This window comes from Bifidobacterium sp. 2450 (assembly GCF_041900695.1).
Classification (GTDB): Bacteria; Actinomycetota; Actinomycetes; order Actinomycetales; family Bifidobacteriaceae; genus Bifidobacterium; species Bifidobacterium longum.
Genome location: NZ_JBHEEA010000005.1, coordinates 115343 through 209672 on the forward strand (window position 1 = coordinate 115343; position 94330 = coordinate 209672).

The window sequence follows — 94330 nt, forward strand, 5'->3', positions numbered from 1 at the left end:
CGCGATAATGTCGACGGAACACGACCGGAGTCATGCCGAATCTGGCGGCAAAGGCACGGGCCAGCGAGCGCGGATGGGAGAATCCGTTGCGCTCAGCGACCTGTGCGATGGTGAAGTCGCCATTCAATAGATCGTCCACCGATGATTGCAGACGAATCTCAGTCAGATATTGATCAGGCGTCACACCTGAGCAACGTTTGAACATGCGCGAAAAATATTCGCGCGAGTACCCGAATTGTTGCGCGATTTCGGCGATGGTGATGTCGCTGGCGAAATGCGCACTCATGTAATCGGTGATGCGCTGGATATCACCAGTAGAGGAGGTCGCAGATTCCTTACTGTCATCGATGGTCCATGCATCATCAATATGGCATAGCATTTCGAACAGCAGCATGTTCATGCGAATTAGCCGCATACCGGAAGCATCGAACACGCAATCGATCATACGTTCACACAAATCGACCAGCTTGTCGGCAGTATGTTTACAACCACGCCCCAGCGGCACACCTTGGAATAAGTGACGGTTGGATAGACCAGTGTTCAACCGGGATAGGTACTCACCGTCGAAAGTAACGGATAGCGAACATTGCCCATCCTGGTATGGGCGGGAATGAATGGAATGCAGGCTTTTGGGGCTTATAAGGCACACCTGGCCGTCATCGACGGTCACTTGTTCACCGTCTATGAACGCGTCCACCCGCCCATGCCGGGAATAAATAAGCTCACTGCCCAGATGCCAGTGCAATGGCACATCCTGAGCGGGCATTTCCGTATGCACGCGGACAATGGCGGGGCAAATCGGAGAACATCCCCATGATTCGTGACGGTCACCATCGATAACCGATTCATAATCAAGGTTCCGATCAATGTGGAACATTCGCTGCGAGGCCTCAAGAGTGAACATAATGTCACGTGCCTTGTTCGGACTGGCCGCTTTGCTCACCAAGCAGCGCAGGCTCGATATAGAACACGGCGGTTTCGCCGTAGTTGCGGCGCTCGGTGATTGCCCAGCCTTCGGGGGCGGTGGGATCATCCGAGCGTACCGAGCGTTCGAGCATGATCACCGTGTTCTCGTTGGTGGCGCTGCCCGCCGCCAGATCGGACAGTAGCTGATTGCATTCAGCGGTCTCATAGGCATAGGGCGGATCGATGAATATCACGTCGAATGGTTCGCCGAAGCCGCCAGCCACTTGCTCGGCTTTTTTGACCAGCACACGGGCCTTGAGCGAAGCATCCCATGAACGATTCTTCTGTAGCTGCGCCAAGGTCTTGGTAATCAGCGCCGCCGCAGGCCGGGAACTTTCCACGGCCACGAGTTCTCGCGCGCCACGGCTCAGCGCTTCGATGCCCAACGCACCAGTACCGGCGAACAGGTCCAGTACACGGGCATCATCCAGCACTCCCCATGAGTCAAGGTGCGAGAAAATCGCCTCTTTGGTGCGATCCGTGGTAGGCCGGGTACCCGTTTTCGGCGTAGCAAGCGCCACACCCTTGAATCGTCCAGAAATTACACGCATAGCTTTCACTGTACAGGTTCATCTGCGCATACCAATCATGAACAACAATGGGGTGCTCGAAGCGCACCAATGATACATGCACTTCGAGCACCTTATGCACGAATGGTCTTGCCTCCACTGAAGCACATTCGAGGGCTTCCCGACCGTGATTTCCTCACGATCGGCATACGGAAAATCTATATCGTGCGATTACGGGGGCGCAGCCCTAGCCTCAGCTGGAGGCGCCTCAGTTTGAGGTCAGGAAGGTTTCGTTGCCTCGGGTGAAGTCGAGGACGGCACCGGCGAGTTGGACCTCACCTGCCAGTTCGGGGTCGGCGGCCAGAAGCTGCTCGGCACGGGTGCGGGCGTCGGCGATCATGTCGGCGTCCTTGACCACGCGCAGGAGCTTCAGGCTGGACTTGCCGCCGGATTGGGCGTCGCCGAGCACATCGCCGGCACCGCGGAATTCCAAGTCGGCTTGGGCGATTTCGGCACCGTCGAGCGAGTGGTGAATCACTTCGAGCCGTTGCTCGGCCGGGGAGCCGGGTTCCGCACGGGAAATAAGGAACGCCCACGAGTTGGTGCCGCCACGCCCCACGCGGCCGCGCAGCTGATGCAGCTGAGAGAGGCCGTATCGGTCGGCATCAAAGATGACGATGCAGCTGGCCTGCTTGACGTCCACGCCGACTTCGATCACCGTGGTGGACACCAGGATCAGAGTCTCGCCGCCGGCAAAATCGGCCATGACCTGGGTTTTGACGTCATCCTTGTCGCGGCCGGTCAGAGTCGCAAACCGAATGCCTTGGAACTGTGGAAGTTTCTGCAACCGGTCGGCGATTTCGGCCACCGCATGCAGTGGCGGGCGAGCCACGGTTTCGCCATTTTCGTCGAAGGTTTCGTAGGGGTCGTCGATGCCGATGGCGTCGGCCGCCGCGCGCGTTGCACGGCCGCCCGCAGCTGTGCGGGCACTGGAACCAGATGCTGCGGCGCGTCCGCGGGCAGAACCGGCTGCTGCCGAAACGCCGGAACCGCCTTCGTTCTCCTCATCATCCGCATCAATGCGCGGGCACACGATATAGGCCCGCTCCCCCGCGTCGACTCGCGCGCGAATGTGCGCGAACATACGCCCCATGGTGGCGGCGTCGGCCTCATTGACCACCACGGTGCGAATCGGTTTGCGGCCGCCGGGCAATTCGGTGAGCCAGGAAATATCGAGATCGCCGAACCAAGTCATGGCGGCGGTGCGCGGGATGGGCGTGGCGGTCATCACCAGTAGATGCGGCGTGGTGCCGTCATCGGTTTTGGCGTTGAGACTTTCGCGCTGTTCCACACCGAACCGGTGTTGCTCGTCGATTACCACCAAGGCCAAGTGCGGGGCTTGGAAGGTCTTGGAAAACGCCGCGTGCGTGGCCACGATAATGCCCGGCTCACCACTGGCGGCCGCAGCGAGCGCCTTACGCCGGGCGGCAAGCTTCATACCACCGGTCAGCAGGGTGACGGGAATTTCCGCAGGCACCTTGGAAGAAGAGACCGTCGAAGCACCGGACGCGCCCATCGCGCCCTCAACGTCGGCCGCGGCATCGGTCTCCTTGGCACCCGGCTGTGCAAGGGTCAACCCCGACACCATCTTGCTGATGGTCTCGTAATGCTGTTCGGCAAGCACCTGAGTGGGAGCCACCAGCACCGCCTGATAGCCGGCACCGACCGCCTGCAGCATGGCCGCGAGCGCCACCACGGTTTTGCCGGAGCCGACTTCGCCCTGCAACAGACGCTGCATGGGCCAGTCACGTTCAAGATCGGCCGCGATGTCGTCCACCACCTGACTCTGCCCGGCTGTCAGTGTGAACGGCAACGATGCGATGAAACGGTCACGCAGATTGGGCAGATCAGGCAGATCGGTCGCAGCACCGCGCTCCGATGCTTCTGGTTGCGTACTTGGCTCCGCGGCCGCTTCGCCCACCGATGCTCGAGCTGTTTCCAGCACCTCGTTCAGCGGGCAAGGATGCGCCGATGACTTGTGCGCGTGCTGTCGAGCCTTCAGCAGCGAGGTCTGCGAAACGAAAGCCTCCTCATAGCGCAGGGTTTCGATGGCCTCCTTGAACCGGGCCGTGGAGGCCGGATCATGAATGGCCAGGAACGCCTCAGCCCGATGCATGAGGTTCTTGGCCTTGCGCACCGATTCGGGCAGCACATCTGGGATGGATTGGGAGAGCGCCTCAGCACCGGATTCGGCGATCGTGCCGGACTTCTCTTCCCCGTTTTGGACGACGATGGTGTCAGTCGTGGGAGCCACAATGCCGGCTGACCCAGCACCAGCGAGTTGCCCGTCAGGCGTGGATGACGTGCGAGCCCCCATCATCCACAGCAATCCCAGAATCGTCTCATGAATATGTTCGGATGAAATACGCGAACTGGCGTGATATACCGGGCGGGGCCGGCAGACGCGGGTAAGCGCCTCTTGCACGGTATCGGCACCGTATTTCAGCGCGGCCCCGGAAGGGTCAGTCGCGGCCGGCGGATACGCGGACTGCGCACTGGCATACGGATCGGCACTTCCCGCAAACGCGCCATTGCCGGATGCCGCGCCCCGAGCGTAACCCTCAAGCCCCGCTCCTGCTCCGGCCGACCCGGGCGCGACAGTGAGGATTCCGGGGTGCGTGAATTGCAGCTGACCCATGTATTCGCTGGGCATACCGGAGACCACCACAGACGTGCCGGCGCGCAGCCGCATGCTGACCCAATCCACATACGATTTACGATACGAGAAGAACGTGAGCCGGGCCGTGCTGCCGGGTACGCGACGCGAACGGGCAAAGTCGGCGTCATCGACCGTCGCCTCGAGTCGGTAGCCGCGGCGAGCGTTCATCGGCACCACGCGCATGTCTCGTATCACGGCGGCAAATGCCATCTGCTGGCCGGGTGCGGCCTCGCGGATGGCGCGAAGCGGCACCGGTTCGGTGACGCGGAAGGGATAGTAGGTCAGGGCGTCGCCGACAGTGACGATTCCCAGCGATTTGAGCGCGGACACGCGACGCTTGTTGGTGACCAGCGAAGCGAGAGTGGTGCCCATAGTGATGCTCATATTGGCCTATTCTATTCGCACGGCCTCTTTAGGCCGCAGAAACAACAAAACCCGCCAAGCCGAAGCTCAAACGGGTTTTGCTCCACGTTAGTACGCGATTCACGCGGCCACGCGCTGAACCTTGCCAGCCTTGAGGCACTTGACGCACACGCGCAGGCGAGTGTTCTCGCCATCAATCGTGGTGCGCACAGACTGCAGGTTCGGGCGGAAGCTACGCTTGGTACGACGGTGCGAATGGGAAACGGTGAAACCGGTCTGCGGTCCCTTGCCGCACACTGCGCAACGAGCTGCCATGATGGACTCCCTTAACCTTGATGTGTCAAGTCTTTCACGCATTCGACCGCCGGTTTCACCCGACATGCCGAACACACAATTTCACAAATATATAGCCCAATACCGACAACCGCAACTCTTGCGTGTATCATGGGCGAACTTCGGCGGTTTGTAAGCGGTTCGAGCGCATCTTGCGAGTGGGTCATCAGCGGTTCGCGAGCGGCTCGGCATTGGTCCGCCAGCGGTCCGCAAGTAGTTCGTCAGCAGTTCGCCAGCGGCGAATTACGCTGCAAATCATAGCGTTTACCCGATAAAACACGCCGGCCTTCCTATTCCGCATCCAGCAAGCTCTCATATAATTTCGGTATAAGAGACGGCAGGGGACGAAGGGGGCCTCGTGCAACTTACGACGAAGGAGGCTGTCATGTTGAATCTCAGGCGAGGTATCGGCACTCACGAGCCCAGCGTGATTTCACTGGGGCAAGTCTGGGTGGACATTATGCTCAATGTGGACGAGGTGCCGGCACAGGGCGGATTCGCCGTGGCCGATCATCCGAAGCCCTCCATTGGCGGCAGCTATCGCGTGCTGCAGGCGGCCAGCCGCATGGGCGTGCCGACCGAGCACGCCGGCATTCTGGGCAACGGCCTGTGGGCGCATTTCATCCGCCAGTCATTCCAAGACAACGGCATTACGCATATCGGCCAGGATCGTCTTGATGAGGATTCCGGCTTCCGCGTGGTGCTGAGCTCCGGCGCGCCGAAGAAGACATTCATCGCTTCCTATGGCGCCGAGGCTCATGGCGACGCGGACACGTTCAACACGCTGGAACCGCAGCCCAAAGACGTGGTGCACATCAGCGGCAACACACTGATGGACCACACGGCCACCGGCGTGGACGGATTCCTGCTCAAGGCCGGTACCGACCCGGCTGCACGCGACTACACGCTGGTGATCAACCCCACCAATACGTTGCGTTTGGTCAACGACCATATGCTTGAGGACCTGGTGCTCGCACGCCCGGTCTGGTCCTGCAACCGTCAGGAGGCCATGACGCTAGCCGAGCGACTTGGTGTGCCAATCGACGACAGAAAAGTCACCATTGGCGGCGGACTTGACGACTTCATGCACCAGTTGTGCGACGGCTTGGGCGCTACACTACGCGCGCCGCTGGTGGTGCGTGTCGGCGCCCGCGGCGCTTGGATTCGTGAGCCAGGTGGCGAGACGATTCATATCGAGGGATACCCGACCAAGGCCGTACACACCCGTTCGGCGGGCGGTTGCCACACCGGCGTGATGTGCGCGATGCTGGCAAAGGGCCATAGTCTGGCCGAATCGGTAAAGATCGCCAACGCGGCGGCATCCATCGCCATCCAGCACAGCCTCAACGGCGTGCCGCAATGCCCCGATTACGACGAGGCCATCGCGCTGATCGGCGAATAGTCGACTATAGGTAGCTCCCCTCAGTCCGCTTCGCGGCCAGCTCCCCTCAGCGAGGGGAGCTATTTTTTGCTCTGGCTCCCCTTAGAAAGGGGCCCGGCATTATTCATCTGCCGTTTAACCGGAACGGTTCCCCTACCCTAGTCCGCGCTTCTACGATAGATTGAGTTGAATACTGTCGAGGAGTGTATATGACTGATCCCACGAATGTCCGCGAACCGGTGCCGCAAAGCGCCAAACTGACCGCCCGCGAGAAGAAGTGGATCATCTACGACGTCGGCAACTCGGCATTCGTGCTGCTGTCCACCGCCGTCATCCCCATTTACGCCAAATCGCTGATGCCGGCGGACGGCAACATCGTGTCCGCCTGGGGCTACGCGCAAACCATTGCTTCCTTGGTCATCGCGCTGCTCATGCCGTTGCTCGGCTCCATCGCCGACGTGCAAGGCATGAAAATCAAGTTCTTCCTTGGCTTCTTCGGCACTGGCGTGGTCACCTGCTGCGCAATGGCCCTGCCCCTGACCTGGCTACCGTTCCTAGTCGTCTACATTCTGGCGACCATCGGCCTCAACGGCTCGCTAACGTTCTACGATTCGATGCTCATCGACGCCACCTCGAACGAGCGCATGGACAAGGTCTCCTCGCACGGCTACGGCTGGGGCTACATCGGCTCCACCGTGCCGTTCATCTTCTGCATCGCGCTGATCTTCGGCGGCCCGTCGCTCTTCGACTGGTCCACGGTGGCTTGCACGCGCGCCTCGTTCATCATCACCGCCATCTGGTGGGTGGCATTCACCATCCCGCTGCTTACCAGCTACCGCCAAGTGCACTATCGCGCCACCCGTGACCAGCTGGGCTCGGCCGTGCGCGGCACGTTCAGCGAACTGGCGGGCACGTTCGGCAAAATCGTGAAGAACAAGCCGTTGTGGATGTTCATGATCGCGTTCTTCTTCTACATCGACGCCGTGAACACGGTGATTTCGATGAGTACCTCCTACGGTGCCGAGCTTGGCATCGACTCCACCCAGCTGGTGGTGGCACTGCTCGTCACGCAGTTCGTGGCCTTCCCCTGCGCGATTCTCTACGGTCGTTTGGCCGGCCGGTTCGGCTGCAAAGTGATGATCACGGCGGCGGTCGTGGCATACATGTGCATCGTGTTCTTCGCCGCGTTCTTCCTGAAGTCGGCCGTGGAGTTCTGGATTCTGGCGATTCTGGTCGGCATGTTCCAGGGCGGCATCCAGGCGCTCTCCCGCTCGTACTACGGCAAGATCATCCCCAAGGATCACGCCAACGAGTACTACGGCTTCTACGATATCTTCGGCAAGACCGCCTCGATCATCGGCACCTTCCTGGTGGCCACCACCACGTCCCTGACCGGCAACGCCTCGCTCGGCGTGCTCTCCATCGCCGTCCTGCTCGTCGTGGCGCTCGTCTTCCTGCTCCTGCAAAAGGACCCGACGCGGGAGTGATTTGCCGGCCCTCGGCGACTCTGCGCCGAGGGCGACATCTCACAGCCCCTGCAACGGGCCCTAATAGCAATGGACCATCGCCACTTGATCACTTGCGCTCGCGATAATCCTTGATCAGCTGAATGGCGACGGCCGCAACGCCGCACAGCACAACACCAATCGGCCACGGCAACCAGAACATCGCCCCGTCCGCGGCGCTCGACCCGACGTCCGACCAATCGCCGCGCAATGCCGCAGTAGATGAAGTCGAAAACGGCGGGTGCGCACAGCAGCAGCATGATTGCGGCCGGCCAGCCATCGGAGACGCCCAGCACATCATCGGCATAGACCGTCACCGCGATGCCAATCAGGATAGCCGCGATTCCGCCGACGATACCGATGACCAGCAGCCGCAGTTCCCGGCTGCGATCCTCCTCAGTATAGAAATCCTCGACATAAGGGTGCCGCCGTTTGAAGTCGGTATGTGACGTGTCGCCCGGAATCAGCATCGCCAGCCCGATAATCACGCCCACGCAGATGCACAGGAATGTCAGAAAATCGTTGAGTGGCGTCACGCCAAGAATGGAATTATCGGAATCGAACAGGTTGCCGACACCGACTCCCGCGATAATCGCCGCGACACCACCGGCAATCAGCAGTGCGAATCGGCAGCGGTGTTCATCGTAGCCGGTCAGATCCTGCGGTAAGGCAACCACATTAGCCAGTGCACCGGGACGTGATGAACTGGTTCCGCACAACGTTTCGCCGGGCAATACATTTGCGGAGCTCGGTCCATCGATGCCGTCACCGCCGGACCGCGCTGATTCACCGCTGTTCCCATCAGCATCCTTCATATACGCGGGTTCCCCGGCTCCCTCCCCGGTTACGGTTCCGGCAGCCGAGCCATGGTCGTCCTCCGCTGCACCGCGCGCGGCCACGCCCACGTTCACGCTCGCACTCACATCGCCAGGTACCAGGTCATCAAGCGTGCAACCGAACAGGTCGCAGATCATAAGCAGCTTGTCCATCTCGGGATAGGCCTTCTCGGATTCCCATTTGGAGATGGCCTGACGCGAGACGCCGAGCAACATGGCCAGCTGTTCCTGGGTCATGTTGCGTTGTGCGCGCAGGTATTGCAGGTTGGTGCGGAAGCTCATCGGAGTGTCCCTTCATAGGTAATGCTCATCATGACATATTCGGCCGATGCCCTCACTATGCCACGGCAAACCAGTTCCGCGCCACCATCTTCAGGTTGCATATTCGCGCGCAACCACAGGTTGCATCGGCGGAATCCCGCCATTCTGCCGGCTCCGCGGCATTCTAGCCTGCACTCCGATTGGACCCGGCATATGTTGAAAAGTTCGTTGGCAATCGTGCAAATATTGCCATCAGTCATGATGCCGTCGATATTGCGCTTCTCAGGCAATGCACCGCACACAATCATGCGCTTGTTCAAAGCATCACAGATGCAGAACGTCACGATGCATAGAAAGGAATCAGTCTCGGGAATAATCGGAATACGTCGATTATGGAAAAAACGCTCGCGGCCACATGGCCAACGAGCGTGAATCTCGGGTGGGCGATGTAGGAATCGAACCTACGACCCCTTCGGTGTGAACGAAGTGCGCTAGCCGCTGCGCCAATCGCCCGAACCTGTGATGGAAAAAACCGGCAACAATCTGCCGGCGATTCATCGAGTGGGCGATACAAGATTCGAACTTGTGACCCCTTCCGTGTCAGGGAAGTGCGCTACCACTGCGCCAACCGCCCGGGTCATCATCCGGTCGAATCAATCAACATGAATCAACCATCCGAGAGCGGACAACGGGACTCGAACCCGCGGTCTCAACCTTGGCAAGGTTGCGCTTTACCAACTAAGCTATGTCCGCATGTGTTACCTTCATGGGCAACAGGTGACAAAGATACGCCAATCTCAGGAAAAAGCCAAGCCCCCGCGTGTCCCACCGGTTTTCCAACGATTATCGGGTGCCGCCGTGCACATAACTCGTGGCGGCCATATACAGCAGCCAGGCGATGGGCATGGCCAGCGTAAACAGCGGGTAGAACCATGCGATGGGCACATCTAGCACGGCCATGGCCGTGGAAATCAGGAACGCATGACGATAACCGAGCAGCTGGCCGAAGAGGCCAAGGCCTTGATCGGCGACCGTGCCGAAGTGAAGTTCCCGAACTACGCCGACGTGCCGTTCTTCAACCAGGACGAGGAATTCCCGAACCCGACAGCCGCCGTGGCCGCCGCCTTCCTGGCGCTCGTCAACGCGTAAAAGAGCTCTAGCGCCTGTCGTTGGCGCAATCGAATCACTACACCGAACATGAAAAGTCTTCCGATTCACGCGGGTCGGAAGACTTTCTGCGTTCAAAGAGGTATCTGTCCAAGTAGACGCGGCACAAAGACGGCGGAATAACGTTGGCGCAAAGCCGTTTATACTCGCGCTTTCACGTTTGAGATACCCCTGCTGAAAGCAGATGTCATTCCGCAAGAGGCCAAATATACCTCTTTGAACGGAGATGGCACTCTAGACGCGCGATAATGGCGGTATGACGCAACGACAACTGATGCGGGCCACAGTCGGAACGCCCATCGGCAGGATGATGATGGCCTCCGACGGCGAGGGACTTACCGAACTCTGTCTTGAAGACTGGTGGTGGGCCACCGATCACCAAGCCGTTCTCGATTCGAATCGCGAATCCGATAGTGAACCCGACGTATTCCGTATAACCCGCGAATGGCTGACCGCCTATTTCGCCGGCGAACGCCCCGGCTCGGATCAGGTGCCGCCGTTGCATCCCGCCGGCACGCCATTCCAACATGAAGTGTGGAATCTGGTGGCCGAAATTCCCTATGGCATGACGGTAAGTTACGGCGAACTCGCCGCCGAATTGGCCGAACGACGCGGCGGCGGCCGCATGGCCGCGCAGGCGGTCGGAGGCGCAGTGAAGCGCAATCCAGTTACCATCATCGTGCCCTGTCACCGCGTAGTCGGCTCGGGCCGCGCGTTTGGCGGCTACGGCGGCCGACTCGACATCAAGGCCGAGTTGCTTGAACTCGAGGGCGTGGATCTGGCGCGCTTCGATCTGCCGAACCTTTGACGGGCCCAGCGGTCCGCCTCGTCAAAAGGATTGAGTGGTTACCCCTCCCGCCGGCGGGAGATGGCGCGCAGCGCCGGAGGGTGGTCGGCTGGCTGGCATCGCAACCCTGCTACCCGACAATTTTCGACAAGCTGACGGGAATCCTTCCACGAATTGTTCGCCGTCGGTGCAGTCTTGCTCGATCACGCCGGCCAAAACCGTACAATCCCTACAATGGAATGCGTATGGTTAATTGCTGCGCGCAGCCGCACGGCCGCACGCGATCGCAAGACCACATGACCTAAGGGGATGTGCAATATCAACGGAAGCAGGAGGTGCGTATGACCGGCATTATCGATTACGCGCACACCGAAACGCGCTCCTTCGCCGACTTGCCGTTCAACGAAATCGACGCCTTGATCATCTCCACGCTCATCTATGAGGATGTGGCCAGTATCTGTCCGACGTTGATGCTGGATGAGACGCGGTCAGGCTCGTTCGCCGCACGCATTCGCGCTTTCGAACCCAAGCATCCACTGATCTGGCTGAAGGGTATCTGGCATCCCGAGCTTGAATCGGTAAGCCTTGACGAGGCCAACCGCGAGCTGCATCGTTCGCCGGAAACACATGCCGACGACAAGCCGCACGAAGCCCAAATGGTTTCAGTGGTCAATCCGGACCTCGTCCACGACCTGTTCCAGGCCGCGGGCGAGAACCCCCGCTACGCCAACGTTCGTCTGGGCGCGGTGGTCGAGCACATCAATCAGGGTGAGCAAACCCAATTCGCCGCCGCCACCTTCCAGCTGCCCGACGGCCACAAGCGCCGAAAGCCGACCTACAAAGGCACGTTGGTTATTTCCTTCCGCGGCACCGATGATTCGCTCATCGGATGGAAGGAAGATTTCAATATGGCTTTCCAGTATCCGGTGCCGGCGCAACGTTCAGCCAGCGCCTATCTGGATACGGTGGCGCGACTGTGGGAGGGTCCGATTATTCTGGTCGGCCATTCCAAGGGAGGCAATCTGGCGATTTACGCGGCCATGAACGCCGATCCCAAGGTGCGCAAGCGCATTCAGCATGTCTATTCACTGGATGGCCCCGGTTTCCCGCCGGAGATTGTGACCAGCCCCGCCTACCGCACCATCCAGCCGAAGGTGACGAAAATCGTGCCAAGTTCGTCGATTGTGGGCATGATTTTCGAGACCCCGGAGCCTTGCCGCGTGGTCTCTTCCGATTCGGATGGCATCATGCAGCATTCCGCCTTCACCTGGCTATTGGATGGCGACCAGTCCATCACCGAGCCGGATTTGAGTTCCAGCTCGCAGTTGTTTAACGAGGAGCTGAACCATTGGATCGCCACGCTTACGCCCGAACAGCGCGAGCGTGCGGTGGATGCGCTGTTCACCGTGCTGCACGCCAACGGCGCCACCAGCTTCAGCGAGGTGATAAGCAACTTCCCCGCTTCGATTCCGGCGATGCTTGGCGCGTATGTAGGGCTGACTCCCGCAGACCGGCGTCATTTGGTTGAGGCCCTGGCGATACTGTTCAAGGCGTCCACTGCCAAACGCAGGCCGACGCCCGCCCCGGCTTCCGCGCCGAGTTCTGCGACCGCCAAAGGAACAGCCGAAACCCCAGCAGGAACTGCGACAGGAACAGATAGCGCGGCCCCGGCCAGCGCCGATACCGACACCGACACTGACACCGCAGCTTCGCCCTCAGCGGAGGACGCAACTGAAATCGCCGATTAGCTCATAGACATGTCCACAAATAATAGTTATACTGCCCAATAAGTTATCAGACAGCGTGACCATATCACGCTGGTGCATCAGGAGGAAGAGATGCCACGTCCACGCCATGATTCCGAGGTGCTGCCCGCCAAAGAACGCCTCGAGAACGCTTTCTGGGAATTGCTCGCCGACCGCGACTATCGCAAGATCACCGTTACCGATGTGGTGCGTGAGGCTGGCGTGAACCGTAATTCGTTCTACTATCACTTCTCCAGCCTGCCCGAATTGGCCGATTCAGCCATCCTGCATCAGGTCGAATCGATTCCGATCAACCGCACCCCCGATCCGAACGGCAATCCCGAGGAACAATGGCGAGACCGCGTCACCGCCACGCTCTCCGACCCGGAGCAGCGGCAGCGCCTCGACCGCCTGGCCCTGTTGGCAGGCCCGCACAGCACGCCTGAACTGACCGAATCGCTGCGTGACTTCTGCCGTCTGCAAATGCTCAGCACATTGCAACGCGACCCCAAGAACCTTGACCTGAAAACCGATCTCATGGTCGAGTTCACCGTGGGCGGCATGCTCGCCGTGCTGCAACGTTGGCCCGAATTGAGCGACACCATCGAAATCAAAGACCTGCTTAAAGAAGATGTGGCCGTGCTGGCCATGGGCATATACCTGGCCATGAGCCAAAAGGACATGCTTAATTACTGGAATCGCATCTTCGTGCACAATGCGCAGGATTCGACCGCCCCCGGCATGCCGGCCGCCGCCACGCATGCCGCTCCATCCACCATCTCATCGTCGAACGGCCCCGCAGGATTCCCCGGGTACACCGCTTGACCGAAAACCAGCGAGTCTGGATCGTTTTCCGCCGAACGAACCCCGCGCGAGGTTTCTCACAAGGCGCAATCAGCCTCTCATACTGGCGTTTCCAGCCCACGCACAGGAAGATGGAAGCATGAGCGAAACATCGAACAAGACCCGCCTGGAACATGACTGCATCGGCCAGATGGAGGTGCCGGCGAACGTCTACTGGGGTATTCACACCCAGCGCGCTATCGGCAACTTCCCGGTCTCCGGCATCACCGATAGCCAACATCCCGAGCTGATTCGCGCCTATGCCACGGTCAAGCGCGCCTGCGCCATCGCCAATGAGGAATTAGGCCTGATCGACCCGGCCAAGGCCGAGGCCATTCGCGCCGCCTGCCTGGAAATCGAGGCCGGCAAGCTGGCCGATCAGTTCCCGGTCGATGTGATGCAGGGCGGTGCCGGCACCTCGTCGAACATGAACATGAACGAGGTGATCGCCAACCGTGCGCTGGAAATCGCCGGCCACCAGCGCGGCGATTACACATACATCCATCCGAACGACGACGTCAACGAGTCGCAGTCCACGAACGACACCTACCCGGCCGCCTGCAAACTCGCGCTTATCGACGCGATCGGGCCGCTCGCCGAGTCCACCAAGAAACTCGCCAAGGCCTTCCACGATCTGGCCGACAAACATATCAATGACGTGACGATTGGCCGCACGCAGCTACAGGACGCCGTACCAATGACCTATGGTCAGGAATTTCATGCGTTTGCCACGCTGTTGAAGTCTGATTTGGCTGTATTCGATCGCGTGGTGCCGCTGCTGGCCCAGCTCAACCTCGGTGCCACCGCCATCGGTACCGGTATTTGCGCGGATCTGCGATTCCGCAAGTCCGCTATCAAGCATCTGGCGCAAATCACCGGGCTGCCGGTCACCGCCGCGCCCGATCCGGTGGCCGCCATGACGGATATGGGCGCGTACGTGGCCACGTCGGCTGCCATCAAGAGCCTCGCCGTGCACCTGAAGAAGGCCGCCGACGATTTGCGACTGCTCAATTCCGGGCCGCGCTGCGGTTTCAACGATCTCAACGTGCCGGCTCGCCAGGCCGGATCGTCGATTATGCCGGCCAAAGTGAACCCTGTGATCCCCGAATGCGTCAACCAGTGCTGCTTCACGATTTTCGGCATGGACGTGACTGTGAACTGGGCTGTGGCCGAGGGCCAGTTGCAGCTGAACGCCTTCGACCCGGTGATGGTGCATGAGCTGCTGACCGGCATGGCGTTGCTGACGCACGCCATGGAGACGTTCCGCGTCAACTGCGTGGAAGGCATCGAAATCAATGCTGACCTAGGGCGTTCATATGCCCAGTCCTCACCGTCGATTTCCGCCGCGCTCAACCATTACATCGGCTACGAGCACGCGGCCGACATCGCCGCCGAAGCCGTGCACACCGGCCGTACCGTGCGTGAGGTGGCCGGCGAACGCACCGACCTGCCCGCCGAGCAGTTGGATGAGATTCTCGATCCGATTCGTCTGGCCCGCGGCCTCGGCCAAACCTGCCGCGAACACCAGGAGTAGCGGAATCGGCCGTAGGCCGATTCCGCTTTCTGCCACCCCGTCTCCACGACTTCACCAGAAACGACCGATACAGTAGGCGTATGACTGAATATGCAGAAGACATCGCACGCTGGTTTCAGGTGAACGCCGGCAAACTCATCTGGCTGGCCATTGTATTGGCCATCGTATTTGTGGCCGACCGCGTCATCAGCCGCGTGTTGCGCAAGATTCTGGACAATTCTCAGATTCCCAGCGCCTCGATTTTCGTGAACATCACGCGCGTGACCATCTGGGCCACTGGTGCAGCGATGGTACTGCAGCCCGTATTCGGCATCAATCCGACCACACTTATCACCGCCCTTGGTGTTGGAGGTGTGGCGATCTCGCTGGGTCTGAAGGATACAATCGCCAACATCATCGGCGGCTTCGGCCTGATGCTGAGCCGCGTAATCCAACCCGGCGATCTGGTGACCATTCAAGGCGTCACAGGTACCGTGCACGACATCACCTGGCGTCAGACCGTGGTGCGCACCCGTTCCGGAGACATGATGGTCATCCCCAATTCGGTACTCAATACCGCCGCCCTGACCAAGCTCACGCCGGTCAGCGAAGGCATGGCCACGCTTGAATTCACGGCCAAGGCCTCCGGTGACCCGTCTGCGATCAGTCAGGATATTCTCGACCGCGTGACCAAGGCCACCGCCGACGTGGCGCTGGAGGGTCAGCCGCCATTGGTCAAGTTCACCGGTTTTTCTCCTTACGGCATGACCGGTCAAGTACTTGTGTTCGCACGCGAAGGTGTGCTGCCTTCCACCATCAAAGATATGGCGGCGCGAGCCATCGCCGGTTCGGGCACCGAATACCTTGTTGAAGATGGCGGCTCGTCAGACAATCTGTGATATCTCCCGGCTCGCCTCTCTGGGTCCGGCTATGACAGCCATGCGAACAGCATCCAACCGGTAAGCATCACAGTCAGCAGTAGGTACGCGATAACGCCGGGATTGGCATAGGCGGTGCGTATTTTAAGCCCCGCAGTCAACTCCTCTGGCGCAAGATAGAACTCCCAGCTCTTGCGCTTGGTGATAAGCAGCACGATACCGGCAATGCAGAGGCCCAACATCACTGTGCCGTACAACATCATGATGCCCATGCCGCTCATGTTGCCGGTTTCAGCCATACGCATGATTTCGGCCTCGCTGATCGTGCCGTCGAGGATGCGGGGATCGATCTGCTGTATCACCAATGGGGCGAGTACTGACCCGTTCAGGTTGATCAGCATGTGCATAGCCACCGAATACCGCAGTCGGGAGGTGCGTGTGTATACATATCCGAACATCAGTCCTAGGCCAAAGGCGTAGAAGAACTGGAACACGTTCATATGGAATAGCGCGAATGTCAATGCGGAGAACATGATTGCGGTCTTTTCTCCGTACCGGCGCAGGCGGGAGATAATCTCCTTGCGGAAGATCCATTCTTCGCAAACCGGTGCCAACAGGCCTATGAACAATGCGTTCACCCGCCAGTCGCTGCCAAGAATCACGTCGTTGATGCGATTGGTGGCCTGACCATCAGTGGCTCCGGCAGACAATATATTGCCAATCATATTGCCCAAGAACATTACCGGAATGCACATGACGAAAATCTGAATGAACTCCCCCGCCTTCATGGGGTACTGCCGGGTGCGAATAACCGGTACGCGAGTGAAGGCCAACATACTCAGCGGCATGGCCACCACATACAGCGGTCCGGAGGAGGCGAGCAGCACAGCCCAAGCGGGCACATCGGCGCCAAGCAGCGTTCGTAGTGCTTCAGTGGCCAGAATATTCAGTCCGATCCAGAACACCATCATAATGGCGAGCGCCGAGCCGATTGTCGAAAACCGGCGATGGGCCGTGAACCACCAATCGCGTGGGGTTTGTTGCGGCTGCTGTGGTTGCTGAGGTTGCTGCGCCGGCGGCATTGGTTCGCTCATACTTATCCCCCATAGTTACTGGCCGCAAACGGACCGATCACACGTGCAATACTCTTCAAGAATACGGCACGGCGTTTCGATTGCATTGGGAATGGGGGAGGAAATCATCAATGGGCAAGGAATGATCAACGTCAATCATTCCCAATGCCGAGAAAGTCCCCTACTCTGCAAGATTGCTGTGGGACGGCACGCGATTTTGCCCGATTTTTTCGCGGCGGCCCACACCACTCCACATATGACTGATGACGCCGCACGAAGAAATGGCGTCATTGCAACGATTTCTCAATACAATCTGTGGGACGGCACGAATGTACATCGTTTGACGTTCATGCCATCCCACACCGGCGTGGGACGGCACGCGATAATCGCCCAAAAATCGCCGCCGTCCCACACACATCATTGCCGATAAGCTATTCGACGATCGTACAGTCACAAAACAGAACAGAACCGCACGATCATCGCAACGCCATTCAGCAGGCGAGCGCGGAAAGAGGCTCGTCGAGCAGGAGCACGCGCGGCTTGACGGCCAGCGCGCGGGCCAGGGCCACGCGCTGTTGCTGGCCGCCGGACATCTGCTGCGTGTACTTCTTGGCCTGATCGGCAAGCCCCACGAGCTCCAGCTGTTCCATGGCGATCTTGCGGCGTTCGGCCTTGCCCATGCCGCGCACTTCGAGGCCGAATTCCACGTTCTCCAGGGCGGTCATGTGCGGGAAAAGCGAGTAGGCCTGGAACACCATGGCCATCTCGCGCTTGTTGACCGGCACGCCGGTGACGTCCTGGCCGCCGACCATGATGCGGCCGTCCTGGATGTCTTCGAGGCCGGCGAGCGAGCGCAGCGCGGTGGACTTGCCGCAGCCGGAGCCGCCGAGCAGCACGACCATTTCGCCGGGCTTGATGTCCAGGTTGAAGTCGTCGAGCGCGTGAACGGTGGATCCGGGGTAGATCTTGACGACGTCGCGCATCTGGATGGAGCCGCCGCCGCGCTTGGCGCTGTCTTTGAGCAGGGCCTTGGCGGCCTTAGTCACGTCCTTGCCGCGCACGCCTTCGAGGGTGGCGGTGGGATCGTTCTTGAAGGCGTCCTCGGCGGCAGCGGACGTGGTGGCGGGTGCCGAAACAGAAGCCGCGGCATCGGCACCGGCATGGCGACGGGTGAAAATCGAATTGCTGTTCATCAGGTTACTTACCTTCCCTTGACTTGCGCATTGCGTCGGAGATCAGGTCGAGCGCAACGAGGAGCACCACACCGAAGAGCAGAGCCAGCAGCGACATGGCGGTGGAGATTTGAGAATTGGACTGGCCGAGCTGGTAGAGCGCGACCTGCAGGTTCATACGGCCGAGCAGCGAGGCGACGGTGTATTCGCCCAGCACCACGGCGATGGAGATAAAGGATGCCGAGAGAATCGACTGCCATAGGTTCGGGATGATCACCTTGAAGAACACCTTGGGCCAGGAGGCACCGAGCGAGCGGGATGCCTCGACCAGCGTCTTGACGTCGATGGAGTTAAGCCCCACGGCGATCGCGCGGAAAGCGAACGGCATCACGAGAATCACGTAGGCAAAGCACAGCCAGATTGGGTTGGTGCTCAGCACGTCGGCCGAAAGCCAGCGGTAGATCGGGCCCAAACCCACCACCAGCACGATGGCCGGGATGGTCAGCGGCAGCGTGGCCACCCATTCGATCGCGCGTTCCAAAGCCTTGGAGCGAATATGCACGATGACCACAGTGGGCACCAGCAGCAGCACCAGCATGATCACCACGGTGACCGCGCTTAGGGCCAGCGAGGTGCCGATGCCCTGCCACAGCACGGTCAGGTCGGCACCCAGCGACTCGCCGTTGCCGGTGAAAATCGCGATCCACGGCGCGGCCGACCAGCGGCCGGACAGCGGGTGACGCAGGGTGAAGATGAGCATGGCCAGCAGCGGCACGAACAGGAACGCCAGGGTGACGAACAGGATCACGAATTTGATGATGCTCTGTTTACGCGCACGAGCGGCGCGCAGCTGCGGCGGCTTGGTTGCGGAAGTTTCGGTCATTGCCAACGTCCGGCCCTCTTTTCCACGGCGTGGCTCAACAGCATGACGATGGCCACGACGATGATCATTGCGAATGCCAGCACCTGGGCAAAGCCCTGCTGGTTGGGGTCCAGTTCGTTGCGCATGGCACCTTGGATCATAAGCGGTACCAGAATCGAACGCTGGGAGAACAGGGCCGCGGCGGTCGCGTATGCGGAGAACGCGGAGGCGAACAGCAGCAGGAATGCGGAGATGAAGCGGGGTGCCAGAATCGGGCAGGCCACGCGCGTCCAGTACTGGAACGTGTTGCCACCGAGGGATTCGCATGCCTCGCGCCACTGTGGACGGATCGAATCGACCGCGGGCAGGAAGATGATGATCATCAGCGGAATCTGGAAGTAGCAGTAGATGGTCACCAAGCCCGGCAACGAGCTGGGCCAGTTCGGGTTCACGGTGTAGCCGGTCAGTGTCTTGATAAGCATGGTGCCGATACCGTTGATGCCGATGGTGGCGATGAACGCGAACGCGAGCATCACGCCGCCGAACTGAGCAAGCACGGAGGAGATGGCGGAGACCATACGACGCAGCAGGCCGTTCGGCTTGGCGCCAATGACCAGTGCGTAGGAAGCGAGCGCACCCACCACTGCGCCGATCAGAGAGGATGCTAAAGACACCAGAATCGAGGTGCCGAATGCGGCGATGGTGTTGGCCTCGAACATCTTATTGAAGTTCGCGAGCGTGAAGTTGCCACTGCGATCCTGGAATGCACCGACAATCACGATGACGGTGGGTGCGAGCAGGAAGCAGGCGGTGTAGGCGAAGAACGGGAGCGTGGTGGCGAGCGTGCCCAGCTCCTGGCGGTGCTTGGCCATCGCCGAGGAGAGAGGAGAAGCGGGAGTAGCGGACGGACCCGCAGCCTTGGCGGCAGCAGGTCCGTTCGATGCAATGGGTGCGATTGCGGCGGTCATCGGTCTGTGCCTCAGTTGCCGATCGTCTTGTCCCAGTTGTTCTGGAGCCACTCGGTGATGCGGGTGGAGTCGTCGTTGGTGTAGGAGACCGGCTCGCCTTCGATGGTGATGGCGTCCTTCAGAGTGGCCTGGTCGATGGTGCCGCCTTCCTTCATGGAATCGAGCAGCACCGGGTTGGCGCCGCCCTTGAACCACAGGTTCTGGGCGTCGGCGGTGTACAGGTACTCCTCCCACAGGCGGGCGGCGGCCGGGTGCGGCGCGTCCTTGTTGATGGCCTGGTTGTAGTAGCTGACGACCTGGGCCTTCGGGAAGGTCTTGTACCTCCAGTTCACGCCCTTGTCCTTGAGCTCCTTCTTGTAGGAGGCCTGGTTGTAGGTCCAGTCGAAGACCACGCCGGTCTGGCCGGAGTCGATGGTGCCGTTGGTCACGTCGACGGTGGTCAGGTTGCCGGCCTCCTTGAGCTTCTTGAAGAAGTCAAGGCCGGGCTGCAGGTTGTTGATGTCGCCACCGGCGAGCTGGTTGGCCATCAGGTAGCCGTTGAAGGCGGCGCCAGCCTCGGCGGGCTTGCCGTTGAGGGCCACGGTGCCAGCGAACTTCGGGTTGAGCTCGGTGACCTTGATCTCCGGGTACTTCTTCTTGAAGCCCTCGATGACCTCGCCGTAGTTGGACCAGTCGTGCGGAAGGGCGATGACGTTCAGCGCGCCCTCTTCCTTGGCGGCCTTCTCGAGGTCTTCCATGGTGCCGAAGTCGGCGAGGGAGGTGGCTTTGGCGGACTTTTCGTTCACGGTGACGGCCTTGCCGGTGCTTTCGCCGGTGCCATCGGAGGAGGCGTTGCTCGAGCCGCAGGCGGCCATCGAGAACGCGAGCACGGCGGCGAGGGAGCCGGCCGCGATCTTACGCAGGTTGTTCATAATGTTCCTTTTCTCAACATCATCCAGACGACAGTCTGGGGAGTCGGGCTTGGTATGCGCGGCATTCGCGCGGCCCGTGAATCCGAGAAAAGAAACTATGCGCCTAATCTGTCCTGACACTGGCGCGCAAGTGAATTGCGTTCGCCATTTGCCGTACGCCTGTTGAACTTAGGAAAACTTGGCATGAATTACTGACAGGTATGGGTGATGTGTCAATAGCGGAACCGGCCTGCGGCCGATTCCGCACTACACTTACCTCAGCACGCCCTCAATCAATCGCGTGATGAGTTCGGTGTAGCTCACTCCGGTGGCATCCCAAGCCTTGGGGTACATGGAAATCGGCGTGAAGCCGGGCATGGTGTTGATTTCGTTGACCATCACCGCGCCATCAGGCGTCACGAAGGTGTCCACACGGCTCAAGCCGGCACCATCCACGGCCTTGAACGCGCGACGGGCCACGTCACGCACGTCCCCGAGCACGCTGACCGGCAGATTGGCCGGCACTTCCACGTGGCTGGCGGAGGCATCCATGTACTTGGAGTCGAAATCGTAGAACTGGTCGTCGTTCTGATGATCGAGCACGATTTCGCCGGGCCAGCTGGCCTCGGGCTCGTCACCGGCCTTCGGGCACAGCACGGCACATTCGATTTCGCGACCATCAATCCCCTGTTCGACGAGCACCTTCCAGTCGTGCTCGCCGGCGGTGGCGATGGCGGCGGCCAGACGATCCTGCTGGGTCTCGCGGTCATCGGCTTTCTCGACTTTGGTCACACCGAAGCTGGAACCTGCGCGCGAAGGCTTGACAAACAGCGGATAGGCAAGACCGGCATCCTCGATCTTGGCAAGCACATCGGCGGCGGTGAAGTTGCGCGCATCGACCGTCACACCGGGCGCGGTGGGAATGCCGGCGGCACCCAGCACCACCTTGGTGTAATGCTTATCCATGCAGGCGGCGGAAGCAAACACTCCGCACCCCACGTACGGCACACCCATCATTTCCAGCAGGCCTTGAACCGTGCCGTCCTCGCCATAGGGGCCGTGCAGCACCGGCAGTACCGCGTCCACATGGCCAAGGGAGGTCAGCACATGGTGCATTTCCGGGTCGGACATGCTGACGAAGCTGGTGCCGAAGCCGGAATCGGCGGAATTGATGTGGCTGGGCTCGCCGACGAAGAAACCGTCCTGTCCGCGAGAGGGGTCAAGCATCACCGGGCGCGATTCCGGGGTGATCTGTACGGTCGGCAGCTCGCCGCCGTCCAAGTTCCAGCCACGAGGATCTTCGCCGTTGATGATCCACTTGCCGTCCTTGGTGATGCCGACCGGAATCGGCTCGAACCGTTCAGTGTCCATGGCCCCCAGCACACCGGCAGTGGAGACGCAGGAAATCGAATGCTCGTCTGCACGCCCACCATAGAGCACCACAACACGCTTCTTGGCCATAACCATCCTTTTGTTGAAACTACAACCGTTTTCAAGCCTATGCTTTGCACCGCCAACCGGACCGAACCGCGCTCGAACCGCCGCGCACAAGAGACGCACACCAGTCTACTCGCGCACGCCAACGACGTATACGCCACGCGACTTTGCACGTACAACGTATACGCCACGTATACGTCGCTTCTCTCGTTATTCGCCGGTAACCTCGTGCCCGAACAGTCCGGCAAGCATCTCCGAGCAGGAAATGCCTTCGTTCAGCACGCGGCTCATCTGATACGCCAACGGGGTCGGCACACCAAGCTGATCGCCAAGAGCCACCACCGCATCCGTGGTGGGCACGCCTTCGGCCACACCGTTGCTGACCTTGGTGGCCTCTTCGACCGTCAATCCCTTGCCGAGATTCGCGCCGAACGTATAGTTACGAGACAGCGAAGAGCCACAGGTGGCGATGAGATCGCCCACACCGGCCAAGCCGAAGAAGGTCTTGGGATCGGCGCCAGCGGCTACGCCCAGCGCGGTCAGTTCGGCCAGTCCACGAGTTTCGATCATGGCTGCGGTGTTCTCACCGTAGCCGGCACCACGGGCCATGCCCACGGCCAGCGCGGTCACGTTCTTCAGACTGCCGCACATTTCCAGGCCGATGACGTCGGTGGTCACGAACGGCTTGAAATAGGAGGTGGTACATGCCTCGGCCACCTTCGTGGCATTATCGAGGTTCGTGCAAGCCACCACGGTGGCGGCAGGATGACGATCGGCGATTTCCTTGGACAGGTTCGGTCCGGAAATGGCGGCGAACCGGTCGGCCGGCAAGTCAAGGGATTCGCGGACGACTTCGTCCATACGCTTGTTGGTGCCACGCTCGATGCCCTTCATCAGGCTGACGACGATGGCGTGATCGGGAATCAGTCCCTTGAATTCGACGAGGGCCACGCGTGCGAACTGCGCGGCGATGGCCACGACTACGATGTCCGCGTTCTTGACGGCTTCGGCGCGATCCCCAGTGGCGGTCATGCTGTCCGGCAACTTTTCGACGGACGGCAGGCGCACGGCGTTGTGGTGGTGATCGCGAATGCCCTCGACGATCTGCTGCTCCTTGGCCCACATGGTCACCGTGTTGTCGGCGTCCGCCAGCACTTGGCCGAAAGCAGTACCCCATGCTCCTGCACCGAGAACCGTTATATTTTTACCCATATCAAATTCCTACCTTCGCTTGTCGCGCAACTTCATCGGCACAATCTTGTGCCATGCTACTCGCCTAGGCTCCCCGTACGGGAACCGGTGCGGCTACTTCTCAGCCGGGAACGGGCCGCCGGCTTCCGGCCAAGGCTCACGACTCATGCTGCGGTAGTCCCAGTAGCCTTCAGCGGGGAACTGCTCGCCACGAATTTCCTCCAGTACTGTGTTCATGCGTTTGAGCACGCGCCACATCAGCTCGTTCACGGCCTCGGCAGGCGGCTCTTCACCCCATGAGTCCATGTCGGCAAGCAGATCGGAGTAATCGAGCGCATGGTCATAGCACATCACCACGTTTTTGCGCGGCCATGGCCACCAGTGGTTGATGGAGGCGGCACCCCACGTCACCGCCGGGTACAGCGGCACCTGATGCCCCAGTCTGCGCGAGGATTCAAGGGCGATATATCCCACGCCCTCCTTAATGCTCATCACCCACTTTTTCGGGTCGCGGGTCACGGTGCCTTCCGGCCAGACCGTCAGCGGGCGGCCGGACGTCAGAATATCAATCGAGGTCTCTTCGATCTGCTTGGCCTTGCCCGAATGACGCTGCACCGGCTGCATGCCGACCAACTGGAACCACTTGCCGATCAATGGCCACTTCGCCATCTCGGCCTTGGCCATGTAACGGGGGCGGCGGCCCATGTGGAACAGGCTCATCATCGGCACGAACACATCAAACATGGTGATATGACTGGCGGCGGTGATGAACGGTCCGGTTTCCGGCACCTGTTCCAAGCCCCAGGCCTTGGTCTTGCAGCTGGCGCGGAACACAATGGACACCCCTCCCAGCAGTCGTTTGGTGGCCTTGGGATTCTGGGCGTTGATTTCCGGCTGATTGGGCGTGCGAGGGCCGGTCGGGTAATACTGTGTCGAGTCCACAAGCGTGTGGCGGGTGGCCAGACGCTTGACCTGCTCATCACTCAGCGGGCTCACGGCCGAACGCGGCGACGGTTTTCCTTTGGATGCCATGGTCTCTATTGTGGCACGGACCACCGCCCAACGATTCCAGCGCGACATTCCCGGGAATGCGTCGCACAATACGCGGCGGCCCGTCTGCACACACCATGCGCGCAGACGGGCCGCCGGGGAAACGTTCGAATCACTCCACCGCGATGGCGTCAATCTCCACGAGCGCGCCCTTGGGAATCATGTTGTTGCCAAAGGCCACGCGGGCGGGCTTGACGGAGCCGATGAACGCCTCAGCGTAACGTGCGTCCACTTCCTTGAAGTCCTCGACGTTCTTCAGGTAGATGGTGGCACGGCACACATACTCAATGCCGGTACCGGCAGTGTCGAGAATGTGCTTAATATTCTTCAGCGCCTGTGCAGCCTGCTCTCCAGCGGTCTCGCCCGCCAGTTCGCCGGTGGCCGGATCAATGCCCAGCTGGCCGGATACGAACACGAAACCATTGGCCTTCACCGCCTGGCTGTATGCGCCCAGCGCGGCCGGCGCCTCGGAAGTGGTTACGGCTTCCATCTTTTCGCTCATATTGTGCTCCTTCTCATCTTGGGGGCGCCCACCTGCTGCGGCCGGCGCCGGTACACATTACCACCGGCTACGACCAATCGCACGATCAGCAACGATTGGCAATGCCGATTACGTAGCAGTCTACTGAGCGAAGTCGCGTTTAGCGCGCATGATGCCCGGCATACGGCCATCAACAGACTATTCCTTGCTATTCCAGACGATTCCAGACGATTCGGCTATCTTTCTCGCCAAACCGGGCGGTTTTTCCACGACCCAAGCGAGCCAGCATCACCAGCCTTGCACGCGCCGAATATGCAAAAGGCTTCCGGCGGTTAGCCGAAAGCCATGCTGGTGGGCTTGATGGGGATCGAACCCACGACCTTCTGTTCCGGAGACAGACGCTCTATCCACTGAGCTACAAACCCGAGCAACTTCTTTACTGTACACCACATCACGTTGCATGCGGCACATACGTCGCCAAAATAACGAGAAAATCGCCATTATCGGCTCTACAATGGGGTTATGTCGGAACCTACAGATGACTTCGAATACGAACGCCGCTTCTTCTGCCGCGAGCTGCCGGCGGAATACGACGACGGCGACGCCCCGACCCTCATCATTCAGAGCTACTACGTGCATGCCGACAATTACGCCTTGCGCGTGCGGCTGGTCTCGCACAAGGTTCACGTCGACATGACGCCCGACATAAATCCGGTGGCCGTGCTGGACGAATACCGCGACCGGTTCTCGGAAGCATATGTCACCGTCAAAGGTCCGTCCGTGGGCGGCACGCGCTACGAAGTCGAGCGCGAAATCGATACGCGTATCGCGGCCGAACTCATCAAGCGCGGCGGCTCGGTAATCATCAAGAACCGGTATTCCGTGTGGATTGCGGAAGACGGCTGGAGCGTGGATGTGTTCGGCGGGCCGAATGCGCCGCTCATCGTAGCCGAGGCCGAACGATCCGGGCCGGTTACCAATCTGACGATTCCGAAATTCTGCATCACCGAAATCACCGATCAGGCGCGATTCAATAACGATGGTCTCGCCAACCGTCCGTTCTGTAAGTGGGCGGATGATTTCGAGGAGGAGCTGGCGCTGGAGGGGCCAAGGTTCCAGCAGTATTTCGGGAAGAATCGGATGGTTTAGGGAAAAAGCAATCGAGTACGCTCGTGAGTTCCCCTCAGTCATCTACGATGACAGCTCCTCTCAAAGAGGGGAGCCAAAACCACTTAGTACATGAGGGTGGCTAGGCGACGGCGGGCGCGGGTCAGACGCGGGTCGGTGGGTTCGGGGATGGCGAAGTATTCGAGCAGACGCTTGCGAACCTGCTCGATATCGGCCTTGTGCCCGGCGGCCAAAAAGTCCAGCAAACGGTCGAAAGCGTCTTGAATCTGGCCACCAATCATGTCGATATCAGCCACGGCCAACTGCGCTTCCACATCGTCCGGTGCTGCGGCGGCAGCGGCACGTACGTCACGTACATCAGCGGCCCCGGAGCGGGCCAGCAACAGCGCCTTCGCACGTTCACGGGCGGCCAGTGCATCGGACGGGTCGGATTCGAGCACGCGCTCGTATTCGGCGGCGGCACCGGCGTAATCGCCCTCCTCGGCCAAACGATGGGCTTCGGCATGCTCCGGCGGCACCTGCTCAGCACCCGCGACGGCACCGGTGGCACCAGCGCTCTTGGCGGCATCGGAATCAGGATCACCCGAGTACGGCGCGGTACCGTTCACACCAGACTGCGCGGCGGCCTGAATGATCTTCGGAACCACCTCGTCGGTAAGTTGCTTGAGCTCGTCGTCACCCGGAAGGCCCTGCAACAGCGGCATCGGACGGCCGGCAATCAACGCGAACAGTGCGGGCACGCCCTGCACCTGCAGCGCTTGGGCGATCGAGGGATTGGACGAGATATCGATACGGGAGAGCTGAATCTGGCCGTTCAGGGCATTCACCGCGTCGCCCAGTGCACGGGCCATCGGGAACAGGCGGTCATCGGTCGGCACCCACAAGAGCAGCAGGATCGGGAAGGTCGCAGAAGTCTGCACCATTGCCTGGAAGGTGTTTTCGGTGGTGTCGATCACGTACCCACCAGCGGCAGGCGCGCCGCCCGCTTGTCCGGGCTCGGCCTTGACCTGATGCTTCAGCGCCTCCAAATCGACGGCGCCCGCCAATGAGACCCCCGGATTGAACTGCTGCTCTGCCATAATGCCTCCCGATTCCACGCGATTCGCGTACAACAACAATCACATTTGCTGACATTGATTGTAATGCCGATTCCCACCACGTAGGGATTTTTCCACTACGCGGTGAAATTCCCACCACGTAGGGATTCTTCCACTACGCGGTGAAATTCCCACCACGTAGCAAAACGCCCACCACGATGTGACCCCAAACGGCACCATTATGCGAAAGGTAAAATTTTATCGACATCGTGGTGGACGAATCACATCGTGGTGGGGCGTTAACCGCGCGGTGGGTGGCGGCAACAATTACAGCGCTTCGACCTTTACCGGCTGACGGTCGGCGCCCACTGCGGTGATTTGCTCACCGGAACTTGCCAACGGAATGTACAAGGCCACCACGTTCACATACGTGACCTTCATGGTGCTGGTGTACTTGTCGCTATTGAACAGCGCCTTCTCGTCGTCGGAAGCCGGCTGCGATTCGCGGCCATCCCCTGCCTTGCGAGTCCATTCGCCGTTAATACGGCCAACCACCAGATCACCGGCACCGTCTGCAGCACGCATCACCCACATCTGTTCAGGCACAGCGGTGAATTTTTGCTCTTGCGTACCGTTGTTGCGTTGCATACCTTCCTGCACCTTGACCGTGGTATTGGCCAGTTCCTGGCGCAGCAAATCGTCTGCGAACTTGGAAGCGTATTGGCTCTTGGAGCCGTTCTGCAGCACATCGGCGTATTGGGTCAAGGCATCGGCTGGAGTGGCCACCAGCTTCTCATCCTTTGCGGTGCCCATCTGCGAGCCAATAGTCGGAATCTCGAACTTTGGCAGCTTGGCGCCCTCAAACAGTCGAGCCATAGCCATCAGCTTGTAATTCTGCTGGGCGGATTCCTGATCGAAGACCAGCAAACGCTTGGACTGCTGATCTTCGGTGGTGGTCGTGATGGTGAACACCGAGCGAGGCCATCCGTCGTCCGTAGGAATCACCGTCTGGGCGATGTCCTTGGGAATGGTCGCATATTCGGACATACCGCCGCCACGCTGATTGATCGTGGTCTGGCTGATGCGAATGTCCAGCTGGGGCCCGCCCATAACGGTCGCATACCCATCGGGATTCTTGGCCTGATCGGCTTTATCGATCGTCTTGAGAATCTTCAGACGAATCTTCTTCTCCTGCGCCTCGGTCAAATCCGGCGCAACCTTGGTGGAGGTATCAGCAGCCGGCGTCGGCAGTTGGCCTTCACAGGCGGTCAACGGCACGACCAACGCCACGCAGGCGAGGGCGGACACACACAGTTTGTTCCATCGCTTGTTCATCAGCTTTCCTCCTGTCCGTCATCGGCCGAGTCGTCTCCGGTATTGACCTCTTGGGCCAAGCGGGAGAAGTAGGCCTGCAGTTCGTCAGGGGTGATTACCGAAGTCGATTCGTTATCGCCGGCGCTGAAGCCGGTCTCAGCGCCGCTTTCGGCACCGGTCTGCTGGTCGGCGACCAGGTTACGCGAACTTGGGTCGATGATAACCGGTGTTTCGGTGGCTTCAGATTGCGAGAACGCACGGCCCGAACGCCGATGTGTGGCGTGGCGGCGACGATTACGTCGACTTGCACCATCCGGCTTCCCGGACACTGCGATGCTGGCGGGTGCCTCTTCCTCAATTACGGCGCTTGCCGTGCCTTCCACCATGCGCTTGCGGCGCTTATGCGGCGGCATGGCGAACACGGAGGCGCACAGTACGGCCAGCACGGCCAGCAATCCGCCGGACAGATAGAACGGCATCGCAAAGTCCGGCACTTCGGAGCGCACCCAGTGCAGCTGCACCTTGGCGTTGGTGGCGTTTTCGCCCAAATCCATAATGGCTACCGTCGAGGCGCCGGCCTTCTTGCTCTTCAGCGAAACGGACCCAGTGCCGCATTTCACGGCAGTCCACATATCGGAATCCTTGAACGACACCGCGTCATCGGCACTGGTAGGCGCTCCCTGACTCGTGCTGCTTCCCTTCTGGGTGCTCAGCTCGCTCCATGATGCCAATCCGGTGATGCGGGTATAGGACTTCTCGGACGCGACCCATCCGGCAACATCCTTGGACGAACCCAACGCCACGCACGCCTCGTCCTGAGAGGATCCCGAGTCCACGGTTATCGTGGCATTCTGATCCAACAAGGTCAGCACATTCGGATCAGTGACGGCATACCGGGAGCCGCTCATGGTTGCGGAAGCGGTGATTTCAGTGGAGGGCTTCCACATCGTGGCATTCATGTACCCCAACACCACAGCCGCCACGGCCAATAGGCCGAAGATAGGCGTCACCACTCCACGCATGATTTTGGCATGACGGGATGGACGCTTGGCGTCCTTATCCGGTCTTGTAGTCTGTTCTTCAGCACTCATAACTTAACCATTCTACAATCTTCACCTGTTTATTACCTAGGAGCGCAGAAAATCAAGGTTTACCAGTAGGGTGGTGTGTCATGCGTAAGTCTATTAAGTCTATGTTATCTCCCTTCGGCAAGGCCGTTGCTCTTGCCTGCTCGCTGGCGATGTGTGTGTCGCTGGCCGCCTGCTCCAGTTCGAGCTCGGACTCGAAATCCTCTTCTTCCGATTCCTCTTCATCTTCCGACTCTTCTGACAAGAAGGGCCAAATTGCCGGCGTGACCGCCAAGGGCAAGCTCGGCGAGAAGCCGACCATCTCCTTTAATACGCCGATGACCGTGTTCGACGGCTCTTATGTGGTGCTGCAGAAGGGCGATGGCGACGTGATCGAGGAGGGCGACCGCGTCTGCGCCCAAGGCATCGCGCTCAACGTTAAAGACGGAACCGAGCTCATGGACACCTGGACCAAGAACATGCCGGATTGCTCGCTGAAGGTGGATTCCAAGACCCTCTCCTCGACCTACTACAACCAGATCAAGGGTGCCAAGATCAACACCACGATTGGCTTTGGCGTCAACGCTCAGGATTCGTCCGGGTACTCTTACATCCTGGCGATGACGTTTGTGTCCAAATCCAAGGACTTGGAGAAGGCCACTGGCGAGGAAGTCAAGGATGTGCCGGCCAATCTGCCGAAGGTGACGCGCGCCAAGAATGGCAAGCCGTCCATCGACATGAACGGTCAGGGTTCGGTTGATTCGCTGATCTCGCAGACGCTGATCAAGGGTAACGGCGCCAAGCTGACCGACAAGAACACCGTGGTGGTCAAGTACACCGGTTGGCTTACGAATGGCAAGCAGTTCGATTCGTCCTGGGATCGCGATTCCACAATCGACGCCGATCTGTTCAGCGATTCCAGCGGCCAGCATCAGGTTATCGAGGGCTGGCAGAAGGGTCTGGTCGGCCAGACCGTCGGCTCTCAGGTTCTGCTGGTGATTCCGCCGGATCAGGCCTATGGAGATAAGGAGCAAGGTTCGATTCCCGCCAACTCCACGTTGGTCTTCGTAATCGATATTCTCGCCGCGTACTAAACAATCTCTCTGGCTCTCCCTAAGAGGGGAGCTGGCAGCGAAACTGACTGAGGGGAGGCCTCACGGGATATACCGTGATGGTCTCCCCTCAGTCTCTCTATATGCGTTCGAAAACTCCCCTTCAAGAGGGAAGCCAAGAACAATCAGAACAGCCTGAGACTGTCGTCCTCGGTGCCTTTCATATCGTCGTAATCGAGGATGAGGCAGGTGAAGCCGCGGTCTTTGGCCAAGACCTGGGCTTGCGGCGTGATGGTTTGTGCGGCGAAGATGCCGTGCACCGGGGCCAGCAGCGGATCTCGATTGAGCAGTTCGCAGTAGCGAGTCAGCTGCTCGACGCCATCAATGCCGCCGTGACGTTTGATTTCCACAGCCACATGCTCGCCCTCGGCATTCACGGCCATAATATCTACCGGACCAATAGCGGTAGGGTATTCGCGACGCACCAGCTTGGCTCCCTTGCCGATTCGCTCGATTTGCTCGGCCAGATAGCGCTGCAGATGGTCTTCCACGCCATCCTTGATGAGACCCGGATCTTCGCCCAGATCATAGGTTTGGTCGGAGTAGATGTGCTGCAGCGTCACTTCAAGAATGTCCGAACCCTTGTCGGCGCTGACACGTAGCACCTTTTCCGGCTCACCAGCGGCGACACTTTCCCGGGAATGTTGCGCGGATTTGGCGGCTGGGTCGATCTCACGAATCGTGCAGGGCGCGGTCATCCAGTTCAGCGGCTTGTAGGAGCCCAATTCGGAGAAAATCAACAGGCTGGAATCGGCCTTGATCAGCAATACGCGCTTGGCCAGGGGCAGTGAGGCGTTGAGGCGGCCCGAATACTCGGCCGAACAGTCGGCAACAATAACTCGCATAGGCCACCACTGTAGCGCAACACATGGCATACATAGCAAAAGGGGCTCTCTGGAAAACCAGAGAGCCCCTTAAGGAGTTGGTTCAGATCACTCGGCGATGCCGGAGTACTGGACGTCGTGGCCGCGCTCGACCGCCACGGTGAGTTTGTTCGAGTCGAAGGAAATGAATCCGTCGGTCACCTCGAACATGTGGCGATCGCCATCGGGCTCAACCACGGTGAGCGTACCCTGCTTGATCACCGTGAGCACAGGCTCATGGTCGGGCAGGATGCCCATGCCGCCCTCAGAGGCGGGAATGGTCACGCTCGTCGCCTCGCCGTGCCACACAGGGTGGTCAGCGGCGACGATGTTGACCTTCATCGTGGTTTTTTCCGCAGCCATCACGCACCCAGTTCCTTCTGCATGTTGTGCCACTTCTCTTCGAGGTCGTCGATGCCGCCGATGCCGGAGAACGCCTGCTCCGGGACGTCGTCGTACACGCCGTCGCAGATGCGGGTGAAGGCTTCGATGGTCTCGTCGGCCGGCACGTAGGAGCCGGGACGACCGGTGAACTTCTCAGCCACGTAGAAGTTCTGGCCGAGGAACTGCTCGATCTTACGAGCACGGTTCACAGTGGTCTTGTCCTCTTCGCCGAGCTCGTCGATACCGATCAGGGCGATGATGTCCTGCAGCTCCTTGTTACGCTGCAGAATCGCCTTGACGCGGTTGGCGCAGTCGTAGTGAGCCTGGCCCACGTAACGCGGATCGAGGATTCGCGAGGTGGAGCTCAGCGGGTCCACAGCCGGGTAGATACCCTTGGAGGCAATGTCACGAGACAGCTCGGTGGTTGCATCCAAGTGGGCGAAGGTCGTGGCCGGGGCCGGGTCGGTGTAATCATCGGCCGGCACGTAGATGGCCTGCAGCGAGGTGATCGAGTGACCACGGGTCGAGGTGATGCGCTCCTGGAGGGAACCCATCTCATCGGCCAGGTTCGGCTGGTAACCCACGGCGGAAGGCATACGACCCAGCAGGGTGGACACCTCGGAACCGGCCTGGGTGAAGCGGAAGATGTTGTCGATGAACAGCAGCACGTCCTGGTTCTGCACGTCACGGAAGTACTCTGCCATGGTCAGTGCGGTCAGCGGGACACGCAGACGGGTACCCGGCTGCTCATCCATCTGGCCGAAGACCAGTGCGGTCTTCTCAAGCACGCCGGCCTCGGCCATTTCGCCGATCAGATCGTTACCCTCACGGGTACGCTCGCCGACGCCCGCGAACACGGACACGCCACCGTGGTTCTGAGCCACGCGCTGAATCATTTCCTGAATCAGCACGGTCTTGCCCACACCTGCACCACCGAACAGACCGATCTTGCCGCCCTGCACGTACGGAGTCAGCAGGTCGATGACCTTGATGCCCGTTTCGAACATCTGGGTCTTGGACTCCAGCTGATCGAAGGCCGGCGGGTTGCGGTGGATAGGCCAACGCTCAGAGACGGTGATGGTCTCATCCGGCTTCTTGTTGAGGATGTTACCGGACACGTCGAAGACGTGGCCCTTGGTCACGTCGCCGACCGGCACGGAGATCGGGGCGCCGGTGTCGGAGACGGAGGCACCACGGACCAGGCCGTCAGTGGGCTTCAAAGCGACGCAACGGACCGTGGAATCACCGAGGTGCTGTTCGACCTCGAGGGTGATCTCGGTCTCCTTCGCCTCGCCTTCTTCCTTGGCGCCGGTGTTGACGATCGTTACTTTCAGGGCGTTGTAGATGTCGGGCAGATGACCCACCGGGAATTCAACGTCGATAACCGAGCCCTGGACGCGGGTGACGCGACCGTTGGTAGGCTCGGCCGCAGTGGTCTGGTTGTCAGCCATATGCGTTCCTACTCTTCCTTCTTGGTCAGCGCGTCAGCGCTGCCGATGATTTCGGTAAGTTCCTGGGTGATCGAGGCCTGGCGGGAAGCGTTGAGCTTGCGCGTAAGGTCGTCGATCAGGTTTCGTGCGTTGTCGGTTGCCGTGTGCATGGCGTTCTGGCGGCTTGCGGTTTCCGACGCGGCCGCGGTCAGCAGGCACTCGTGGATGCGGGACTGAATGTACTTCGGCAGAATCGCGTCCAGTACCTTTTCGAGGCTGGGCTCGAAAGTATACAGCGGAGCGACATCCGCAGTAGCCGGTGCCTCTTCATCAGGATCGGGCACCTTGGTCTCGTTTTTCACGATTTCGACCGGCAGCATGCGCAGCACGCGCACCTTCTGCACCACCATGTTGATGAACTCGGTGTAGACGATGTAGAGTTCGGAAACTCCACCCTTCTCAGCCGGCTTCATGTAGGCGTCCATCAAAGTGTTGGAGATCGTTTCAGCAATTTCCACGCCGGGCTGGTCGGTGTCGCCTTCCCACGTCACCGCGATGTCACGATTACGGTACTTGTAGTACGTCGAACCGCGACGCCCGTACACGAACAGCTCCGGCTGCTTGCCTGCCGCATCGAGGCGGGACAGCAGCGACTCCGTTTCACGGATAATCGAAGAGGTGTACGGGCCGGCCATACCACGATCCGAGGTGAGGGCGAGAACAGCCACGCGCGGGTTCTTCTCGTCCTTCACCGCGATCGGATGCGTGATATGGGTGTGGGCCACCAACGCTTGCACGGCATCGAAAATCGCATCGGTGTACGGCTTCGCGTTCAGGGCCACATCACGGGCCTTGGCGATATGCGAAGACGCGATCATCTCCTGAGCGTTGAAGATCTTCGCCAACGACTCGGTGGAGTGGATGCGTGATTTCAATGCGAGTTGCGAGCCCATGGCTTACTTTTCTCCCGCCACGATCTTTTCCTGATCAACCGGCGCGGCCTTGTCAACGTCCGGCTTCTTCTCGACCAGCGGCTTGCCGGCGGAAGAGACGAACGTCGAACGGAACTCGTCCACGGCCTTATCGAGGGCAGCCTCGGTGTCGGCGGTGAATTCCTCGGTCTCGCGAATGGTCTTGAGGATATCGGTGTTGTGGTCGATGTAGTCCAGCAGTCCCTGCTCGAACGGAAGGACGTCCTTTAGGTCGAGGTCGTCGAGCTTGCCATGGGTGCCGGTCCATACGGACACGACTTCCTGTTCCGGCGAGTACGGGTGGAACTGCGGCTGCTTCAACAGCTCGGTCAGGTGGGCACCACGGGTCAGCTGGGCCTTGGAAGCCGCATCCAGATCGGAGGCGAACATGGCGAAGGATTCCAGCGAACGGTACTGTGCCAGGGAGATCTTCAGCGTACCGGAGACCTTCTTCAGAGCCTTGGTCTGTGCGGCGCCACCGACTCGAGAGACGGAGATACCGACGTCCACGGCGGGGCGCTGGTTGGCGTTGAACAGATCGGACTGCAGGAAGATCTGGCCGTCAGTGATGGAGATCACGTTGGTCGGGATGTAGGCGGACACATCGTTCGCCTTGGTCTCGACGATCGGCAGACCCGTCATCGAACCGCCGCCCAGATCATCGGAGACCTTGGCGCAACGTTCGAGCAGGCGGGAGTGCAGGTAGAACACATCACCCGGGTAGGCTTCACGCCCCGGCGGGCGGCGCAGCAGCAGGGAAATCGAACGATAGGCCTCTGCCTGCTTGGACAAGTCATCGAAGACGATGAGCACATGCTTGCCGTTGTACATCCAGTGCTGGCCGATGGCCGAGCCGGTGTACGGGGCGATGTACTTGAAGCCAGCGGAATCGGCTGCCGGGGAGGCCACGATGGTGGTGTACTCCATGGCACCGGCGTCTTCCAGGCTCTGCTTCACCGAGGCGATGGTGGAGCCCTTCTGGCCGATGGCCACGTAGATGCAGCGGACCTGCTTCTTCGGGTCGCCGGATTCCCAGTTGGCCTTCTGGTTGATGATGGTATCGATCGCGATGGCGGTCTTACCGGTCTGGCGGTCGCCGATGATGAGCTGGCGCTGGCCGCGGCCGATCGGGGTCATCGCGTCGATGGCCTTGAGGCCGGTGGACAGCGGCTCGTCGACCGGGTGGCGGTGCATCACGTCGGGGGCCTGGGCTTCGAGGATACGACGACCCTCAATGCCCTGGATCTCGCCGAGGCCGTCGAGCGGCTTGCCCAGCGGGTCCACGACGCGGCCGAGATAGCCGTCGCCGACGGGCACGGAGAGCACTTCGCCGGTGCGTCGCACTTCCTGGCCTTCCTCAATTCCAGCGAAATCGCCGAGGATCACCACGCCGATCTCACGGGCGTCAAGGTTGAACGCCAGGCCGAGCGTGCCGTCTTCGAACGTCAGCAGCTCATTGGCCATGCAACCAGGCAATCCCGTCACGTGCGCAATGCCGTCACCGGCCGTGGCGACATAGCCCACTTCCTGGGTGGGGGTGTCGCTCGGCTTGTACGACGACACGAAGTCGTCGAGGGCCTTGCGAATCGAGGCGGGATCGATGGTCAGTTCTGCCATGATCACTCCTTCTATTGGTTATTGTTCAGTCAAGTCTTTGCTTGTGTGTGGTGTTGGACGGATGGACTCGGCCGGTCAGGCCGGAGTCGCCTCCGTCTGCACCTTGCGATGCAGGTTCTGCAGCTGCGCGACCACGGTGTTGTCCGTGACTTCGTCGCCCACCTGGATGCGCATGCCACCCAGCACGGTCGGGTCGACCACCGAGTTGATGTGCACCTGACGGCCCACCTTGGCGGAGTAGACCTCGACCAGTCGCTTGATCTGCTCCTTCTTCAGCGGGGTGGCGGTGGTCACGGTGACCATCGACTCGCCCATGTGGCGGGAGAACTTGTTGATCAGCCACTGGATGGTCTCCAAGTAGCGGCGGCGGCGCAGGTTGCAGGTGGCGTGTTCGGCGAGCCTCATGGTGACCTTGTTCAGGGTCTTGCCGGAAAACACCTCGCGGAACAGCCTCACGCGGGCCTCGCTGGTGGCCTGGTAGTCGTACAGCTTGGAGCGGACGACCGGCAGGTTCAGCAGTGCGGAATGCAGCTCGGACAGCTCGATGGATACCTGCAGCGTGGCGTCGGTGGCGTCCGCATAGTACATCATGGCGTCCACGCCGAAGTCCTCCACCGCGTTGGCGATGTCGCGCACACGGCTCCAACGGCGGGAGACCAAGTCGGTCATGATCTCCATGGTCATCGGATGCGCGTTGCCACCGAGCAGTTCCTTCAGGACGGCCACCTTGTCGGCGACCGGGCGGGACGGGTCGGTCAGTGCACGCTCCAGCTGAATGCTGCCATCGAACACCTTGGTGATCGTGAACAGTTCGTTGCCGATCCGCCACGCGTCCTCACGGGTGTCGCGCAGTTTCGGGGCCAGCGAATCACGCGACTCGCGGTCTGCAATACGTGATGCCTCTCCTCGCATGGTCACCTCCCTTTCTGGTTACGGATGGTCACGATCACTTCTTGGCGCCCAGGTTGTCGATCATCGAATCGATCATCGAGGACTGCACGTCGCTGTCTTCCAGCTTGGCACCGAGGATCTTGCCGGCCAAGGCGGTGGCAAGTGCGCCGACCTCGCCCTTGAGCGAGACGATGGCCTGCTGGTGCTGGGATTCAATCGAGCGCTGTGCGGATGCGGTGATCTGGGCCGCATCGGACTCGGCGCGGGAACGAGCGTCGGCGATGATGTGGGACGCTTCCGCACGGGCGTCGTCGCGAATCTTGGCGGCGTCCACACGGGCGGTGCTCAGCTGGGCCTCATACTTGGCCTTGGCCTCGTCGGCGTCCTTCTTAGCCTGCTCCGCCTTGGCGATGTTGCCCTGAATCTTGGCGGCACGCTCGTCGAAGATCGCATTGAACTTCGGCATGAAGAACTTGTAGAAGAACACCGCAACGATGACAAGAATGATCAGCGACCATACGATGTCATAAACCTCAGGAATGAACAGGTCAATCCCGCTTGCTGCTTGTGTCATCAAGCCCTCCTTTCAGTGATGGACATAATCGGTTTTCGTCTGTTTATCTGCGCAGATCAGAGAATCAGGGCGGCGACGAAGCCGATCAGTGCCAGCACCTCGATCAGAGCCAGGCCGATGAACATGATGGTCTGGATCTTGCCGGACATCTCAGGCTGACGAGCGGTGGATTCCATGGCCTTGCCGAAGAGGATGCCCAGACCAATGCCAGGGCCAATCGCACCGAGACCGTAACCGATGACGGACAGGTTGCCGGCGACCTCTGCGAGGGTGATGATATCCATTGTGTTTCCTTTCTAACGTACTTGGCGACGTTATAAATCTTGGGGTTTGGTCGGTCTGCGATTTTCCCAGACCGGGGACCGGAAGCGGCGGGTTAGTCGCCCGTCACTCTTCCGGGAAGCTCAGGTTGATGTACACGGTGGAAAGAATCGCGAAGACGTAGGCTTGCAGGAAGGCGACGAACGCCTCGAAGCAGGTCATGGCGAAACCACCGGCGAACCACAGCGCACCCACCGGGATGCCCTGCAGCTTGTTGGCCGCGTCAACCATCCAGAACTGTGCGAACGCCAAGCAGGTGGCGACCATAAGGTGGCCGGAAACCATGTTGGTGAACAGACGGATGATCAGGGAGGCCGGGCGGATGATCAACAGCTCAAGCAGGTTGATCGGAGCCAGCAGGAAATAGACCGGCCACGGCACACCGGGGGTGAACAGCTCGTGGCGCAGATAGTGGCCGAGGCCCTGCGAGCGGATGGCGGCGATCCAGTACTGGATCAGTGTCCAGACAGCGAACACGAGCGGCATGACCACCGTGGCGTTGGCCGCCATGTTCATACCGGGAATGATGCCGCACAGGTTGAAAATGAAGATCGTGAAGAACAGGGTGGTAATCATCAGCACGTAACGCTTGCCGCGGGCCTCACCCATCACTTCATACACGACCTTGTCGCGCACGAAGTCGAGACCATACTCGACTACGCCCTGCCAACGGCCGGGGATGAGCTTGGCGCGCTTTGCGGTCACGCCGAGCACCACCAACAGCACGATGGTTGCCACGATACGAATCAAAATAATGCGGTTGATGGCAAACGGAGTTCCCTGGAACAGAATCTCCGGGGGAAGGAAGTCATCAACCGAGGGCAGATGAGCGCCTGCCTCGTCAGCCAACAGCAATCCTGCGCTGAGCGAACCGACCATATCACGCCTCCTGCTTCTTCAATGTCAGGTGTCAGTTTAAACCCACCGGGTAGGCAAATGTGACGTGCTCGTTACTTTCGTCTTTTTCGTCTCCTCGGTGTGGAGTCTGCCGGGCGTGGACACGGAGTCTGCGCTGGGCATTCGGCTCTGAATGACTGAAGAGTGATTATTTGCCTGTGTCTAGACAATGTCAATACTACACCGGCGCGTCTTCTGGAATCGGCGGCGGCGCAAGGTTTTTCGTATGTTGCGCAAGCGTTGTACGCTATTAGTCACAATACGAGGATGTGCGGCATTTGCGCTACCTTCTGATCACTCCGTATCCGTCGTGGGCGAACGGCTCGAAATCATCCTGGCGCGGCCCGCCCGGCTCATGCCGAATCGAACGATCAGTACCGAGCTTCTTCTCAGCCCTGAGCTGCGGCACCTCGGTCAGGTCATACGGCGTGGTCTGGTACACCCAGTTGAGCCAGTTGCGCCACAGCAGATTGGCGTGGGCGCGCCAGGCGAACAACGGTTCCAGCTTCGGATCGTCATGCGGGAAGTAGTTCTTCGGGAAGGGCACGTTGGTCATGCCCTTGGCCACATCGCGCTCGTATTCTTCGGCGAGCGTGTACTTGCCGTACTCCCAATGGCCGAGCGCGAACACTTCGGAGAAGTCACGCGTGGCGATCAGGCCCGGGCCGGACTGCGGCCCCCAAGTCAAGATCTGAAGGTCATGGTTGGCACGTACCTCGTTTTCGTTCACGCCGGCGAGGCGGGAGTGCGGCTGCAGATCAATCTCGTCGAAGCCATTGGTCAGGAAGCAGTATTCGTCCTGCAGGTACTGCGGGAATACGCCGAAAATCTTCTCGGGGTAATCCACCTTGTGGATGCCGTAGCGGTAGTACAGTGCGCCCATCGCACCCCAGCACAGATACATGGTGGAGAACACATGGGTGGAGGCCCAGTCGAGAATCGTCTTGAACTCGTCCCAGTAGTTCACATCTTCGAACGGCATATGCTCTACAGGCGCGCCGGTGACCACAAAACCGTCGTAATAGTTGTCTTTGAACGCATCGAGGTTTTCGTAGAACTTGACGAGATGATCGGCGGAAACGTGCGTGGCCTCATGCGTGGAGGTCTTCATGAAGTCGATTTCGACCTGCAGCGGCGACTTGGAAATCAGACGCAGCAGCTGCGTTTCAGTCTCGATTTTCTTAGGCATCAAGTTCAGAATCACCAGTTTGAGCGGGCGGACGCGCTGACGCTCCGCCTCGGGCTTCTCCAGAGCGAAGATGCGCTCCGAATCGAGGATATCTCTGGCCGGCAGGCCACTGGGGATCTTGATAGGCATGTTCCTATTATGTCAATATTCGGGATAACGGTTCAGGGCATTCCCATAACGGCCATTTATGGCGCGTTATCACCCCGACTCCGGCTCCACCCCAAAACCCTCGCTGCGTGAGCCGATTCACGTTTTAAAACCGTGGGAAGATGACGCGACACGCCGATGTTGACTTTCTGAAATCTGCACCTATTGTAGATAGAGCTGTCTGAGAGACAAGCCGACGCGGGGTGGAGCAGCTCGGTAGCTCGCTGGGCTCATAACCCAGAGGTCCATGGTTCAAATCCATGCCCCGCTACCAACATGAAAAGGTCGGAACCCGATCGGGTTCCGACCTTTTTTGTTTTCTCAGCAATCAACGAGCCAAAAACTATGGGAACCATGGCCTAATTAGCTGGCAAGACCCGGCCCGCATTACTGCTACAACTGACGGCGTCGAACAATAATCAGCAATACGAGTCCTACTGCAAGGGCTGTTGCGGCCAGGACCGACGCAACCGCCACATCGCCACCCGTAATGGGCAATGAAGATTCGGGACTGGGCCCCGCAGTCTCTTCCGGTGTTTCTGGATCCTCGAGTTCATCCGGGGTCTCCGGCTCTTCCGGCTCACACGGCTCATCCGAATCCCCCGGTTCACATGGTTCCTCAGGTTCCTCCGGTTCACAAGGTTCCTCCGGCTCACACGGCTCGAGCACACGCACCCGTTCCCAAGCATCGTCGTATCGGCTGGATGCCGGCGAAACGCGACCATCCCCCGCAAATGTCCAAACAAACACATACCAGCCATGACGCTCCGCAGTGAGATACATAGGAGCGCCATGCGCATCCAACGATCCAGCGCCGATTCTGAACGTGCCGTCCACCGCGGGAACTTCCCACGTCACCAATAACTGATGGTTATCGTCTTCCTCGGGAACGTCGGCTCCGGACGGCTTATATGCATCATCATTGGAAGGATTGTCGGGATCGCCGGACCACCATACGCTCACCGTCGCATACGGCCGATCCGCCGCGAACTCATACTCTTCGTTGCCGGCATACTGGCCATGATCCGCAGGGAACCCCGATACGGTAATGGTGTCGCTGAGCTCGGCACCGATATCCGCCGAATGCTCGGTGACCGTCGACATGACTTCTAGCTTCCTGCGACTTGTATTGCTTTCCGTAGCCTCCATAAACGGACTTATCCAGTCGCCGATAAGGTATTCCTGCGCCTGTTTGCTCTGCTCGGACCGCCGGAACACCCATACCCATGTGCCAAAACCGCTATTCTGCTTGGTCCGGTAAGCGGCACCGTCATCCGGCTTGGTCATGGCCTGCACACGTGCCTGCTGCCCCACCCCGGTGAAAGAGGCCTTGCCATAGGCCACCGGCTCATAACCCAAAGTCGCCAATCGCGCAAGAAAAGCATCGGCACTCTCTTGTGCATTCGGCGTAATGACATTGCCCACATCGCCCGTATCAAGACCATCGAAATAGTATCCGCGGACCTGCAATTCCAAATCGGGCACCCAATAACTGTCCGCATCCGCCACGCCACTGGTCACGTCATCGAACACCGGAGAAGCCACATCAAGCACCTTCTCGGAGACCTTGGTGGATACCGCCGGAACAAAATCCTTACGCACCCGAAATGTCGTCGACGCGCCGCCAGTGGAAGCCATCGAGTCAAAGGCCAGCATGTCCTGAGTGCTGTCCATGACGTGCATCCGCCCATACTCGTATGTGGTGTTCGCCGTCACCTCGCCGGCGCCGGTCGCCTCCCACGCGATCGAGGACCCGGCGCTCGTCGACACCCCCGAGAACGTGTTGCCGCCTTGGACGAACCGCGCCGCCCCCTGCAAGGTGACGGTGAACGGCACTCCCGCGATCGCGTCACCGGCGCGGTTCACCACTTTCACCGAGATGGAACCGCTGCGCAAAGCCTCGGCATCGGTGCGTTCCACCGTCGTGCCCGCAGGCGTCTTGCCGGCCGATTGATCCCATATCCGGGCCGCCTTCGCCACGATCTCGGGGTACCGGCCTTGAATGACCGCCATCTGTCTCGCCCACTCGTCCCGATCGCGCCCGAAATGATCCTGCACGATGATGCCGATCGCCGCATGGGTGGTGGCATCCGTGTCGCGGTACCGGTCAAGGATCCATGCCATACGCCGGGCGTTCTCATCGGAGGCAAGCACCGTGGTGGGGCCTATCACATAGTCGCTCAGTTTCCCCGCTTCGATGCAGTAGTACTTGTTGCCCGAAGCGTCCAGCCCCGCGACACCGACGTAATATTCCGTATCGTTGTATGGAAACGCCACGTGATATCTTTCGTCGGCGGGCGTCAACGTCGCGGCATACGCCGTATTCGCCGAGCTGAACACCACTCCCACCATTATTATCAGACCGGTCAGCATCGCTACGATGGCCATGCCCCGTTGCCGCCATGTCGTTATCATCATTCGTCCTTTCCTGGTACGTTTCCCCGCATACTGCACTGTGTGCGGGTAGGCCACGATCATGGCAGATTTTCATTCGCTACAGCCGGTTTTTCGACCTATGTGGTCCGAGCTTGCCGTTTGCCGGCGAGTTGTGGATAACTCTTCCGCCGAGTTATCCACCTCATGCGGTTGACCGAACGTTTACCTGATAGTTATCCACAATGCGCAACATATGTTCAAAAGCCGGGTTATAGGCCAAAATGTGTGTCCGTTTTGGCTTGTGTTCCTTTGTGGCAGTGGGCGTTCCTCCTGTTCGAGTTGTATGGGCGGGGAACTCGAGGTCGGCCGGAATGTGTGTCCGGAATGGCCGGTCAGGCCTTGCGGCACAACGGTTGAGTGACTTTCGAGTTGGCGTGGCAGATTGGGTGGATGAACACACCTTGTTGCGCCGTGTGCGGCGAGCCGATGAAGCGGAACGGAAGGACGAGCTCGGGACGGATCAGGTGGCGGTGCCGGAACGCCGGCTGCGGGAGCTCACGCACCCAGTCGCGCGACAACAGCGCCCGTGATCTGCGGTGCGGTCCGGATTGGCTGTTCTCGAAACAATCGCAGGCCGAGCACCGGCTGCCGGCACGCGCGCTGCGCCGCCGGTGCGAGCTCATGTGGGGCCTGTGGCCGCCCGTGCCCCTGGCGGACGAGGTGCATCATGTGGTGCATGCGGACGGCATCCACCTGCACCGCGGCGCGGTGGTCCTGATCGCGGTGGTCGGCGGGCACGTGATCGGCTGGCACGTCGCCAAAAGCGAGAAAGCGGCGGCATGGCAGTGCCTGATGGCGCGCATCGCGCCGCCCGACGTGCTCGTGTGCGACGGCGGGGGCGGCGTCCTCAAGGCCGCGAAGGCCACGTGGCCGGATACGAGGATCCAGCGGTGCCTGTTCCCCGTGCAGGCCGACATCCTCGAGCTGACCGGCAGGCGGCCCAGGCTCGAGGCGGACGGACGGCTGCGCCGGGTGGCCCTGTCCCTGCCCCGCGTCGGGGACGCGGGCGGCGCGGCCGAATGGCCGGTCTCCTACAACCGGTGGGGGCAGAACTCCGCCTCGTTCCTCGACGAGGAGAGCGAATACGCCGACGGCAGCGTGAACGACATGCGCCAAAGGCTCGTCAAGGCGCGGCGCATGATCCGCAGGCGCATCCGCGAGGGCCGGCCGTTCACGTTCCTCGACGAGGGGCTCGCGTCCGTCGGCCCGGTGCCGTCCGCCAACAACCTCGTCGAATCATGGAACGCGCGCCTGCGCGACATGCCGCGCCGCCACCGCGGACTGCGGCTGGCCAGACGGCTGAAGGCGATCTGCCGGTGGTGCCATCAGCACACGGAACGGCCCGAGACCGACGCGTGGCTCGCGGCCAACGCGATGACCGACGAACGACTCGAGCGCCTCTACCGGCGGGCATGGAAGAGAAGCCCGCAAGGCCAGTACGAGACGTTCGGCATCCCCGCAAGATACGGCACCGGCATCGACCGGAACGAGTTCCACACCAGGGTCGAATGGCAGTCGAACGACTAGACCGCCGGACACACATTTTGACCTATAGCCCCAAAAGCCCTTAGAATAGGGCCTTATGGCAGCAGTACAACATCGCGCGACCACGCGCACTAGTAATACCGATAACAACACCACGAAAACGAAGTCAAAGGCGACTTCTGCCCGAAAGAGCCCCGCAACCAAGCGCAAGAGAGTCAGCGCCGAAACGGCACGCGCCGCAGCAGCGCTGAAAGGCCTGGCTGTCGAAGCCCCCGCACCGTCCATCGAAGCAAACGAGCCCGGCCAGTTCGGCCGCATCAATGTCATGGACATCACTCCCGCCGAGGAGCGCGGCATCTTCCCCGCCCGTGTGGAACTCGGCGAACCGTTTGAGATGACCGCCCAAGTGTTCATCGAAGGCCGTACCAAGGTGGGTGCCACCGCCATCGTGCGCAACCCGCGCGGCAAGGAAACCATGCGCCGGGCCATGACCTGCGTAAATCCCGGCCTCGATCGTTGGGCCGTGATGGTCAAGTGCGGCGAGCACAGCGATCTGAAGCCTTGGGAGGATGGCTACGCGGCCGTCAAGCGTCAGCTCGGCGAATGGACCGTGACCATCGAAGGTTGGGAAGACGCGTACGTCTCCTGGCTGCACGACGCCCGCATCAAGGTGCGTGTGATGGACTACGTGGACAACGCACTCAATTCCGGTGCCGAGCTGCTGGCCCGTTGGGCCGCAACCCCGGACGCCGGCCTGACCGCACGCGATCGCAAGACCTTGGAGAAGGCCGCTGAGACCATGGCCGATCAGACGCTGAGCGCCGAGGATCGTCTCGCCGCCGGCGACAACCCGACCATCGCCGCCCTGCACGAGACTCACCCGCTGCGCGACGGCATCTCCCCCAGCCAGCCCCAGCGCTTCAAGGTGGAACGCCCGAAGTCCAGCTTCGCGGCTTGGTACCAGTTCTTCCCGCGTTCTGAAGGCGCCACCATCGATCCGAACACCGGCAAGATCATTCAGGGTACGCTGAAGACCTCGATGGCCGGCCTCGAACGCGCCGCTGCCGAGGGCTTCGACATCGTCTACCTGCCGCCGGTCTTCCCGATTGGCGTGACCAACCGCAAGGGCCGCAACAACACGCTGGTCGCCGGCCCCGATGACCCGGGCTCACCGTTCGGCATCGGCTCCGAGCTAGGTGGCCACGACACCGTGGATCCGCTGCTCGGCACCATGGACGATTTCAAGGCCCTGTGCCAGCGTGCACATGAACTGGGTCTGGAAATCGCGCTTGATTTCGCCCTGCAGTGCTCGCCCGATCACCCGTGGGTCAAGGCCCACCCGAACTGGTTCCGCCACAAGCCGGACGGCTCCATCGCCTTCGCCGAGAACCCGCCGAAGAAGTATCAGGACATCTACCCGATCGACTTCAACGCCGACATGCCCGGCATCGAAAAAGAAGTCGAACGCATCATGAATCTGTGGATCGAGGCGGGCGTCACCATCTTCCGCATCGATAACCCGCACACCAAGCCGGTGCGTTTCTGGCAGGACGTGATTGCCGCCGTGACCAAGAAGCACCCGGAGATCCTGTTCCTGGCCGAGGCATTCACCCGCCCGGGCATGATGCGCGCCCTGAGCTACGTGGGCTTCACCCAGTCCCACTGCTACTTCCCGTGGCGCAACACCAAGGACGAACTGGAAGAGTATCTGCCGGTCACCAATGGCGACGACGGCTACTACCAGCACAACACCTTCTGGCCCACCACGCCGGATATTCTCACCGCTTACGTGCGAGACAACGGCGTAGCCGGCCACTGCGTGCGTGCGGTGCTGGCAGCCATGGGCTCGCCGTCCTGGGGTATCTACAACGGTTACGAACTCATCGAGAACAAGCAGCGCCCCGGCTTCGAAGAGCAGATCGACAACGAGAAGTACGAGGTCAAGGTTCGCGATTGGAGCAAGGCCAAGCAGTACGGCGTGACCGAGATGCTCACCGCGCTCAACAAGATTCGTCGCGCCCACCCGGCCGCGTTGAGCTACCACAACCTCACCGTGCTGCCCACGTCCGACCCGAATATTCTGGCTTTCGCACGCCACACGCCGGCCGAACTGACCGGTACCGGCCGAGCGGACACGTTGATTGTGGTCGTGAACCTCGATGGACACAACGCACACCAGTCGATGATTCACCTGGAACCCGGCGAGCTGGGTCTGCCCACCGACCGCCCGCTCAACGTGCGCGACGAGCTGACCGGCCGCGAATTCCAGTGGGGTTGGGACAACTACGTGTCTCTGGCTCCTTGGGCGGATGTGGCCCACATCCTGTCCGTGCAGTGATGCGGTACTGCAACGGTACTGCAACGGTACTGCAACGGTAATGCAACAGTGATGCCGTTGACGTGCATGGGTTTATCGTGCGCGTAAACCGCTAGGAATCCTCCCCTCAAGGGGAGGATTTCGTCTGTTTAGACATAGTGTCGGCATAATCTCAGCACGGTTTCTTGAGTTCCGCACCTGTTTTGCAGGCGCAAACAGGGTATTATGGTGAGACGATAACGTAACTGTCGATTTTCAAGGAGAAATGACATGGCAGAAACCTTCAACGTCGTTGTGGAAATTCCGCGCGGCTCCAAGAACAAGTACGAAGTCGATCACGAGACCGGTCGTGTCTTCCTGGACCGTACCCTGTTCACCGCAATGGGTTACCCGGATGACTACGGCTACATCGACGGCACCCTGGGCGAGGACGGCGATCCGCTGGACGCTCTCGTGATGATTCCGAACTCCGTGTTCCCGGGCTGCGTGGTCGAGTGCCGCGCCGTGGGCCTGTACCACATGGTCGACGAGGCCGGCGGCGACGACAAGGTGCTGTGCGTGCCCGCCGACGTTCGTTTCGATGACATCAAGGACATCGACGACGTCAACGAGTACCACAAGGCCGAAATCAAGCACTTCTTCGAGCAGTACAAGGCTCTGGAGCCGGGCAAGGAAGTCCTGCCGGGCGACTACTGGACTGGTGCTGACGCCGCCGAAAAGGAAATCATTGCCGCGCGTGAGCGTCTCGCGAACGAAGGCAAGTGATTTCCTTTAGGAAAGCCCGGTGGACTTTCCGGCGGCGGCGTGCGAAGACGCGACAGCGGCTGAGCCAGCATTGAGTCGGCCGCAGGCCGTCCGTAATTGCATGCCGAAAAGGAAATCGTCGCGGCTCGTCAGCATCTCGCTGATTCCGAGAAGTGATTCGATTCTGAATCGTTAACAGGAGGCCCCTTCGGGGGCCTTTTGTTGTATTCGTGGCAAAGCCGCTCTACTCTCCCTCAGTCGCAGTTTCACTGCGCCAGCTCCCTCAACAGAGGGAGCTTGTATTTTGTGATATAGTGGTGCTTTGTCTTTTCAACTAGGCGTAGGCGGCGTGTAGGAACGCTGGTCGAGGCCCATCGCGCGGTGATCCGGCGATGAACCTTCTGTCACACCATGATTTCGATAATCATTCAAATCCTACTTATTTCTGTTTCCGTAGCTATGGATGCATTCGCCGTATCCATTGGCAAAGGCCTGACCGTATCCCGCGTACGAGTACAAGAAGCCGTGAAAAGCGCCCTCTGGTTCGGCGGATTCCAGATGCTGTTCCCCATTCTCGGCTATTTCGCGGCATCTACATTCAGCAAATACGTAACCCAATTCGACCATTGGATCATCTTCGCCCTGTTGGTGTTCATCGGCGGCAACATGGTTCACGAAGCCTTCGAAGAAGATGAGGAAAACTCCAAGGAGACCGCCCAGTTCGATTGGAAGCATATGCTTCCCCTGGCCGTGGCCTGCAGCATCGATGCGTTCGCCGTGGGCGTGAGCCTGGCCTTCATGTTCACCAAAGCCCATACGGCATTCGCCATCCTCAGCATCGGTGTGGTCACCGGACTGTTCTCCGCTGCGGGCCTACACATTGGCCGCGCGTTCGGTTCCCGCTGGCAGAAGCCGGCGCAGATCGCCGGCGGCGTGGTGCTGATTCTACTCGGCATCAAAGTGCTATTGGAGCATTTGGGCGTTATCGCGTTCTGATTTAGTGCCATAAGCCCCTTCACCAGAAGGGGCTATTTTGTTTGATTTCACCGTTCCAATGCCCGACGTAGGATTGGGATAGAAATTCGATTATCTGAGAGGCGTATCATGACCGAGATCACCCAGGAGGGTTGGAAGAACAAAGCTCTGAGCATGTTGTTGGCCCAACTGACGTCCTATGTACTGTTCATCGCAGCCACGGTCATTCCCTCCCCTGGCGCCATCCCCATCATCCCTTTGATTATCGCCGCTCTGACGTTGGCCGCGTTCGTCGTGTTCTGGCCGTTCCGCGGCAGCATGCTGGATCGTATCGTCACTTTGGTGTTTGGCGCGATTTCTCTGATTTTCGTCATCGTACCTTTCCCAACCGACGAGGTTCCGCCGGATCAGACCGCTGCGGATGGCTCGGTACTTCCTTGGTATTCATGGGCACTGGCCATGGGCCTGCTGCTGGTGGTGCTGGTGGTCTTCTCCTTCGGGCGCCAGATGGCTCGTGAGAAGCGCGAACATCTTATCCGCGCACTCTCTCACGCCGTGACTTCCGGTGTGGCAGCTCTCGCCGTGGCCGGCTGGTGCTTCCTGCCTGATTTGGGCGCGATGCTCGCCAAGGGCACCGTTGCGGGAACCGTTGCCCTGATCATCCTCATCGTTTTGGGACTGGTCTTGGCCGTGGCCTCCACGTTGTGGGTGCGCGACGCCGATCCGGACCCGGATATCCGCTATCCGTGGATCGGTACCGGCCTGATGCCGGTAATGCTGATGGGCGTGACCATCGCCGCAACCGCACTGGTGCTCGGCCGTATCATCGGTTGATGGACGTCTGCCGTTCCATATTCCGCAAGCTTGTAACCTATGTGTCCACTACAAGCGCGTAGAATAATGAAAACCGTGCGAAAGCGGCATAACGCCGCCGACGACTCGTACAGCCACACCGAGCAATTGCGTAACACATTGCAGGATAAAGGGGGATTAGCGTGACGGATCTTACGTTGATGACTTTCGCCAGCGACCCCGCCACCGTTTTGCCATCACTCGCCCTGCTTTCTCATCGCGTCCGCGTACTGCCGATGGACGCAGCCAGCTTGGTGAAAATGCCAGAGAACACCATTCTGTTTCTGGATGCACGCGATGATCTGGCGACCGCCAAAACCTTGTGCCGCCTCATCCACGTTTCCGGCCTGTCCACGCCAATCGTGCTGGTGCTGACCGAAGGCGGCTTCACCGTGGTCAACTCCCAGTGGGGCATTGCGGATGTGGTGGTCGCCACCGCTTCCCCGGCTGAAGTCGAGGGCCGATTGCGATTGGTCTCCGAGCACGGCAACGCTCCCGCAGCCGCAGCAGCCGGTTCTCCCGCCGAATCCACCACCACGGTGGAAGATGGCCAGATTCGCTCCGGCGACCTCATTGTGGACACCAACGGCTATACCGCCTCCCTGCATGGACGCCCCATCGATCTGGCATACAAGGAGTTCGAACTCCTCAAGTACTTGGTCCAGCACCCCGGCCGCGTGTTCACGCGCGCCCAGTTGCTGCAGGAAGTATGGGGCTACGACTACTACGGTGGCACTCGTACGGTCGACGTGCATATCCGTCGTCTGCGCGCCAAGCTCGGCGGCGAATACGAACACCTCATCGGCACCGTGCGCAACGTGGGCTACCGATTCGACCCGCCGGAGACGGATAAGGAAGCTGCCGCCGCACAGCAGGCCGCCAAAGCATCCTCTGCCGCCATCGGCACCGATGACGATACCCCCGATCTCAACACCGCCGCCTGACAGACCAGCAGCGCTGCAAACCATCAATCATCGACATTACGCCGCTTAAGTCCATACGATGAGAGAAACCAAATCCGCGCGTCTCACGCGCATGCATGACGAATACGACATTCTGCGCCAGGTGATTCCGGCACCCGCTTGCGCACTGCATTTCTCGAATCCGCTCGAATTGCTGATCGCCACCGTGCTCAGCGCCCAGACCACCGACAAGCGTGTCAACACGGTCACCCCGGAACTGTTCGCCACCTACCCCACCGCCCGTAACTTGGCGGCCGCGAACCCGGCCCAAGTCGAAGACATCATTCATCCGCTGGGGTTCTACCGTTCGAAAACCCAGCATCTCATCGGACTGGCCACGGCACTGGACGAACAGTTCGGCGGCGTGGTGCCGCGCACGATGGATGAACTGACCAGCTTGCCGGGGGTCGGCCGCAAAACCGCGAACGTCGTGCTCGGCAACGCGTTCGATATCCCCGGATTCCCGGTCGATACGCATGTGATGCGCGTAACCGGACGACTGCGTTGGCGGTCGGATTGGCGGTCCGCACACCCTGATCCCGTGAAAATCGAGAAGGAAATCACCGCCTGTTTTCCGCCCGAAGAATGGACGAATCTTAGCCACCGACTGATTCTGTTCGGCCGGGCCACCTGCCACGCACGTACCCCCGACTGCGCCAACTGCCCGCTGTCCGACACCTGCCCTAGCTATGCGCCGCCCGCCGGCAAGAGCACGTCCAAACGCTAACTCATACCTCATCATAGTGAATTGCGGATTCTAGGCTGAATCCACCGCTAGACTGAAAACCATGCAGCACAGCAAGCGGAACAATACATGGTCCAAGTGGGGGATTTTTCTCGGAGTCGCCGTGGCACTCGGCGCACTCGTGGTTGTGGGATGGACGTTCATGCAAAACCAGTTCCAGCCGGGATCATCCCTCGATGCCGATGTGACCATTGGCATTGACGACATGCCGCAATCCTTGGATATTCGGTCCGATTCCTCTGCGGCAGCCGAGCGCCTGCTCGTCGACAATGTGTATGAGACATTAGTGACCGTCGATCAAGACAACAAGCTTCAGCCGGGACTGGCGACAAGCTGGAAGACTTCCGATGACGGACTGACCGTCACCCTGACATTGCAATCGGGCGTCACCTTCTCGAACGATCATACGTTGGACGCCTCGGACGCCGTGTGGTCGTTGCAACAGAACGTGACCAACAAGGTGGCGGACGTCGACGAGTTGGGCGATCTGGCATCGGTCACCAATCCGAACGCCACCACGGTGGTCATTACGCTCGCCAAGCCCAATCCGACGCTGCTGCGAGCGCTGTCCGGCAGGCTCGGCATTGTCTACGATTCCGAGTCGTCCAGTGCCGATTATCAACGCAAGGCCATAGCTTCCGGACCATTCACCGTGGCCGATTTCCAGCCTGGCCATTCCCTGAAGCTGGCGCGCAGCGATACCTACCATGGCACCAAAGCGGCCAGCAATATCGTTGAATTTATGCAATACTCCGACGCCGATGCGCTCAGCAAGGCCCTGACCGACGGCAGTCTCGATATGGCGGCACCGGTTTCGGCTTCGACGGCCACCGGTTTGAACGGCAAGGATGGCCTGACCGTCAAGGAGGGGGCCACTACGGATAAGGTGCTGCTGGCCTACAACAACGGCACCGATTCGCTGCTCTCCGACGAACAGGTGCGTAAAGCCTTCCGCTATCAAATCGACGCAGCCGGCATCGCCTCCGCCCAACCCGACGCAGCCGGAGCATTGGGCGGCCCCATCAGCCCGCCGGAACCCGGATACGAAGATTTGACCGGACTGTACCCGCATGACGAAAACCAAGCCGGGCAGATGTTCTCCTACTTCGGCGCGCAATACCTGACTACGGTGAATCTGGTGGTTCCCGAAGAATACCGGTCGTTGGCCGAAACCATCAAGCAGCAGATCGAGCGGCAGCCGCGCCCCACGGTGAACCTTGAAGTGCTCTCCGATGAGGATTATGCCAAACGAATCAAGGACGGCAAATGGGAACTGACCGTGATGAGCATGGACGGCACGGATGATGCCGGCATATTCGCCGACCCCGATTCCATGTTCCATTACGACCATACCGAAGCGCAACAGGCCTATGCGGATGCTCGCGCCGCCACTAATAACGCCGATTATGAGGCACGAATGAAGGCGTACGCCCGGCTGATCAGCGAGGATGCGGCCAGTGATTGGCTGTATACCCGCAAATGCTTCACTGTGGCGTCCACCAAGGTCTCCGGCTACCCGACCTCGATGATCAATCGACGCATGCCGCTGGCCGGGTTGACGGTGAAGTAGGCAACCTTCAGTCACGGACGGGCTACGCCCGATAGTCCTTGGCTCACTATCGTTCGATCGTTCGTACCTCGCCTGCGAACAGCCTACCGGGCTGTTTACTGTACAGTTCGGCTTGTCATGCAACGTGCATAAACTTTGGCTTTATGACTGAAGGCAAATCCATCATCAACGCCAACCTCACCCCGCTGCCCGACAAGGTCGGCGTGGACGGACTTGAGGACAAGTGGCGCGCCGTCTGGGATGAAGACGGCACCTACAAATTCCGCAACACCCGCGACCGCAAGGCCGTCTACTCCATCGACACCCCGCCGCCCACCGTCTCCGGTTCGCTGCACGTGGGTCACGTGTTCTCTTACACGCACACCGATGTGATTGCGCGTTACAAGCGCATGCGCGGCTACGACGTGTTCTACCCGATGGGTTGGGATGACAACGGCCTGCCTACCGAGCGCCGCGTGCAGAACTATTATGGCGTGCGCGTGGACGTGTCTCTGCCTTACGACCCGGACTTCAAGCCGCCGTTTGAAGGCACTGATGGCAAGAAGATTGACGCCAAGGATCAGGTGCCGATTTCCCGCAAGAACTTCATCGAGCTGTGCGAGCGTCTGACTGCTCAGGATGAGAAGCTGTTTGAGGCCCTGTGGCGCAAGCTGGGTCTGTCCATTGACTGGTCGCAGACCTATCACACCATCGGTCAACACCCGCAGCGTGTGGCCCAGAAGGCCTTCCTGCGCAACCTCGCCCGTGGCGAGGCCTACCAGCAAGACGCCCCCGGCCTGTGGGACGTGACCTTCCAGACCGCCGTGGCCCAGGCCGAGCTCGAATCGCGCGAATACCCCGGCTTCTACCACAAGGTGGCCTTCCGCTTTGAGGACGGCACCCCGATCTACATCGAGACCACCCGCCCTGAACTGCTGGCGGCCTGCACCTCGCTGATCGCCAACCCGAACGACGAACGCTACAAGCAGTACTTCGGCCAGTACGTCTACTCCCCTCTGTTCAAGGTCAAGGTGCCGATTCTGGCGCACCCGGCCGCCGAAATGGACAAGGGTGCCGGTATCGCCATGTGCTGTACGTTCGGTGATGTAACCGACGTCGAGTGGTGGCGCGACCTGAAGCTGCCCACCCGCCCGATCATCCAGCGCAACGGCCGTATCGTGATGGATACCCCGGACTGGATCGAGGACCCGGCCGGCCGCGAGGTCTTTGCCGAAACCGCTGGCAAGACCACGTTCTCCGCCCGCAAGATCATCGTCGACAAGCTGCGCGAGTCCGGCGATCTGGACGGCGAGCCGACCCCGACCAAGCGTATGACGAACTTCTACGAGAAGGGCGACAAGCCGCTCGAGATCGTCACCTCCCGCCAGTGGTATTTGAAGAACGGCGGTACCGACGCCAAGCTGAACGCCGAGCTTATCGAGCGTGGCAAGGAACTCGAGTTCCACCCCGACTTCATGCGCGTGCGTTATGAGAACTGGGTGCACGGCCTGAACGGCGACTGGCTGATCTCCCGTCAGCGCTTCTTCGGCGTCCCGTTCCCACTGTGGTACCCGGTGAACGCTTCCGGCGAGCCGGATTACGATCACCCGATCACTCCGTCCGAGGATCGTCTGCCGATCGACCCGACCATCGACGTGCCGGAGGGCTACGACGAGTCCCAGCGTGATGTGCCCGGTGGTTTCACCGCCGAAAAGGACATCATGGACACCTGGGCCACCTCTTCGCTGACCCCGCAGATCGTGACCCACTGGGCCGAGCCGGACGAGGCCTCCAAGGCCCTGTTCGCTTCCACCTTCCCGATGGACCTGCGCCCGCAGGGTCAGGACATCATCCGCACCTGGCTGTTCTCGACTGTGGACCGCGCGCACTTGGAGAACAAGTGCCTGCCGTGGGCCCATGCCACGCTGTCCGGCTGGATTCTGGACCCCGACCACAAGAAGATGTCGAAGTCCAAGGGCAACGTCGTGGTGCCGAACGAGCCAATCGAGAAGTTCGGCGCGGACGCCGTGCGTTACTGGGCCGCCGCCGCTCGCCTGGGCCTCGATGCCACTTACGACATCGGCCAGATGAAGATTGGCCGTCGACTGGCCATCAAGCTGCTGAACGCCACCAAGTTCGCGCTGGCCATCGGCCGTGAGGATGAGAACCATCACGTGGGCGCTGCCGCCGAGGCCGCGTGGAACCCGGCCGATGTGACCGAACCGCTGGATCGCGCCGCTATGGCCAAGCTGGCTTTGGTGGTGCGCCAGGCCACCGAGGCCTTGGAATCCTACGAGCATTCCAAGGCGCTGGAAGTCATCGAGTCCTACTTCTGGCAGTTCTGCGACGACTACATCGAGCTAGTCAAGAACCGCGCCTATGGCACTCCGGACGAGCACGGCAATGTGCCGTCCGAGAAGGCTGTGAAGTCCGCCCGCACCGCTCTGGGTCTGGGCCTGGACGCCTTCGCACGTCTGCTGGCCCCGTACCTGCCGTACGCCACCGAGGAAGTGTGGAGCTGGATGCACGCCGGTTCCGGTTCCGTGCATCGCGCCGCCTGGCCGGTCGTGGACCCGTATGTCGAGGCCGCCACCGGTGCTTCTCCCGAGCTGCTGACTTGGGCCGGCAAGGCAGTGGAGCAGCTGCGTAAGATCAAGTCCGAGGCCAAGGTCTCCATGAAGACCCCAATCCTGTCTGTGGCACTGTCCGCTGCTTCGGAAGGTGTGGACGCGATTCACGCCGCCTTGGGCGATATCGCGCAGGCCGGTCGCGTGGTCGGCAAGTTCGATTTGGTGGCCAAGCACGCCGAGGAATCCGCCGAAGACGCGCCCGAAACCGAGGTCGCCGTCGAAGCCAGCGAGCTCGGTGAGCCGCCAGCTAAGAAGCCAAAGCACTGAGCGTTGCGCGCAGCAACAAAAGAGGGGAACCTCCTATTGAGGTTCCCCTCTTTTGTTTTTTGACGTTCGGATGACGCGACTGTGGGACGGCACGCAAATATCCCGCATACACCATCACACCGTCGGAATCACGATGAGATATCGGGTTTCGGCGGTTTTTTGTTGCGTATTGGGGCTGTCGAGCTGCGCGACGGCCTGCGCCAAAAGCGTACCAGCATCACTGATTTTCACGGTCTCATTAATCAGCGCGTTCATATCGTGCTTGAGCAGCGTGCCGCCAGTGCCAAGGCCGAACAGTACTGGAGCGGTGTCAAGATTGTTGCCAGAATCGCCAGTATCGCTCAACTTGGCTGAGTCGTTCGTTCCCGAACCATCGCTCTTAGACGAGTCGGACTTATCACCACTACCGATGGCCGAAGTAAGACCACCCGCATAGTTCATCACATCGCCAGCAGACATGGACATGGTGTCATCGACCAGTGAGGTCTTGAAATGCTGCGACTGCTGCTGTTGCGCGGCTTTGGCCTGCTTACGGGCGGCATCGGCCTTACGCTTGGCTTGGGCGGCCCGGGTCTTGCCGTAAAACGATTGCGATTGCGAATCGACCAAGCCGGTCAGTGCCTGAGCCTCGGTCACCGGACCGGAAGAGACATCACCGGACGAACCATCACCATCACTGCCGGAAGCCGAGGACGCGCCGCCTTCGAACTGATCGGAGAATCGCAATACAATCTGGCGCAAGGCCGTGGCTTTGCCCGTATGCTCGGAGACGGTGGCAAGCGTGCTCATCGCGGCATCGACCTTGGATTGAGCGTCGGCGAGTTCATCGCTACCGTTGGTTTCGGCGATGGCTTGGCTCTCGTAAGCGGTGGCGCCCGAGGACGTGCCGCCGGTCAGGGCGCTCAAATTGGCCGTGTAGACGTCCGTGTATTTCATCGAATACGGAATCATTGCGGCGGAGAGCTGGCTCTGGCCATCGGCGTATTGCTTGGAGCCTCGAGTGGCTTCCTCCGAAGCCTCGGCGGTCAAATCATCCACCAGTCCGGTGGTGCCTTGCTGCTGGATGCGGCGAATCACCTCGTCCAACGCATCGACCGCACCGGCATGCTGATGTGCGGCACTGACGTTGTTCACCGCGTTGGCCAAGTCGAGTACGGCTTGAGCCAAAGGCGTGTCCCCGGACAGTTCGCCGGCCGTGCCCATCAACGCCGGCAACTGGGTGGAGGTGCCAATCGATCCAGACAGGTGCGTGGTATATGAGCCCACATACGCGGCCATATAGTCTTCAAACGTCCGCTTATGGGCGGTTTCGCGTTCGGCCACTACAGACTTGTTCAGCGCACGCTCGTTATCGCGCAGGGTTTGAAGCTGCTCGATGAGCTGTTGCTGTTCACCAGAACCGGCGTCGGTCAGTGAATCGACCAGTGTGGCGGCAGAGACGGTGAGTTGGGCGACATCCGTATCGGCAGCAGGCTGTGCGGCGGCATTCGCGGCATTCGCGGCATCGGGATTAGCACCAACTGCCGGACTGCTGGAATTGGAAGGCAATACGGCGAGCGCCACAGAACTCATGGAGAAGTCTTTGGCGTTCATATAGCAGCTGAATTCCAAGCCGGTTGCGGCTTTTCCAGCTGCGGCGACTACGGTATTGGGACCTTGCGTGGTTACCGTAATGGAGTTGTCAGCGGAAACATCATCGGCTACCTGCGTAGGCACGGTAAAGGCGACAACCGGGATCGTACGGTTGGCCTCCTTGGTTTGCGGCTTAATATCGATATACACGCCGAACAGTCCAGATGCGCCGGCAACCTCGTTTGCCTCGACGTTCGGACCGTCAAGCGAGTAGGTGACGCTGACTTTCCATGGCAGGGTGGCGGCGGAAGCGGGGATACGAGAAACCTTGGACATGCCGGAATTACTATTGGCGGAATCGGTATCAGTGGAACCGCTATTGCCGGAATCGGCACTGGCGCCATTGCCGGCGCCGCCCTTCCCTACCACATACCAACGGACCGGCTCCCCTTCGGCATCGGTGACGGCGTACATATCACTTGCCGTAGCGAGCACCGGACCGTAATCAACCGGAGTCGGACGAGACATCCAAGCACCGCCGAGAATCGAAGCCACGCACAATGCGCAACTGACCAGTGCGGCACCACATCTCATCTACGTATCCCATTCATACAGTCGGCCACTATGGGCATTCCATTCCCGTATTAATGTAGTCGCTGCAGGCAACTTGCCCTATAGACGAATATCCGAAAGGTGCCCATTCGCTGCGGGCGAATCAGGCGAATACGTCGAGTACGCCCGGGTCGCCACCGGCATCGGCGATGCGCTGGTGGCGCTTCTTGGCTTCGGTAACCACGAATTCACGGTACATTTCGGCAATTTCCGGATCAAGCCCGGCATCGATGGCGATGCGGTGGAGGCGTTCGATCTGATAGTCCTCACGCTTGGTGTCTTCGGGCGCGAATCCGGCGCTGGCTTTGAGCACGCCGACCTGCGAGGTGGCCTTGAACCGCTCGGCCAGTAATGCGATGGCCGCCGAATCGATGTTATCGATGGTTTGGCGCAGCGCTTTGATGCGCGCCACCGCTTGTGCGGTTTCCGGGTGGGCCGCCGCCTGGGCGGAGTCGATGGTGGTCCTTTGCCAGTCGCTGCTCGTTTCGCTCATAGATTCGAGGATACTCCCGATTACGGCTTTGCACGATGCGCAAAGTCAGATATCTCAGATGTCATAGTCGCCGTCGGGGATATGGCTGGCATCCGCATCGCCGAACATGGCCGCACCATTGCCCACTCCCAAAACAATCGAACCCATTGATGCCTCTTTCATCTCATATATCGTCAGCGTGCATGTGAACGTTGACGGCAATACTACAACTGCAATGTGATAGTTGATGTATTTGCATCATATACGGCAAGGGCTGCACCCCGTATCAATCGGGGTGCAGCCCTTACACTATTGTTCAGCGGTCTGGTCAGTTGCCGTTGACCGCGTTGCCGGTGTTGGCCTGCTGCACGATGGCGGCGAGGAAGTCGCGGTTGGTGGCGGTCTTCTTGAGGCGCGGCACCAACGTCTGGTAGGCCTGCTCGGGCTCCATGCCGCCCAGCAGTCGACGCAGACGGTAGATAATCGGCAGTTCCTGCGGGTTGGTGATGAGCTCCTCGCGGCGGGTGCCGGAAGCGTTGATGTCGATGGCCGGGAACAGTCGCTTGTCCGCCAGCTCGCGGGACAGGCGCAGTTCCATGTTGCCGGTGCCCTTGAACTCCTCGAAAATCACCTCGTCCATCTTGGAGCCGGTTTCCACCAGTGCAGAGGAGATGATGGTCAGGGAGCCGCCGTTTTCGATGTTGCGGGCCGCGCCGAAGAACTTCTTCGGCGGGTAGAGGGCCTGCGCGTCCACACCACCGGACAGGATGCGGCCGGAGGCGGGGGCGGCGATGTTGTAAGCGCGAGCCAGTCGGGTCATGGAATCGAGCAGTACGACCACGTCCTGGCCGAGCTCCACAAGACGCTTGGCGCGTTCGATGGCCAGTTCGGCGACCGTGGTGTGATCGGAGGCCGGACGGTCGAAGGTGGAGGAGATGACCTCGCCCTGGACCGTGCGCTCCATATCGGTGACCTCTTCGGGGCGCTCGTCCACGAGCACCACCATAAGGTGGACCTCGGGGTTGTTGGCGGCGATGGAGTTGGCGATGTTCTGCAGGGTGATGGTCTTACCGGCCTTCGGCGGGGAGACAATCAGACCACGCTGGCCCTTGCCGATCGGGGAAACGATGTCCATGATACGGCCGGTGAGCTTGTTCGGGGCGGTCTCCTGCTTCAAACGCTCCTGTGGGTACAGCGGCGTGAGCTTGGAGAACTGCGGACGGTTGAGCGCTTCTTCAACGCTTTGGCCGTTGATGGAATCGATGGCCTGCAGCGGCACGAACTTCTGGCGTTGGTTGCGACGATCGCCTTCGCGCGGGGCGCGAATCGAACCATGGACGGCATCGCCCTTGCGCAGGCCGTACTTCTTGACCTGGCCCATGGAAACGTACACGTCGTTCGGGCCGGGCAGGTAGCCGGAAGTGCGCACAAAAGCGTAGGAGTCGAGCACGTCGACGATGCCGGCCACCGGCACCAGATCCTCCTGCGGCTCTTCGCGGCGGCTATCACGGTCATTGCGATCGCTACGATTATCGCGATCATCATAGCGACGATCATCATCGGCGTTGTCGCGATCACGGCCACGCATGCGGCGGTTACGGCGATCGTTGCGATCATTACGGTTATCGCGATCGTTGCGATCGCTACGGTCGCGGCGGTTACGACGCACAAACTCGTGATCGTCGTTCTGCTCGCCGTCTTCGGACGTTTCCTCGTGCTTCTGCGTGGGCAGCGTGGCCAGGATATCGTCGAGGTCACGCACGGTTTCTTCGCTGTTTTCCGCAGTGCGACGGCGGCGGCGAGGCTGCTCGTCCTCATCATCACGGACTCGGCGAATCAGCGGAACTTCCACGTCCTCGTGACGCTCGCGGCGACGCTCGGTAGGCGCTGCATCTCCCAAATCGAGCGTGGCCAGCAGATTGCCGGCCTCATCGGCCTTCTTGCGCGGCTTGCGGCGAGCGAAATCGGACTGGTCGTCATCGCGACGACGGCGGGCCGCACGCGGTTCGGATGCGGCATCATCGGCGGCCCTACGACGGGTGCGTCGCGGTTCGGTCTCGTCCTTCTTGGCATCGTCGGCCACGGGAAGCGGCAAATCGAGCTGCGGTTCCGTGGCAGCCGGAGCTGAGGCCGGGGTCGCAGCGGCCGGAGCCGGGGCCGGCGACTGGGTGGCCACGCCAGCATTGTCTGTGGTGTTGGCCTCAGCGGCATCGGACTGCGGAGCCTTGACGACCTTGGCAGTTTTGGCGGCCTTGGGGGCGCGCACGGTCACACCGGCCGGCGGCTCTCCACCATTGCGCGCCGCCTGCAGGGTGGCGAGCAGCTCGGGCTTGCGCATGGTCGACGTGCCGCGCAGGCCCATCTGCTTAGCGAGCTCTTTGAGCTCAGGCAGCTTCATATCCTCAAGATTCTGGCTATTTGCCACTGGTTGCCCTTTCCATACCGAACAGGCCCATGCCTATCCAGGCGTTAAGAGTGATTATTGCGGTTGCACCGCTCATGAATGTTCGCTGCGTCTCTGAGTCTTCGCGAACTTCGTTTACTGTACAACGCCAACTCGACCAACGCAAAACGGCCAGCCGAAAACCAAAAAAGCTCCCTCTGTGACGAGGGAGCTCAACAAGGTTTATTTACTTTTCTTCGTGGTAGGACTTTTCGGTGTTGACGGACCACACGTTCTTCTTGGACGTCTTGCCGGTCTTGATGTTGCCGACGGCCTCCATGGCGGTGACCATGGAGTGGTCCATGTTGTTGTAGCGGTGCTGGCCGTTACGGCCCACGCAGTACAGGTTGCCGAAGCCGTCGAGGTACTCGATGAGCTCGTCCATGTGCTCATAGGTGTCGAAGTAGGCGGGGTACGCCTTCTTGACGCGCTCACGATGGGAGTCGATGACCTCGTCCGGGCCGTTGATCACACGCATGCGGGTGAGCTCGGAGATCGCGAACTTGGTGACGTCCTCCTCGCTCATGTTCCAGAACGAGTCGCCCTCCTCGCAGAAGTACTCGAGGCCGACCCACACGGTGTCGTCCACGTTCTTGACCAGGTACGGGCTCCAGTTGTTGAAGATCTGCAGACGGCCGACCTTGTAGCCCGGGTCCTGCACGTAGATCCAGCAGTCCGGCACGATCGGCGGATTGCCGAGGGTGGGGATGTTGGTGGTGTTCTTGAGCTTCAGGTGCTTGACCAGCAGGCCCACGGTCACGAAGTCGCGGTACGGCAGGCCGTTGGCCACCTCGGTCATATCGGCCGGGGCGGGCTTGGAATCAGCGGCCTCGGGATCGTCGCCGGCCGCGTCGATGGCGTTGACCAGGTCCTTGACCGGCATCGAGGAGATGAACTGGTCGCCGGAAAGCTCGGTGCGGTTGCCCTCGGAATCCTCGTACACCACGGAAGACACGGCGCCATCGGTCTGGCGGACCTCGACCACCCTGGCGTCGGTCAGCACCTTGACGCCGGCGGCCTCGCAATTGGACTCGACGGTCTCCCACAGCTGGCCGGGACCGTACTTCGGATACCAGAACTCCTCGATCAGCGAGGTCTCGACCTCCGCGTTGGAGCGCTTCCTGGGGCTAAGCTTCTGGAAGGCGTTCTTGAGCACGCCCATGATGGACAGGCCTTTGACGCGCTGGGCGCCCCAGTCGGCGGAAATCTGGGAGGGGTGGCGGCCCCACAGCTTCTCCGTGTAGCCCTCGAAGAACATCGAATACAGCTTGCGGCCGAAACGATTGATGTAGAAGTTCTCCAGGTTGTCTTCCGGCAGCTTGTGGAACATGGACTTCAGGTAGCTGAAGCCGGCCACCATGGTGAGCTTGAAGCCCATGGCCTTCAACGTGTTGGGGCTCAGCGAAATCGGGTAATCGAAGAAGTGGCGGTTCCAGAAGATACGGGACACGCGGTGGCGCTTGAGCATCACCTTGTCCTCCGTCTCCGGATCGGGGCCGCCCGGCTCCATGTCGTGGTCGCGGCCGAGCTTCTTGTCATCATAGGAGGGTGCGCCCTGCAGCGGCAGAACGGTCTTCCACCAATCCATGATACGTTCGTCTTTGGAGAAGAAACGGTGGCCGCCGATATCCATGCGGTTGCCGTTGTGCTTCACGGTGCGCGAGATGCCGCCGAATTCGCGGGTCCCCTCCAGCACGGTCACGTCGTACTTGTCGGCACCGCCGTCCTTGATGAGTTCCCATGCGGCGGTAAGTCCAGCCGGACCGCCGCCGATAATCACTACGGATTGCTTGTCGGTCATTATGCTCCTTATAAACGCAAAATCAGAGACAGTCTACTAGAAGCCCCGGAATCGCACACCGAAAGATGAGCGAATGCTTACAGAATTCTCCCGATATACGACCGATGCGCCGTCTTCCATCAGCAGAAAGGCGCCGCATCCAATCGTGAGGTAGGGGCATTCGGCAACGCTGCGTCACGCACAGCGCGGCGAATCGGTTTGGTCTTGGGCTAATTCGTCAGCGACGAACCTTCCATAGATTCAGCGAGATTCCTGCAAGTGCAAGCAGCATCATAATCCCCGCAATACCAGTAACGGCAACACCGGTACGACTCAACTCGTTTTCCGTACCATTAGCCTGAGTGTTACTGGGCTGATGAGTTCCCACACCATTGTTATTCGGAGTGGTACTCGTTCCTTCGCCAGTGTTAGGTCCTGCGCCCGGCTGCGTTGTGGAATCATCAGTCAGACGCGCATCGTCGCCTAGGGTTTGGTGGCTGGAAGCCAAGCAACTTTTGAGCTCAGTGAGCTTGTACCACGTGGGACCATCGGCAATCGGCGTGCATTCGGAGCGGAAAGAAATTTCCTGCTCGTTGTAGAGCATACGAACGAGCGGCGTGTAGGCACGGCCGGTCTTCGGGTCGTTGCTGGATTTGACGGCAACATCCCACTGCACATTGGCAGCCATCGGAGTCACCGATTCACCACGCCATTCATTGTTGGCGTAGGTGTACACGTCGGTGGTGCTGGCGGCCGCCTGCTGGGTGGAACCGGGAAGGCCAAGCAGCGCGGCGAACGGCATCATCGTTTCGGCGTGGGCAAAGCGGAAAGTAGCAACAGTGGATCCGCCGTTTACGCGCTCATCAATCGACGAGAAGAAATCGTCAAGCAGCGGCTGTGCGATTGTGTAGGTCTCGTCTTGGCCGGCGTAGCTCGGGCCCTTCTCGTAGAAGTCCTCGGCGTCAAGCGCCCAGGCGAACAACTTGGCGTCGTCTGCCTGCTCACCTTGGAAGTACTGGTTGAAGTCGAAGGTATGGCTGCCGGTGTTCTCGTTCTCCATATCAGCGGCGATGATGTACAGGTTGTACAGATCCATCGCGGCATCGTATTCGGAGGCGATCTTCTTCTTGGCTTCGCCGCAGGCGTCGGCGTCCTTGCTGGGGTCGGCTCCCGGCGCGCAGTTGGCATCGCCGCCCCTGGTGCCATCGGCAGTGCTGTACCAAGTGTATGTGCCGTCGGCCAGTTTGGCGAGGAAGTCGTCGGTGAAGATTTGTGAAAGCAAATCGTGAGAGGCTGTTTTCACATCCTCGTTTTCGGCGATGGCTTGCTCAGCGCCTGCGATAATCGCATCGTTTTCCACGAAGTTCTGGTAATCGTCGGCACGCTGTTTGGCCTCGCCGGTTTTCTCGATGCCGTCCGGGTTCTCGGACTTGTGGAAATACAGCGTATTCGGCGTTTTGTCGAAGGCCGCCGCCTCGCCGGTGCCGGCAGGGTCGGCGGGCGTTACGGTGCTGTTCGCCAGCTCATTGTTCGAAGCCGCGTTGAGGCCGCGTGCGAAGCTTTCGCCGGACTCGGTGGCGCGGGCTTCGCCAGAGGACTGATAGGCAATCTTGCCACCGTCCTCGGCTGCGTTGTCGAACAGCGTCTTGTTGCGCTCGTAGGCACGTGCGCCAATGCCCTGATGTTGGTCAGCACCCTGACCGGTGAGCATACCGTAGCCATTCTCCACATTTGCGGCGGTGATGGCTTCAAGATTCTTCATGAATTCGGACTTGATGGCATCAGACTTAAAACCGTTATCCGCTTCGGCGGCTTCGGCCATCTTCATAAGCAATGCGTCGTATTTGTAGCTGGACAGGCCGCGTGAACCGTGGCGAGACATCGACTCGGTGTATACCGTTTCGTAGCCTTCCGGCGCCTGGCTATAGCTGGCAGTGGTCGCTTCGCTAGGGGCCACATATGGCTGCTTGCTGCTGTAATACTGGCCATCGGCCTCCAAAGCCATGGCGTGCGGAACGGTCAGAATGCCACCGGCCAGCAATGTGACGGCAGCAACCACGCCCGCAATGGAGCCCTTAAGGCTCTGCTGCATATGGTGTGTGTTCATGCAGCATTTTCTATCAGCCGCAAGCAAACAAGACACACGATGGCAAGGTTACGAATCTGAACTTTTGCTATGCGTTGTATGAACAATGCGCGACGCCCCGCCGTAAGATGACGGAATGCCGCGCATTGTCAATACAGGCTGTATCAGACGATTGCCTGTCAGTGAATATCGTCGGGAATGTCGATATCGGTTTTCTGGACTTCTTCGACGTTCACATCCTTGAAGGTCACGATGCGCACGGACTTGACGAAACGGCTGGAACGGTAGACATCCCATACCCATGCGTCAGTCAGCTGCACATCGAAATACACGTCCTGACCAGCGGAACGCACGTTGAAATCGACCTTATTCGCCAAGTAGAAGCGACGCTCAGTCTCCACCACATAGGTGAACAGCTTGATGACGTCACGATATTCCCTATACAGCGCGAGTTCGGCGTCGGTTTCGTAATTGTCGAGATCCTCGGCACTCATGCTTGCTTATTCACTCACTTTCCGTATCGCGTTTGCGGCCGCGGCCCAGCGTACGCCACCATGCTTCCTTTGAGGGCTTGCGTTCCGCCTGACCGTACGGCCAGTTGCTTTCCTCTTCGAGACTGTGGCGCGTGTTCTTCTGCGTATCGTCGTGGTGCTCGGCCTGTGGCTCGACTGGCTGTGCGGCCGCCGGCGTCTGGGCCTGGGACTGCACGTCACTCGTCGTGACGGCGGCTGCCTCACCACGCTGTGCCGGCTCGGGTTCCGGCTTGTTCTGCTGGATGGCGATGGAATGCTCACGCGCGGACAGCGCTTCCTTGACACCCGGGTTGTCCTCAATCAAGTGCATACCAAAAGCGTCAAGCGAACGAATCGGATCGTACTCGTCGACCAACGTGTCCATGACGATAAGGTCCTGGTATTTGTTGTTTTCGACATCCCACAACGCGTCGCGCGAGGTGCCGGACGGCACGAAGCCGAGCGACTGGTAGACCGAAATCGAGCGGCTGTTCTTTTCCGGCACGCTCACCCAGATGCGGTGCATGCCCAGGCCGGCCGGTTCGGGCGCAAAGCCGTAAGTCATCACACGCGGCATGGCGTCACGGGAGTAGCCGCGGCCACGGTATTCACGGCCCAAGATGATCTGGATGCGGGCGGACTTGGACCAGCCGTCGATGTCGATAAGGAAAATCATGCCGATGACATTATCGGTGCTGGCCGCATCGAGCTGACCGTCATCATCATGGTCGGCGTCAGTCAATACGGCCCATGCGATGGTGCGGCGGGATTCCGGATCACCCACACCGGATTCGGCGGGTGCCTGACCGGCTTCCCAAGCCTGGGAGCGGCGAACCCACGTGTGTACGATGGCGCGTTCGGTGACCGCATCCTTGCCGGTGATCTTGGATGCGCCATAGAAGGCATCAAGTTCATCCAAACGAGCCAGGTCCTCGACGGTGGCGGGGCGCAGGTGCACCATTTCGCCACGGATTGGCGGAATGACGATGCTCTGTGGCAGATCACGCTTCAGTTGCGCTTCGGTAGCCATGCTCAGCGTCTCGTTGGTTGCGGTCATCGGTATACATCCCCCGGTTCGGCTTGTTTCGGCTCACGGTCCAGTGCCGAACATATCTTACTCGACTGGGTGAACGCTGGAAATGCTCTGAGACGACTTTCTTACAGAATCAATAAAGGCTCCCGCTGGCGGGAGCTGTCCGCGAAGCGGACTGAGGGTGGTCATCCGTACATGGCGACCACCCTCAGTCTCACTCCGTTCGACAGCTCCCGCCAGCGGGAGCCAGTGAATCTAATCAGCCCTTGATCTTGCCCATGACGACCTTGGTGACGGCCTTGGCGTCGGCCTGACCGCGCGTGGCCTTCATCACGGCACCGATGATTACACCCATCGGCTTCATGTTACCGCTCTTGAGCTTCTCGACAACGTCCGGGTTGGCTTCGAACGCCGCGTCGACGGCCGCCTCGATGGCACCGTTGTCTTCGACGATCTTGTAGTCGTGCTTCTTGACGACTTCATCCGGAGTGCCTTCGCCCTTAAGCACGCCTTCGACGGTCTGCTTGGCGAGCTTGTCGTTGAGCTTGCCGGAGGCGATGAACTTCTCGACCTCGGCCACATCGGCCGGGGTGATCGGCAGCTCTTCGAGGGCCACACCCTTGGCGTTGGCTTCGCGGGAAAGCTCGCCCAGCCACCACTTGCGGGCACCGGCAGCCTTGGCACCGGCCTTGACGGTTTCCTCAATCAGGTCGAGGGCGTCGGCGTTGAGGATGTCGCGCATCTGCAGATCACTCAGGCCCCACTCGGACTTGAGGCGGTTGCGGCGCTCGCGCGGCATTTCCGGCATCTGGGCCTTCATCTCCTCGATGTGCTCCTTGGTGATGTGGAGCATGACGAGGTCGGGGTCCGGGAAGTAGCGGTAGTCGTCGGCATCGGACTTCAGACGACCGCCAGCGGTGGTCTGCGTAGCCTCATCCCAGTGGCGGGTCTCCTGCAGAATCTCCTTGCCGTCGTCCAGACGAGCGGCCTGACGGCGAATCTCGTACTGGATGGTCTTCTCGATGCCGCGGAACGAGTTCACATTCTTGGTCTCGGAACGGGTGCCGTACGGAGCGTCCGGGCTCGGGCGCAACGAGACGTTCACGTCAGCGCGCATGTTGCCCTGCTCCATACGAGCGTGGGAGATGTTCAACGCACGCACGATGTCGCGGATGGCGCGCACATAGGCACCGGCGATTTCGGGAGCGCGGTCGCCCGCACCCTCGATCGGCTTGGTGACGATCTCAATCAGCGGCACACCGGCACGGTTGTAGTCGACCAGCGAGTGGTCGGCGCCTTCGATACGGCCGTCGGCGCCACCCACGTGGGTGTTCTTGCCGGCGTCGTCTTCGATGTGGGCGCGCTCGATCGGCACACGGAACACGGTGCCGTCTTCCAGCTCGACGTCCAGGTAGCCATTGCCGTTGGTGGGCTTGTCGTACTGCGAGATCTGGTAGTCACGCGGCATGTCCGGGTAGAAGTAGTTCTTGCGGGCGAACTGGCTCCACTCGGCGATTTCGCAGTGCAGGGCCAGGCCCAGCTTGATCGCGTAGTCGACGGCGGTCTTGTTGATCACCGGCAGGGAGCCCGGCAGGCCAAGGCTCACCGGGGTCAGCTCGGTGTTCGGCTCGCTGCCGAACTCGATGTGGGCCGGGCAGAACAGCTTGGTGTTCGTGGACAGCTCCACGTGGGTTTCCAGACCGAAGACCACATCGTACTTCTTGGTGGCATCGGCGTACTTCATCAGTTTTTCAGCCATGATGTTGTTTCTTTCCTTCCGATGCTCACTTGCCCAGACCGTCAAGCCACGGGGTCTTGAGGTCGTTCCAGATCGGGCCGTTCCAGCTGTCTTCCAGCGCGGCTTCGAGGGCCGCAGCCGGCTTGTACATGACTTCGTCGCGCTGCTGCGGGGCGATGAACTGGAAGCCGACGGGCAGGCCGTCGTCAGACAGGCCGGCCGGGATGGACATGGCAGGCACGCCAGCGAGGTTGGCCGGAATGGTGGCGATGTCGTTCATGTACATGGCCAGCGGGTCGTCCATCTTCTCGCCGAACTTGAAGGCGGTGGACGGGCTGGTGGGGGCCACGAGCACGTCGACCTGTTCGAAGGCCTTCTTGAAGTCTTCGATAATCAGCGTGCGGACCTTCTGAGCCGAGCCGTACCAGGCGTCGTAGTAGCCGGCGGACAGGGCGTAGGTGCCGAGGATGATACGGCGCTTGACCTCGTCGCCGAAGCCGGCCTCACGGGTGTAGGCCATCATGTTGGCGGCGGTCTGCGGCACGCCGGTCGGCGGCATCACGCGCAGGCCGTAGCGCATGCCATCGTAACGGGCCAGGTTGGAGCTGACCTCGGACGGCATGATGATGTAGTAGGCGCCCAGCGAGTAGCCGATGTGCGGAACCGAGACCTCAACGACCTCGGCACCCATCTCCTTGAGCTTGTCAATGGCCTCGTTGAAGCGGGCCTCGACGCCGGGCTGGAAGCCGTCGCCGCCGAGTTCCTTGATGAGGCCGACCTTCATACCCTTCAGATCGCGCTTGGCGCCTTCGCGGGCGGCGGCGACCATCGGGCGCGGGCCTTCGGGGATGGAGGTGGAGTCACGCTTGTCGTGGCCACCGATGATCTTCTGCAGCAGTGCGGAGTCGAGCACGGTGCGGGAGACCGGGCCGATCTGGTCGAGCGAGGAGGCCATGGCGATGGCTCCGAAACGGGAGACGCCGCCGTAGGTGGGTTTGACGCCCACGGTGCCGGTCAGGGCGCCGGGCTGGCGAATCGAGCCACCGGTGTCGGTGCCGAGGGCGATCGGGGCCTCGAATGCGGCGACCGCGGAGGCGGAGCCACCACCGGAACCGCCGGGCACGCGCTCGGTATCCCACGGGTTGTGGGTGGTCTGGTAGGCGGAGTGCTCGGTGGAGGAGCCCTGGGCGAATTCGTCGAGGTTGGTCTTGCCGAGAATCGGCATGCCGGCGGCCTTGAGCTTTTCGATGACGGTGGCGTCGTACGGCGGCACCCAGCCCTCGAGGATCTTGGAGGCGGCGGTGGTCTCAATGCCCTTGGTGACGATCATGTCCTTGATGGCGATCGGCACACCAGCCAGCTCAGGCAGGGCGGCCTTGTCTTCGGCGGACTTGGCGTCGAAGGCGTCGGCCTGCTCGAGAGCCACATCGCCGGAAACCTTCAGGAAGGCCTTGATGGACGGCTCGGCAGCCTCGATCACCTTGAGGTGGGCTTCGACGAGCTCACGAGAGGTGACGTCGCCCTTCTTGATGGCAGCGGCCTGCTCGGCAGCAGACAGTTTGACGAGAGTTGCGGTTTCGTTGCTCATCGATTACTCCTCGCTTCCCAGGATTCGCGGTGCCACGAACATGCCGGCCTCGGTCTTCGGGCCACCGGCGAGCGCCTCTTCCTGCGTGAGCGGGGTTTCGGCGACGTCCGGGCGCAGATAGGCTTCCAGCGGAACCGGGTTGGCGGTCGGCGGCACATCGTCGGAGGCGACTTCCTGGACCTTGTTGATGGAGTCTGCGATGACGTTCAGTTCGCCCTGCAGACGGGTGATTTCCTCATCGGTGAGCGCGATTCGGGCCAGATCGCCCAAATGCACGATTTCTTCGCGTGAAAATGTTGGCATGGCCATAACTATATGAGCCGTATGTGACACGCAGTTGTCGGGAAACCGCATTTTCCTACCCTTTGAGACCATATTCAACAGGGCAGGCACTCGGGCCATTATTTGATATCCGCTTTTTCTGGTGGCGATGAGACCGCCGATCCATGCGGCAGGATTGTCGGCGCATGGCTACACGCCTGATACGGCGTGTTGGGCAATCCATGCGTGCATGGTCACGGCCGCCGCAGCGCCTGCATTAATGGAACGCACAGAACCGAATTGAGAGATGTAGACCACATCGTCGGCCAATGCGAGAGCCTTGTCGCTCAATCCGGGGCCTTCTGCACCGAAGAGCAGCAGGCACCGCTTGGGGAAGGTATAGGTTTCCATCGGCACTGCGCCGGGAATAATGTCGAGGGCGATGACGTGGGCGGCTTGAAGCTCCTTGATGCGCGCATCACAAGCATCGATTTCGGCCAGCAGCTCATGAAGGTGCTTGTTGTCTCCATCCACAGCCACATCATGCGCATGGATGGCGGCGGCACCGGCCTTGGCTCGTTCATAGGCGATTTCACCGGCGATGCGATGATGCCAGCTTTCCACCAGTTCGGCGATGGAGGGGTGGTGTTCGACGTGCTGGTACAGTTCGGTCATCAACGCGCCCTTGCGATTCCACTTATGTGGACCGACAATGTGTACGCGCTTGGCCTGGAAGGCATTAGCGGTGCGGACCATGGAACCGATGTTAAAATCGTGGGTCCAGTTTTCCACCGCAACTTCGAAGTCGTGACGCCCTCGAGCGTCAAGATCGGCCTTAATGGCAGCAACGGTCCAGTAGCGGTAACGGTCCAATACGTTGCGGCGGTCTCCGTCGTTCAACAGCACCGAGTCGAAACGACCGTCATAATTCGAAGAAGTCGGATCATCGGGACGAGGCTCACCGGGATGGGTCTCAGACCACGGCCCAAGGCCGATTTCACGGAATTCCGGTTCACCTGAAGCCTTGGCAGCCAAAGAAATCTGGTTGGGTGCGTGCAATCTTTCTCCTCGATAACGCTATTCACCGGTTCCTCTTAGTCAGCTTCGCTGCTCAGCCCGGCTGACTTTATGCGAGGGAAGTCAAAGGTGGATTTACCGCAGTTCGGATTCGTCGAAGACCTGGATGAAGGGGAGCGTTTGCTCGTCGCCGGTGGAGGGGTTGACCACATTGATGTCTTTGGCACCGCCACCGACCAGCGAGGCGATGGCCACGACCTTGGCACCCAGCTGCTCCACTATGCCAAAGTCGAGGCTCAGCTCATTGCCGTTGCGCAGGGTGACCAGCGAGCTGGTCTGCACGTACGACTTTTCGGACAGCCAAGCATCCAACAGCACCACACGGCGGCCTTCGATGGAGGGGCCCTTGATGGACGGGTAGACGAAGTCCATCACGAATCCATCTAGGTCCTCGCCACGAGAGGCGGCGGCCTGGATCATGGCAGACACCATGGGCACAGATGCTGCGGTCAAGGCACCAACAGCATCGAAGTCATCAACCGAATAGCCCGCATCTTCCAAAGCGTCAATCAGTACATGGCCCATGACAGTGGCGGCACGGTGGTCGAAAGTCACCGCGGCAAGTTCGGAGAACGGACGGCCCACCACATGCTCCTTCAGCAAGGTGGCTAGCTGTTCACGCGGCTCCAGCATGGCAAAGTCATTATGGCTCTTCGCGACGGCAAGGCCCGGGGTACCAGTGGGGCGGAATCCAGATTCAGTCATGACTCCAGACTATCGCCTGAGGCAGTCAGATGAGTATCACCTTCATCGGCCGGCACCACTTCAGGGGCGGACAGTTCGCTCACATTGCCTTTATCTGATTCGATGATCGGTACTTCCTCGATGATCTCGGTCGGTTCGATTTTTTGCAGCTTGCGAGCGGTGGGTAACACACGGCGTTCCAAGCTGGACGCGAACTTGTTGTAGGCGCTGACCGTCTTAGTAATCTGGGTGCCCAATTTGATGGCATAATCACCCAACGTGGAGAACCGTTCGTACAGTTCTCGGGACAAATCGAACAGCTGCTTGGCGTCATCGGTGAGCGACTGCTGCTGCCAGGCATAGGCCACGGATTTCAGCACGGCCCACAGCGTGACCGGCGAGGTGAGCGCCACTTTGCGAGAGAACGCATCATCCATCAGTGTGGGATCGGCTTCGAGCGCGGCCTGCAGTAGTGCCTCATTGGGGATGAAGGCCACCACAAAATCAGGTGCTACATCAAAGGCATTCCAATAGGCCTTTTCGCCGAGAGCACGTACATGCTCGCGCAACGCCTTGGCATGGGACCGCAGCAAATCATCGCGGCGGGCAATATCCTCGGGGCTGGCAGTGTCCGGGATTTCGCAGGCACGCTGGTAATCGGCATAAGGCACTTTGGCATCAATCGGAATGGTCTTGCCTCCCGGCAGATGCACGATCATATCTGGGCGCAACGTACGTCCATCGGCATCCGTGACCACCACCTGGGTATCGAAATCGACATGTTCCAGCAATCCGGCGGACTCGACAATGTTCTTGAGCTGGGCCTCGCCCCACGCGCCACGCACCTTGTTGTTGCGCAATGCGGCGGACAGGGAACTGGTTTCCTTGTCCAAACGGGCCTGCTGATCGTTGAGCCCCTTGAGTTGGGCTCCCAATGCGCCCATTTCCCTCTTGCGGCCCTCTTCGATCTGCGTGACCTTGTTCTGCAAGGTATCAAGATTCTTGGCCACTGGCGCAAGCGCCTCGAGCACCTTGCTCTGTTCTTTCAAACGTGCTTCCTGTTCAGCACGCTTGGCCTCGGCGGCCTGAGCATCCGCCTGACGCTTCCGTTCTGCCTCCGCAGCTGCACGCTCACGTTCCTGCTGAATGCGAATCTGCTCAGCCTGCTGCGCCTGGGCAAGTTGTGACTTGGCGAAAGCCAATTGCTGGTTCACGCCTTCAATCTGAGCCTGTGCGGCAGCATTGCGAGCGCTAAGCTCAGCATTCTCGAATCGCGCATTCTCCAGCGAGGTCTTGGCCTCCTCCAGCTCCTCGCTTTTGATGCCTCGAGCCATCTCCTGACCCTTATGACGCCCCAGCACGAAGCCGGCGACGAGGCCAAGCCCCGCACCAACCACTAGCACGACGATGACGATAATCACGGTTCCTATTTGCTCAAACATGGTACCCAGTATGTCATCGATGGTGAATGACGGTAAAACTCGTCACGATTTGACGAGACGCGCAATGGCCGCGGAAGCCTCCGCAAGTTTTTCATCGGCCACCTCGCCGCCCTGGACCGACGCCTGCCGCACGCAATGGTTGAGATGATCGTCCAGCAGCAATAACGCCACGGATTTCAGCGCCGAGTTCGACGCCGAGATCTGTGTCAGAATATCGATGCAGTATTTGTCATCCTCCACCATCTGTGTGATGGCGCGCACCTGCCCTTCGATACGGCGTAATCGTGCGATGACCTTGGCCTTGTCTTCGTCATAACCATGCATCGCAAACCCCCTGATACTTATCCGTCAGCTGAACACACCCCATTATATACCCTCTAGGGGTATAGAGTATACACTGTTGTCCAGTACATTAGGAGTGGGAAGGAACAGTTATGGAGTTCAGCATCTTCTCGACCGTCGCGGCGCTGATAGTGGCGGCCGCATTGACATGGCTGGTCCTGCGGTTCTTCTTCGGAACGCAGAAGGCAACGGCCGGGGCCATGGACGTTTCCGGCGAACGCCAATCCGCGACGATCACCGTCAAGGGCGGGTACTCCCCCGCCGTGGTGAGCATGCGTGCGGGTACGCCGATCACACTGACCTTCGACCGGCAGGAGACCGGCGAATGCACCTCGCATGTGGTGTTTGCTGATCTGGGACTTGACGCCATGCTGCCGGGCAACGCCACCTCCGACGTGAAACTGCCGGCGTTGCCGGCGGGCGGGTATCCGTTTGCGTGCGGCATGAATATGGTGCATGGGTTGTTGAGGGTTGAGGGAGAGGACGGCTCGGATGAGAACACGCCCCTTCCTCATCCTGATGCTTCGTATACGGCACCTGCCGCCGTGGATGCGGCGGAGGGGGAGCGCCGGGAGGCGGCTGAACGCGCCAATGAGATCAGGGCGCTGACGAAGCTGGTGATTGTGGGCGCGGTACTGACGTTGCCGGTATTCGCCGTCGCCATGCTGCATATGGCCAATCCCGCGCTGGTGCCGCATTGGATGGTGAACCCGTGGTTGCAGGCCATCCTGATCACGCCGGTGATGTTCTACTGCGGGCGTCCGATTCATACGGTCGGCTTCCCCGCGTTGGCGCATCGCTCCCCCGACATGAACTCGCTGGTCTCACTGGGCACTTCGGCTGCCTACCTGTATTCGCTGGTGACCTGCATCGCCCCGTGGGTGTTCCCGGAAGGCTCGCGCGAACCGTATTTCGAATCGGTTGGCGTGGTCATCACCTTGGTGCTGGTCGGCCGCCTGCTGGAGACCAAGGCCCGCGAAGGCACCGGCAAGGCGGTGCAGTCGCTTATCAAACTGCGCCCGCGCACCGCGCATAAACTCAACGGGACTTCCGCGGACAATGCAGACCATATCGAATGGCGCAATCCGGCGAACTTCACCGACACCGACATCGACGCCATCGTCACCGGCGACCTGCTGATCGTCAAGAACGGCGAGCGCGTGCCCACGGACGGCGTGATCGTGGCCGGCGAGGCGCGTATCGACGAATCGATGATCACCGGCGAATCCAAGCCGGTTTCCAAAACCGCAGGCGACCCGGTGACCGGGGCCACCGTGCTGCTCAAGGGCGACTGCGTGATGCGCGCCACCCAGGTCGGCGCGGACACGGTACTCTCGCAGATCGCGGCGATGGTGGCCCGCGCCCAGGCGACCAAGGCGCCGGTGCAGCAACTGGCCGATAAGATCGCCCGGTATTTCGTGCCGGCGGTGATGATCATCGCCATCTGGACGTTCGCCATCTGGGTGTCACTGGGCCCGGCGCCGCAACTGGCGCACGCGCTGGTCACCGCGGTCAGCGTGCTGATCATCGCCTGCCCGTGCGCGCTGGGACTGGCCACGCCGCTGTCGGTGACGGTCTCGCTGGGCTTGGGCGCCACCAACGGCGTGCTGGTCACCAGTGCCAAGGCGCTGGAACAGGCGCGTCGCATCGGCACCGTGGTGTTCGACAAGACCGGCACCATCACGCGCGGCGTGGTGGACGCGGCCGCCGACTGGGACAAGCCGAGCTACGAGCAGGACACAGTCAAGGAAGGCTCGCGTGAGGCCATCGCGGCGTTGCGCGCACGCGGCATCCGCACGGTGATGCTGTCGGGCGACAAGGCCGAGGTCGCCGGGCGCATCGCCCGCGAAGTCGGCATCGATACGGTGATCTGCGAGGTCAAGCCGGACGGCAAGGCCTGCTGGATCGCCAAACTGCAGCGCGAACGCGACGAGGCCGCCGCCAAGTCCGCGTACGGCACCTCCCGCACGGCCGCGCAATCCCGCACTCTGATTGCGATGGTGGGCGACGGCATCAACGACGCCCCCGCGCTGGCCCAGGCGGATCTCGGCATCGCCATCGGCACCGGCACGGACGTGGCGATGCAGTCGGCGGACGTGACCTTGATGAGCGGCGACTTGCGCGGCGTCATCAAGACCATCAACCTGTCCAATGCCACGATGCGCAACATCCGCGAGAATCTGGGCTGGGCGTTCGGCTACAACGTCATCGGCATTCCGGTGGCCGCCGGCGTGCTCTACCCGTTCACCGGCTGGCTGTTGAGCCCGATGATCGCGGGTCTGGCGATGGCGTTGAGCTCAGTGTGCCTGGTGCTGAACGCGAACCGGCTGCATGGCACGAACATCAACGTGGGTGCTGCCGATAGCACCGCTGGCTCGGGCCGCAGCACGGCGGATGTCGAATCAGCCGGATCGGCCGAATCAGCCAACGCCGCCAACATCACCGGCTCCGCCACATCCAACGCGCCTCACGAGCCGACCGTCATCATCGACGACCGCACCACGCTGAATCAAACCAATCACGTATCTGACCAATCCAATAATCCAACCAACAAGGAGAACACTATGGATATGGGAATGCACATGCACCACGCCACCCCGGCCGACGGCGAAACCGCCATCGACCCGGTGTGCGGCATGACCGTGGCGGTGAACGCCGATGCGATCACGCGCGAGTATGAGGGCAAGTCCTACTACTTCTGCGGCGAACACTGCGCCACGAACTTCATGAAGGCCCCGCAGGTGTTCCTGGAGCAGTAGTCTCTGCGTTTACCTGATTCAACGACAATGGCCTCCGCCCAAAACGAGCGGAGGCCATTTGCATATATGAATCAATCAACGAATCAGCTGGCGAAGAAGAACACGAACAGCCAAGCGCCGATAATGGCGCCGACGATCGGGGCCACGACCGGGATCCAGGCCTCGCCCCAGCGGGAGGAGCCCTTGTGCGGAATCGGCAGGATGGCGTGCAGCAGACGCGGCATGAGGTCGCGGGCCGGGTTCAGGCCAGGGCCGGTCGGGCCACCCATGGAGGTCACGAGGCCCCACACAATGAAGCCGACGACGATGGAGGCGGCGGCGTAATCCTGCTTGCCCCAAGCCAGGGACAGGCAGCACAGGGCGCCGAAGACGAGCACCAGGGTGCCGAACATCTCGTTGAGGAAGTAGTTGACCTTCTGGTTGTCCGCGTCGGTGGTGCAGAAGGTGCCGAGGATGGCGTCGGCGTCCTCGGTCTCCTTGTAGTGCGGGTAGTAGGTCAGGTAGACGATGAACTGGCCGAGCAGGGCGCCGAGCAGCTGGGCGACGATGTACGGCAGCACATCGCTCCACGGGAACAGGCCGTTGACGGCCTAGGCGATGGTCATGGCCGGGTTGATGTGCGCGCCGGAGACGCTACCGAACATAAGCACCGGGAACATGACGCCGAAGCCGTAGCCCATGGCGATGTTCAGCCAGCCGGCGTGGTGACCCTTGGTGTTCTTGAGCTCGACGTTGGCCACGGAGCCGTTGCCGAAGATCATCAGAATGGCGGTGCCGAAGAACTCGGCGGCCAGCTTGGTAAAGAGAGAGTATTCCACTGCTTCTTCTTTTCTCTTCGCCGCGCAACAGGCATGGCTGACTGTTCACGGCATTCTGTGTGATTGGAAATCCGTTCGCGGAGCCGGCGACGCGATTTACGCTGGGCGCGAAAGCAAACGTGGCGATTGTACACTTTGCCCCACGACGAAATGCCGGCAGGACGCGATGTCGAATGTCCAGCCGAATGCAATGCCCAAAAAGCCACCGGAATCAGCCGAAGCGACCTTGAATCTCAGTGGTTGCGAATGACGTTGCGCAGGGGTAGGACGCTGGTGGGCGAGACGGACAGTTCGTCGATTCCTAGGCGCAGGAACGTATCGGTCAGGCTCAGGTCTGCGCCAAGCTCGCCGCAGATGCCGCACCAGATGCCATGACGATGGGCAGCCTCGATAGTCATCTGGATCATGCGCAGCACAGCTGGTGAATGCGGGTCGGCAAAGCGTTCGAGACTCGGGTTCTGACGGTCACAGGCCAGCGTGTACTGGGTCAGGTCGTTGGTGCCGATGGAGAAGAAATCGACTTCGGCGGCCAGCTCGTCGGCCATAATGACCGACGCAGGCGTCTCGATCATGACGCCGATCTGGATACTCTCGTTGAAGTCGGTGTGCTCGCCGCGCAGCTCGCTTTTGGCTTCTTCAAGAATCCGCTTGGCGTCGCGCACCTCCTGCACCGAGGTGATCATGGGCAGCATAATGGCGATGTTGCCGTATGCTGAGGCGCGCAATAATGCGCGTAACTGGACTTTGAAAATCTCCGGGCGGGTCAGGCAGATGCGGATTGCCCGGTAACCAAGCGCGGGGTTATCCTCGTGGTCCAGACTGAAGTAGTCGACCTGTTTGTCCGCGCCGATGTCGAGTGTGCGGATGATGACCGGACGGCCGCCCATCTCCTGTGCGACTTGTCTGTATGCATCGAACTGAAATTCCTCAGTCGGCCAGTCCTCGCGTTCCAGATACAGGAACTCACTGCGGAACAAGCCGATGCCCTCAGCATCGTTGGCCAGCATGGCGGCTACGTCAGAGGGACGGCTGATGTTGGCGTACAGGTGGACCCGCTGACCGGACTTGGTTTCGGTGGGCTTGCCTTTGAGCTTCCGCAGTAGGCTCAGGTGTTCCTCAGCTTCGGCCTTCCTGCGCTGGCACTCGGTCAGCGTGGCCTCGTCCGGGTCAACGAACACCGCACCGCTGGCGCCGTCGATTACGGCAACGTGACCGTCATCAGTCGGGTCGAAGGCGTCGCCGATACCGGTGATGGCGGGCAGGCCCATCGTGCGCGCCAGAATCGCGGTGTGCGAGTTCGCTGAGCCCTTGGCGGTCACGAGGCCCAAAACCTTAGCACGGTCGAACTGCGCGGTCTCGCTGGGAGCAAGATCTTGGGCGAAGATGATGTGGCTTTCGCCGTTCTGTGCAATCCCGTTCTGTGCAATCCCGTTCTGCACAGTACCGTTCTGCACAGCATCGCCTTGTACACTGCCATCCTGCGCCGTGCTATCGCGTTTGCCTTGCAGCACGTTCATCACGCGGCGAGAAACATCCTTGACATCAGCGGCTCGAGCCTGCATGGTCGAGCTATCCATCGCAGCGAACATGGCGGCGAACTGTTCGGCGGCGCCCTTCACCGCGAATTCGGCGTTCGCCTTGTCTTGCGCAATCAAACCTTCGACACATTCCGCATAGTCAGGGTCCTGGAGCATAAGCCAATGGGCGTTGAACAGTTCGGCCTTGTTTTCGCCGAACTCGGCGGTGACGTTGTCACGCAGTTGCTTGAGCTGAGCGACGACCATGTCACGGGCCGCGCGGAATCGATCCATCTCAGCCTGCGGATCGTCGATTACGCGGCGTTCTACAGCATGATCTACGGCGGCGAGCACGCGGACCGTGCCGATAGCAATGCCAGCGGATACGCCGACGCCCTGTATCGTTCTCATTACAGGTGCTCCTTGAGGAATCGCTCGAACTCTGCGGCAGCGACAGCTTCATCGTTGCCCTGCACCCGAACCGTAACCTCGTCACCTTGTTGAACATCAAGTCCCATAACACCGAAGATACGCTTGGCATCCACGGATTTTCCACCGTAGGCAACGGTGATGCTCGATTCATATTCCCGCGCTTTGGCAACCAACCGGCCAGCTGGGCGGGCGTGCATGCCTTCGGGGTCGGATACGGTGAACGTGAATTCCTGAGACATGACGCCGCTCCTTACACGTCCGGCCGTCACGCGCGAAGACGGCCTTTCCGCACCAGCTACGGACCGATGCTGGAAAAAACAAAAACCGGAATCTTTCGATTCCGGTTGTCTGTGCCCCCGCAGGGATTCGAACCCTGGACACGCTGATTAAGAGTCAGCTGCTCTAACCAACTGAGCTACAGGGGCTGGTTAGATGTTGAAGTGTTCCTTGCAACAGGTGATAAATATACTCAGATTTGAAGCGAATGCAACTCTCGGCGTGTCGCGCCTATTTCCGGCGTTTTTGCTAATACAAAAATCCCCCATGCGGCGCGAACCGCACAGGGGTTGATGCTTAAGCTCAGACTCTTGGTCTGTGTGATTCCAGCACTAGGCCGGAATGACTCACTCGGCCACGACCTTCACGAAGAAGGAAGCGGTGATCTCCGGATGGAGGGCCACCTTGGCGGGGAAATCGCCGGTGGTCTTGATGGTCTCGACCTCGATGGCCTTCGGGTTCACCGCGGCCTTGTCGGACAGAGCGATGGCGATGGCCTCGTTGGAGATACCACCGAACAGCTTGCCGGACTCGGACACCTTGGCGGCGATCTCGACGGTAGTGCCCTCGATGGCGGCCTTAGCGGCGACGGCGTCCTCGCGGGTAGCGACGGCCTTGGCCAGACGAGCGCGCTTCATAGCGGTGATCTGAGCCTCAGCACCCTTGGTCCACGCGAAAGCGAGGCCCTGCGGGAACAGGTAGTTGCGGGCGTAGCCGGACTTCACGTCGACAACGTCACCGGAGTGGCCCAGGTTGGCCACGGTCTTGGTGAGAATAACCTTGTTTTCAGCCATTGTTCAAAGCCTCCCTAACTCAGCGACCCGAGGTGGCGTACGGCAGCAGGGCCATCTCGCGGGCGTTCTTGATCGCCTTGGACAGCTCACGCTGCTCCTGCACGGTCACGCCGGTGATACGACGGGAACGGATCTTGCCGCGATCGGAAATGAACTTACGCAGCAGCGCAACGTCCTTGTAATCGATCTCGGTGACCTTGGCGGCCTTCAGCGGGTTCGGCTTCTTCTTGAACGGCTTGACCGGCGGTTGCGGCCTCTTACGTGACATGATGTTCTCCTTATAAATCTTGATATTGATTGCTGCTGGCAGCGGGGAGGTAAGTACTGATCAGAACTCCGGGTCGGAATCGCCGCCGCCGAAATCGGAGGAAGCGCCGAACGTGGAGAAGCTACCGGCATCAGATGCACCGGCATTACTCCACGGGTCGACCGCAGGAGCGGACGGGTTGGCGGGAGCGGCAGACTGCTGGGAGTATCCAGCGCCACCACCCTGATAGCCACCGTTGTAACCGCCCTGGTTGCCATAGCCCTGATTGGGCTGCTGACCGCCCTGGAAACCACCGGAACGACCTTGGAAGCCGCCCTGACCGGACGACTGGCGAGTCACCTGTGCGGTGGCGTAGCGCAGGGAGGGCCCGATTTCATCGAGCTGCATCTCCACGACGGTTCGCTGGGAACCATCCTGTGCCTGATAGGAACGCTGCTGGAGGCGACCGGTGGCAATCACGCGCATGCCCTTCTTCAGGGACTGGGCGCAGTGGTCGGCCAGATCACGCCAAGCGGAGCACCTCATGAACAGCGCCTGACCATCCTCGAACTGGTTGGTCTGACGATTCCAGGTTCGCGGGGTGGAAGCAATCGTGAAGCTCGCCACGGTCGCGCCGCTGCCAATAGTGCGCAGCTCGGGGTCCGCAGTGAGGTTGCCCACGATGGTGATGACGGTTTCGCCTGCCATAACGGTCCTTCTTACTTACCTTGAATACCAGTTGTTCAGCTGACTAAACGCTTGATTCAGCCCTTACGAAGAATCTTCGTACGGATCACGGATTCGTTGAGGTTCAGAACACGGTCGAGCTCATCGCTGGTAGCGGGCTCGGCGGTGTACTTCACCACGACGTAGTTGCCTTCGGTCTTACCGGCAATCTCATAGGCGAGCTTGCGACGGCCCCAGTAATCGGGCTCGTCGAAAGAGCCGCCTTCCTTGGTGACGAGTTCCAGATACTGCTCGGTCAGCTTCTTCAGACCGCGCTCATCCAGCTCAGGATCGGCGATGAACATCAGTTCGTACTTGTGCGCAGACATCACCCACCTCCTTCGGACTATTCGGCCACGGACGTTCCGTGGCAGGAGTGTGTATGCGTGTTAGCCCATGACGCAGCACCAAACCGGCACCGCATCTTCGGGCAACTTGGACAGTCTATATATAAGGCGGGACAGGGTATGGCCATATTCTTGCCGGTTTCGCGATGCCCACCGTTTTGGCCAAGCCCGCGCAGTCAACCCGCACGACCAAGCCCCCGCGCATCATCACCCAGCATTGTCCATTTCGAGCCTCGCCCCTATGGTCATGGCGCTGATTTTGCGGGTACGATAGTGCTCGAAGAAGTATCAAAAGAAGGGGGACGATATGTTCTGTCCTAATTGTGGAGCAGCTGTGCGCGAAGGAGCGCAATTCTGCGCTTCCTGCGGCAACCATCTTGCCGCGGCGTCAGCTCCAGCAGCAGCGACGCCCGCCGCACCCACGCCCGGTCGACCCACCGGTGCCGTTCCCACGGCCGCACAGCCCGCGGCTCCCGCACCATCGATTCCGTTGCCCGGCGCAGCAGCAGGGCAGCCGACGCCTCAGCCCGCTGCACAGCCGCAGGCCCAGCCCGCAGGCGGACCGGCATTCACCGCACCGACCACGGCCATGCCGAACCCAGGGCAGCTCGGCCCATCGCCGGCTCCCGCCGCTCCGGTACAACCCATCTCTTCCAGCCCGCTGGTCAAGGAACTGTTCGGCGCCCCCAACATGCAGACCATCGGCATTGCGGCCGTCATCGGTACGGCAGCCGCTTTGGTGCTTTCGATTTTCCCTGCAATCGCAATGAATTCCATGAGCACCGCAGCGCCCAGCCTCGGGGCCGATTCAACACTGAACCAAGCCATTGGCAGCATGTTCATCACCGGCAACGGCATGAACTTCTTCCACTACCTGTTCTTGTCGTTGGTCATGGGCCTGTCTGGCGGTATTCATTTCGACATCGTCGACCTCTCATCCTCCAGCATGGACGCCAGCAACATGATGTCGTACCCACTGGGACTCACCGGCCTGGCATTGCTGATCGGCACCGCATTCGGCGCATTCATGCTGGCCCGTTCCAAGAGCATTCGATTCAAGTTCACCGGCCTGATCTCCGGCTTTATCACCGGATTGCTGCCGGCCGTGGTCATCACGCTGCTTGCGGTCATCGCTGCGGCACCACTCGCCAGTGGCACCACCATCGTGGCCAAGGTAACCGGTGCCACAGTGCGTACGTTCTTTATGGCCTACCTGCTCTCCGCACTCGGTGCTCTGGCCGGCTATGCACTGGCCCAATATGCTCCCGATTCCAAGAACGTGTTCGGAGCTACTTGGCAGTGGGCACACCGCGTTCGCGGATACACGCGCACGGTGGTCAGCGTCTTGAGCTTCCAGCTGGCTTTGCTCTTCATCGTCGGCTTGGTGACCCTGTCTGCCGTGTCATTCTCCTCAGGTCAGGGAATCCTGATACTGACGTTCCCGGTCACACTGCTGATGATCGGCGAGTTCTTCTTCACCTGGGGAACCTTCGGTGCCATTACACTGACCGAGTCCGGTCAGCTGCCGCAGGATCTCAGCCTGTTCAGCATCAACCTCAGCTTTACCGTATGGCCTATTTGGATCCTGTTCGCCGTGTTCCTGGTCCTCACCTTCTACACGACATTGCGCGTCTCCGCACGCAACCTGTACGACCGTGCCTACATGGGCTGGCAGCACTGCTGGAAAGCCCCGATCGCCATCATGGTGTTCTGGGCGATTGCCACGCTGCTGATGGGCACTATGGGCGACCGCACCTCCGTCACGCAAGTTCAGACCATCGGACCTGCCATGTGGTACTTCCTGGTCATGGGCCTGTGGGCATTCCTGGTTGAGGTCGTTGCGCTGACGTTCGGCCCGACCATGGTGGTTTCCATGCCGGGACTGTGGACCCTGCTTGTAGGCGGCACTGTGCGTGCCACGCCTCAGCCTGTGGCCGACTACATCTATGCCAGCGGCGCAATGGTCGGCAAGTGGCCCACGTGGGGCACGCCGCGCGCCGGTATGGGTACGGGCGCAAACGCTGCGCAGCCTCACGTCAACGTCACGCCGACGTCCGCCGGCCAGCCTCCTGTTGCCGGTGTCGGTGTACCCGCGCCCGCTGCCCCGGGTGCCCCGGCCGCTCCTGCAACCCCCGGTGCCCCAGGTACCGCATTCGCAACCGCGGCTCCCATCACTCCCGGAGCGGTACCGGTAGCCGCACCTGGCGCGACCTCCACCACCATGAATGAGCAGCAGAAGAAAATCTTCATCATCGTTGGTGCCGCGGCCGGCTTCCTCGTGCTGTTCGGTATCGTGTATGGCGTGCTGTCTTCCGCCGTGTTCAGCGCGAAGAGCGTGGCGAACAGCTATGTGGCCGCCATCTCCTCCGGCGACTACGACAAGGCCAACACCATCGCCGATTCTCACGTGGATACAAACCAGCGCGCACTGCTGACCAGCAAGGCATCCTCGGGCGAGAACACGCGCATCACCAACGCGCGCATCTCGCAGACCTCCAACAATGTCGATGGCACCGTGAGCGCCCAGCTGACATACACGCTTGAAGGCAAGGAGGTCACCGGCGATTCCATCAAGATGGTGGCCAACGGCAGCAAGTTCCTGATCTTCAAGAACTGGACCGTCGCCGAACCGCTGGTCAAGACCATTTCGGTATATGCGCCGAGCTCGCTGGGCAGCATCACCGTCAATGGCGTGACCGTAACGCCCAAGAACGCTGTGAACAACGACGCGGACGAAACCGGCAACTACCAGCTCAAGGTGTACCCCGGTGTCTACAAAGTTGGCGTGGTGAAGTCCGACTATTACACCGCCAAGACCGTGTCTCTGAGCACCAACAGCTCCGATAGCGGCACTCTTGACGCTCAGCCTACGGACAAGTTGACGTCGGAAATCGACACGGCGGTGAAGAGCAAGCTGGATGAATGTGCTGCTTCCACTGATGCGGAACCGCAGGGCTGCCCGTTCAGCTACTACACCTCCAATTCCAGCCGATACCGCAACTTCAAGTGGACGATTGACGGTTATCCGAAGGTCACCAGCGTGAGCCTGTCGGATAGCTCGTTCAACACCGACGAAGGTGACGTGACGGCGAATTACGAGTACCGTTACAGCGATGGTTGGGAGCCGGAAGACGATTCCAGCACTTTCTCGGTGTACGGCAACTTCACCATCAAAGACAATAAGGTCAGTGTCGAGTTCCCCGAGTAATTTCGGCAATCTCAACACTCTTACGAAATAGGCACCCCGCCGTGGCGTTCGCTGCGGCGGGGTGCTTGTACACTGGTTAAGGCGTAAATCACACAGCGACTCAAACGAAGGATGCGAACGCATGTCGGCGATTCTTGAAGGCACTCCGGATAAACGACTCGTATTGGTCACGGGCCGCGCCTACCCCGAGCTAGCTGAGAAGGTGGCCGAATGCTTGGGAACCGAAATCCTCGAAACCACGTCCTATGACTTTGCCAATGGCGAGATGTACGTGCGTTTCACCGAACCGGTGCGTGGTGCGGACGTGTTCGTGCTGCAGTGTCATTCGGGCGATATCAACAAGTGGATTATGGAACAGCTCATCATGATCGACGCTTTGAAGCGCGCCTCCGCCAAGTCGATTACCGTGGTGGCGCCCTTCCTCGGCTACTCGCGCCAGGATAAGAAGCACCGCGGTCGTGAGCCCATCACCGCCCGTCTGATTTTCGATTTGTTCCACGCCGCCGGTGCCGACCGCATTATGACGGTCGATCTGCACGCCGCTCAGGAGCAGGGTTTCTTCGATGGTCCGGTCGATCATCTAACCGCCATGCCGGTGCTGCTCGATTACGTGCGTTCCGCCCTTGATCTGGGCAACACCACCATCGTGTCCCCGGATGCCGGCCGTATCAGGGTGTCCGAACAGTGGGCCGCCAAGCTAGGCAATCTGCCGCTGGCGTTCATCCACAAACAGCGTGATATTACTCGTCCGAACCATGCCGAGGCACATGGCATTATCGGCGATGTCGACGGCCGCGACTGCGTGGTCATCGACGACATGGTCGATACCGCCGGTACTATCTGCGAAGCCGTGCGCACCCTGAACGAATCCGGCGCCAAGTCGGTGACCTTGGTCGCCACTCATGGCTTGCTTTCCGGTCCGGCCGTGGAGCGACTGGCCAACTGTGGCGCGCATGAAATCGTGTTTATGGGCACCGTGCCGATTCCTGAAGAGAAGCGCCTGCCGAATATGACCGTACTGTCTTGCGCACCGCTGCTGGCCGCGGGTATTCGCTCCGTGTTCGAGGAAGGTTCTGTGGCGATTCTGCTCGACGGCCTGCCTGAAGACATGCATCCGCGCAATATCTATGCGTGATTGATACGCCGAAAATCCTCACGGAAAAACGCCGCTTGGCTATTGATCAAGCGGCGTTTTTCCGTATAGCTCCAATCAGATGAAGGCGCGCTCGCCGAAGATGGCGGTGCCGACGCGCACGATGGTGGAGCCTTCTTCGATGGCGTAGGCCATGTCGTGGGTCATGCCCATTGACAGTTCGGTGCAGTCGGCCGTGCCTTCGGCACCGGAGGCAAGAATCTGGTCGCGCGTGCAGCGCAGGTGCGCGAAGCCCGCACGAATCGTGCGCTCATCATCCACATGGGCACCAATAGTCATCAATCCCTGCAAGCGCAGTCCGCCCATCGCACCGATGCGTTGGGCCAAGTCGATGGCGTGGCTGGGTGCGCAGCCGGACTTCGATTCCTCGCCGGATTCGTTCACCTCCAGCAACACGCCGACCGTGATGCCGCGCATGGTGGCACGGCAGGCGATCTTTTCCGCCAGTTCGATGGAATCCACCGATTCGATGGTGTCCACCGCCGGCAACACCTTGCCGATTTTATTGGCTTGCAATTGGCCGATGAGATGGAAGGGAATATGCGTTGCAGCTGCGGCATTGGCCGTGTCAGCCTCAGCGGCATCAATCACGCCTAGCGAATAACCACGCTCCCCCAGTCGTTTTGCCAGACCGTCAGCCTTGACAGTAATCTCCTGTGGACGATTCTCACCAATCACGCGAATACCAGCATCGATAGCCGCCAGAATCTCGCCGACATCGCGCGTCTTGGTGGCAGCCAGCAATTGCACCGAACCGGCAGCACGCCCGGCTGCGGACTCCGATGCGGCAATCTGGTCAAGCACGCGATGCACACCATCAGTAATCTCTTGTGCGCGCGCCTGATCGATAACTTCGTTGGCGAGATCCTTATGGTCCATGTATGCCGTCATTGCTGCCCCTGTTCGTAGATTCCCCACCATCGTAGTCTCATACGCGCACATAATGCTTGTTATTGAACAAAAGTGAAGCCCCCGCTGTTCATGCGCGGGGGCTTGGTGATGCTAGGCCGAGCGAGTGGGACTAGCAGGTACCGGACTTGCGGCGCTTGAGGATGATTACACCCGCAACAGCAAGTACCACGGCGAGGATGCCAACACCAAGCACGGCTGCACCGGTGTCAGGTATCTTCTTGTGCTTGCCGGAGTCGGCATCACCCTTGTTCTGGTTGGAATCGTTGCCTTGGTTGGGCTTGTCCGTGCCGGAACCGGGCTTATCGCCACCCTGGCCAGGCTTCGTGGTGCTCTTCTCAACCAGACCCGCAATGGCATCGCTGATTGCCTCAGTCGCGGCCTTCACATCAGACTGCGTGGCCCGATCGTCACCAATCAGCGCATTCGCCGTAGCGACTGCGGAATCCAGCACGGCCGGTGATTCATCGGTCCACTTCGTCCGATCCACGGCAGCGGCGGCATCGAGCTGAGCGCCCAGCGCGGCACGATCTTGCACCGTAGCTACAAGCACCAGCTTCTTCGCTGCCTGCTTCAGCTGGGTTGCGGCATCCGCCACCGCAGCTTCGGTGGCATCCTCAGCCTTGTACACCTGCTGCGCCGAATCCAATACCGCCGCGTACTCCGCCCATGAAGTCTCGGTGTACTTGGAGGCATCGTCAGCCTTAGGCGAGTCAGCGAGTGCCTGCTTGAGCTCGGTCTTGTCGATCGGTGTGGGCTCAGGCGGCTCAGGCGCACTGTCGTCAATGGCATGAACCTGCCATTCGGCAACAGCCGGAGAAGCCGAGCCGGACGTGATAACCATACGCAACTTGGTAGTCTTGACCGGAGTGTTCCACGTGCCATCAGACCACCCCTTGGCATCGCCGGTGGCCCAGCCAGCAGACGGTGAATTGGCGGTCACAGTGTAGGTGGCGTCGGGAATATCCACGAAGTTGCCGGCACCGTTGTTCGCCAAGGCGTCCCAGTACTGCAATTCCCACGATGCCGGAATACCCAATCCGCCATCATCCGAGGTGAATTGCACGCGGCTAGAGTCGATAGTCACTTCACGGTCCCACTCGTAGTCGAGGCGCATCTCACCGGTGTTGGGCCAAGTGCCCCAGACATCCTCGTTGGCAATGGTGATATCGGGAATAATCTTGCCGTCGTTCAACGCGGCGGCACCCTTGACCCAGCCGGATGCCTTGCCGTCCACATCGGTGGCGGTGGCATCGCCCTCAATGTAGCCGGTCAGCGGCATGGAAGTGTCGGATGGAATGTCGGTTTTCGCCGAAGCGGACACGTTGCCGGCCTTATCGGTGGCGCGGTAGTACACGGTGGCGCGCGACGCACTCGGTGCAGCAATCGGCTTGCTGTACGTGGCCCATTGACCGTCTGCGCCAATGCGGTATCCAATTGATGCGACACCGGAACCGGTGCCGTCATCAGCGGTCAAGGTCAGCGTGCGCTCCTCCCTGTCGACAGTGGCCTTCACGGTCGGCGCGGCGGAATCCACCTTGCCACTGGCCTTGGCGATGTCGGAAACGTTACCGGTCTGATCGGTGGCACGAGCCCACACGTCAACATCACCCTGCTGGAAAAGCGCGGCAATAGTTGCGTTGGCATTCACCGCGATGGTGATCCAGGTTTTACCTTGGTCGGTGGAAATCTCCAGCTTGGCAATCGGCGTGATATCGTCCGTGGCCTGCACGGTGGCGAACGGAGCGGTAGTGAGCCATTCGCTATTGCCCGCGTTGGCGGTGACGGCAACGGTCACGGTCGGCTTCGTGGTATCGGCGGCGGGCTTGTAGCCATCCTGAACAGTGACGTTCACCGACACATTGCCTTGCTCGCTTGCCTCACCGGGCACGCCAGCAACCACACCGTAGGCCTTGAACGAACCGGCCTTGGCATAGGAAGAAGCAGCGACCGGACGCCAAATTACCAGGGAAGCAACGGTCGTGTCTCCATACTTCACGTCGACGGTGGCAGGCAGCGTGGGCGCGGTGCCGGTGGCGGTCGTCACGCCCTTCGGCGCAGTGATTGCCGGCGATTCGCTATCAGCAGCGCCGACTTCCCACTCGGCCACGGCTACGGAGGCGTAGCCTCCATCCACAGCTTGGCCAGTCATGTCGAGCTTTAGAGCAGTGGTGGTCACTGCATCGAACGTGACAGTGTTGGGGTTGGCCTTGCCGGTGGTTGTTGTATAACCGCTCGGACTGGTGACATCTTTCCATGTACCGTCCGCGTCCAAGTACTGAATCTTCCACGAAGCGGGCGCGCGCAGCGCGTTGGAATCCACATCGAACCAAACCTTGGACGAGTTGGCGCGCACAGTGCCATCCCATTGGTAGACCAGCGAGTCGCCGGATTGTGGCTGCGGAATGGAGCGGTAGTTGGTCCAGTGGTTCGGTGGCACCACAATGGTTTGCAGTACACGCCCATCGTTCACCGAGCCCTTGTATGCCGGCGTCTCGGTGAACGTTGCGCTCACCTTTGCGTACGGGGCTACGTTGGTGGAGGGTTGCGTTTTCTCCGCTTTGGTCGGATGTGCGGTGGAAGTCATCTGGCCGTCAGCGGTCCAGTCGACTTCATCGATGCACACGGCACGGCGGAAATCAGTGCCGCCTTCCTTATCGCCGGTGTGGTAGGTCACATACCATTTGTCGCCGAACTGGAGCACTGAGGGGTGCATGGTGGTAGCGGAACCGGAAGGCACGATCACGCCCTGATACTTCCACGGTCCGAGCGGACTGTCAGAAGTGGAGTACTGGATGCAAGCTTGGTAGTTCGATTCCACGCAGGTGGCTGTACCTGAGCCCGGCTCACCACCGTCGTACACGTTGTAATAGGTGTCACCCTTACGGAACACCCATGCCGCCTCAAAGAAGCCCTTCGGACCATTCGCGTTATTGTCCGCGTCCTTCATGGTGTGGAGGTTCGGCGTGGCGCCATCAGCCTTGGTTTCGGTCTCAGTGTACGAGGTGCGGCCGGTTGTGGTGTCCTTCTTCATCTTGATTGCGAGCTGGGTGCCAAAAGTACCAAAGTGCAAATATCCGGTGCCATCCTCGTCCACAAAGAATGCCGGATCGATGGTTTCAATCTGGGTTTGCGATGTGGTGAGCAGCGGCTTACCGATGGCATCCTTCCACGGGCCGAGCGGACTCTTCGACTTAGCCACGCCGATGGCGAACGGGTCCTGTCCGGCCGCCTCAGAAGCCTTGTCCTTCACCGGTACGTAGTAGTAGAACCAATCATCGGAGGTGTCGTTCGGAGTGCCGTTATCGTCGGCCACAACTTGGCCAGCGTATGCGCCATCACCGGTAGCCCAGCTGAATAGGTCGGCCTTGGCGATGGTCTTGTAATGTGTCCATTTGCCTCGATTGAGACCATCTTCATCGGTGACGTATACGCCCCAATCCTTCATATTGAAGGAGCCGTAGTCAGGCGAAGCCTCATCGTGACCAGTGAAAACGAAGAGTTTGCCGTCATAGCTCAGCGCGGACGCATCTGCAGAGTAGTAGTTCTGCGAAAGATCGTTCGGGGTGTCAATACCCTCGTTCTGCCCGATGGGGTTGCGCATGTAGCTGGGCAGTGCGCTATTGTCGATTTGGGTGACGGTGACATCAGGATTGTTATACGGCAGTTCGTTATACGCGTGACCGGCAACGCTGGGCGCGTTGTCAGCGGTGGCTGAATCGGCGGCCATTGCGGTCGGCGCAAGGGCAAGGCCTGACAGCAATGTCGTTGCGGCGACGAGCCCACCGGCCACCGCGCGAACCGATTGCACGGATACATGGAAACTCATAGTGCTCCTCATTGAGTGAGTGAAAAAAGTAATGATGGGTAGAAGGAAAAGGCTAGAGCCCCCTCTGCGAGGGGGCTCACTCGGCAGAATGACTCCGTTGCGGGTCAGGCCGAGTGACGGGCCGAACCGTGGTCGCCGGACTGGCGGTGCTTCAGGATGGTCACGCCTGCGGCGGTGAGCAGCACGGCAGCCGCAGCAACTACGGAAACCGCAGAACCAGTCGGAGGCACACGATCACCCTTGTTGTCCTTATCATCCTTATCAGTGTCGGTCACGCCGGGCTGCTGGGAGCCGGGCTTCTGCTCCGGCTTCGTGGCCCAGAACGCCTTGTCGAGAGCGTCCTGTGCGGCATCGACGTCGACCTGCTTGGCATCCTTATCGTCGTACACCTTCTGAGCGGCGGCAATCTGGCTCTGCAGAGCCTGCCATGCCTCCTCGGTGTACTTCGACTTGTCAGCCTTCTTGGCCTGCTCGATGGAAGCCTTGAGGGACTCCTTCTTCACCGTTTCGGCGGCGGGCTTCTCTTCCAAGGCCTTGACGGCCTTGTTCAGCGAAGCGGACGCTTCCTGGACGGTGGCCTGAGTGACCTCACCGACCTCATCGCCCTTGAGCACACCTTCCGCAGCCTCGATGGCCTTGTTCAAGGCCTCGACACTCTTATCCGTGTACTTGCCGGAAGCGGCCTCGGCTTTGGCCGCGTCGGTGGCGAGCGCAACGAGCGCCTTCTGGCCGTCCTCGAGCTTGGTCACCTGCTCGGCGACCTGTTCTTCGGTGGCGTTGGCATCGTCGTACACAGCCTGGGCAGCGTCAATGATTTGCTGGAACTCAGCCCATGAAGCGGCGGTGTAGCGGCTTGCATCGAGGCCGTTGGCTGTGTCAAGAGCCGACTTGAGCGCGGTCTTGTCGACCGGGGTAGGTTCAGGCTCGGTGCCGTCAATACTATGCACGCCCCACTCGGCCACGGCGGCCCCGAAGGTGCTGCTGCCGGTGTGCGGAGTGAGCACGAGTCGCAGCGACTTGGTGGCGACCGGCTTGAAGGTCACAGTGCTCCAACCTTTGGCATCGGTATCCGCACGAGAAGCCGGCGAATTACGCACAATGGTGTAATCCTCGGTGGGCTCGACATCCTTCCAAGAACCATCCTCGGCGAGGTACTGAATCTCCCAAGCGTCCGGGACTTCCAGACCACCCTTCGAATCATCAGTCTCAGCGAAGTTGGCCCAGAACTGGGCGCGGCTCTGGTCAACGGTCACGGACTGACCGAAGTCGTACTGGGCGTACATGCCGTCCTTTGCCTTGCCCCAAGAACCCCAGACCTTGTCGTTGACGTTCTGATCATCCGTGGTCGGCCAAGTATCATCGACGACTACGCCGTCGTTGAGCTTGCCTTCGGCCGGTGACCAGGTCGCCTCGGAATCAGGCGAAATGGTGGTCTTGGTCGCCTTGCCTTCAATCCAACCGACCAACGGCTCAGGCTCAGGCTCAGGAGTGGAGGAACCGTTCGGGTCGGCAACCACGTGGACAGTGAGCTTGGCAGCTGCGGAAGACGAACCGTCGTCGACGGTACCAGCCACCTCGTAGTCACCAACCTTGGTCAGGTCGATGGCCTTGATGTCGGCATCCTTCCACGTGACCTTGCGGTCGTCGTTGTATCCGTTCGGGAACTTCACCGGAACCGTGGCGGGCAGGTCGATGGACTTGGCGTTCTGGTAGACGGTCTGCTCAACCGGCTGCGCATTACCCACGGTCTGCGATGCGGTATCGGAACGAGCCGCGATGTGTGCAACCGTACCGCTCAGCGCACCAGCGACGGTGCCCTTGACATCGAATACGGCATCGGCGGCCAGCTGAGCGTCGGTCACCTTATCCCACGTGACGGCGAGGTCACGGCGAGAACCGTCGGTGTATACGGCGCTCACGGTGGAGGGCAGCTTCAAATCATCGGCCTTGGAACCGGTCTGCACCAGTCGGTTGACTTCGTCCACGCTCACCGGCTCGATGGCGTACGCCTCGAACTCGGAAGCACCCACGATGGCACCCTTCGGGAAGACCACGCGCAGCTCGTCGGTTTCGACGGTGTCGGCGAACTTCACTTCGTTGCCTTCGTTCTGGTTGACCGTGTAGGACTGGCCGTCAGCCAGCTTCACATCCTGCCAGTCACCGTCAGCGTCAGCGTACTGGAGCTTCCAAGATGAGGCCATCGGCACGCCACCGCCATCGGTCCAGAAGAAGACCTTGGCCTTCTTCCGCGGCACCTTGCCGGCCCACTTCAGTTGCAGCCACGGCTCCACACCAGTGTTGTCGCCCCAGTTGTTCCAGGTCTCGTTCGGCGTGTTGGTGTATACCACCTGACCGTCGATGACCTTCTTGGCGTTGTCCTTCGGCTGGTAGCCGTTGGCGTAGCTGGCAGAGGCGCTCGACTGCGGGGCTACGTTCACGGTACCGTCAGAGGGGATGCCGTGAACGGTGATTTCCCTGGAGCCTTCCTTCTCGTCATCGGAAGCGGTGAGCTTCAGGACGTAGTCACCCTCCTTGTTGAAGGTGACGGTGGTGCTGGCAGCGGAGGCGTCCACGAACTTCGCAATACCGCCTTCCGGACCGGAGACCTGGGACCATGTGGTGGTGACGTCGCCTTCTGCGGGCAGACCGTCATCCTTCACCGTACCGACGTGGATTGGCAACGGTGTGTTGGATTGTTTCTAGAGGGTGTTTCCTTGTTGTGTGAACTCCACGGGGCTCAGGTATCCGAGGGTCGAGTGGAGCCGTCGGTGGTTGTACCACCACACGTACCTGTTCAGGTCCGAGCGCAGCCGTTCCACGCTCGTGTATGTGTTGGCGTATATGAGTTCCTTCTTGACGAGACGGTCGGTGGACTCGACCACCGCGTTGTCGTACGGGCTGCCCGGTCTGGAAAGCGAACGCGTGATGCCGAACACGTCGAGCATGCGCCCGACGCGTTCCCCGGTGAACCCGCCGCCCCGGTCGGCGCGGAACACCTCGATGCCGCCCAACGGGAAGCGCAGCGCGGCGAACGCGGCCAGCACGAGATCCGCGTCGTGCCGCGTCCCGACGGCGTGGCCCGCGATCCCGCGGTTCGCGAGGCCGCCGGGCAGGCATATCCACGCCCATGAATTGCCGACCCTCACGTAGGCCGGGTCGGCGGCGATGTACGTGCGCGGGGCGTAGCCATTGAATTCGCGGCCGAAGATGTTCGGGACCGGATCGTCGTTCGGCCTGGCCGGATGCGGCCGGTACCGGGCCCTCGAATACGAGCCCGCCATGCCCCCGGCCTCCACGATCCGGCAGATGCGGCGGCGCGACATGACGATGCCCCCGCGGCGCAGCTCGGCCTTGATCTTCCCGGCCCCGTACACCCTGCCGCTGTCGCGCCACACGCGTCCCACATCCTCCTCATGGGGGTCGGCCCGTTCGGTCTCGGGGTGGTCGAGCATCCAGCAGTGGGTCGACTTGGCAACGCCCAGGATCCTGCACTGCGCCGATATCGGGCAGCGGCCGGCGTCGGACCGTATCACGCCTGCTTTCGTGCGGATACCGGCGCCGCTTGTTCTGAAACGTCCACCTCCATCTCCGACTGACGGTTGCGTTTCCGCAATGCGAGCGGCTCGCTCTGCCCGGGCGTGCGGTCGTCGGTGGCCCTGGTCGAGCCGCTGTTGCGGATCCCCCGCACCCACCGGTGCAGGGTGGAATGGCAGATGTCGCACTCCGTCTTGATCTCCACAGGCGGCTTGCCGTTCTCGTACAACCGCACGATCTGCCGTTTGAACCCCTCCGTGAACCTGCGCGGATGCCTCGGATCGGCCATCGTCGGCCTCCAATCTCATGTCATTCGTCCCTCATCGGACTGTCTAATACATTGTAGCCAATCCACTCGTGTCATGCACCGGACAGGCGGTCTCGGGGCAGCCGGTCTCGGGGCAATGGAAGCGCGCGCCGGGCCCGAAGACGATCGCGACGCGCGGTTCCCGCCCGCCGTCGCCCGCGTCCCTGAAATCCACGGACCCGACCTTCCAAGGCTCCTGCAACTGCAACGCGTCGGTGAACAGGCAAGAGGCATCCATGCCTCCAACCCACCCGCCGGCATCACCCCACACCACAACCACCCACCACAAACAGCGAAAGGCCATTTTTAATCGTTGATATTCCGCGGTTTTGAGCATCACTTCACAGTCACATCCCTTCACAGTCCAGTGGGCGCTGAGACGGAGACCCCCCGAAGTTGGACGTACTCGAAGTCTGTACAACAGCAACGTCGCGGCCCACGAATCGCCTTTTTGGACCGTGAAGGGTTGTGACTGTGAAGGAATCCCAGAAATGGCGGAATCCCAAGGATTAAAAATTGACACCTGAGGCAAGTCCCTTCACAGTCCAGAAGGGGAGTAAGTCCCTGCACAGTCCAGAAAGGGCGTACGGGTGGCATAACGAGATTGGCCGGACGGAGGGGGATTCCTCCGTCCGGCCAACTCAACCGGGGATCACTGATGGATCATCAGCTCCTGCGATGACGCAGCATCAGCACGCCAGCCGCCACGAGCAGAACCGCGACACCAAGCATGAGCGCGATGTCCGCGCCGGTCTTGGCAAGCCTGCGGGCACCCTTGGCGCTCTTGGCATCCTTCGCATTGCCGTCATCCTGGCCACCCTGGTCATTCCTGTCGCCCTGGTCACCAGATGCGACATTCTTGACGTTGGGATCGGTCACCGCATCGGTGTCATCCGGATTCGGCACGGTCTTGCCGGTGTCGGGGTCGACCTTGGTGTTCAGCTCCTCGCCGTCCTTGACACCGTCACCATCGGAATCGGGATTCTTCGGATCCGTGT

Annotated in this window: 72 protein-coding genes, 6 tRNA genes and 8 pseudogenes (1 of these 86 only partly in view); 24 read left to right on the forward strand and 62 right to left on the reverse strand. The window is 60.4% G+C overall.

The genetic code is table 11. From position 1 onward, the window contains the following. The 5 genes and pseudogenes from ACEUKI_RS03830 to rpmB form a co-directional block, all read right to left on the reverse strand. On the reverse strand, positions 1 to 445 hold the 5' portion of the coding sequence (locus ACEUKI_RS03830) for a helix-turn-helix transcriptional regulator (protein ID WP_374156533.1). It extends 29 nt beyond the left edge of the window; 445 of the gene's 474 nt are visible here — the first part of the coding sequence; the start codon lies at positions 443 to 445; its stop codon lies beyond the left edge, outside the window. A 102-nt stretch (positions 446 to 547) separates the two neighbouring features. Next, a pseudogene (locus ACEUKI_RS03835) lies at positions 548 to 904 on the reverse strand (cupin domain-containing protein); the annotation flags it as partial. Between the two features lie 4 nt (positions 905 to 908). Then, a complete protein-coding gene (gene rsmD, locus ACEUKI_RS03840; protein WP_251847891.1) occupies positions 909 to 1517 on the reverse strand; it encodes a 16S rRNA (guanine(966)-N(2))-methyltransferase RsmD in 609 nt (202 codons plus the stop codon). Between the two features lie 226 nt (positions 1518 to 1743). Then, entirely contained in the window at positions 1744 to 4578 is a 2835-nt protein-coding gene (locus ACEUKI_RS03845) for an ATP-dependent DNA helicase RecG (RefSeq protein WP_115769950.1), read from the reverse strand. A gap of 99 nt (positions 4579 to 4677) precedes the next feature. Beyond that, positions 4678 to 4872, reverse strand: coding sequence for a 50S ribosomal protein L28 (gene rpmB / locus ACEUKI_RS03850; RefSeq protein WP_007051452.1), 195 nt, complete (start codon positions 4870 to 4872; stop codon positions 4678 to 4680). 403 nt (positions 4873 to 5275) lie between these two features. On the opposite strand from rpmB, the gene ACEUKI_RS03855 reads away from it, so the two are divergent. Both ACEUKI_RS03855 and ACEUKI_RS03860 read left to right on the forward strand, forming a co-directional pair. Beyond that, the gene (locus tag ACEUKI_RS03855) at positions 5276 to 6292 is read left to right on the forward strand and encodes a carbohydrate kinase family protein (RefSeq protein WP_080785433.1); all 1017 of its coding nucleotides are present in this window, start codon (positions 5276 to 5278) and stop codon (positions 6290 to 6292) included. Positions 6293 to 6480: 188 nt separating this feature from the next. Further along, positions 6481 to 7758, forward strand: coding sequence for an MFS transporter (locus tag ACEUKI_RS03860; RefSeq protein ID WP_080785434.1), 1278 nt, complete (start codon positions 6481 to 6483; stop codon positions 7756 to 7758). 88 nt (positions 7759 to 7846) lie between these two features. On the opposite strand, the pseudogene ACEUKI_RS03865 reads toward ACEUKI_RS03860, so the two are convergent. From ACEUKI_RS03865 to ACEUKI_RS03880, 4 genes and pseudogenes are all read right to left on the reverse strand, one after another. Beyond that, positions 7847 to 8894 (reverse strand): annotated as a pseudogene (locus ACEUKI_RS03865) (helix-turn-helix transcriptional regulator). 419 nt (positions 8895 to 9313) lie between these two features. Continuing rightward, positions 9314 to 9386 (reverse strand) — tRNA-Val (locus tag ACEUKI_RS03870). Positions 9387 to 9435: 49 nt separating this feature from the next. After that, positions 9436 to 9507 (reverse strand) — tRNA-Val (locus tag ACEUKI_RS03875). Positions 9508 to 9553: 46 nt separating this feature from the next. Then, positions 9554 to 9626 (reverse strand) — tRNA-Gly (locus tag ACEUKI_RS03880). A 228-nt stretch (positions 9627 to 9854) separates the two neighbouring features. Here ACEUKI_RS03880 and ACEUKI_RS03885 point away from each other — a divergent pair. From ACEUKI_RS03885 to ACEUKI_RS03910, 6 genes are all read left to right on the forward strand, one after another. Then, complete coding sequence (locus ACEUKI_RS03885) at positions 9855 to 10022, forward strand: flavoprotein (protein ID WP_080785436.1); 168 nt, start codon at positions 9855 to 9857, stop codon at positions 10020 to 10022. 274 nt (positions 10023 to 10296) lie between these two features. Beyond that, positions 10297 to 10848 carry a methylated-DNA--[protein]-cysteine S-methyltransferase gene (locus ACEUKI_RS03890; protein WP_179133501.1) on the forward strand — a complete coding sequence of 184 codons (552 nt, stop codon included), beginning with the start codon at positions 10297 to 10299 and terminating at the stop codon, positions 10846 to 10848. A 320-nt stretch (positions 10849 to 11168) separates the two neighbouring features. Continuing rightward, a complete protein-coding gene (locus tag ACEUKI_RS03895) occupies positions 11169 to 12575 on the forward strand; it encodes a DUF2974 domain-containing protein (protein WP_115769951.1) in 1407 nt (468 codons plus the stop codon). A 90-nt stretch (positions 12576 to 12665) separates the two neighbouring features. Further along, positions 12666 to 13397 carry a TetR/AcrR family transcriptional regulator gene (locus ACEUKI_RS03900; protein ID WP_080785438.1) on the forward strand — a complete coding sequence of 244 codons (732 nt, stop codon included), beginning with the start codon at positions 12666 to 12668 and terminating at the stop codon, positions 13395 to 13397. Between the two features lie 118 nt (positions 13398 to 13515). Continuing rightward, positions 13516 to 14949, forward strand: a complete 1434-nt coding sequence (locus tag ACEUKI_RS03905) for an aspartate ammonia-lyase (RefSeq protein ID WP_179133502.1) — start codon at positions 13516 to 13518, stop codon at positions 14947 to 14949. Between the two features lie 80 nt (positions 14950 to 15029). After that, on the forward strand, positions 15030 to 15827 hold the full coding sequence (locus ACEUKI_RS03910) for a mechanosensitive ion channel family protein (protein ID WP_144169700.1): 798 nt from the start codon (positions 15030 to 15032) through the stop codon (positions 15825 to 15827). Positions 15828 to 15856: 29 nt separating this feature from the next. On the opposite strand, the gene ACEUKI_RS03915 is transcribed toward ACEUKI_RS03910, so the two are convergent. The 10 genes and pseudogenes from ACEUKI_RS03915 to ACEUKI_RS03960 all read right to left on the reverse strand — a co-directional run bounded on the left by ACEUKI_RS03915 (position 15857) and on the right by ACEUKI_RS03960 (position 25355). Beyond that, positions 15857 to 16900 carry a CPBP family intramembrane glutamic endopeptidase gene (locus ACEUKI_RS03915; protein ID WP_186289926.1) on the reverse strand — a complete coding sequence of 348 codons (1044 nt, stop codon included), beginning with the start codon at positions 16898 to 16900 and terminating at the stop codon, positions 15857 to 15859. 479 nt (positions 16901 to 17379) lie between these two features. Then, positions 17380 to 18072 (reverse strand): annotated as a pseudogene (locus ACEUKI_RS03920) (ABC transporter ATP-binding protein); the annotation flags it as partial. 4 nt (positions 18073 to 18076) lie between these two features. Then, positions 18077 to 18934, reverse strand: a complete 858-nt coding sequence (locus ACEUKI_RS03925; protein WP_374156525.1) for an ABC transporter permease subunit — start codon at positions 18932 to 18934, stop codon at positions 18077 to 18079. After that, positions 18931 to 19881, reverse strand: a complete 951-nt coding sequence (locus tag ACEUKI_RS03930) for an ABC transporter permease subunit (RefSeq protein WP_144169698.1) — start codon at positions 19879 to 19881, stop codon at positions 18931 to 18933. Before ACEUKI_RS03930 ends, ACEUKI_RS03925 begins: the two co-directional genes overlap by 4 nt. Before the next feature lie 11 nt (positions 19882 to 19892). After that, positions 19893 to 20792, reverse strand: a complete 900-nt coding sequence (locus ACEUKI_RS03935; protein ID WP_144169697.1) for an ABC transporter substrate-binding protein — start codon at positions 20790 to 20792, stop codon at positions 19893 to 19895. Between the two features lie 252 nt (positions 20793 to 21044). Continuing rightward, entirely contained in the window at positions 21045 to 22232 is a 1188-nt protein-coding gene (locus tag ACEUKI_RS03940; protein WP_186289925.1) for a D-alanine--D-alanine ligase family protein, read from the reverse strand. Between the two features lie 186 nt (positions 22233 to 22418). Beyond that, on the reverse strand, positions 22419 to 23420 hold the full coding sequence (locus ACEUKI_RS03945) for an NAD(P)H-dependent glycerol-3-phosphate dehydrogenase (protein WP_374156526.1): 1002 nt from the start codon (positions 23418 to 23420) through the stop codon (positions 22419 to 22421). Between the two features lie 93 nt (positions 23421 to 23513). Beyond that, on the reverse strand, positions 23514 to 24431 hold the full coding sequence (locus ACEUKI_RS03950; protein ID WP_260847504.1) for a 1-acyl-sn-glycerol-3-phosphate acyltransferase: 918 nt from the start codon (positions 24429 to 24431) through the stop codon (positions 23514 to 23516). 130 nt (positions 24432 to 24561) lie between these two features. Next, positions 24562 to 24951: a Rid family detoxifying hydrolase gene (locus ACEUKI_RS03955; protein WP_144169693.1), complete on the reverse strand. Its 390-nt coding sequence runs from the start codon at positions 24949 to 24951 to the stop codon at positions 24562 to 24564. Between the two features lie 328 nt (positions 24952 to 25279). Then, positions 25280 to 25355 (reverse strand) — tRNA-Arg (locus ACEUKI_RS03960). Between the two features lie 97 nt (positions 25356 to 25452). On the opposite strand from ACEUKI_RS03960, the gene ACEUKI_RS03965 reads away from it, so the two are divergent. Continuing rightward, on the forward strand, positions 25453 to 26079 hold the full coding sequence (locus tag ACEUKI_RS03965; RefSeq protein WP_080785447.1) for a CYTH domain-containing protein: 627 nt from the start codon (positions 25453 to 25455) through the stop codon (positions 26077 to 26079). An 83-nt stretch (positions 26080 to 26162) separates the two neighbouring features. Here ACEUKI_RS03965 and ACEUKI_RS03970 read toward each other — a convergent pair whose 3' ends face one another. The 3 genes from ACEUKI_RS03970 to ACEUKI_RS03980 all read right to left on the reverse strand — a co-directional run bounded on the left by ACEUKI_RS03970 (position 26163) and on the right by ACEUKI_RS03980 (position 29500). Next, positions 26163 to 27137 (reverse strand): tetratricopeptide repeat protein, encoded by a 975-nt coding sequence (locus tag ACEUKI_RS03970; protein WP_179133505.1) that lies wholly within the window; start codon positions 27135 to 27137, stop codon positions 26163 to 26165. A 285-nt stretch (positions 27138 to 27422) separates the two neighbouring features. After that, positions 27423 to 28430, reverse strand: coding sequence for a hypothetical protein (locus ACEUKI_RS03975; RefSeq protein WP_080785449.1), 1008 nt, complete (start codon positions 28428 to 28430; stop codon positions 27423 to 27425). Next, positions 28430 to 29500 carry a hypothetical protein gene (locus ACEUKI_RS03980; RefSeq protein ID WP_179133506.1) on the reverse strand — a complete coding sequence of 357 codons (1071 nt, stop codon included), beginning with the start codon at positions 29498 to 29500 and terminating at the stop codon, positions 28430 to 28432. The genes ACEUKI_RS03975 and ACEUKI_RS03980 overlap by 1 nt, the downstream gene beginning before the upstream one ends. A gap of 80 nt (positions 29501 to 29580) precedes the next feature. Between ACEUKI_RS03980 and ACEUKI_RS03985 the strand changes: the two genes are divergently transcribed. Continuing rightward, the gene (locus ACEUKI_RS03985) at positions 29581 to 30570 is read left to right on the forward strand and encodes an FKBP-type peptidyl-prolyl cis-trans isomerase (RefSeq protein WP_080785450.1); all 990 of its coding nucleotides are present in this window, start codon (positions 29581 to 29583) and stop codon (positions 30568 to 30570) included. Between the two features lie 143 nt (positions 30571 to 30713). Here the strand turns inward: ACEUKI_RS03985 and nucS are convergent, their stop codons facing one another. The 10 genes from nucS to metA all read right to left on the reverse strand — a co-directional run bounded on the left by nucS (position 30714) and on the right by metA (position 39854). Continuing rightward, positions 30714 to 31433, reverse strand: coding sequence for an endonuclease NucS (nucS, locus tag ACEUKI_RS03990; protein ID WP_058060672.1), 720 nt, complete (start codon positions 31431 to 31433; stop codon positions 30714 to 30716). 87 nt (positions 31434 to 31520) lie between these two features. Then, positions 31521 to 31814, reverse strand: a complete 294-nt coding sequence (locus ACEUKI_RS03995) for a F0F1 ATP synthase subunit epsilon (protein ID WP_012576745.1) — start codon at positions 31812 to 31814, stop codon at positions 31521 to 31523. After that, a complete protein-coding gene (gene atpD / locus ACEUKI_RS04000; RefSeq protein ID WP_013140165.1) occupies positions 31814 to 33286 on the reverse strand; it encodes a F0F1 ATP synthase subunit beta in 1473 nt (490 codons plus the stop codon). The genes ACEUKI_RS03995 and atpD overlap by 1 nt, the downstream gene beginning before the upstream one ends. An 8-nt stretch (positions 33287 to 33294) precedes the next feature. Next, a complete protein-coding gene (locus ACEUKI_RS04005) occupies positions 33295 to 34218 on the reverse strand; it encodes a F0F1 ATP synthase subunit gamma (protein WP_080785452.1) in 924 nt (307 codons plus the stop codon). Between the two features lie 3 nt (positions 34219 to 34221). Continuing rightward, positions 34222 to 35853 (reverse strand): F0F1 ATP synthase subunit alpha, encoded by a 1632-nt coding sequence (gene atpA, locus ACEUKI_RS04010; protein ID WP_007051480.1) that lies wholly within the window; start codon positions 35851 to 35853, stop codon positions 34222 to 34224. 75 nt (positions 35854 to 35928) lie between these two features. Then, entirely contained in the window at positions 35929 to 36765 is an 837-nt protein-coding gene (locus tag ACEUKI_RS04015; RefSeq protein ID WP_080785453.1) for a F0F1 ATP synthase subunit delta, read from the reverse strand. 34 nt (positions 36766 to 36799) lie between these two features. After that, positions 36800 to 37318 carry a F0F1 ATP synthase subunit B gene (locus ACEUKI_RS04020; RefSeq protein WP_115769953.1) on the reverse strand — a complete coding sequence of 173 codons (519 nt, stop codon included), beginning with the start codon at positions 37316 to 37318 and terminating at the stop codon, positions 36800 to 36802. 56 nt (positions 37319 to 37374) lie between these two features. Then, on the reverse strand, positions 37375 to 37602 hold the full coding sequence (gene atpE, locus ACEUKI_RS04025; protein WP_032683248.1) for an ATP synthase F0 subunit C: 228 nt from the start codon (positions 37600 to 37602) through the stop codon (positions 37375 to 37377). Between the two features lie 103 nt (positions 37603 to 37705). Then, positions 37706 to 38518: a F0F1 ATP synthase subunit A gene (gene atpB, locus ACEUKI_RS04030; protein WP_115769954.1), complete on the reverse strand. Its 813-nt coding sequence runs from the start codon at positions 38516 to 38518 to the stop codon at positions 37706 to 37708. Between the two features lie 301 nt (positions 38519 to 38819). Further along, complete coding sequence (gene metA / locus ACEUKI_RS04035) at positions 38820 to 39854, reverse strand: homoserine O-succinyltransferase (RefSeq protein WP_080785456.1); 1035 nt, start codon at positions 39852 to 39854, stop codon at positions 38820 to 38822. A 215-nt stretch (positions 39855 to 40069) separates the two neighbouring features. On the opposite strand from metA, the gene ACEUKI_RS04040 reads away from it, so the two are divergent. Further along, positions 40070 to 40146: transfer RNA gene (locus ACEUKI_RS04040), tRNA-Met, on the forward strand. A 119-nt stretch (positions 40147 to 40265) separates the two neighbouring features. On the opposite strand, the gene ACEUKI_RS04045 is transcribed toward ACEUKI_RS04040, so the two are convergent. Continuing rightward, the gene (locus ACEUKI_RS04045) at positions 40266 to 42287 is read right to left on the reverse strand and encodes a cell surface protein (RefSeq protein WP_374156534.1); all 2022 of its coding nucleotides are present in this window, start codon (positions 42285 to 42287) and stop codon (positions 40266 to 40268) included. 411 nt (positions 42288 to 42698) lie between these two features. Here ACEUKI_RS04045 and ACEUKI_RS04050 point away from each other — a divergent pair, with 411 nt between their 5' ends. From ACEUKI_RS04050 to valS, 9 genes are all read left to right on the forward strand, one after another. Beyond that, complete coding sequence (locus tag ACEUKI_RS04050) at positions 42699 to 43835, forward strand: IS1249 family transposase (RefSeq protein ID WP_374156535.1); 1137 nt, start codon at positions 42699 to 42701, stop codon at positions 43833 to 43835. A gap of 55 nt (positions 43836 to 43890) precedes the next feature. Then, positions 43891 to 46131 carry an alpha-1,4-glucan--maltose-1-phosphate maltosyltransferase gene (locus tag ACEUKI_RS04055; RefSeq protein ID WP_080785459.1) on the forward strand — a complete coding sequence of 747 codons (2241 nt, stop codon included), beginning with the start codon at positions 43891 to 43893 and terminating at the stop codon, positions 46129 to 46131. Positions 46132 to 46380: 249 nt separating this feature from the next. After that, positions 46381 to 46875 carry an inorganic diphosphatase gene (locus ACEUKI_RS04060; protein ID WP_003828172.1) on the forward strand — a complete coding sequence of 165 codons (495 nt, stop codon included), beginning with the start codon at positions 46381 to 46383 and terminating at the stop codon, positions 46873 to 46875. A 390-nt stretch (positions 46876 to 47265) separates the two neighbouring features. Then, the gene (locus ACEUKI_RS04065) at positions 47266 to 47850 is read left to right on the forward strand and encodes a manganese efflux pump MntP family protein (RefSeq protein WP_080785460.1); all 585 of its coding nucleotides are present in this window, start codon (positions 47266 to 47268) and stop codon (positions 47848 to 47850) included. A 108-nt stretch (positions 47851 to 47958) separates the two neighbouring features. Continuing rightward, on the forward strand, positions 47959 to 48663 hold the full coding sequence (locus tag ACEUKI_RS04070; RefSeq protein WP_186289920.1) for a hypothetical protein: 705 nt from the start codon (positions 47959 to 47961) through the stop codon (positions 48661 to 48663). A gap of 179 nt (positions 48664 to 48842) precedes the next feature. After that, the gene (locus tag ACEUKI_RS04075) at positions 48843 to 49625 is read left to right on the forward strand and encodes a winged-helix domain-containing protein (RefSeq protein WP_374156536.1); all 783 of its coding nucleotides are present in this window, start codon (positions 48843 to 48845) and stop codon (positions 49623 to 49625) included. 58 nt (positions 49626 to 49683) lie between these two features. Beyond that, a complete protein-coding gene (gene nth, locus ACEUKI_RS04080) occupies positions 49684 to 50370 on the forward strand; it encodes an endonuclease III (RefSeq protein ID WP_080785463.1) in 687 nt (228 codons plus the stop codon). 61 nt (positions 50371 to 50431) lie between these two features. Further along, the gene (locus ACEUKI_RS04085; protein ID WP_179133509.1) at positions 50432 to 51958 is read left to right on the forward strand and encodes an ABC transporter substrate-binding protein; all 1527 of its coding nucleotides are present in this window, start codon (positions 50432 to 50434) and stop codon (positions 51956 to 51958) included. A gap of 143 nt (positions 51959 to 52101) precedes the next feature. Next, positions 52102 to 54834 (forward strand): valine--tRNA ligase, encoded by a 2733-nt coding sequence (valS, locus tag ACEUKI_RS04090; RefSeq protein WP_179133510.1) that lies wholly within the window; start codon positions 52102 to 52104, stop codon positions 54832 to 54834. A 114-nt stretch (positions 54835 to 54948) separates the two neighbouring features. Here the strand turns inward: valS and ACEUKI_RS04095 are convergent, their stop codons facing one another. The 14 genes from ACEUKI_RS04095 to ACEUKI_RS04160 form a co-directional block, all read right to left on the reverse strand. Next, positions 54949 to 57000 carry a hypothetical protein gene (locus ACEUKI_RS04095; RefSeq protein ID WP_115770103.1) on the reverse strand — a complete coding sequence of 684 codons (2052 nt, stop codon included), beginning with the start codon at positions 56998 to 57000 and terminating at the stop codon, positions 54949 to 54951. A gap of 121 nt (positions 57001 to 57121) precedes the next feature. Further along, on the reverse strand, positions 57122 to 57511 hold the full coding sequence (locus ACEUKI_RS04100; RefSeq protein ID WP_080785466.1) for a chorismate mutase: 390 nt from the start codon (positions 57509 to 57511) through the stop codon (positions 57122 to 57124). 307 nt (positions 57512 to 57818) lie between these two features. Next, on the reverse strand, positions 57819 to 59915 hold the full coding sequence (gene rho, locus ACEUKI_RS04105; protein ID WP_080785467.1) for a transcription termination factor Rho: 2097 nt from the start codon (positions 59913 to 59915) through the stop codon (positions 57819 to 57821). Positions 59916 to 60120: 205 nt separating this feature from the next. Next, entirely contained in the window at positions 60121 to 61734 is a 1614-nt protein-coding gene (locus ACEUKI_RS04110; protein WP_080785468.1) for an NAD(P)/FAD-dependent oxidoreductase, read from the reverse strand. Positions 61735 to 61951: 217 nt separating this feature from the next. Next, entirely contained in the window at positions 61952 to 63805 is a 1854-nt protein-coding gene (locus ACEUKI_RS04115; protein ID WP_179133522.1) for a histidine-type phosphatase, read from the reverse strand. 173 nt (positions 63806 to 63978) lie between these two features. Then, the gene (locus tag ACEUKI_RS04120; protein WP_003828150.1) at positions 63979 to 64293 is read right to left on the reverse strand and encodes a DUF2469 domain-containing protein; all 315 of its coding nucleotides are present in this window, start codon (positions 64291 to 64293) and stop codon (positions 63979 to 63981) included. Positions 64294 to 64303: 10 nt separating this feature from the next. Continuing rightward, positions 64304 to 65368: a GNAT family N-acetyltransferase gene (locus ACEUKI_RS04125; protein WP_032683259.1), complete on the reverse strand. Its 1065-nt coding sequence runs from the start codon at positions 65366 to 65368 to the stop codon at positions 64304 to 64306. 235 nt (positions 65369 to 65603) lie between these two features. Then, positions 65604 to 67103 carry an Asp-tRNA(Asn)/Glu-tRNA(Gln) amidotransferase subunit GatB gene (gene gatB / locus ACEUKI_RS04130; protein ID WP_080785469.1) on the reverse strand — a complete coding sequence of 500 codons (1500 nt, stop codon included), beginning with the start codon at positions 67101 to 67103 and terminating at the stop codon, positions 65604 to 65606. A 25-nt stretch (positions 67104 to 67128) separates the two neighbouring features. Continuing rightward, the gene (gatA, locus tag ACEUKI_RS04135) at positions 67129 to 68670 is read right to left on the reverse strand and encodes an Asp-tRNA(Asn)/Glu-tRNA(Gln) amidotransferase subunit GatA (protein ID WP_080785470.1); all 1542 of its coding nucleotides are present in this window, start codon (positions 68668 to 68670) and stop codon (positions 67129 to 67131) included. Between the two features lie 3 nt (positions 68671 to 68673). Further along, entirely contained in the window at positions 68674 to 68973 is a 300-nt protein-coding gene (gene gatC, locus ACEUKI_RS04140; RefSeq protein ID WP_011068473.1) for an Asp-tRNA(Asn)/Glu-tRNA(Gln) amidotransferase subunit GatC, read from the reverse strand. A gap of 168 nt (positions 68974 to 69141) precedes the next feature. Beyond that, positions 69142 to 69990, reverse strand: a complete 849-nt coding sequence (locus ACEUKI_RS04145; RefSeq protein ID WP_144169682.1) for a TrmH family RNA methyltransferase — start codon at positions 69988 to 69990, stop codon at positions 69142 to 69144. Positions 69991 to 70083: 93 nt separating this feature from the next. Beyond that, complete coding sequence (locus tag ACEUKI_RS04150) at positions 70084 to 70713, reverse strand: orotate phosphoribosyltransferase (protein WP_179133511.1); 630 nt, start codon at positions 70711 to 70713, stop codon at positions 70084 to 70086. Continuing rightward, the gene (gene rmuC / locus ACEUKI_RS04155) at positions 70710 to 72134 is read right to left on the reverse strand and encodes a DNA recombination protein RmuC (protein ID WP_179133512.1); all 1425 of its coding nucleotides are present in this window, start codon (positions 72132 to 72134) and stop codon (positions 70710 to 70712) included. Before rmuC ends, ACEUKI_RS04150 begins: the two co-directional genes overlap by 4 nt. 42 nt (positions 72135 to 72176) lie before the next feature. Beyond that, positions 72177 to 72458, reverse strand: a complete 282-nt coding sequence (locus ACEUKI_RS04160; protein WP_012576694.1) for a metal-sensitive transcriptional regulator — start codon at positions 72456 to 72458, stop codon at positions 72177 to 72179. Positions 72459 to 72568: 110 nt separating this feature from the next. Here ACEUKI_RS04160 and ACEUKI_RS04165 point away from each other — a divergent pair, with 110 nt between their 5' ends. Continuing rightward, a complete protein-coding gene (locus ACEUKI_RS04165) occupies positions 72569 to 75235 on the forward strand; it encodes an HAD-IC family P-type ATPase (RefSeq protein ID WP_144169681.1) in 2667 nt (888 codons plus the stop codon). Between the two features lie 83 nt (positions 75236 to 75318). Here ACEUKI_RS04165 and ACEUKI_RS04170 read toward each other — a convergent pair. From ACEUKI_RS04170 to rpsF, 8 genes and pseudogenes are all read right to left on the reverse strand, one after another. Beyond that, positions 75319 to 76053, reverse strand: a pseudogene (locus tag ACEUKI_RS04170) (MIP/aquaporin family protein). A 233-nt stretch (positions 76054 to 76286) separates the two neighbouring features. Next, entirely contained in the window at positions 76287 to 77981 is a 1695-nt protein-coding gene (gene ptsP, locus ACEUKI_RS04175) for a phosphoenolpyruvate--protein phosphotransferase (RefSeq protein ID WP_080785474.1), read from the reverse strand. Next, positions 77981 to 78241 (reverse strand): HPr family phosphocarrier protein, encoded by a 261-nt coding sequence (locus ACEUKI_RS04180; RefSeq protein WP_021649259.1) that lies wholly within the window; start codon positions 78239 to 78241, stop codon positions 77981 to 77983. The genes ptsP and ACEUKI_RS04180 overlap by 1 nt, the downstream gene beginning before the upstream one ends. A 112-nt stretch (positions 78242 to 78353) precedes the next feature. Further along, a tRNA-Lys gene (locus ACEUKI_RS04185) sits at positions 78354 to 78427 on the reverse strand. 198 nt (positions 78428 to 78625) lie between these two features. After that, positions 78626 to 79072, reverse strand: coding sequence for a 50S ribosomal protein L9 (gene rplI, locus ACEUKI_RS04190; RefSeq protein ID WP_374156527.1), 447 nt, complete (start codon positions 79070 to 79072; stop codon positions 78626 to 78628). Positions 79073 to 79091: 19 nt separating this feature from the next. Continuing rightward, a complete protein-coding gene (gene rpsR, locus ACEUKI_RS04195; protein WP_007051545.1) occupies positions 79092 to 79340 on the reverse strand; it encodes a 30S ribosomal protein S18 in 249 nt (82 codons plus the stop codon). Positions 79341 to 79400: 60 nt separating this feature from the next. After that, positions 79401 to 80027 (reverse strand): single-stranded DNA-binding protein, encoded by a 627-nt coding sequence (locus ACEUKI_RS04200; protein ID WP_021649261.1) that lies wholly within the window; start codon positions 80025 to 80027, stop codon positions 79401 to 79403. A 56-nt stretch (positions 80028 to 80083) separates the two neighbouring features. Then, positions 80084 to 80374 carry a 30S ribosomal protein S6 gene (rpsF, locus tag ACEUKI_RS04205; RefSeq protein ID WP_003828111.1) on the reverse strand — a complete coding sequence of 97 codons (291 nt, stop codon included), beginning with the start codon at positions 80372 to 80374 and terminating at the stop codon, positions 80084 to 80086. A 325-nt stretch (positions 80375 to 80699) separates the two neighbouring features. Between rpsF and ACEUKI_RS04210 the strand changes: the two are divergent. From ACEUKI_RS04210 to ACEUKI_RS04220, 3 genes and pseudogenes are all read left to right on the forward strand, one after another. After that, positions 80700 to 80765: pseudogene (locus tag ACEUKI_RS04210) on the forward strand (zinc-ribbon domain-containing protein); the annotation flags it as partial. A gap of 1797 nt (positions 80766 to 82562) precedes the next feature. Further along, positions 82563 to 82958, forward strand: a pseudogene (locus ACEUKI_RS04215) (heme utilization protein); the annotation flags it as partial. A 763-nt stretch (positions 82959 to 83721) separates the two neighbouring features. Beyond that, entirely contained in the window at positions 83722 to 84735 is a 1014-nt protein-coding gene (locus ACEUKI_RS04220; protein WP_080785476.1) for a ribose-phosphate diphosphokinase, read from the forward strand. A 75-nt stretch (positions 84736 to 84810) separates the two neighbouring features. On the opposite strand, the gene ACEUKI_RS04225 is transcribed toward ACEUKI_RS04220, so the two are convergent. From ACEUKI_RS04225 to ACEUKI_RS04255, 7 genes and pseudogenes are all read right to left on the reverse strand, one after another. Then, the gene (locus ACEUKI_RS04225) at positions 84811 to 85644 is read right to left on the reverse strand and encodes a YggS family pyridoxal phosphate-dependent enzyme (RefSeq protein WP_181896173.1); all 834 of its coding nucleotides are present in this window, start codon (positions 85642 to 85644) and stop codon (positions 84811 to 84813) included. Between the two features lie 130 nt (positions 85645 to 85774). Further along, positions 85775 to 89491, reverse strand: coding sequence for a family 43 glycosylhydrolase (locus ACEUKI_RS04230; protein WP_374156528.1), 3717 nt, complete (start codon positions 89489 to 89491; stop codon positions 85775 to 85777). A gap of 104 nt (positions 89492 to 89595) precedes the next feature. Continuing rightward, positions 89596 to 92160, reverse strand: a pseudogene (locus tag ACEUKI_RS04235) (Ig-like domain-containing protein); the annotation flags it as partial. A 30-nt stretch (positions 92161 to 92190) separates the two neighbouring features. Beyond that, on the reverse strand, positions 92191 to 93024 hold the full coding sequence (locus ACEUKI_RS04240; RefSeq protein ID WP_157825605.1) for an IS3 family transposase: 834 nt from the start codon (positions 93022 to 93024) through the stop codon (positions 92191 to 92193). Then, entirely contained in the window at positions 93021 to 93314 is a 294-nt protein-coding gene (locus tag ACEUKI_RS04245) for a transposase (protein ID WP_060812410.1), read from the reverse strand. The genes ACEUKI_RS04240 and ACEUKI_RS04245 overlap by 4 nt, the downstream gene beginning before the upstream one ends. A 67-nt stretch (positions 93315 to 93381) precedes the next feature. After that, positions 93382 to 93570 (reverse strand): annotated as a pseudogene (locus ACEUKI_RS04250) (ISL3 family transposase); the annotation flags it as partial. A 428-nt stretch (positions 93571 to 93998) separates the two neighbouring features. Continuing rightward, positions 93999 to 94330, reverse strand: a 332-nt coding sequence (locus tag ACEUKI_RS04255) for a hypothetical protein (RefSeq protein ID WP_374156529.1), incomplete at its 5' end; no start/stop codon positions are given.

What these genes read in the sequence shown, in the direction of transcription:
- ptsP (WP_080785474.1), bottom strand. Translation starts at nt 77,981, where the DNA reads ATGAGAACGATACAGGGCGTCGGCGTATCCGCTGGCATTGCTATCGGC.
- rpsR (WP_007051545.1), bottom strand. Translation starts at nt 79,340, where the DNA reads ATGTCACGTAAGAGGCCGCAACCGCCGGTCAAGCCGTTCAAGAAGAAG.
- ACEUKI_RS04160 (WP_012576694.1), bottom strand. Translation starts at nt 72,458, where the DNA reads ATGCATGGTTATGACGAAGACAAGGCCAAGGTCATCGCACGATTACGC.
- ACEUKI_RS03900 (WP_080785438.1), top strand. Translation starts at nt 12,666, where the DNA reads ATGCCACGTCCACGCCATGATTCCGAGGTGCTGCCCGCCAAAGAACGC.
- gatC (WP_011068473.1), bottom strand. Translation starts at nt 68,973, where the DNA reads ATGCCAACATTTTCACGCGAAGAAATCGTGCATTTGGGCGATCTGGCC.
- ACEUKI_RS04065 (WP_080785460.1), top strand. Translation starts at nt 47,266, where the DNA reads ATGATTTCGATAATCATTCAAATCCTACTTATTTCTGTTTCCGTAGCT.
- ACEUKI_RS03860 (WP_080785434.1), top strand. Translation starts at nt 6,481, where the DNA reads ATGACTGATCCCACGAATGTCCGCGAACCGGTGCCGCAAAGCGCCAAA.
- ACEUKI_RS03915 (WP_186289926.1), bottom strand. Translation starts at nt 16,900, where the DNA reads ATGAGCGAACCAATGCCGCCGGCGCAGCAACCTCAGCAACCACAGCAG.
- ACEUKI_RS03975 (WP_080785449.1), bottom strand. Translation starts at nt 28,430, where the DNA reads ATGAACAAGCGATGGAACAAACTGTGTGTGTCCGCCCTCGCCTGCGTG.
- nth (WP_080785463.1), top strand. Translation starts at nt 49,684, where the DNA reads ATGAGAGAAACCAAATCCGCGCGTCTCACGCGCATGCATGACGAATAC.
- ACEUKI_RS04045 (WP_374156534.1), bottom strand. Translation starts at nt 42,287, where the DNA reads ATGATAACGACATGGCGGCAACGGGGCATGGCCATCGTAGCGATGCTG.
- ACEUKI_RS04125 (WP_032683259.1), bottom strand. Translation starts at nt 65,368, where the DNA reads ATGACCGCAACCAACGAGACGCTGAGCATGGCTACCGAAGCGCAACTG.
- rmuC (WP_179133512.1), bottom strand. Translation starts at nt 72,134, where the DNA reads ATGTTTGAGCAAATAGGAACCGTGATTATCGTCATCGTCGTGCTAGTG.
- rsmD (WP_251847891.1), bottom strand. Translation starts at nt 1,517, where the DNA reads ATGCGTGTAATTTCTGGACGATTCAAGGGTGTGGCGCTTGCTACGCCG.
- ACEUKI_RS04230 (WP_374156528.1), bottom strand. Translation starts at nt 89,491, where the DNA reads ATGAGTTTCCATGTATCCGTGCAATCGGTTCGCGCGGTGGCCGGTGGG.
- ACEUKI_RS03985 (WP_080785450.1), top strand. Translation starts at nt 29,581, where the DNA reads ATGCGTAAGTCTATTAAGTCTATGTTATCTCCCTTCGGCAAGGCCGTT.
- ACEUKI_RS04220 (WP_080785476.1), top strand. Translation starts at nt 83,722, where the DNA reads ATGTCGGCGATTCTTGAAGGCACTCCGGATAAACGACTCGTATTGGTC.
- ACEUKI_RS03885 (WP_080785436.1), top strand. Translation starts at nt 9,855, where the DNA reads ATGACGATAACCGAGCAGCTGGCCGAAGAGGCCAAGGCCTTGATCGGC.
- rplI (WP_374156527.1), bottom strand. Translation starts at nt 79,072, where the DNA reads ATGGCTGAAAACAAGGTTATTCTCACCAAGACCGTGGCCAACCTGGGC.
- ACEUKI_RS04055 (WP_080785459.1), top strand. Translation starts at nt 43,891, where the DNA reads ATGGCAGCAGTACAACATCGCGCGACCACGCGCACTAGTAATACCGAT.
- gatA (WP_080785470.1), bottom strand. Translation starts at nt 68,670, where the DNA reads ATGAGCAACGAAACCGCAACTCTCGTCAAACTGTCTGCTGCCGAGCAG.
- ACEUKI_RS04060 (WP_003828172.1), top strand. Translation starts at nt 46,381, where the DNA reads ATGGCAGAAACCTTCAACGTCGTTGTGGAAATTCCGCGCGGCTCCAAG.
- ACEUKI_RS03945 (WP_374156526.1), bottom strand. Translation starts at nt 23,420, where the DNA reads ATGGGTAAAAATATAACGGTTCTCGGTGCAGGAGCATGGGGTACTGCT.
- gatB (WP_080785469.1), bottom strand. Translation starts at nt 67,103, where the DNA reads ATGGCTGAAAAACTGATGAAGTACGCCGATGCCACCAAGAAGTACGAT.
- ACEUKI_RS04015 (WP_080785453.1), bottom strand. Translation starts at nt 36,765, where the DNA reads ATGCGAGGAGAGGCATCACGTATTGCAGACCGCGAGTCGCGTGATTCG.
- ACEUKI_RS04120 (WP_003828150.1), bottom strand. Translation starts at nt 64,293, where the DNA reads ATGAGTGCCGAGGATCTCGACAATTACGAAACCGACGCCGAACTCGCG.
- ACEUKI_RS03925 (WP_374156525.1), bottom strand. Translation starts at nt 18,934, where the DNA reads ATGACCGAAACTTCCGCAACCAAGCCGCCGCAGCTGCGCGCCGCTCGT.
- ACEUKI_RS03950 (WP_260847504.1), bottom strand. Translation starts at nt 24,431, where the DNA reads ATGGCATCCAAAGGAAAACCGTCGCCGCGTTCGGCCGTGAGCCCGCTG.
- ACEUKI_RS04005 (WP_080785452.1), bottom strand. Translation starts at nt 34,218, where the DNA reads ATGGGCTCGCAACTCGCATTGAAATCACGCATCCACTCCACCGAGTCG.
- ACEUKI_RS03970 (WP_179133505.1), bottom strand. Translation starts at nt 27,137, where the DNA reads ATGGCAGAGCAGCAGTTCAATCCGGGGGTCTCATTGGCGGGCGCCGTC.
- ACEUKI_RS04050 (WP_374156535.1), top strand. Translation starts at nt 42,699, where the DNA reads ATGAACACACCTTGTTGCGCCGTGTGCGGCGAGCCGATGAAGCGGAAC.
- atpD (WP_013140165.1), bottom strand. Translation starts at nt 33,286, where the DNA reads ATGGCTGACAACCAGACCACTGCGGCCGAGCCTACCAACGGTCGCGTC.
- ACEUKI_RS04225 (WP_181896173.1), bottom strand. Translation starts at nt 85,644, where the DNA reads ATGACGGCATACATGGACCATAAGGATCTCGCCAACGAAGTTATCGAT.
- ACEUKI_RS04110 (WP_080785468.1), bottom strand. Translation starts at nt 61,734, where the DNA reads ATGACCGACAAGCAATCCGTAGTGATTATCGGCGGCGGTCCGGCTGGA.
- nucS (WP_058060672.1), bottom strand. Translation starts at nt 31,433, where the DNA reads ATGCGAGTTATTGTTGCCGACTGTTCGGCCGAGTATTCGGGCCGCCTC.
- ACEUKI_RS04070 (WP_186289920.1), top strand. Translation starts at nt 47,959, where the DNA reads ATGACCGAGATCACCCAGGAGGGTTGGAAGAACAAAGCTCTGAGCATG.
- ACEUKI_RS04115 (WP_179133522.1), bottom strand. Translation starts at nt 63,805, where the DNA reads ATGCAGCAGAGCCTTAAGGGCTCCATTGCGGGCGTGGTTGCTGCCGTC.
- ACEUKI_RS03955 (WP_144169693.1), bottom strand. Translation starts at nt 24,951, where the DNA reads ATGAGCGAAAAGATGGAAGCCGTAACCACTTCCGAGGCGCCGGCCGCG.
- ACEUKI_RS03980 (WP_179133506.1), bottom strand. Translation starts at nt 29,500, where the DNA reads ATGAGTGCTGAAGAACAGACTACAAGACCGGATAAGGACGCCAAGCGT.
- ACEUKI_RS04150 (WP_179133511.1), bottom strand. Translation starts at nt 70,713, where the DNA reads ATGACTGAATCTGGATTCCGCCCCACTGGTACCCCGGGCCTTGCCGTC.
- ACEUKI_RS04020 (WP_115769953.1), bottom strand. Translation starts at nt 37,318, where the DNA reads ATGACACAAGCAGCAAGCGGGATTGACCTGTTCATTCCTGAGGTTTAT.
- atpA (WP_007051480.1), bottom strand. Translation starts at nt 35,853, where the DNA reads ATGGCAGAACTGACCATCGATCCCGCCTCGATTCGCAAGGCCCTCGAC.
- ACEUKI_RS04085 (WP_179133509.1), top strand. Translation starts at nt 50,432, where the DNA reads ATGCAGCACAGCAAGCGGAACAATACATGGTCCAAGTGGGGGATTTTT.
- ACEUKI_RS03895 (WP_115769951.1), top strand. Translation starts at nt 11,169, where the DNA reads ATGACCGGCATTATCGATTACGCGCACACCGAAACGCGCTCCTTCGCC.
- valS (WP_179133510.1), top strand. Translation starts at nt 52,102, where the DNA reads ATGACTGAAGGCAAATCCATCATCAACGCCAACCTCACCCCGCTGCCC.
- ACEUKI_RS03935 (WP_144169697.1), bottom strand. Translation starts at nt 20,792, where the DNA reads ATGAACAACCTGCGTAAGATCGCGGCCGGCTCCCTCGCCGCCGTGCTC.
- ACEUKI_RS03890 (WP_179133501.1), top strand. Translation starts at nt 10,297, where the DNA reads ATGACGCAACGACAACTGATGCGGGCCACAGTCGGAACGCCCATCGGC.
- ACEUKI_RS04075 (WP_374156536.1), top strand. Translation starts at nt 48,843, where the DNA reads ATGACTTTCGCCAGCGACCCCGCCACCGTTTTGCCATCACTCGCCCTG.
- ACEUKI_RS03855 (WP_080785433.1), top strand. Translation starts at nt 5,276, where the DNA reads ATGTTGAATCTCAGGCGAGGTATCGGCACTCACGAGCCCAGCGTGATT.
- ACEUKI_RS03940 (WP_186289925.1), bottom strand. Translation starts at nt 22,232, where the DNA reads ATGGCCAAGAAGCGTGTTGTGGTGCTCTATGGTGGGCGTGCAGACGAG.
- ACEUKI_RS03845 (WP_115769950.1), bottom strand. Translation starts at nt 4,578, where the DNA reads ATGAGCATCACTATGGGCACCACTCTCGCTTCGCTGGTCACCAACAAG.
- ACEUKI_RS03930 (WP_144169698.1), bottom strand. Translation starts at nt 19,881, where the DNA reads ATGACCGCCGCAATCGCACCCATTGCATCGAACGGACCTGCTGCCGCC.
- ACEUKI_RS04165 (WP_144169681.1), top strand. Translation starts at nt 72,569, where the DNA reads ATGGAGTTCAGCATCTTCTCGACCGTCGCGGCGCTGATAGTGGCGGCC.
- rpmB (WP_007051452.1), bottom strand. Translation starts at nt 4,872, where the DNA reads ATGGCAGCTCGTTGCGCAGTGTGCGGCAAGGGACCGCAGACCGGTTTC.
- ACEUKI_RS03965 (WP_080785447.1), top strand. Translation starts at nt 25,453, where the DNA reads ATGTCGGAACCTACAGATGACTTCGAATACGAACGCCGCTTCTTCTGC.
- ACEUKI_RS03905 (WP_179133502.1), top strand. Translation starts at nt 13,516, where the DNA reads ATGAGCGAAACATCGAACAAGACCCGCCTGGAACATGACTGCATCGGC.
- metA (WP_080785456.1), bottom strand. Translation starts at nt 39,854, where the DNA reads ATGCCTATCAAGATCCCCAGTGGCCTGCCGGCCAGAGATATCCTCGAT.
- ACEUKI_RS04200 (WP_021649261.1), bottom strand. Translation starts at nt 80,027, where the DNA reads ATGGCAGGCGAAACCGTCATCACCATCGTGGGCAACCTCACTGCGGAC.
- rpsF (WP_003828111.1), bottom strand. Translation starts at nt 80,374, where the DNA reads ATGTCTGCGCACAAGTACGAACTGATGTTCATCGCCGATCCTGAGCTG.
- ACEUKI_RS04180 (WP_021649259.1), bottom strand. Translation starts at nt 78,241, where the DNA reads ATGTCTCAGGAATTCACGTTCACCGTATCCGACCCCGAAGGCATGCAC.
- ACEUKI_RS03995 (WP_012576745.1), bottom strand. Translation starts at nt 31,814, where the DNA reads ATGGCTGCGGAAAAAACCACGATGAAGGTCAACATCGTCGCCGCTGAC.
- ACEUKI_RS04245 (WP_060812410.1), bottom strand. Translation starts at nt 93,314, where the DNA reads ATGGCCGATCCGAGGCATCCGCGCAGGTTCACGGAGGGGTTCAAACGG.
- atpB (WP_115769954.1), bottom strand. Translation starts at nt 38,518, where the DNA reads ATGGTCGGTTCGCTCAGCGCAGGATTGCTGTTGGCTGACGAGGCAGGC.
- atpE (WP_032683248.1), bottom strand. Translation starts at nt 37,602, where the DNA reads ATGGATATCATCACCCTCGCAGAGGTCGCCGGCAACCTGTCCGTCATC.
- ACEUKI_RS04095 (WP_115770103.1), bottom strand. Translation starts at nt 57,000, where the DNA reads ATGAGATGTGGTGCCGCACTGGTCAGTTGCGCATTGTGCGTGGCTTCG.
- ACEUKI_RS03910 (WP_144169700.1), top strand. Translation starts at nt 15,030, where the DNA reads ATGACTGAATATGCAGAAGACATCGCACGCTGGTTTCAGGTGAACGCC.
- ACEUKI_RS04100 (WP_080785466.1), bottom strand. Translation starts at nt 57,511, where the DNA reads ATGAGCGAAACGAGCAGCGACTGGCAAAGGACCACCATCGACTCCGCC.